At 71.4% G+C, this 112,292-nt stretch carries 104 protein-coding genes (1 of these 104 only partly in view); 44 read left to right on the top strand and 60 right to left on the bottom strand.

Annotated elements, in window-relative coordinates; translation table 11 throughout:
- The coding region (locus LO762_RS30685) for an IS607 family transposase (protein WP_230619739.1) at positions 1-535 on the bottom strand (535 nt) is incomplete at its 3' end.
- A 371-nt stretch (positions 536-906) separates the two neighbouring features.
- On the opposite strand from LO762_RS30685, the gene LO762_RS30680 reads away from it, so the two are divergent.
- Entirely contained in the window at positions 907-2,580 is a 1,674-nt protein-coding gene (locus tag LO762_RS30680; RefSeq protein ID WP_230619738.1) for a hypothetical protein, read from the top strand.
- A gap of 1,030 nt (positions 2,581-3,610) precedes the next feature.
- Here the strand turns inward: LO762_RS30680 and LO762_RS30675 are convergent.
- Together LO762_RS30675 and LO762_RS30670 are read right to left on the bottom strand one after the other, a co-directional pair.
- Positions 3,611-5,728, bottom strand: a complete 2,118-nt coding sequence (locus LO762_RS30675; protein WP_230619737.1) for a tetratricopeptide repeat protein — start codon at positions 5,726-5,728, stop codon at positions 3,611-3,613.
- Between the two features lie 196 nt (positions 5,729-5,924).
- Entirely contained in the window at positions 5,925-6,995 is a 1,071-nt protein-coding gene (locus LO762_RS30670) for an alpha/beta hydrolase family protein (RefSeq protein ID WP_230619736.1), read from the bottom strand.
- Between the two features lie 488 nt (positions 6,996-7,483).
- Here LO762_RS30670 and crcB (LO762_RS30665) point away from each other — a divergent pair, with 488 nt between their 5' ends.
- A complete protein-coding gene (gene crcB / locus LO762_RS30665; protein ID WP_230619735.1) occupies positions 7,484-7,918 on the top strand; it encodes a fluoride efflux transporter CrcB in 435 nt (144 codons plus the stop codon).
- Entirely contained in the window at positions 7,915-8,271 is a 357-nt protein-coding gene (gene crcB / locus LO762_RS30660) for a fluoride efflux transporter CrcB (RefSeq protein ID WP_230619734.1), read from the top strand. The genes crcB (LO762_RS30665) and crcB (LO762_RS30660) overlap by 4 nt, the downstream gene beginning before the upstream one ends.
- Positions 8,272-8,280: 9 nt before the next feature.
- Here the strand turns inward: crcB (LO762_RS30660) and LO762_RS30655 are convergent, their stop codons facing one another.
- The 3 genes from LO762_RS30655 to LO762_RS30645 form a co-directional block, all read right to left on the bottom strand.
- Entirely contained in the window at positions 8,281-8,487 is a 207-nt protein-coding gene (locus LO762_RS30655; RefSeq protein ID WP_230619733.1) for a DUF4287 domain-containing protein, read from the bottom strand.
- Positions 8,488-8,585: 98 nt separating this feature from the next.
- A complete protein-coding gene (locus LO762_RS30650; RefSeq protein ID WP_230619732.1) occupies positions 8,586-9,038 on the bottom strand; it encodes a hypothetical protein in 453 nt (150 codons plus the stop codon).
- Positions 9,035-9,598 (bottom strand): hypothetical protein, encoded by a 564-nt coding sequence (locus LO762_RS30645; RefSeq protein ID WP_230619731.1) that lies wholly within the window; start codon positions 9,596-9,598, stop codon positions 9,035-9,037. Before LO762_RS30645 ends, LO762_RS30650 begins: the two co-directional genes overlap by 4 nt.
- A gap of 286 nt (positions 9,599-9,884) precedes the next feature.
- Between LO762_RS30645 and LO762_RS30640 the strand changes: the two genes are divergently transcribed.
- Positions 9,885-11,369, top strand: coding sequence for an MFS transporter (locus LO762_RS30640; RefSeq protein ID WP_230619730.1), 1,485 nt, complete (start codon positions 9,885-9,887; stop codon positions 11,367-11,369).
- A 34-nt stretch (positions 11,370-11,403) separates the two neighbouring features.
- Positions 11,404-12,498, top strand: coding sequence for a serine hydrolase (locus tag LO762_RS30635; RefSeq protein ID WP_230619729.1), 1,095 nt, complete (start codon positions 11,404-11,406; stop codon positions 12,496-12,498).
- A 6-nt stretch (positions 12,499-12,504) separates the two neighbouring features.
- Here the strand turns inward: LO762_RS30635 and fxsT are convergent, their stop codons facing one another.
- Both fxsT and LO762_RS30625 read right to left on the bottom strand, forming a co-directional pair.
- Positions 12,505-18,048: an FxSxx-COOH system tetratricopeptide repeat protein gene (fxsT, locus tag LO762_RS30630; RefSeq protein ID WP_230619728.1), complete on the bottom strand. Its 5,544-nt coding sequence runs from the start codon at positions 18,046-18,048 to the stop codon at positions 12,505-12,507.
- Positions 18,049-18,147: 99 nt separating this feature from the next.
- Positions 18,148-20,007: a DUF11 domain-containing protein gene (locus tag LO762_RS30625; RefSeq protein ID WP_230619727.1), complete on the bottom strand. Its 1,860-nt coding sequence runs from the start codon at positions 20,005-20,007 to the stop codon at positions 18,148-18,150.
- A gap of 498 nt (positions 20,008-20,505) precedes the next feature.
- On the opposite strand from LO762_RS30625, the gene LO762_RS30620 reads away from it, so the two are divergent.
- Positions 20,506-20,847, top strand: coding sequence for a hypothetical protein (locus LO762_RS30620; protein WP_230619726.1), 342 nt, complete (start codon positions 20,506-20,508; stop codon positions 20,845-20,847).
- Positions 20,848-20,983: 136 nt separating this feature from the next.
- Here the strand turns inward: LO762_RS30620 and LO762_RS30615 are convergent, their stop codons facing one another.
- The 7 genes from LO762_RS30615 to LO762_RS30585 form a co-directional block, all read right to left on the bottom strand.
- Positions 20,984-21,805 carry an ABC transporter ATP-binding protein gene (locus LO762_RS30615; RefSeq protein ID WP_230619725.1) on the bottom strand — a complete coding sequence of 274 codons (822 nt, stop codon included), beginning with the start codon at positions 21,803-21,805 and terminating at the stop codon, positions 20,984-20,986.
- Positions 21,802-22,857 carry an iron ABC transporter permease gene (locus tag LO762_RS30610; protein ID WP_230619724.1) on the bottom strand — a complete coding sequence of 352 codons (1,056 nt, stop codon included), beginning with the start codon at positions 22,855-22,857 and terminating at the stop codon, positions 21,802-21,804. The genes LO762_RS30615 and LO762_RS30610 overlap by 4 nt, the downstream gene beginning before the upstream one ends.
- The gene (locus LO762_RS30605) at positions 22,854-23,804 is read right to left on the bottom strand and encodes an ABC transporter substrate-binding protein (protein ID WP_230619723.1); all 951 of its coding nucleotides are present in this window, start codon (positions 23,802-23,804) and stop codon (positions 22,854-22,856) included. The genes LO762_RS30610 and LO762_RS30605 overlap by 4 nt, the downstream gene beginning before the upstream one ends.
- A 64-nt stretch (positions 23,805-23,868) precedes the next feature.
- A complete protein-coding gene (locus LO762_RS30600; RefSeq protein ID WP_230619722.1) occupies positions 23,869-25,323 on the bottom strand; it encodes a YcaO-like family protein in 1,455 nt (484 codons plus the stop codon).
- On the bottom strand, positions 25,320-26,711 hold the full coding sequence (locus LO762_RS30595) for a YcaO-like family protein (protein WP_230619721.1): 1,392 nt from the start codon (positions 26,709-26,711) through the stop codon (positions 25,320-25,322). Before LO762_RS30595 ends, LO762_RS30600 begins: the two co-directional genes overlap by 4 nt.
- On the bottom strand, positions 26,708-28,195 hold the full coding sequence (locus LO762_RS30590; protein WP_230619720.1) for a CocE/NonD family hydrolase: 1,488 nt from the start codon (positions 28,193-28,195) through the stop codon (positions 26,708-26,710). Before LO762_RS30590 ends, LO762_RS30595 begins: the two co-directional genes overlap by 4 nt.
- Entirely contained in the window at positions 28,192-28,608 is a 417-nt protein-coding gene (locus LO762_RS30585; protein WP_230619719.1) for a hypothetical protein, read from the bottom strand. Before LO762_RS30585 ends, LO762_RS30590 begins: the two co-directional genes overlap by 4 nt.
- A gap of 348 nt (positions 28,609-28,956) precedes the next feature.
- Here LO762_RS30585 and LO762_RS30580 point away from each other — a divergent pair, with 348 nt between their 5' ends.
- Both LO762_RS30580 and LO762_RS30575 read left to right on the top strand, forming a co-directional pair.
- Positions 28,957-29,259, top strand: a complete 303-nt coding sequence (locus tag LO762_RS30580; RefSeq protein WP_230619718.1) for a hypothetical protein — start codon at positions 28,957-28,959, stop codon at positions 29,257-29,259.
- Between the two features lie 538 nt (positions 29,260-29,797).
- On the top strand, positions 29,798-31,045 hold the full coding sequence (locus tag LO762_RS30575) for an MFS transporter (protein WP_230619717.1): 1,248 nt from the start codon (positions 29,798-29,800) through the stop codon (positions 31,043-31,045).
- A gap of 279 nt (positions 31,046-31,324) precedes the next feature.
- Here the strand turns inward: LO762_RS30575 and LO762_RS30570 are convergent, their stop codons facing one another.
- The 3 genes from LO762_RS30570 to LO762_RS30560 all read right to left on the bottom strand — a co-directional run bounded on the left by LO762_RS30570 (position 31,325) and on the right by LO762_RS30560 (position 34,228).
- The gene (locus LO762_RS30570) at positions 31,325-32,614 is read right to left on the bottom strand and encodes an RNA polymerase sigma factor (protein ID WP_230619716.1); all 1,290 of its coding nucleotides are present in this window, start codon (positions 32,612-32,614) and stop codon (positions 31,325-31,327) included.
- 15 nt (positions 32,615-32,629) lie between these two features.
- Positions 32,630-33,049: a YciI family protein gene (locus LO762_RS30565; protein WP_230619715.1), complete on the bottom strand. Its 420-nt coding sequence runs from the start codon at positions 33,047-33,049 to the stop codon at positions 32,630-32,632.
- Positions 33,050-33,868: 819 nt separating this feature from the next.
- Positions 33,869-34,228: a hypothetical protein gene (locus LO762_RS30560; RefSeq protein ID WP_230619714.1), complete on the bottom strand. Its 360-nt coding sequence runs from the start codon at positions 34,226-34,228 to the stop codon at positions 33,869-33,871.
- A gap of 157 nt (positions 34,229-34,385) precedes the next feature.
- Here LO762_RS30560 and LO762_RS30555 point away from each other — a divergent pair, with 157 nt between their 5' ends.
- From LO762_RS30555 to LO762_RS30530, 6 genes are all read left to right on the top strand, one after another.
- Entirely contained in the window at positions 34,386-34,784 is a 399-nt protein-coding gene (locus tag LO762_RS30555; protein WP_230619713.1) for a BlaI/MecI/CopY family transcriptional regulator, read from the top strand.
- Between the two features lie 1,648 nt (positions 34,785-36,432).
- Positions 36,433-37,473, top strand: a complete 1,041-nt coding sequence (locus LO762_RS30550) for an iron ABC transporter substrate-binding protein (RefSeq protein ID WP_230619712.1) — start codon at positions 36,433-36,435, stop codon at positions 37,471-37,473.
- 56 nt (positions 37,474-37,529) lie between these two features.
- Complete coding sequence (locus tag LO762_RS30545) at positions 37,530-39,041, top strand: iron ABC transporter permease (protein ID WP_230619711.1); 1,512 nt, start codon at positions 37,530-37,532, stop codon at positions 39,039-39,041.
- Positions 39,038-40,075, top strand: coding sequence for an ABC transporter ATP-binding protein (locus LO762_RS30540; protein WP_230619710.1), 1,038 nt, complete (start codon positions 39,038-39,040; stop codon positions 40,073-40,075). Before LO762_RS30545 ends, LO762_RS30540 begins: the two co-directional genes overlap by 4 nt.
- Positions 40,076-40,362: 287 nt before the next feature.
- Positions 40,363-40,773, top strand: coding sequence for a GNAT family N-acetyltransferase (locus LO762_RS30535; RefSeq protein WP_230619709.1), 411 nt, complete (start codon positions 40,363-40,365; stop codon positions 40,771-40,773).
- A 48-nt stretch (positions 40,774-40,821) separates the two neighbouring features.
- Positions 40,822-41,856: a hypothetical protein gene (locus LO762_RS30530; RefSeq protein WP_230619708.1), complete on the top strand. Its 1,035-nt coding sequence runs from the start codon at positions 40,822-40,824 to the stop codon at positions 41,854-41,856.
- Between the two features lie 197 nt (positions 41,857-42,053).
- On the opposite strand, the gene LO762_RS30525 is transcribed toward LO762_RS30530, so the two are convergent.
- From LO762_RS30525 to LO762_RS30455, 15 genes are all read right to left on the bottom strand, one after another.
- The gene (locus tag LO762_RS30525; RefSeq protein ID WP_230619707.1) at positions 42,054-43,271 is read right to left on the bottom strand and encodes an aspartate aminotransferase family protein; all 1,218 of its coding nucleotides are present in this window, start codon (positions 43,269-43,271) and stop codon (positions 42,054-42,056) included.
- A complete protein-coding gene (locus LO762_RS30520) occupies positions 43,268-44,659 on the bottom strand; it encodes a GMC family oxidoreductase (protein ID WP_230619706.1) in 1,392 nt (463 codons plus the stop codon). The genes LO762_RS30525 and LO762_RS30520 overlap by 4 nt, the downstream gene beginning before the upstream one ends.
- Positions 44,652-45,662 carry a 4'-phosphopantetheinyl transferase superfamily protein gene (locus tag LO762_RS30515; protein WP_230619705.1) on the bottom strand — a complete coding sequence of 337 codons (1,011 nt, stop codon included), beginning with the start codon at positions 45,660-45,662 and terminating at the stop codon, positions 44,652-44,654. The genes LO762_RS30520 and LO762_RS30515 overlap by 8 nt, the downstream gene beginning before the upstream one ends.
- The gene (locus LO762_RS30510; protein ID WP_230619698.1) at positions 45,646-46,485 is read right to left on the bottom strand and encodes an aminoacyl--tRNA ligase-related protein; all 840 of its coding nucleotides are present in this window, start codon (positions 46,483-46,485) and stop codon (positions 45,646-45,648) included. The genes LO762_RS30515 and LO762_RS30510 overlap by 17 nt, the downstream gene beginning before the upstream one ends.
- Positions 46,466-46,717 (bottom strand): acyl carrier protein, encoded by a 252-nt coding sequence (locus tag LO762_RS30505; protein ID WP_230619696.1) that lies wholly within the window; start codon positions 46,715-46,717, stop codon positions 46,466-46,468. Before LO762_RS30505 ends, LO762_RS30510 begins: the two co-directional genes overlap by 20 nt.
- The gene (locus tag LO762_RS30500; RefSeq protein ID WP_230619694.1) at positions 46,714-47,604 is read right to left on the bottom strand and encodes a diiron oxygenase; all 891 of its coding nucleotides are present in this window, start codon (positions 47,602-47,604) and stop codon (positions 46,714-46,716) included. Before LO762_RS30500 ends, LO762_RS30505 begins: the two co-directional genes overlap by 4 nt.
- Complete coding sequence (locus LO762_RS30495) at positions 47,601-48,614, bottom strand: hypothetical protein (protein WP_230619692.1); 1,014 nt, start codon at positions 48,612-48,614, stop codon at positions 47,601-47,603. Before LO762_RS30495 ends, LO762_RS30500 begins: the two co-directional genes overlap by 4 nt.
- Positions 48,611-48,865: an acyl carrier protein gene (locus tag LO762_RS30490; RefSeq protein WP_230619690.1), complete on the bottom strand. Its 255-nt coding sequence runs from the start codon at positions 48,863-48,865 to the stop codon at positions 48,611-48,613. Before LO762_RS30490 ends, LO762_RS30495 begins: the two co-directional genes overlap by 4 nt.
- A complete protein-coding gene (locus LO762_RS30485; RefSeq protein WP_230619689.1) occupies positions 48,862-49,836 on the bottom strand; it encodes a ribonucleotide-diphosphate reductase subunit beta in 975 nt (324 codons plus the stop codon). The genes LO762_RS30490 and LO762_RS30485 overlap by 4 nt, the downstream gene beginning before the upstream one ends.
- Positions 49,833-52,322, bottom strand: coding sequence for an AMP-binding protein (locus LO762_RS30480; protein WP_230619685.1), 2,490 nt, complete (start codon positions 52,320-52,322; stop codon positions 49,833-49,835). Before LO762_RS30480 ends, LO762_RS30485 begins: the two co-directional genes overlap by 4 nt.
- A complete protein-coding gene (locus LO762_RS30475; protein ID WP_230619683.1) occupies positions 52,322-52,996 on the bottom strand; it encodes a class I SAM-dependent methyltransferase in 675 nt (224 codons plus the stop codon). Before LO762_RS30475 ends, LO762_RS30480 begins: the two co-directional genes overlap by 1 nt.
- An 11-nt stretch (positions 52,997-53,007) precedes the next feature.
- The gene (locus LO762_RS30470; protein ID WP_230619681.1) at positions 53,008-53,676 is read right to left on the bottom strand and encodes an SGNH/GDSL hydrolase family protein; all 669 of its coding nucleotides are present in this window, start codon (positions 53,674-53,676) and stop codon (positions 53,008-53,010) included.
- A 31-nt stretch (positions 53,677-53,707) separates the two neighbouring features.
- Complete coding sequence (locus tag LO762_RS30465; RefSeq protein ID WP_230619679.1) at positions 53,708-55,111, bottom strand: NAD(P)/FAD-dependent oxidoreductase; 1,404 nt, start codon at positions 55,109-55,111, stop codon at positions 53,708-53,710.
- A 29-nt stretch (positions 55,112-55,140) separates the two neighbouring features.
- A complete protein-coding gene (locus tag LO762_RS30460) occupies positions 55,141-55,935 on the bottom strand; it encodes a bifunctional 2-polyprenyl-6-hydroxyphenol methylase/3-demethylubiquinol 3-O-methyltransferase UbiG (protein WP_230619678.1) in 795 nt (264 codons plus the stop codon).
- A 229-nt stretch (positions 55,936-56,164) separates the two neighbouring features.
- Positions 56,165-57,175 carry an AraC family transcriptional regulator gene (locus tag LO762_RS30455; protein ID WP_230619677.1) on the bottom strand — a complete coding sequence of 337 codons (1,011 nt, stop codon included), beginning with the start codon at positions 57,173-57,175 and terminating at the stop codon, positions 56,165-56,167.
- Between the two features lie 217 nt (positions 57,176-57,392).
- Here LO762_RS30455 and LO762_RS30450 point away from each other — a divergent pair, with 217 nt between their 5' ends.
- The 4 genes from LO762_RS30450 (at position 57,393) to LO762_RS30435 (ending at position 61,422) form a co-directional block, all read left to right on the top strand.
- On the top strand, positions 57,393-58,589 hold the full coding sequence (locus LO762_RS30450; protein WP_230619676.1) for a helix-turn-helix domain-containing protein: 1,197 nt from the start codon (positions 57,393-57,395) through the stop codon (positions 58,587-58,589).
- A 127-nt stretch (positions 58,590-58,716) separates the two neighbouring features.
- Entirely contained in the window at positions 58,717-59,373 is a 657-nt protein-coding gene (locus tag LO762_RS30445) for an MOSC domain-containing protein (protein ID WP_230619675.1), read from the top strand.
- On the top strand, positions 59,370-59,996 hold the full coding sequence (locus LO762_RS30440; RefSeq protein WP_230619674.1) for a TetR/AcrR family transcriptional regulator: 627 nt from the start codon (positions 59,370-59,372) through the stop codon (positions 59,994-59,996). The genes LO762_RS30445 and LO762_RS30440 overlap by 4 nt, the downstream gene beginning before the upstream one ends.
- Before the next feature lie 22 nt (positions 59,997-60,018).
- Positions 60,019-61,422: an MFS transporter gene (locus tag LO762_RS30435; protein WP_230619673.1), complete on the top strand. Its 1,404-nt coding sequence runs from the start codon at positions 60,019-60,021 to the stop codon at positions 61,420-61,422.
- A 145-nt stretch (positions 61,423-61,567) separates the two neighbouring features.
- Here the strand turns inward: LO762_RS30435 and LO762_RS30430 are convergent, their stop codons facing one another.
- From LO762_RS30430 to LO762_RS30415, 4 genes are all read right to left on the bottom strand, one after another.
- A complete protein-coding gene (locus tag LO762_RS30430; RefSeq protein ID WP_308104837.1) occupies positions 61,568-62,035 on the bottom strand; it encodes an ATP-binding cassette domain-containing protein in 468 nt (155 codons plus the stop codon).
- Positions 62,036-62,078: 43 nt separating this feature from the next.
- Positions 62,079-62,720 (bottom strand): hypothetical protein, encoded by a 642-nt coding sequence (locus LO762_RS30425; protein WP_230619671.1) that lies wholly within the window; start codon positions 62,718-62,720, stop codon positions 62,079-62,081.
- Between the two features lie 96 nt (positions 62,721-62,816).
- Positions 62,817-63,086 carry a hypothetical protein gene (locus LO762_RS30420; RefSeq protein ID WP_230619670.1) on the bottom strand — a complete coding sequence of 90 codons (270 nt, stop codon included), beginning with the start codon at positions 63,084-63,086 and terminating at the stop codon, positions 62,817-62,819.
- 85 nt (positions 63,087-63,171) lie between these two features.
- Complete coding sequence (locus LO762_RS30415) at positions 63,172-63,390, bottom strand: hypothetical protein (RefSeq protein ID WP_230619668.1); 219 nt, start codon at positions 63,388-63,390, stop codon at positions 63,172-63,174.
- Positions 63,391-63,531: 141 nt separating this feature from the next.
- Between LO762_RS30415 and LO762_RS30410 the strand changes: the two genes are divergently transcribed.
- From LO762_RS30410 to LO762_RS30400, 3 genes are all read left to right on the top strand, one after another.
- Positions 63,532-63,675 (top strand): hypothetical protein, encoded by a 144-nt coding sequence (locus LO762_RS30410; RefSeq protein WP_230619666.1) that lies wholly within the window; start codon positions 63,532-63,534, stop codon positions 63,673-63,675.
- Between the two features lie 389 nt (positions 63,676-64,064).
- Entirely contained in the window at positions 64,065-64,808 is a 744-nt protein-coding gene (locus tag LO762_RS30405) for a GntR family transcriptional regulator (protein WP_230619664.1), read from the top strand.
- Complete coding sequence (locus tag LO762_RS30400; RefSeq protein WP_230619663.1) at positions 64,809-65,396, top strand: NUDIX hydrolase; 588 nt, start codon at positions 64,809-64,811, stop codon at positions 65,394-65,396.
- Between the two features lie 17 nt (positions 65,397-65,413).
- Here LO762_RS30400 and LO762_RS30395 read toward each other — a convergent pair whose 3' ends face one another.
- Together LO762_RS30395 and LO762_RS30390 are read right to left on the bottom strand one after the other, a co-directional pair.
- Positions 65,414-65,572 carry a hypothetical protein gene (locus tag LO762_RS30395; protein WP_230619661.1) on the bottom strand — a complete coding sequence of 53 codons (159 nt, stop codon included), beginning with the start codon at positions 65,570-65,572 and terminating at the stop codon, positions 65,414-65,416.
- Complete coding sequence (locus LO762_RS30390) at positions 65,572-65,892, bottom strand: ABC transporter substrate-binding protein (RefSeq protein ID WP_230619659.1); 321 nt, start codon at positions 65,890-65,892, stop codon at positions 65,572-65,574. Before LO762_RS30390 ends, LO762_RS30395 begins: the two co-directional genes overlap by 1 nt.
- A gap of 111 nt (positions 65,893-66,003) precedes the next feature.
- Here LO762_RS30390 and LO762_RS30385 point away from each other — a divergent pair, with 111 nt between their 5' ends.
- From LO762_RS30385 to LO762_RS30370, 4 genes are all read left to right on the top strand, one after another.
- Positions 66,004-66,765, top strand: a complete 762-nt coding sequence (locus tag LO762_RS30385; protein ID WP_230619651.1) for an IclR family transcriptional regulator — start codon at positions 66,004-66,006, stop codon at positions 66,763-66,765.
- Positions 66,766-66,839: 74 nt separating this feature from the next.
- Positions 66,840-68,354 (top strand): glycerol kinase GlpK, encoded by a 1,515-nt coding sequence (gene glpK, locus LO762_RS30380; protein ID WP_230619649.1) that lies wholly within the window; start codon positions 66,840-66,842, stop codon positions 68,352-68,354.
- Between the two features lie 3 nt (positions 68,355-68,357).
- The gene (locus LO762_RS30375) at positions 68,358-69,884 is read left to right on the top strand and encodes a glycerol-3-phosphate dehydrogenase/oxidase (RefSeq protein WP_230619642.1); all 1,527 of its coding nucleotides are present in this window, start codon (positions 68,358-68,360) and stop codon (positions 69,882-69,884) included.
- Positions 69,884-70,744: an alpha/beta fold hydrolase gene (locus LO762_RS30370; protein WP_230619640.1), complete on the top strand. Its 861-nt coding sequence runs from the start codon at positions 69,884-69,886 to the stop codon at positions 70,742-70,744. The genes LO762_RS30375 and LO762_RS30370 overlap by 1 nt, the downstream gene beginning before the upstream one ends.
- A gap of 36 nt (positions 70,745-70,780) precedes the next feature.
- Here the strand turns inward: LO762_RS30370 and LO762_RS30365 are convergent, their stop codons facing one another.
- Both LO762_RS30365 and LO762_RS30360 read right to left on the bottom strand, forming a co-directional pair.
- Entirely contained in the window at positions 70,781-71,566 is a 786-nt protein-coding gene (locus tag LO762_RS30365) for an alpha/beta fold hydrolase (RefSeq protein ID WP_230619631.1), read from the bottom strand.
- A gap of 132 nt (positions 71,567-71,698) precedes the next feature.
- The gene (locus LO762_RS30360) at positions 71,699-72,268 is read right to left on the bottom strand and encodes a hypothetical protein (protein ID WP_230619629.1); all 570 of its coding nucleotides are present in this window, start codon (positions 72,266-72,268) and stop codon (positions 71,699-71,701) included.
- Between the two features lie 128 nt (positions 72,269-72,396).
- Between LO762_RS30360 and LO762_RS30355 the strand changes: the two genes are divergently transcribed.
- Both LO762_RS30355 and add read left to right on the top strand, forming a co-directional pair.
- Positions 72,397-73,068, top strand: a complete 672-nt coding sequence (locus LO762_RS30355) for a DNA alkylation repair protein (RefSeq protein WP_230619623.1) — start codon at positions 72,397-72,399, stop codon at positions 73,066-73,068.
- Positions 73,069-73,242: 174 nt separating this feature from the next.
- Positions 73,243-74,211 (top strand): adenosine deaminase, encoded by a 969-nt coding sequence (gene add, locus LO762_RS30350; protein ID WP_230619620.1) that lies wholly within the window; start codon positions 73,243-73,245, stop codon positions 74,209-74,211.
- Between the two features lie 49 nt (positions 74,212-74,260).
- On the opposite strand, the gene LO762_RS30345 is transcribed toward add, so the two are convergent.
- Positions 74,261-74,821, bottom strand: coding sequence for a helix-turn-helix domain-containing protein (locus LO762_RS30345; protein ID WP_230619618.1), 561 nt, complete (start codon positions 74,819-74,821; stop codon positions 74,261-74,263).
- Positions 74,822-74,960: 139 nt separating this feature from the next.
- Between LO762_RS30345 and LO762_RS30340 the strand changes: the two genes are divergently transcribed.
- Together LO762_RS30340 and LO762_RS30335 are read left to right on the top strand one after the other, a co-directional pair.
- The gene (locus tag LO762_RS30340; RefSeq protein WP_230619616.1) at positions 74,961-76,010 is read left to right on the top strand and encodes an isopenicillin N synthase family oxygenase; all 1,050 of its coding nucleotides are present in this window, start codon (positions 74,961-74,963) and stop codon (positions 76,008-76,010) included.
- The gene (locus LO762_RS30335; RefSeq protein ID WP_230619614.1) at positions 76,007-76,738 is read left to right on the top strand and encodes an alpha/beta fold hydrolase; all 732 of its coding nucleotides are present in this window, start codon (positions 76,007-76,009) and stop codon (positions 76,736-76,738) included. Before LO762_RS30340 ends, LO762_RS30335 begins: the two co-directional genes overlap by 4 nt.
- Positions 76,739-76,888: 150 nt before the next feature.
- On the opposite strand, the gene LO762_RS30330 is transcribed toward LO762_RS30335, so the two are convergent.
- The 3 genes from LO762_RS30330 to LO762_RS30320 all read right to left on the bottom strand — a co-directional run bounded on the left by LO762_RS30330 (position 76,889) and on the right by LO762_RS30320 (position 80,821).
- Positions 76,889-78,115, bottom strand: a complete 1,227-nt coding sequence (locus LO762_RS30330) for an acyl-CoA dehydrogenase family protein (protein WP_230619612.1) — start codon at positions 78,113-78,115, stop codon at positions 76,889-76,891.
- A gap of 189 nt (positions 78,116-78,304) precedes the next feature.
- A complete protein-coding gene (locus LO762_RS30325; RefSeq protein ID WP_230619611.1) occupies positions 78,305-79,270 on the bottom strand; it encodes a glucosyl-3-phosphoglycerate synthase in 966 nt (321 codons plus the stop codon).
- Between the two features lie 138 nt (positions 79,271-79,408).
- Entirely contained in the window at positions 79,409-80,821 is a 1,413-nt protein-coding gene (locus LO762_RS30320; protein WP_374201606.1) for a helix-turn-helix domain-containing protein, read from the bottom strand.
- 177 nt (positions 80,822-80,998) lie between these two features.
- On the opposite strand from LO762_RS30320, the gene aceA reads away from it, so the two are divergent.
- The 7 genes from aceA to LO762_RS30285 all read left to right on the top strand — a co-directional run bounded on the left by aceA (position 80,999) and on the right by LO762_RS30285 (position 87,183).
- Positions 80,999-82,285: an isocitrate lyase gene (gene aceA, locus LO762_RS30315; RefSeq protein ID WP_230619608.1), complete on the top strand. Its 1,287-nt coding sequence runs from the start codon at positions 80,999-81,001 to the stop codon at positions 82,283-82,285.
- A gap of 164 nt (positions 82,286-82,449) precedes the next feature.
- Positions 82,450-83,235 (top strand): ABC-2 family transporter protein, encoded by a 786-nt coding sequence (locus tag LO762_RS30310; protein ID WP_230619606.1) that lies wholly within the window; start codon positions 82,450-82,452, stop codon positions 83,233-83,235.
- Positions 83,228-84,016, top strand: a complete 789-nt coding sequence (locus LO762_RS30305; protein WP_230619604.1) for an ABC transporter permease — start codon at positions 83,228-83,230, stop codon at positions 84,014-84,016. The genes LO762_RS30310 and LO762_RS30305 overlap by 8 nt, the downstream gene beginning before the upstream one ends.
- Positions 84,017-84,316: 300 nt before the next feature.
- The gene (locus tag LO762_RS30300; RefSeq protein ID WP_230619602.1) at positions 84,317-84,565 is read left to right on the top strand and encodes a hypothetical protein; all 249 of its coding nucleotides are present in this window, start codon (positions 84,317-84,319) and stop codon (positions 84,563-84,565) included.
- Positions 84,566-84,644: 79 nt separating this feature from the next.
- Positions 84,645-85,502 carry a DUF5753 domain-containing protein gene (locus tag LO762_RS30295; protein ID WP_230619600.1) on the top strand — a complete coding sequence of 286 codons (858 nt, stop codon included), beginning with the start codon at positions 84,645-84,647 and terminating at the stop codon, positions 85,500-85,502.
- 205 nt (positions 85,503-85,707) lie between these two features.
- A complete protein-coding gene (locus tag LO762_RS30290) occupies positions 85,708-86,013 on the top strand; it encodes a hypothetical protein (protein WP_230619598.1) in 306 nt (101 codons plus the stop codon).
- A 204-nt stretch (positions 86,014-86,217) separates the two neighbouring features.
- Positions 86,218-87,183 (top strand): ATP-binding cassette domain-containing protein, encoded by a 966-nt coding sequence (locus LO762_RS30285; protein WP_230619596.1) that lies wholly within the window; start codon positions 86,218-86,220, stop codon positions 87,181-87,183.
- On the opposite strand, the gene LO762_RS30280 is transcribed toward LO762_RS30285, so the two are convergent.
- The 3 genes from LO762_RS30280 to LO762_RS30270 form a co-directional block, all read right to left on the bottom strand.
- Entirely contained in the window at positions 87,171-87,602 is a 432-nt protein-coding gene (locus LO762_RS30280; protein ID WP_230619594.1) for a hypothetical protein, read from the bottom strand. The two genes, LO762_RS30285 and LO762_RS30280, sit on opposite strands and share 13 nt — an antisense overlap.
- A 135-nt stretch (positions 87,603-87,737) precedes the next feature.
- Positions 87,738-88,142 (bottom strand): large conductance mechanosensitive channel protein MscL, encoded by a 405-nt coding sequence (mscL, locus tag LO762_RS30275; protein ID WP_308104811.1) that lies wholly within the window; start codon positions 88,140-88,142, stop codon positions 87,738-87,740.
- Between the two features lie 378 nt (positions 88,143-88,520).
- Positions 88,521-88,664 (bottom strand): hypothetical protein, encoded by a 144-nt coding sequence (locus LO762_RS30270; protein ID WP_230619592.1) that lies wholly within the window; start codon positions 88,662-88,664, stop codon positions 88,521-88,523.
- Between the two features lie 338 nt (positions 88,665-89,002).
- On the opposite strand from LO762_RS30270, the gene LO762_RS30265 reads away from it, so the two are divergent.
- From LO762_RS30265 to LO762_RS30245, 5 genes are all read left to right on the top strand, one after another.
- The gene (locus LO762_RS30265) at positions 89,003-90,037 is read left to right on the top strand and encodes a LacI family DNA-binding transcriptional regulator (protein WP_230619591.1); all 1,035 of its coding nucleotides are present in this window, start codon (positions 89,003-89,005) and stop codon (positions 90,035-90,037) included.
- Positions 90,038-90,250: 213 nt separating this feature from the next.
- Complete coding sequence (locus LO762_RS30260; protein ID WP_230619588.1) at positions 90,251-91,360, top strand: alcohol dehydrogenase catalytic domain-containing protein; 1,110 nt, start codon at positions 90,251-90,253, stop codon at positions 91,358-91,360.
- Between the two features lie 152 nt (positions 91,361-91,512).
- Positions 91,513-92,919 carry an aldehyde dehydrogenase family protein gene (locus LO762_RS30255; RefSeq protein ID WP_230619585.1) on the top strand — a complete coding sequence of 469 codons (1,407 nt, stop codon included), beginning with the start codon at positions 91,513-91,515 and terminating at the stop codon, positions 92,917-92,919.
- A 10-nt stretch (positions 92,920-92,929) separates the two neighbouring features.
- The gene (locus LO762_RS30250; RefSeq protein WP_230619583.1) at positions 92,930-93,655 is read left to right on the top strand and encodes a hypothetical protein; all 726 of its coding nucleotides are present in this window, start codon (positions 92,930-92,932) and stop codon (positions 93,653-93,655) included.
- A 66-nt stretch (positions 93,656-93,721) separates the two neighbouring features.
- Complete coding sequence (locus LO762_RS30245; RefSeq protein WP_230619581.1) at positions 93,722-94,210, top strand: VOC family protein; 489 nt, start codon at positions 93,722-93,724, stop codon at positions 94,208-94,210.
- Here LO762_RS30245 and LO762_RS30240 read toward each other — a convergent pair.
- Together LO762_RS30240 and LO762_RS30235 are read right to left on the bottom strand one after the other, a co-directional pair.
- Positions 94,151-95,035 (bottom strand): LLM class flavin-dependent oxidoreductase, encoded by an 885-nt coding sequence (locus LO762_RS30240; protein WP_230619579.1) that lies wholly within the window; start codon positions 95,033-95,035, stop codon positions 94,151-94,153. The genes LO762_RS30245 and LO762_RS30240 overlap by 60 nt on opposite strands.
- Positions 95,036-95,325: 290 nt before the next feature.
- Positions 95,326-95,970: a TetR/AcrR family transcriptional regulator gene (locus LO762_RS30235; RefSeq protein WP_230619577.1), complete on the bottom strand. Its 645-nt coding sequence runs from the start codon at positions 95,968-95,970 to the stop codon at positions 95,326-95,328.
- 74 nt (positions 95,971-96,044) lie between these two features.
- On the opposite strand from LO762_RS30235, the gene LO762_RS30230 reads away from it, so the two are divergent.
- Positions 96,045-96,995 carry an NAD(P)-dependent alcohol dehydrogenase gene (locus tag LO762_RS30230; RefSeq protein ID WP_230619575.1) on the top strand — a complete coding sequence of 317 codons (951 nt, stop codon included), beginning with the start codon at positions 96,045-96,047 and terminating at the stop codon, positions 96,993-96,995.
- Between the two features lie 89 nt (positions 96,996-97,084).
- On the opposite strand, the gene LO762_RS30225 is transcribed toward LO762_RS30230, so the two are convergent.
- Positions 97,085-98,737: a hypothetical protein gene (locus tag LO762_RS30225; protein ID WP_230619573.1), complete on the bottom strand. Its 1,653-nt coding sequence runs from the start codon at positions 98,735-98,737 to the stop codon at positions 97,085-97,087.
- A 279-nt stretch (positions 98,738-99,016) separates the two neighbouring features.
- On the opposite strand from LO762_RS30225, the gene LO762_RS30220 reads away from it, so the two are divergent.
- On the top strand, positions 99,017-99,811 hold the full coding sequence (locus LO762_RS30220) for a class II aldolase/adducin family protein (RefSeq protein ID WP_230619571.1): 795 nt from the start codon (positions 99,017-99,019) through the stop codon (positions 99,809-99,811).
- Positions 99,812-99,870: 59 nt separating this feature from the next.
- On the opposite strand, the gene LO762_RS30215 is transcribed toward LO762_RS30220, so the two are convergent.
- The 9 genes from LO762_RS30215 to LO762_RS30175 all read right to left on the bottom strand — a co-directional run bounded on the left by LO762_RS30215 (position 99,871) and on the right by LO762_RS30175 (position 111,765).
- Complete coding sequence (locus tag LO762_RS30215) at positions 99,871-101,082, bottom strand: ROK family transcriptional regulator (RefSeq protein ID WP_230619570.1); 1,212 nt, start codon at positions 101,080-101,082, stop codon at positions 99,871-99,873.
- 34 nt (positions 101,083-101,116) lie between these two features.
- On the bottom strand, positions 101,117-102,364 hold the full coding sequence (locus tag LO762_RS30210) for a sugar ABC transporter permease (protein WP_230619568.1): 1,248 nt from the start codon (positions 102,362-102,364) through the stop codon (positions 101,117-101,119).
- Entirely contained in the window at positions 102,361-103,161 is an 801-nt protein-coding gene (locus LO762_RS30205; RefSeq protein WP_230619566.1) for an ATP-binding cassette domain-containing protein, read from the bottom strand. The genes LO762_RS30210 and LO762_RS30205 overlap by 4 nt, the downstream gene beginning before the upstream one ends.
- 71 nt (positions 103,162-103,232) lie before the next feature.
- On the bottom strand, positions 103,233-104,324 hold the full coding sequence (locus tag LO762_RS30200; RefSeq protein WP_230619559.1) for a sugar ABC transporter substrate-binding protein: 1,092 nt from the start codon (positions 104,322-104,324) through the stop codon (positions 103,233-103,235).
- Between the two features lie 318 nt (positions 104,325-104,642).
- Positions 104,643-107,171: a discoidin domain-containing protein gene (locus tag LO762_RS30195; protein WP_230619557.1), complete on the bottom strand. Its 2,529-nt coding sequence runs from the start codon at positions 107,169-107,171 to the stop codon at positions 104,643-104,645.
- 52 nt (positions 107,172-107,223) lie between these two features.
- Entirely contained in the window at positions 107,224-108,579 is a 1,356-nt protein-coding gene (locus LO762_RS30190) for a GH1 family beta-glucosidase (protein WP_230619554.1), read from the bottom strand.
- A gap of 37 nt (positions 108,580-108,616) precedes the next feature.
- The gene (locus LO762_RS30185) at positions 108,617-109,456 is read right to left on the bottom strand and encodes a carbohydrate ABC transporter permease (protein ID WP_230619552.1); all 840 of its coding nucleotides are present in this window, start codon (positions 109,454-109,456) and stop codon (positions 108,617-108,619) included.
- Positions 109,449-110,429, bottom strand: coding sequence for a carbohydrate ABC transporter permease (locus LO762_RS30180; protein ID WP_230619551.1), 981 nt, complete (start codon positions 110,427-110,429; stop codon positions 109,449-109,451). The genes LO762_RS30185 and LO762_RS30180 overlap by 8 nt, the downstream gene beginning before the upstream one ends.
- A 28-nt stretch (positions 110,430-110,457) precedes the next feature.
- Complete coding sequence (locus LO762_RS30175; RefSeq protein WP_230619549.1) at positions 110,458-111,765, bottom strand: sugar ABC transporter substrate-binding protein; 1,308 nt, start codon at positions 111,763-111,765, stop codon at positions 110,458-110,460.
- 168 nt (positions 111,766-111,933) lie between these two features.
- On the opposite strand from LO762_RS30175, the gene LO762_RS30170 reads away from it, so the two are divergent.
- Positions 111,934-112,292 carry the 5' end (the start) of an ROK family transcriptional regulator gene (locus LO762_RS30170; protein WP_230619547.1) on the top strand. 826 nt of this gene lie beyond the right edge of the window, so the window shows 359 of its 1,185 coding nt (coding positions 1-359); it begins with the start codon at positions 111,934-111,936; its stop codon lies beyond the right edge, outside the window.

The raw sequence follows: 112,292 nt of genomic DNA, 5'->3' as shown, positions 1-112,292 counted from the left end.
TCACACGGCGCGCAACCGACCGACGCCCGTACAGGCGAGCACACAACGACGTCAGTACTTCGGTGACGTCCCGGACCAGGTCGTCTTCGACCTCTGTGTCATCAACGACCACGATCGGCCTCCCGGTCGCCGACAGCGCCGCTCGCAGGTGTTCGAACCCGAACCAGGCCAGGTGATCGCCGTGTTCAACCGCGATCACCGACACGTCCGGATCGGACAGGAAGCGGGCGAGTTTCACCCACTTCCCGTTCATGCCGGAACCGATCTCGGACACGACGTCCGCGACGGTCAAACCTCGCGCCGTCGCCGCCGTGACGACCCGCCCGGCCTGCCACTCCAAGTCCGCTTTCCGGTCGGCACTGGACACCCGGCAGCACACGACCGTCCGGCACTCCGTCTTCTCCAGCCGCTCCAAGACGAGATACCGGCCCGTCGCGGTCTTCACCACGGGCACGGGCATGCTCCCGTCCCGCGCCCACTGCCAGGCGGTCTGGTAACGCACACCATTCCGACGCGCCCACTCCGACAACCTCACACATCCATGATCCCAAAGACACACCTAGGGACACTGATGATTCAGCCAACAGCTACAGTAAACACCCCACCCCCGACCCGAGAATCTCGACCCCTGGGCCCCGCCCCGCCCCACCCCTCGGCCCCCGGAGCAAGATGAGCGACGCACACGGGACATCTTCGCTTGGCCCGGAGGCTGGCGCTCGGCAACTCCCGACCTCGTCGGACGCGCCCATCTCCGGACCGCGTTCGACTGGCCCCGAGGTCGGCGCTTCCCAACCCCCGATCTCATCGGGCGCGCCCAACTCCGGGACGTATTCGACTGGCACCGAGGCTGGCGCTTCTCGACTCCCGGCCGCGTCGGGTGCGTTCGGCTCCGGGCCGTGGTCCGGGATGCCGCTCGATCCGGCGTGGGCCAGTGTCCGCACGTCCCGTACGGTGCTGGCGGTCGCGCACAACGTCACGTCGCTCACCCGGCTGCTCGACGTCGTCGCGCTGCTCGAAGACGACCCGCGCGTGCAGGTCGTCTTCACTTGGACGCGTTCCTCGGTGTTCACGGACGGCGTCGCGGAATTCCTCGCGGATGTCGGCGCCATCCGCATTCCGTGGGAGAACGCGCTCGACACACCATTCGACCTGGCCGTCGCCGCGAGTTACGGGGGTGAACTCGACAGAATAAAAGCGCCACTCATCATCCTTTCCCATGGCATGGGATACAATAAGTATTTGCGAACGCCGAACGCCGAACGCCGAACGCCGAACGCCGAACGCCGAACGCCGAACGCCGAACGCCGAACGCCGAACGCCGAACGCCGAACGCCGAACGCCGTCTTTGGTCTTTCGCGGCGGTGGCTGGTGCACGAGTCGGCCGTGGTGCCCGCGACGATCGTCCTTTCGCATCCCGAGCAGCTGACGCGCCTTGCCGCCGACTGTCCCGAGGCGGTTCCGGCCGCCGTCGTCGCCGGTGACCCCTGCCTCGACCGGATTCTCGCGAGCCGCCCCTGGCGGGCGCGCTACCGCCGGGAGCTGGGCGTACCGGACGGGGCACGGCTCGTCGTCGCCACCTCCACGTGGGGCGCGAACTCGCTGTTCGGCAGGGATCCGGAGCTGCTCACGCGGCTGACGGAGGCGCTGCCGCTCGACGAGTACCGTGTCGCGGCGGTGCTGCATCCGAACGTCTGGCACGGGCACAGCGCCTGGCAGGTGCGCGGCTGGCTGCGCCGCGCCGAGCGGTCGGGCCTGCTGGTGATCCCGCCGCGCGACGGCTGGCGGGCCACGCTCGTCGCGTCCGACGCCGTCATCGGCGACCACGGGAGCGTCGCGTTCTACGGCGCCGTCCTCGGCCGTCCCCTCCTGTACGCGGCCTTCCCCGAGGAGGACGTGGACGCGCGCTCCCCCATAGCCAGGCTCGCCGCTCTCAGCCCGCGCCTCGATCCGGCCCTCCCGCCGGCCCGTCAACTGGACGACGCCATCGCGGCCCATGACGCGCGCCGGTACGCGTCCGTCACGGCGGAGGCCACCTCCGCGCCGGGCGCCTCCGGTTCGCTGCTGCGCGCCGAGCTCTACCGCCTCATGGACCTCACGGAGCCGACGGCCCCCGCGCGCGTCGACAGGGTGCCCTCCCCCGACGTCGCCTTCACCGAGGTCTCCTCCACGCTCGTGACGGCCACGTGGCACGACGGCGCCCTCCGCCTCCGCCGCCTCCCCTGGACGCCCGCCGTGCCGCCCGGCGCGCACCTCGTCGTCGCCGACACCGAGACCGACACCCGGCTCTTCGACCTCGCCGACGTCCTCACCTGCCCCGCCCACCGCCTCACGTCCTCCCCGGAGGAGTGGACCCGCCGCGCCCTCGCCACCCGCCCCGCCGCCCTCGTCGCCGCCGCCGAGACCCCCACCGGAACCCTCGTCGCCACCCGCGACACCGCCCCCCTCCTCGTCCAGGGCGGCCCGCCCGCCCTCCACCCCTCCGCCGTCCACGCCCTCCTCCCCACCCGGGTCCCCCTCCCTTCCACCCTCACCCTCCATACCGGCCCCACCCGTCACTCCCTCACCTTCACCCCCCTCTAACCTCCCCACCCCGAGCCACTTCGCCTCTACCCTCACCCTCCACACGGGCGGGCCTACCTCTCACTCCTCACCTTCGCTTCTTCTCATCCCTCCACGACCACCGCACCGGCCGAACAACGATCCCCAGACCCGCGATCGTGGCCCTGGCTGGGCTCGAAGCGATGCGGAGGGTGAGCCTGTCGCGCGACCTACCCACCGCGATTCCGGAGCGACATCGCACCCGCCCGTCCGAACGCGATCGGCGGCAGATCGGACACACGGGCGAGACCGCTCCGCAGCCATGCCGCCCTGCTCACCCCGCAACCGCTGCCACCCATCAAACGGACACACGGGCAAGACCGCGCCAGCCACGCCGCCCTACCCACCTCATAGCCGCTGCCGCCGTCCAGCGGATGGGCGGACGAGACGGCACCGCGATCATTCCGCGCTCCTCATCCCACAACCGCCCGTCAAGCGGACGCGCAGGCGAGGCCACGCCAGCCACGCCGCCCTACCCACCCCGCAGCCGCTGCCACCCATCAAACGGACGTGCAGGCAAGGCCACGCCAGCCACGCCGCCCTACCCGCCTCGCAGCCGCTGCCGCCGTCCAGCAGAGGGGCGGACGAGACGGCGCCGCGATCATTCCGCGCTCCTCAGCCCACAGCCGCCCGTCAAGCGGACGTGCGGGCGAGACCGCGCCAGCCATGCCGCGCTGCCCACCTCGTAGCCGCCGCCGTCCAGCAGAGGGGCGGACGAGACGGCGCCGCGATCATTCCGCGGGCCTCATCTCGCAGCCGCCCGTCAAGCAGACGCGCGGGCGAGACCGCGCCAGCCATGCCGCGTTGCCCACCTCGTAGCCGCTGCCGCCGTCCAGCGGAGGGGTGGGCGAGACGGCGCCGCGGTCATTCCGCGGGCCTCATCTCGCAGCCGCCCGTCAAGCGGACGCGCGGGCGGGAGCGTGCCGGAAGTCATGTCGGGGGGTGGTCTGTTGTTACGGCCGTTGCGAGGTGTAGTGGGCGTGAGATGGAGACGTCGTCTTCGGCGCGTGAGCTATGGGGTGGTTAGGGTGGATTTGCGGGATTCTAGGGTGGGGGTGTGGGGGTGGGAGCGGGCTCGGAGGTTTTCGAGGGCCAGGTCGAGCCAGAGGGCGGCGCCTTCGGGGTCGCCGCCTCGGTGGGTGAGGACGCTGATGGTCTCCAGGGCGCGGACGACCTCGGCGGGGCTTTCGTCGGCGCGGAGGAGTTCGAGTGCCTCGCGCAGCACGGGGGCGGCGTCGGTGAGGCGGTCCGCGCGGATGAGGGCCTGGCCGTGGTCGACCATGGTCTTGCCGAGGTTGTAGCGGTCGTCGAGGGCGGCGAAGCCGTGGCGGGCCGTCTCCAGGCACGCCAGCGCGCGTGCGTGGTCGCCGGTGGCGCTGAGGGCGCGGCCGACGTGGCGTTCGGCGAGGACGGTGGCGCGGGCGTCGGCCAGCGACGCCGGAACCGACAGGTTGATCGACCGGTTCTCCTCCAGCGCCGCCAGCGCGCGGGAGGCCGCGTCGGCGTCCCGGGCGCGCAGGTCGGGGAGGAGTTCGGCGCCGCTGCGGGCGAGCAGGGCGAGGCCGAGCGACTCGACGGCCGTGGCGAGCCCGCGCACGTGCCCGGCCGCCGCGTCGGCGGCCCGCGCGGCGGTGAACGCGGCGACCGCGTCGTCGATCCGGCCCGCGCCGAGGTGCGCGAAGCCCAGCCCGCAGTGCATCCTGCCGAGGAAACGCGCGTCCGTGCCCTCCGTGGCCAGCTCCGTCGCCGACAGGACGCCGAGTTCGTAGCAGGCGCGCCAGTGGTCGTAGGGCTTGCGCTTCAGGCACAGCGCCCACTGCGCCTCCGCGAGCCGGACGACGTGCCTGTGCCAGCCGCGCGCCGAGGCGGCCCGCACGGCGGCGAGGACGGCGTCCATCTCGTCCTCAAGCCAGGCCATCGCGTCGGCCTCGGTGAGCGGGGGCGGCCCGTCCTTGTACGCCGTGTACGCCTCGCCCAGGTGCCACCGTTTGGGCATCGCCGAGTAGTCGGCCTTGACGCACTCCGCCAGGTACCAGTCCACGACCCGGCCTAGCGCGGCCTCCTTCTCGGCCTCCGCCACGAGGCCGTCCAGGTGCTTCCGGGTGACGGTGTCCACGACGTGCGCGCTTCCCTCCACCCGTACCAGCCCGGCCGCGACGACCTCCGCCAGCGGCGCGGCGGCGTCGTCCAACCCGGCGGCGGCCGCCGCCATCGGCACGGTGAACCGGCGCCGTAGCAGCCCCACCAAGGCCCGGTACACCCGAGCAGCGTCAGGAGACAGCCGACGGTAGGCGGCGTCCAGCAGGCCGGTCGGCTCGTCCGGCGCCGAGGCGGGCCCGCGCAGCTCCCCGACGAGTTCGGCGAGCGGCTGGCCGAGCGCGAGCTGCATGCCCGCGGTGAACGCGCGCAGCGGGCTGCCGTCCAGCGCGGCGGCCAGCTCGCCGGACCGCGGGTCGGCGGCCACCCCGAACCCGGCGACCCGGGCGACGAGCTCCAGCACCGCCGCGTCGGCCATCCGCCCGAGTGGGACGGGCACCGCGCCGCGCAGCGTCCCGTCAAGCCCGCGCGCGGTGACCACCATGACGCTTCCTGGCGTGTCCGGAAGCAGCGGCCTCGCCTGCGCGGTGAGGACGACGTTGTCAAGGAAGACGATCGAGGGCACCCCGTGGGTGCGAGTGCGGAACAGGCCGGTGAGCTCGGCGAGGTCGTCGGGCAGGTCCTCGGGTGGCTCGCCCATGAGGCGCAGGAACCGGCCGAGGACCTCCTTGGCGGTGACGGGCCCCGTCTCGTTCATGTCGGCGTACAGGTGCGGCCCGGGGACGTCGTGGGCGATCCTGCCGAGCCACTCGGTGACGAGCTCGCTCTTGCCGATGCCGTCCGGCCCGAGGCACACCGCGACGAGCGGCACGCCGCGCTCGATGGCGCGGGCCCGTGCCGCGTCGAGCGCCGCGAGCTGGTCCTCCCGGTCGGTGTAGTGGACGTTGCGCGGCCCGAGCATCCGGGGCACCGCGCGTTCCTTGCGCTGTTCGGGCAGGTGCAGGTGCATCCCGCCGTACAGGTCGCGGAACTGCGTGAGCGTGCCGATCATCTCGGCCGTCGCCCGGTTCGTGTACCCGTCCGCCTGCGTCACGCCCGCCTCCCCGCACTCACCGCCCCCGCGAACCATAACCTCCGGCCCCAACCCCCGCCACCCACTCCCTGCAATTCCCGCCGAAGACCGCCACCGCCCCCGTAGAGGCGCGACGTCCTGCGGTGGCGGTCGCGGCGCGAGACCGGACCCCCGCTCGCAGGGCGCGCCTGGGCGGGGGTCCGGGGGTTCGGGGTGGTCAGGAGGAGAAGGCGAGTTCCAGGCGGGGGAGGTGGTCGAGGAGGGCCTGGTTCCAGCAGAAGCGGTTGTGGCCGCCGTCGCAGCTACCGTCGCCGAAGCCGGCGCCGTTGCCGTAGTTGACGAAGTGGTAGGGGTAGCCGAGGTGGTCGAGGCTGGCCTTGGCGGCGTTGGCGGAGGGTTCCGCGGCGAGTTCCAGGCTGCCGGTGCCGGTGTAGAGCGACACGTGCACGCCCTCGGTCTTGCGCATGTTGGACGTCGGGTTGATCGCCAGGATGTTCGCCGGCGGCCCGAGGAACGGGAGGAACAACTGGCCGAGGATCGCGTTGGCGGGCACGATCGGGCCGAAGTCCGGGAAGCAGGGGCCGCCGCAGGACTGCAGGAGGACGTGGCCGATGTTGGTCGCGGAGGCCGCGACGGCGCCCCTGGCGATCACGAGTTCCATGTTGAGGAGCCCGGAGAACGTGGCGACGTCGCGGAAGAGGTGCGGATTGTCCTGGACGTAGCGGAGCGCGCCGAATCCGCCCATCGAGATGCCGCCGATCGCCCTGCCCTGCTTGGTGGGGATCGTCCGCAGGTTGGCGTCGATGAACGGGATCACCTGGTCGAGGTGGAAGTTCCGCCAGTTCTGGGCTCCGGCCGCGGTGTTCTGGTTGACCCAGTTCGAGTACCAGCCGCGCTCGCCCCCGTCGGGCATCACGGTGATCATCGAGTCGCGTCCGTTGAGCGCGGGGAGGACGTCGGGCGTCATGTTGACCGGGTCGTCGGGCGCGCCGTGCAGCAGGTAGAAGACCGGATAGTGCTTGGTCGGCGCGGTGAAGTAGTCGGTCGGCAGCACGATCCTGATGTTCTGCGGCCCGCTGACCTGCGGTGTGTTCACGGTGACGACGAAGTTGCCCGGCGTTCCGGCGGGGGTGCCGACCTGGGTCAGCCCGTAGCCGTCGGTCAGCGCCGGGATCGCCGGGTCGGCGTGCGCTGCGGTGGCGCTCAGGCCCAGCGCCGCGAACACGAGCGCCGCGACGGCGCCCGCACGCGCCCGGCGGCGGGCACGCACGAACGGGAACGATCGCATCGGTGTCTCCTCGATCGGGGGGCGGATCGGGCCAAGGCCCGCCCGCAACATACCGACATAAAGACACACATGTCTATATAAAACCTACGCGCAGGCGGGACGGTGTCCGGGTGGGCGAGCCGCGCGGCGGACGCGTGCGTCTCGGGCGGCGCGACGGGGTGGAGCGGGTGCCGCGCATCGGGTCGGGCAGGTCCGGCCGGGGAGGGCGCGGCCCGAGGTCGCTCAACCCGGGCCGCGCCGTGTTCCTCTGTGAGGATCTGCCGGGAGTCCTTCCCCCGTCGCGGCGGGGAAATGCCGCTTTGCGCTTTTCCGGCATTTCGCCGTGCTGCCCCGGGGCGGGGGGTCGGGTATTCTGGGTGGGCAGGCTCGTGGTTCTGGCGGGTGTGCGCGGCGGTGGGGCCCGCCGTCCCGGGAGTCCGGGGAAACCGTGCGAGGACGCGCCAACGGTCCCTACCGATGACCTTGTCATGCCGGTAGGGAGGTCCCTGATGTCCGAAACTTCGCCGCCTGTCGCGCGGCACCCTTCACGCGCAGCCCTCGGCGTCGTCGCTCTGGGCGGGGCCCTCGGTGCGCTCGCCCGTTACGGGATCACGCTCGCGCTTCCGCACGAACCGGGCGCGTTCCCTTGGGCGACGTTCCTGACGAACGTGCTCGGCTGTGCCCTCATCGGCGTGCTGATGGTGGTGGTCACCGAGGTGTCGCGGGCCCATCCGTTGGTCCGGCCGTTCCTCGGCGTCGGGGTGCTCGGCGGGTTCACCACCTTCTCCACCTATGTCGTGGAGTTTCAGCACTCGATGGCGGCGGGGCGTCCGGTGACGGGCCTGCTCTACCTCGTCGGCACCCTCGCGGCCGCGTTGACGGCGGTCACGCTCGCGGCCCGGCTCACCCGCCGTCTCGCCACCGTCCGGGCGGAGGCCGCGTGACGCCGCTCCTCGTCGCGCTCGGCGCCGCCGTCGGCGCCCCGCTGCGCTACCTCGTCGACCACCACGTCCGGCGCCGCCACCGCTCGGCCTTCCCCTGGGGCACCCTCACCGTCAACATCATCGGCAGCCTCGTCCTGGGCTTCCTCGCCGCCGCCACCTTCTCCCCCGCCTGGACGGCCCTGGCGGGCGTCGGCTTCTGCGGCACCCTCACCACCTATTCCACCTTCTCCTACGAGACCCTCCGCCTCGTCGAAGAAGGCTCCCTCCCCCACGCCCTCGCCAACGTCCTCGTCACCCCCGTGACGTGCTTGACCGCCGCCTACACCGGCCTGCTTATCGCCCAAGCCTTCTGACCCCTCAGGTCAGGCTCCCTCGGCGCGAACATAGGCGACAAGGGCGTTCGCGTGCCCGTGGCCGAGGCCGTGTTCGGACTTCAGCCAAGCGACGATCTCCATGTGCTTGGTGAGCGGCGAGGCCCGGACGAGGTCGAGCCACTCCCCTACGGGACGGCCGTACTTCTTCTCGATGGACGGGAAGTAGCTTGCGGGGCCTTTGACGGGCTCGGTCATGGCGTGTCCTCTCGGCTGGGCCAACAGAGTCCACCCTAGTGTCGCGGAAGATCGCCAATGGGCGTTTTCACCAGTCCCGGGCGGTTTCGTCCCGCTGCTCAGTGGTTTCGGGGGGTGGGCAGGACGGCCCGTGTCGCCACGATGGGGGCGGCGACGAGGAAGCCCAGCGCGAGGAGGGTGAGGAGGGCGGGTTCCAGGAGGATCGTCACGGACGGGCCGGGCGCGAAGACGTCCTTGCCGGAGCCGGTGTCGTAGGCGGGCATCGTGGCGCCGGGCGCGGCGGACCCGGGGAACGGGCCGATGAACTCGACGCCCGGCCGTGGCGGACCGTCCGGCGGATGGAAGGTGCCCTTCCGGCTGCACTCCCCGTTGCGGAGGGTGCACGAGTCGTACTGGTACTCGAAGACGCCCTGCACTCCCCCGCCTTGGAGCGCGGTGACGCGGTGCGGGATCTCGCGGGGGACGGCCATCACCATGAGGACGCCGGCGAACAGCAGGGCCGCCGCGGCGACGAGGCCGCCGAGCCGGGACGCCGGCGAGCGGCCGGTCACGGGGCCGGGGGGCCGGACGGTCCCGACGTCCAGCCGGGGGGCGGGGGCGCGGTGCGCGGGCGCGGGTTGAGGAGCGCGCGCTGGCCGGGGGTGAGCGCGTCCCCGGTCGGCCGTGACGAGCGGCGGGAGGGCCGCAGCGACAGGAGCCCCAGGACGCCGATGACGCCGCCGACGAGGAGGACCAGCAGGGCCGGGACGGAGACGATCGTGACGCCGACCAGGGTGCCGAGACCCGTCGTGGCGCCACCGTAGACCGTCGTGCGGGAGCCCGTGTCGCGGGCGGGGCGCTGCTCGCCGTCCGCGGGCGCGCAGTGCTCGCCGTCGCCCTCGTAGTCGACGCCGGAGCGGGGCGCGCCGGAGACGGGGGTGAAGGTGCCCGTCCAGCCGCAGGCGCCAGTCTTGGCGTTGCGGTTGACGGATTCGACCTGGAACGTCCCAGGGGTGCCGCCGCCGCGTGTCGCGTCCCACGCCGGCTTGAGTTCGAGCACGCCGTGCACCGTGGAGAACCAGGCGACGGCCAGCATGACCGCCACCGCCACGATCGCCTTCAGCGCGCGCACAGCCGTTCTCCTCACGATCGTCCTCCAGGGAATGGGATGCGCGAAACGCCGCGCGGGTTCCCACTCCCGACAACACGGACACAACACGGCATTGCCAGGGTTCGTGTACTTAATATATTGTCCGCGATGTGTTGAGCATCACAGATGATGCACGACACACACCACACGGGATCCACTCCGGGCGGACACCCCCGCCCGGACCCGCCCAACTCTGTCGCCGACGCGGCGCGCGCGCCCCACGCGCGTCCCGCCGAGGCCCCGACCCCCATGTCAGAGAGGAAAACCCGTGAACCAGCAGGCACCGGACACGGAGACCGCGGCCCCCGCGGAAGCCGTGGCCGACAAGAGAACCCTGCGCAGGGTCGCCATCGCGAGCGGCACCGGCTCCCTCATCGAGTACTACGACTTCCTCATCTACGGCACCGCCGCGGCGCTGGTGTTCCCGAAGGTCTTCTTCCCCGCGCTCGGCGCCGCCGCGGGCACCGTCGCGTCCTTCGCCACGCTCGGCGTCGCGTTCGTCGCCCGGCCGCTCGGCTCGATCATCTTCGGCCACTACGGCGACCGGCTCGGCCGCAAGCGCACCCTGGTGAGCACGCTGCTCATCATGGGCGTCGCGACCGTCCTCATCGGCCTGACGCCGGGCGCCGCACAGATCGGCGTCGCCGCGCCCATCCTCCTTGTCCTGTTCCGCTTCCTCCAGGGCCTCGCTGTCGGCGGCGAATGGACAGGCGCGACCCTTCTCTCGGCGGAGAACGCGCCGAAGGCCAAACGCGGCTTCTGGTCGATGTTCGCCTCGCTCGGCGGCGCCCTCGCGATCTGCCTCGCGAACCTGACGTTCCTCATCACCCACCTCACGATGAGCAGCGAGGCGTTCGTCAGCTGGGGCTGGCGCGTCCCGTTCCTGCTCAGCGCCGTGCTCGTGGTGTTCGGCCTGGTCGTGCGGCTGCGGATCGACGAGACCCCGGTGTTCAAGAGCGAGGCGTCCCGCGGCGTCGCCCGCGCGCCGTTCCTCGAGGCGTTCAAGCACCAGCCGCGCGAGATGCTCTTCGGCTCCGGCATCCTCGTCCTGGTGTTCGCGTTCTTCTACACGGCGGCCGGATACCTGACGTCCTACGGATCGACCGTCCTGAAGCTGCCCACCACGACCATCCTGTCTGTGGGCATCCTGGGCGGCGGGTTCTTCTCCGTCGCGCTCATCCTCTCGGCGTCCTACTCCGACCGGATCGGACGGCGGCGCGTCATCATCGGCGCGGGCCTGGCGTCGGCGGTGTGGGCGCTGCTGCTCTTCCCCATCCTGGAGATCGGGACAGCCTGGGCCTTCGCGGTCGGCGTCTGCGGCACGCTCGTGCTCAACGCGATCGCCTACGGCCCGGTCGGCGCGTTCCTGCCCGAACTGTTCAACACCCGCTACCGGTACACGGCGTCGGGGTTCTGCTACAACATCGCCGGCGTGCTGGGCGGCGCGGTGCCTCCGATCGTCGCGGCCGCGCTCATCTCGGCGTACGGGTCCTACGCGTTCGGGCTTCTGCTCGCGCTGCTCTGCCTGGTGACGGTCGGCTGCACGTTCGCGCTGCGCGAGACGCGCGGCGACGAACTGGACCGGGGGCCGTCGCGGCGCCCGCGTAACGCGTCCGCGTCCGACGGCGGCGGCCACCCTGTTCTCCCGGGGGGTGGCCGCCCTTCTTTTGGATGCGTTGTCAATTGGGCTTCCCGCCCGGATCCGGACAGGACAAGGGGACAAAACGGGCGGACCATGGGGGTGGCGCCGTGATCGCTCCACGTTCCCCGTCCCCGCGAGGAGTCCCATGCGTCCTGTTCTCTCGGTGTTCGCCGCGTTGGTCCTCGCCGGTACGCTCGGCGCCGCGCCCGCCACCGCGTCCGCGCGGGACGTGACGGGGCCCGTCCTGCCCTACGCGGTACTGCCCGGCTTCGACGCGCTCTCGGCCTCACACCGGCCCGTGCGGCTCGTCAGCGCGCCGCGACCCCTCGACGTCACGTACACGGTCGACGGGAAGCGGCACACCCTCAACGACTACCTACGCCGGACGGCCCAAGGCTTCGTCGTGCTCGACGGAAACAGGATCGTCAAGGAGTGGTACGCGCGAGGGTACTCGCAGCGGTTCCTGTTCCAGTCCTGGTCCATGGCCAAGTCGCTGACGTCCGACGCGGTGGGGATCGCCCTGCACGAGGGACGGATCAAGTCCCTCTCCGACCCGGTGGCGCGTTACGTCCCCGAGTTGGACGGGTCGGCCTACGGCGACGTGTCCTTGTTCAACCTGCTGCGGATGTCCTCCGGCGTCGCGTGGAGCGAGGTGCCCGACACGGTTCCCCAGCACGTCCTGTCCAGCCTCGGCGCGCGCAGCACCCTCCGGGCCGCCGCCTCCGCACGACGCGGATGGGAGCCAGGCAGCCGCTTCAACTACAACAGCCTCGACACCGCCGTCCTCTCCCTCGTCCTGCAACGCGCCACCGGGCAGCCGTTCCACGCCTACGTCCAGCGCAAGATCTGGGGCCCGGCCGGGATGGGCGGCACCGCCTACCTCGGCAACGACTCGCACGGCAACGGCATGGGCTACTGCTGCCTCTACGCCACCGACCGCGACTTCGCCCGCTTCGGCAAGCTGATGCTCGACGGGGGCCGCGTGGGCGGCCGCCAGGTAGTGCCCGCCTCCTGGGTGCGCGCCGCCACCACCCCTAGTGGCGTCTCCCCCTCCTACGGCCTCCAGTGGTGGATCGACCCCGGCCACGGCTTCTACGCCTCCGGCGCCTTCGACCAGAAGATCTACGTCTCCACCCGCCACCACGTCGTCATCGTCCGCTCGACCCTCTACAACCCGGCCGACGCCGAAACCCTCCCCGCCCTCCGAGCCGTCGCCGCCGAAGTGGCCCGCACCCGCTGACGCCGCTCACAGCGGCGGAACGTCGAGGTCGCACTCACGGCGCGGCGCGGCGCGCTGGAAGACACCGACCGGGGAGCCGTCCGGGAAGCTGAGGCCGACGTAGTCACGGCCGAGGTAGGCGCCTCGACGCATCCCCTGCGAAAGCAGATCGCGGGCGAGGTTGGTGACGCAGGCGAGTTCCGTCGGATGCTTCCGGCCGAATCCCGGACTCAGGATTCTCAGCACCTCGTCGGCGCCGTCCAGCGCGTCATGCCAGCGGCCCAGGGCGGCGAGATCCGAGCAGCGGTGGACGATCACGCCGAGCGTCCACACGTGCTCCTCGCCCAGGGAGGCGGCGAGGACGCCCAGCGCCTCGGTGTCCCGGACGAGCGCCTCGTCCGGGCGGCCGCTGTGCCGCAGCACCGACGCGAGCGACGCCGCGTACAGGCCGAGGTACGGATGCGCCGGACCCAGCCTTCGGACGCCGCGCGCCAGCGTCTCCGTCGCCGCCTCGACGTCGTCGTCCCCGAGGAGCCCGGCGGCGCGGCGGCCCTGCACGAGCGTGACGTCGGCCGCGAGCGTCTCGGGATGGTCGGCGCCGAACCGGGCGGCGAACCCCGCACGGGCCGTCTCAGCGCCGTCCACCGCCACCGCGTGCCGACCCGCGAGCCGATCCACGACGGCGCGGTCGAGCACCGCCCGCAGCGTCAGCGGATGGCCCCCGCCCAACTGCGCCTCCGCGTGCGCGACGACGGCGGAACTCATCCGGCTGGCCTCGTCCGTGTCCCCGGACATCCGGGCCGTGCGGGCCAATCCGGCCAGCGCCCGCGTCCTGACGTAAGCGAGCCGCCGCGTCCCGGACGCCGCCTGCTCGGACAGCACGCGGTCGAGCAGGTCGGCGGCGGACAGCACGCTGGCCTCCCCCGCGTTCGCCTCCCGGCGGTACAGGACGAACGCCCGCAAGTCGTCCCCCCTGAGGAGCGCCTCGCCCGCCGCGTCATGCAGGGTGTCCAGCGCGTCACCGGCCTGCGGGCCCGCCTCCTCCACCGCCGTCAGGATCGCGTCCGCCTCAGCGCGCGCGACCCGCGCCTCCCCCCGCACCCGCGCCCGCACCGCGAGCGCGCGCCGCGCGGCCAACACCGCCGAATGCCCCGCCTCCGCCCCACCGTCCAGCCTCGCCACCACCACCCGAGCGGCCTCCCCCGCCTTCGCGACCTCCCCCGACTCCACCAGCACCCGCACCAACAACCCCCAGGCACCCGCCAGCCCCGACCCGAACTCCGCATCCGTGGCCTGCGGGCTCCAGCGGTTGATGAGCGCTCGCAGAAGGTCGCGAGCCTGCGCGTAGTCTCCGGTCGCGCGGAGGTACCGGGCGAGGCGCAGCGCGAGCCCACGCGCCCACTCTTCGTCCCGCTCCACCACTCCGGCGGCGAGCGCGTGGCCCAGCACCGCCGAGAACCGCGGCCAGCCAGCCGGATCAAGCGGATCATCCGGTACGTATCCGTCGATCAACGACAGCATCTCCGCGCGGAGCTCACCCAGCCGTTCGGGTGCGAGCCCCTCCCGCGCCACCTCCTTGACGGATGGGTTCACGCCGATCCTCACCCCGCCCCGTTCGCGCTCCACGAACCTCAACCTGACGAGTTCCGCGACGGCCCGCTCGAGCCGCACCGGATCAGCGAGCACCCCGCCGTCCGACCTGCGCTCCGCCCCCGGCCGCCGCAACACGCCAAAGGGGACGAGCCCGTCACCCAGCACCGCCAGGTACCGCATCAGCCCCAACGCGTCCGCCCCGAGGCTGCCCAGGACGAACCGGATGAGCGCCCCGGGCCGTACCGCCGACCACTCCGCGTCCGCCGGCGCGACCCCCTCCAGCGAACTCAAGAGCCGCCCCCGCGCCTCCCCCACGGTCATCATGGTCTCCTCCCCGAGCACCCTCACCTGCTCCAGGGCAAGCGGCTGGTCCCCCAACGCCTCGGCGAGCCGGTAGGCGTCCTCCTCCGACATCCCCGATCCCCGGAGGAACTCGACGCTCTCCTGACGGGAGAAGCCCTCGACCGTGAACGCGGCAAAGCCAGCCGGCCACCTGAACCGCGACGTGACAAGAAGGTCCCCTGGCCCCGAAGCCAGCGCGTCGACGAGTTCCCGGAGCTTCCCGAGATCACGCGCCCCGTCCGCCCCGTCCAGAACCACCAACCAGTCACGCACAGGCGCCCCGTCCCGCAGGGCGGCGACAACCCCGTCCGCCGCCTCCTCGACCCCCACCTCGGCCACCCCGGCCAACCCGAGATCACCCGCCATCCCCGCCAACCCCCGCCGAACTTCCTCGACCCCCACCGCCCGAACCCAACAGACCAACCCGTACCGCCGACCGCTCCGGTGCACATGCTCAACCGCCACCTGAGTCTTCCCCGCCCCCGCTTCCCCAACCAGCACTCCCCGCAACCCACCGGCGCCGCGGCTCGGCCGCGCGACCTCCCGGCCCGGAGGCCCGGCGGCACGCCCCGCATCCCCGGCCTCGGGGCTCGGGTGCCGGGCTTCGCCGCCCATCGGCCCAGCGTCGCGTTGTGAGGGCTCGACGGGCCGGTCCGAACGTGCCGGGTCATCGCCCGGTCGTGCGGGGGCGTGGGTGGAGCGCTCGGTGAGCCGGGTCAGGAGGTGTTCGCGGCCGACGAAGCGGGGGTTGCGGTCGGGGACGCCATGCCAGATCACCCGATCCCCGGAGGGTACGAACGGTGCGGGGACGCTGCCCCGCGACACGATTGCCTCTGGGCGCACGGTGGTGCCGGCGGGGGTGATGGTCATGGGGTGTTCGGAGTCGTCCGGGGAGTCCCGGTCGGGGGGTTCGTCCCAGGGCCGGGGGGTGGCTTCGGAACTTCGGGTGCCGACGGTGTCGCGCAGTGCCTGGACGAACGGATAGGCGCTGTGGAAGGCGGGGCCGAGTTCGTACGAGCGGTTCAGGAGGGTGACGCGGGCGCCGTCGTCGCCGTCAGCGGCCAGGGCGGCCAGGAGGGGGACTTCGACGTCCGGTGGGTGTCCGGCGAAGGCGACGCGGCGGATGAGGGCGCGGATCGCGGTGGCGCGTTCGCCGTCCGCGCGGACGACCGCCCGCGCGGCCTGGAGGCGGTCCTGGACCGTCGTCTCCGGGTGCAGCAGCGCCTCCTCGAACCGCGCGTCCTCGACGGCGTCGTCGCGCACGGCGAGAGCCGTCAGGGCGGCCAGGCGGTCGCGGGGGCGGGCGGCCGGGTCGTCCGCCATGTCGCGGAACCATCGGACGGCACGGAAGCCCGTCGTCTCGGCGGCCGGGTCGAAGGTCGTCAGGGCGGCGCGCTGGAGTTCGTCGTGGGTGGCCTCGCCCAAGTCGATCAGTAGGAGCAGGACACGGTGGCGGAGCGCGGTATCGCTGGTGACGGCGAGAACACGACGGCACAGGCGGACCCCCTGGGTGCGGTCCACGCCGCACAGCGCCTCGGCGACGTCGGCGCGGATCCAGTCGGGGTGTGCCGGATCGGCGGCGAAGGCGACGAGCCGGGCCCTGACGTCGGCGTCGAAGGTGAGGTCGAGGAGCACGCCGAGCGCGTCGGCGGCGGTCTGGTCGTCCCGCCGGAGCATGTCGAACAGGGCGGCGACGGTGCGGTCGCGCGACTCGGGCGCCACCTCGATGCCGTCGGCGATGATCGCCCCGGCGACGAGCACGTCGGCGGCCCCGCGGTCCAGGGTGAGTTCGGCGAACGTGTCGCCGAGGCTCGCGCCCCGGTTCCGCTCGGCCATCCGGGCGAGGACAAAAAGGGCGAGCGCCCGGCTGTCGGGGTTGCGCGCGTCGGCGAGCCAGGTCTCCAACGCGAAGGCCCGGCCGCGCGGCCCTGCGGCGAGATACTCGGCGAAGCTGGGGTGCAGGAACCTGAGCCCGCCGGGGCCCGGCACGATAAGACTCGTGCTCACCAGGACGCGGCCGAGCGCCTCGCGCCAGGCCGGGACGCCGCGCAGGATGCCGGGCGGCGCGCTGTCCTCGACCCAGCGGACGGCGCACTCGTGCACCCCGGGCCTGGCGGACGAAAGGTGCAGATCGGCCGCGCCCTCCAGAAGCGGACGGAGGTTGTCGTGCAGCCACACCCACGCGGCCCTGCCCCGGTCGCCCGCACCTTCGAACTCGGCAGCGGGACGGGCGGCTTCCATGTGCCGGGAATCCAGCAGGTGCCTTATGTACACCTCATACAAGCCCGCCCGGCTCGTCGGTAGGGCGGACTCCCGGCTCCACTCCAGGAGGAGCGCCGTGATGCTGGCGATAAGCGGGATGCGTACCAGCGCCGACAGGGACGACGACGCCACGCTCGCCAGGAACAGTTCGACCGTGATCGGCTCAGGGTCGATGCCCGGTACGTTCTGCGCCGTCCGGAACGCGACCCACCGCTCGACGAACGTCCGCAGGCCCGCCTCGTCGAACTTCTGGAGGACGTACCTGTCGGCGGTGTCCGCGCCGAGCAGGCCGAGCTCGCCGCGCAGCAGCGGCCGGGTCGTGATGAGGAAGCGGTGGTGCGCGGCGCCGTCGGCCATCCAGCGACCGAGCCTGGCCAGCACCTCGGTGCGCTCCCGGGTGAGGAACACATGGTCGATGCCGTCGATGAGGACGAGCCAGCGCTCGCCGTCCGGCGGCGGTCCCTCAAAGAGCGCGGCGGCCACCTCGCGCCCGGTGCGGGCGGCGCATTCGGCCGCCAGCGCCTCGGCGGGGGTCTCGCGGTGGTGCAGGTCGGGCGGGAGCAGGACGGGGACGACGGACCCGTACGGCGCCGTCGCGGGGTCGGCGGAGCGTCGGGCGGTGAGCCACCAGGCGCTCTGCTCCTGGAGCACCCGGGTGACAGCGGTCGACTTCCCTACGCCCGGCTCGGCGAGCACAAGGCAGTGCCGACTGGCGGCGAGCATCTGGGCGAGCGTAAGCGGACCGCCCTGCGCGCGCGGCGCCCCGAGCCGCTCGCTCTGCTGCTCGACGTAGATCTCCATGAGCGGCGGAGTGCTGCCGACGGAGTAGCTGTACCGGTGCGCGGCCCTGGCGCCTCTGCCTTGGACGTCGAGGAGGGCACGCAGGGCGGGAGGCAGCCTACGGAGCTGCCGACGCCGCCAGAGGAACTGCGCCCAGACGATCCCGAGGCTGACGACGCTGGCGGCGGCCGTCAGCACGACGGCCCAGGGGTCGAGGCCGGAGGGGATCGCACCGAAGCCGCGCAGGACGGCCACGCTGACAGCGAGCAGACCCGAGGCGAACGCCGCCCACGGCCAGCCCCGGAAGACCCCTCGCTCGCGCGCCGCCTCAGGGCCGTCGCGGCGTGCCGTCGTCCGCGCCTCCGCGGCGATCTGCGTCACCGTGACGCCGAGCAGCAGCAGGAACCCACCGACCAGGACAAATGGGGCATAGCCCTTGAAGCGGTCGAGGCCGAGCGGGAGCGGGCCGGACGTCACCACGTTCCCGACGAGGCCGACGACCACCGAGAGCGCGACGCCCAGGGTGGAGACCGCAAGCAGCCTGCCCGAGGGCGCGTCCCGGTTCCTCGTCTCTTGAACCCCCGTGGAGCGCATCACCTCCATGGTGCAGCACCAAGGGCACGGAAATGTCACCGTGCGGCACACGAGTGACGGCGGCCGCGAGGTGTCGCGGCCGCCGTCGGGTGGTAACGGTCAGAGCAGCGGTTTCTTTTCGCGCGGACGGGGTTTGTGGTGGGTCGGCTTGGGCTTCGGCTTGTGGTGATGGTGCTTCGGCTTGTGGTGGTGGCGCGGCTTGCCGTGGTGCCACGGTCGGCCGTGGTGCCAGGGCTCGTCGACGCACGGGTTGGGGTACCAGGGCCGGTCGCGGCAGATCTCGAAGCGCGGCTTGTCGCACTTGTCCTTGCAGCCGTGGGCCGCGGGCCGCCGCACCAGGTCCACCGTCGCGGAGGACGGGCGCGACGTCACCGTCGACTCGTCGTCGACCCGGACGGCACTCGCGGTCGCCGTGTTCGTCACCCTGCCCGCCGCCACGTCGGAGGCGGTGACGGTGTACGTCCCCGTGCAGGTCAGGGCCGCGCCCGCGGCGAGCGTGTCCGCCGGGCAGCTCACGTCCGTGATCCGCGGATCCGTGACGGCCACGGAACGCAGCGCCGCCGCACCGGTGTTCGTCACCCGGAAGGTGTAGGAGAGGCTGTCGCCTTCCTCCACCGGCCCGGTCGGCCGCTGCACGCGCTTGACGAGGCCGAGGCCGCTCTGCGCGCGCGCCTGGCCCGACTCGGTCTGCGCGGGAAGCTGGATCACCTGCGCCGCCTGCACCTGCGTGTGCGTCTGCGTCTGCACCTGGACGGGGAGCAGAAGCTGGGCGGGCACCTGCAGCTGCGCCTGCACCTGTGTCGTCTGCACCTGCGTGGTCTGCACCTGCGCCGTCTGCATCTTCGAGACGACGAGGTGGCGGATCACCTGCTGGTCGGTGAACAGCTCCGCGGAGCCCGCGAAGCCCACCTGGTACATCCGCGGGAGCGGCGTCGGCAGGACGGTCGAGAGCGCCGTCTGGAAGCCGCGCCCGTCCTGGAGGTCGAACTCGACGGTGAGCACCGAGGACGGCGTCACGGTGACCCGGACGATCCGCGACATCACCGCGCTCTGCGCCCACGCCGCGTCGGCCTGCAGGTAGACGAGCGGCGCCAGCGCCTGCCCGGACGACGACGACCACGTCGCCTTCCCGCCCGACGTGCTGAGCCAGCAGTAGCCGGTCGTGCCGTCACCCGGCGCGTTCAGCTCCAGCGAGCGCGGCACGAGGAACACCGTCCCGGAGGGCGACGCCTGCGCGCAGCCGTACCCGCGCTGCTCCCAGTCGCCGAACGTGTGCAGCCCGAGCCCGTGTGTCCCGGACACGAACTGCACCTGCTGCGACGCCCCCGGAAGCGTGTACCCGCCGGACGTCTCGACGACCCGCGGCCCGTCGGTGAGGAAGAACGCGATCCCCTCCCCGTCGAGGCCGTCGCCCGTCCCGCGCTGCTCGAACGTGACCTGCACCCCTTCCTCGGCCTTGACCGTCTCCCCGACGACGACCGCCGCCTCCCCGGCCCCTGAGACGCCCGAGCCGGACGAGTCCGAGCCGGTCGTACCGGAATCGGATGCGTTGGGCCCGGCCGCATCGGAGCCCGACGGGCCGGAACCGGTCGAGTCCGACACCGAGGTGTCGGCCCCCCCGGGCGAGTCCGAGCCCGAGGGCCCGGAGCCGGTCGGGTCGGGGTCGGATGAGCCCGAGCCGACCGACCCGGAGGCCGAGGTGTTCGCCCCCGAGCCGACCGAGCCGGACGTCCCGGTGGTGATCGAACCGGAGGTCGCGGGTCTCGGCTGGATCGCCGGGCACACCCCCGGCTCCGGTTCACCGATTCCCGTCCCCGTTTGCGGGCAGCCGGCCCCCTCCCCCGAGGAGCGGGGCTCGGCGACGAGCGTTCCCCGCGCCGACGCCGCCCCGGGAAAGGCGACGACGGACCCGGCCAGCGCGGCGGCGACCGCCACACCGACAACACGACGTCTCTGCACTCTCGGACCTCCCCGTCAAGATCGTGACGGGTGTACCGGTACCCGAAACCCCACCCCCCTCACGACCTCCCAAGGTCAAGACTTCCTCACCCCACCCACCCCACCGCCTCTCCCAGCCCCACCATCCCCCACCGAACCCCCACAACCCCCTCCCCTCACCCCCAACAACCCCCAATCCCCCGCACCGGAACACAAAGCTCGACCATCCGACCAACACACCACCTAGCCACCCCCACAGCCGCCACGAACCCGGCCCAGACATCACCTGCCCCGCCCACCCGCACACCGACAGCCGTCGCGTGTCCATGGGAACACGTGCTTCGGGCACTTGCCTTGCGCGCCCATCGAGTCTGGGCCGTGTCAGCCGAACGGCGTCCACGTCCGCAACCCTCAGGCCCGCGTAGGCGCCCGGTTCTTGTTATTTCATGCATTATGTGTGATGCTTTCCGCCGTGTGCCGCTGGTCACACTCCCCCCCGAATGGGAGGAAGGCGGAGACATGTCCGTCAAGACCGTGAAAGAACTCGCCGACGGCTGGCTCGAGGCGTTGAAGGACGTCGACAAGTTCTACGAACTGTGCTCGCCCGAGTGCAAGGTGTGGCACAGCAACGACGACAAGTGGGTGACCCTCAAGGAGGCCATCGACGCGGTGCACTCGCGCGGCGGCCTCCCGCCGTTCCGGAACTCCCGGTACACGCTGACCGACAAGGGCTTCTTCGCGCAGACGTCGGCGACCCTCGAGGGCACCAACGTGCACATCATCCAGATCGCCACGGTCGCCGACGGCAAGGTCGTCACCGCCGAGGAGTACATCGGCCCCGAGATCGACCTCGCTGTCTGACTCCCCGACCCGCGACACCGCCGCACCGGTGACCCGAACCCGGCGGCACGGAGCCCGTGCGGCGGCCCGCCCCCTTCGCGGCCGCCGCACGACCCGTCACCCCACAGCCCACAGCCCAGCAGCCCTACCCAAGGCTTCACATCGGGTGCTCGACCGCCTGGCCCCGCGACGTCACGTTCCGGCCTCGGCTGGGGCGTTCCGGGAGGTGGAGGGTGACGGTGGGAGGGCCGGTGGGTGAGGGGGTGACGTCGGCGGAGACGCGGTAGACGGTGGACAGTAGGGCGGGTGTGAGGGTCTCGGCGGGTGAGCCGAGTGACGTCAGGCGGCCGTGGTGGAGCACGGCCAGGCGGTCGCAGGTGGCGGCGGCCAGGTTGAGGTCGTGGAGGGCGATGAGGACGGTGACGTCCAGGTCGGCCAGAAGGCGGAACAGCGCCACCTGGTGATGCGGGTCGAGGTGGTTGGTCGGCTCGTCGAGGACGAGCAGCCGGGGTCGCTGGGCCAGCGCGCGGGCCACCTGGACGCGTTTGCGCTCCCCTCCTGAGAGCGTCGCCATACGACGCCGGGCCAGCGACGTCACGTCACAGCGTTCCATGGCTTCCCGGACGAGCCTGAGGTCGTCCCGTCCAAGCCGGCCCAGGGTGCCGAGGTAAGGCAGCCGCCCCAGGGAGACGACCTGTTCCACCGTCGTGTCGAGGTCGCCCGGGACGTCCTGCGTGACAGCCGCCACCATCCGCGCCACCAGGCGCGCAGGAGTACGCCACACGTCAGCGCCATCAACAAGGACGGCTCCCGACGACGGCCGGACGTGCCGGTAGACGCAGCGCAGAAGGCTGGACTTCCCGCTTCCGTTGGGGCCGAGCAGCCCGAGGGTCTCCCCTGGCGCGACGTCGAAGGAGATCCCGGACAGCCCGGCCGGGGCCCACGACACCGCGTCAAGCCTGACGGCGACGGGCTTCACGCGGTCTCCGCCCGGTCGGCGCGGCGCAGCAGCGCGAGGAAGAACGGCACGCCGATGAGGGCGGTGAGGACGCCGACGGGGATCTCGTCGGGGCGGCGGAGCGTCCGCGCGGCGACGTCCACCCACACCAGCAGCACCGCGCCCGCGAGCGCGCTCACCGGCAGCACGAGCCGGTTGTCGGCGCCGAGCGCCAGCCGGACGGCGTGCGGCACCATGAGCGCGACGAACCCGATGCCGCCGCTCACCGCCACGACGGCCCCGACGACGAGTGCGCATCCGACGACCATCCGACGCCGTAGGCCGTCGATTTCAAGGCCGAGGCTCGTGGCGCCCTCGTCGCCCAGGACGAGCGCGTTGAGCCGCGCGGCGTTGGCCCAGAACCACGCGGTGCCGCACAGCACCACAAGGATCGGGACGCCGATGTCGCGCCACTGGGTGCCGCCGAGCCCGCCCAGCGTCCAGAACATCGCGGAACGCACCTCTTTGTCGGGAGAAGTGAGCACAAGGTAGTGGGTGACGGCCTCGGTGAACGCGGCGACCGCGACCCCGGCCAGGATGAGCCGGGTCGGCGCGAGCCGTCCCGCGCCTCCGGCCAGCAGCAGCACCAGGGTGAACGCGCCGATCGCCCCGGCGAACGCCGCGAGCGGCAGCGAGAACACACCGAACGGGCTGAACCCCACGATGAGCACACAGACCGCACCGAACGACGCGCCGGAGGACGCACCGAGCAGATAAGGGTCGGCCAGAGGGTTGCGCAACACGGCCTGCGTCACCGCGCCGACGACAGCGAGGCCCGCGCCTACGGCGGCGCCCAGCAGCACCCTGGGCAGCCTCAGATCGAGCACGATGACGGCCTGCGGCCCTGACGGCCCCGCCTCCACAAGCCACGGAAGCCAGTGATGGCCGACGATGCGTGCAACGTCGGTGAAGGGGATCGATACAGGGCCGAGTCCTACGGCCGTCACCAGGGAGGCCGGGAGAGCAAGGACGAGGAGGGCGGGCAACGCGGGACGGCCCAAGAGCCGTCCCGCGCCACGAACCGTCAGGTTCACGCGCCGAACCCCGTGGCGAGCGTCCGCAGGGCTCGGGTGCCCCGCACGCCCGGCTGTGTGTCGTTGACGGGGATGACGACGAACCGGTTCTCCCGGACCGCCGTGACGTCCCTGAGCGGGCCGAACGAGCGCATGAAGGCGATGGCCGCGTCGGCGGGCTCGAACGCCTGGTCCTCCACCACGATCACGTCGGGGTTCCGCTTGACGACCTCCTCCCAGCTCACCTGCGTGTAGGAGGTGACCTCAGGGAAGATGTTCGAGCCGCCCGCGCGGGTGATGAGGTCGTCGATGAGAGCGCGGGACCCCGCTGTCGCGGGCTTGTCCTTGCCGCCCGCGTAGTCGAACACCTTGGGGGCGCCCGTAGCGGGCCGTACCGCTGCGATGTCTGCCTTGAGCTTCGCGACGAGGTCCGTCGCCGCCCCTTCGACGCCGAAGACCCGGCCGAGGTGGGTGAGGTCGGCGTACACGTCGTCCAGGTTCGCCTTGTGGCCGGGGCAGTTGGCCGACAGGAGGTAGGTGTTGACCCCTTCCCGCTGCAGAGCTTCCCGGTCGCCCATGGCCTTGGGCCCGTAGTCGTCCGGGTAGCCGCTGACGACGAAGTCGGGCCCGACCGAATAGACGACCTCCTTCGACGGCGGCGGGAACGCCTGCTCGGCGATCACCTTGACGCTGTCCAGGGCGGACGCGTACTCCGGCACGATGTCCTTGGCCGCCACGGTGCCCGCCAGGCGGTCCTTCAGGCCGAGCGCCAGGACGACCTCGGTAGCGACGGTGCTGGAGGTGACGACCTTCTCCGGTGTCCGGGTGAACGTGTAGGAGGCGCCGCAGTTCTCGACGGTGACGGGTGCCGTGGAGGCCGCGTCGGCCGTCTTGTCGCCTCCACCGCCGCAGGCGGCGAGGGCGAGGCACAGGGTCAGGGCGGAGGTGAAGACCGCCGTTCTGTTCACTGGGTTTCCTTCTCTCTTGCGATGACCGGCGCCGGAGGGTTCTCCGGCGGTGGCCGGTAGGGGGTCAGACATGCGGGAGCGGCAGGGTCTCCGTGGTCGCCGGGAGGGGTTCCGCGCCGTCGCCGAGGAACGGGAAGGCGGCGGGGGCGACCGAGCGCAGGCCGGGCACGAGGACCCTGGCGACGCGCGGGCCGGGCGGCCCCGGCGGGCTCAGATCGACGGTCAGGGCGGTGCGGCCGCGGGCGCGCAGGGCGGGGTCGAGCGCGATCGGTCCGGGCCGCCAGGAGCCGCGTGGGACGCCGCTGGCCAGGCGGGTGGCGACGGCCGCCGCCACCCGGGGGTCGGCGAGGAGCTGCAGGGTGCAGACGAGGTCGGTGGCGTCGGACAGGTCGGGCCGGTAGGAGTCGGCGTAGCGCCGGTCCGCGCGGACCGGGTGCAGCACCGCGTCCCACTCGGGCACGCCCGCGCGCACCGCGGCCAGCGCGTCGAGCGAGGCGAGCGCCTCGGCTGCCGCCTTGCGTCCGGCCACGCGCACCGGGTCGGGCGCCTCCGGTGCGAGCGCGCATCCGAGCACGACAGCGTCCCCGGCGTAAGCCGCGCACGCGACGACGGGCGCGCCCAGCAGGTTCGGCACCGCGTGCCACACCAGGCGCACCCCGGCTGGGCGCGGCACCGGCTGCTCCGGCAACTCCGGAAACCTCGCCCCCGCGTACCAGGCCGTCGCCAGGGCGTGCCGCTCCACCACCTCGGCAAGTGCTCCCGCCCGCGCGGCCGCGAACGTCTCCCCTGCCGCCAAGCCCGCCCCCACCGGTAGATGCGGCGCCCTTCCCTCACCGAGGGTTTCGGGAGCCCCGGCGGGGGGTTCGGCACGGTTCGTCTGGTCGGACGACAGGCGACGGTCCGTCCCGTTCTGCCCAATGCGCAGCGGGTTGGACGACTCGCCGGGAATGTGGCCTTGAGTGTGCGGGCCGGGGGCCGACCAGACGTCGACGTGGTTCGCACGATCGGGTGATCCAGGGCTGTCTGTCCGAGAGTGCCCAGTAGGCACATGACTGGGCGGTTCGCGGTGGTCGTGGGCATGGGGGCCAGGGGCTAGCCAGATGAGGGACGCGGGGACCCAGAAGGCGGTGCCTTGGTCGTCGTGGGCGAGGGTCCAGTGGCGGGCGGCGGAGGGGTCGAGGCCGGAGAAGGGGAATCCCGGGCGGGCGCGTTGGGCGGGGCGGTAGAGGGCGAGCGTGGTGACGTCCAGGGCGGAGGCGCCCAGCGCGGCGGCGGTGGCGAAGCGGAGGCGGGCGGGGTCCACGAGGTGGCCTGCGAGGCGTTCGACGGCCTCGCCCAGCGCGCGCTGGGCGGCCCGCGCGGGGGACGTCCAGGAGGCGCCGCCGACGACGGGGTTGCCCAGGGGCAGGGCGTAGGCGTCGGTGGCGGCGAGCGTCGCCGTCGCGGTGCGCAGGACGCCGTGGGACGTGCCGTGGTCCAGGCGGGTGACGACGCCGCAGCGCGCGTCGGGGGCGGTCACGTGTGCGGGAGCGGGACGAGGTTGAGCTCGTCGTCGCGGGTCGGGGCGGACCGTAGGCCGAGCCGCACGGGGTCGGTGCGGAGCCTCTCGCCGCCGAGGAAGGGGAACGCGGCGGGTGCGTTGGAGTAGGCGCCGGGGACGACGACCCTGCTTACGCTCACCCCGGCGGCCGCCACGTCGGGCGTGGTGACGTCGACCGCGTGCGCCGTAAGGCCGACGCGCGCGAGCCGCTCCAGGTAGGCGGTGTAGGGGTCGCCCTCGACGCGCGGGAGGTCGTCCAGGGCGATGACGCGGTCGTCGCCCGTGATGGGCGTCAGGTGCGGGCGGAGCCTTGGGTCGAGCCAGATCTGGCTGTGGCAGGACAGGTCCACGACGTCGCGGAAGTCGCCACGGTAGGAGTCGGTGTAACGGCGGTCGTGGCGGTGCGGATGGAAGAACTCGATAGGGATGGTGCCCTCCCTGGCCGACACCCACAGGTCGCCGTCCGGGTCGAGTAGGCCGAGCGCGTAACGCCGCAGCGTGACGGCCTCGGCCAGCGCCTTCAAGACGGCGTCGACGGGATCGGGCCGCGCGGCCACCCCGAAGACGGACAGCTTGTACTCGGGGTCGTCAAGGAGTACCCCGATGACGGCGACGTCGAAGACCGTCGGGAGGGCGACGACCCGATAGCGGCAGGGTGCCTCCACCCCGGTGGCCGTCGCCCAGCCGGGTCCGCGTCCGTCCGGGGTCAGGTACGGGGCGAGGCGTGGGTGCGCGACGTCCACGGGCCGCGCGGGTAGCCGGTTCGCCCACCAGACGACGGTGGCGTCCCGCTCGATCACCTCCTCCAGGGCGGCGGTGCGGGCGGCGCGGGCGTCGGGCCCGGCGGCGATCCCGGCGAGCATCACGAAGTTGGTGACGGGTTCGCCGGCGCGCGGCGGCTGGTGGTAGTTCAGGTAGACGAGCGAGGCGGGCACAAGGACGGGCTCGTCCTCCGGCAGCGTGACGCCGTGCGTCCAGAGCACCGATAGGTCGCGCTCGAAGGGGACGAACGGGGAGCCGGGCTCCGCGTACTGCTCGCGCGAGTACAGGGCGAGCCCTTCCGGATCGACGGCCCTGTACCCGGCTTCTACGAGTTCCCGGTACGTCGCCCGTCGCAGCCCTTCGGGGACGAAGTTGCCGCAGTACCTCTCTATCGCCTCCCCTACGGCGGACTTCTCAGCCCGATCGGGGTCGGCGAACGCGGTCCCGGTGGAGACCCGGTCGGCGGGCCACGGCAGGTGCGCGGCGAGGTCGCCGACATGGGTGCCGCAGACCGTAAGGCCGGGCGGCCACCACGGTTCGGGGTCGGCGGCGAAGAGCCTGGCGACGATACCGGTGCGCTCGTCTACGAGCAGTTCGGTGTTCACGGAAGGTCCTCCGGCTGGGGAAGCAGCAGCGGCTGCGGGACGAGGTCGAGCGCCACCGGCCGCGCGGGGGCGGCGTGGCGCGGCGGCCGGCCGACGGTGAGCTCGACGTGGAGCGCGTGCCCTTCCGGCAGCCGGACCGCCGTCGGCGCGGCCCGCAGCTCGACCCGCCCGCCGCCGGCCGGAACCCGCGCGACGGCGTCCGTGATCCGCGTTCGGACTCCGTCGGGCCGCGCGTGCACGAACGTCGCCACGAGCCCGACCTCCTCGGGCGCCCGCACCTCGACCCCGAGCCGCGCGGCCCCGTGCCAGCCGACCGGCCCGGCGAACTCGAGCCGCACCAGCCCCGGCCCCTCCCGCGCGGGCCCCAGATCGGCCGAGTGCCCCGCGGACGGCACCCGGGCCCCGGGCCCGCCCAGCAGCCGAAACACCGCCTCAGCCGCGACGTCGCGCGGCGACGGCCGCACAGCCGCCGCTCGCCTCCCGGACGCCGACGAGGGGAGGGGCGTCGCGGTGGCGTCCAACGGCATCGTTTGCGCGACGTCCTCTGGTGCTCGCCGCGGTGCGGGAGGCTGGAGGGGAGAGCGGGCCGTCCAGGCTTCGGGGAGGACGAGGCAGAGGGGTGGGGGTGGGAAGGGGGTGGCGTGGGCTTGGGCGAGGAGCCAGGTGTGCATGAGGTCGGTGGGGTCGGGGCCCTCGGGGAGGGTGAGGGCGCAGTCGGGGAGGAGGTGGTGGGTGAGAGGGGAGGCCCAGCCGCCCACGACGACGGTGGCGGCGTGGGCGAGGCGGGCGTGTCGGAGGGTCGTCGCGGCGGAGGCGCAGTACCAGCTGCCCAGGTGGAGGGTGGGGACGGAAGCGGCCTGGACGGCTCGGGCGGCCCGCTCTCGGGGCTCCGCCCAGGTGTCGCGCGTGGGCGGCCAGGGGCCGAGGGGGACGGGCCAGCGGTCGCCGAAGCCGGGGGACGCCAGGGCGTCGGCGAGGCCGGGGGCGAGCGCGGTGACGGCGTCGTAAAGGCCGGGACGGACGGTGTCGCCCGTGCCCAGGTCGGTGCGCCACCAGAGTTCGTCGTCGAGGGCGGGCGCGTCCTCGGACGGCCAGGGCTGCCTGGACGCGACGCCCACGACGGCCGGATGCGGAGCCGCGCACCAGGCCGTGTACGCCTCGTAGGCGGTGCCGGCGAGCAGCACCCGTCCGTCGGACCACTCCTGCGCGGTGACCCAGTCGAGCGTCGCCGTCCCGTCCGGTGCCTCGTCGGCGCCGGGCCGGAACGTCCCGCCGGAGCGGTGCCGGCCACGAACGTCCTGGACGAGCACCGCGAGACCGGCCTCAGCAAGGGCGACCGCCTCCGGCCACAGCCCTGGCGTCCCGTACGGCGTGCGTGCCACGACGCACGCGGAGGCGTCCGCCTCCGGTAGGAACAGGTCGCCGATGAGGACGGTGCCGTCCGCGACGGCCAAGGGAAGCTCCGGAAGCACGCGCGCGCTCACGCCGGGACCTCCCGCATCAACCCGACCGGGACAGGTAGGACGGGATGCCTACGCACGACGCCCTCGGTGAGGTCGATACCGACCTGGACATTCCGCCCAGGAGGGACACGTCCGGCGCGCAGGGCGACGAGGTCGGCGACGACGAACGCCGCGGCGGCCACCGCGCCCGGCGCACCGACCGGATCCGGCTCGGGCCGCCCGCCGTCGTCAAGCCACCGCCAGTAGGCCGCCAACTGCTCCGGCCACGGGCTGGCCGCCAGGCGCCGCACCCGCACGTCCCCGTACCCGGCGTCACCCTCCCCCGTCCAGAACGGCCCGACGTACCACCGCCGCCCCTCGCCGTACACCCGATGCCAGGCCACCCCCGCCCGGACGACCTCCTCCTCAACCGCCGCCCACCGCCGATCCGGCAACCACTCCGCAACCGACACCACCGCCCAAACCCCCTCCCCCACCGACGCACTCTCATCCCCCCGAACCACCCGAAACCCCACCCCCTCCAACAACCCCACAAGCCACTCCACAACCGCTCCTTCCCCCACCACCCCCACCACTCCGCCCGTCTCCGCCCCAACCCCCACCAACACCCCTTCGCCCTCAAGCGCCTCCAACACCTCCTCCTCCACCCACCCCAACCCCGCCACCTCAGCACCGTCACCTGCCTTCGACGCACGCAGGCGCAGACGCTCCCCCGCACCAGCAGGCCCTTCACAAGCCATGCCGCTCGTGCCCACAACACCCTCCGACGCGCGGGAGTCCGGGTGCCCACCGACGGTCGAAGACCCACCAGAACCCACGTCAGACGCGCCTTCACCGGCTTCCGGCACGCGGAGATCCGAGCGCCCACCCGAGGCGGAGAACTCGTCAGGAGCTGCGTCGGACGCGCTTTCACCGGCCTCAGGCGCGCGCGGGTGCGGGCGCTCGCCTGTGGTGGTGGGCTCGGTGAAAGCGATGTCGGTCGCGCCTTCGGCGGCTTCGGGTGCGCCGAGGTCCGAGCGCGCACCGGTGGCAGGCTCGGCAAGAGCCGCGTCGGGCGTGCCTTCGACGGCCTCCGGTGCGCCTAGGTCCGGCTGCTGGCCTGCGCTGAAGGGCTCGCCAGAAGCTACGTCGGCCGTGCCTTCGACGGTCTCGGGCGCATGTGGGTGTTCGTCGGAGGTGGAGGGTTCGTTGGGGGTGAGGGTGAGGAACTCCTCGGTGGGGGTGTGGATGAGCCAGGACGGGGTGGCGGGGATGACTGAGGTGCCGGGGGCCCAGCGGGGGGCGGAGGGCATGGGGACTCCTTGGTGAGGGGCCGGGGGCGGCGTGGGAGCCGCGCCCGGCCCCGTTGGGGGGTGACGGGGTTAGCGCCAGGCGATGGCGGAGGAGCGCGCCGTGGCGTGGTTGGACGAGTGGACCTGGCCGCGGCTCTTCGCGACCGCCAGCTTCGTGACCTTCACCTTGTTCACCTCCTTCCGGGACGAGTAGGCGGACAGGGGACGTCAGCGCGGAGGCACGGCAAAGCCCGACAACTTCGCAGAAGCGGGCCTTTCCGGCATCTCCGGCGCGACCCTCGTATCAAAACGAAAATGAAAATGGTTGTCAATGTCGCTAGAGTGCTGAGCCATGGTGACCGCCTCGCCCGCCCCCGGGCTGCTCCCCCTGCTGTCGGCCAACCGCGACTTCCGGCTCCTGTGGCTCGGCAACCTCGTCAGCGTGTGCGGCGGCTGGTTCAGCGCCGTCGCCGTGTTCGCGATGGTCTACGCGCACAGCGGCGGCGCCCTCGCCGCGGGCGCGACGCTCGCGCTGCGCTACCTGCCCGGCCTGCTCGTCGGCCCGTGGGGCGGCGTGCTCGCCGACCGGGCCGACCGGCGCCTTGTCATGCTGGTCTGCGACGGCCTGTTGGCCGCGCTCGCGCTTACGTTCCTCCTAGCGGACAGCCGGGCCTCCCTCTGGCTCGTCTACCCGCTCACATTCGCCTCCGCGGCCGTCGGATACGTGTTCCAGGCGGCGCGCTCGGCCTGGATGCCATCACTCGTCCGTGACGACGAGTACGTCCTGTATTCGGCCGCCGTGCAGGTCAACGGGATGGTGTTCCAGGCGGTCGGGGGGCTGGCGGGCGCGGCCGTCATCGGGCTCGTGGGGTGGCGGTGGGCTTTCGTCGTCAACGCCGCCTCGTTCGTGCTCTCGCTGGTGCTGACGGCGCGCGTCACGGCGGGCAGTAGGCGGGGCGGTGGTACGACCCGCACGCCTTGGCTCGCGTCGCTCCGCGAGGGGCTGCGCGTGGCGGCGCGCACCCGGCTCATCGCCGCGCTGCTCTGCCTGGAGGCCGCGTTCTGCCTGGGCCTCGGCGGCACCATCACCGTCATGACGCACCTCGCGCTCCGCGTCCACGACCTGGGCGACGGAGGTACCGGGTGGTTCTACGCCGTGCAGGGCGTGGTCGGCGCGCTGGTGCTGTTGACGTGTTCGGGGCGGCTGCAACGCGCCTCGCCCCACGTCCGGCTTCGGGTGGTCGGCCTCTCGTGCCTGCTGGAGGGCCTGTTCACTATCCCGCTCGGGTTGCCGTCCCTACCGGCCGTGACGTTGCTGCTGTGGGGTGCGGCCGCCGCCTCCGACGTCGTGTACGGGCCGACCGCCATGGGCGCGCTGCTGTCCGCGACGCCCGACGCGCTGCGCGGGCGCGTGACGTCGCTGTGGAGCGCCGTCGCCACCGCGAGCCTCGCCGCCTCCGCCGCCGCGGCGGGCGCACTCCTGGACGTGCTCGGCCCCCGCCTGCTCCCCGCGCTCCTGGGCACCCTGATGGCCGTCTCCGGCGTCGCCTGGCTCGCCCTGTTCCCCCGCGACGACGGCACGGCGAAAGCCGGTCGATAGGGCGACCATGAGTGTTCATTCGGATGCGAGGAGCGACCTCATGCAGATTGATCTGGCCGGTGCGACGGCGCTGGCGACGGGATCAACGCAAGGGCTCGGGCGGGCGATCGCGGACGCGGACGGGCGGGTCGCCGTCGCGACGCGGGAGCACCGGGCCGGACGGCGACGCGCGGCGCGCGTTCGAACAGGTTGGCGAATTTTTCGGCGATGCGAGTTTGCGGGCGGCGCGGGCCGGGGATTTCTCGTCGCGGCGGACGATGGGCGTCCGGCGGCGGGCCCTCAGGTGAGGGCGGTGAGTTTGCGGGTGAGGATGTGGCGTTCATGACCGGTAGGACACAGCTTCAAAGCACGGGTGAGTTCGGCGCGGGCCTCCTCGGTACGGCCGAGCCGGATGAGCAGCTCGGCGCGGACGGCGGGCAGCAGATGCGAGTGCGGCAACGCCTCAGCGGCCACCAGAGCGTCCACCAGGGGCAGGGCCGCGCGGGGCCCCTCGGCCATGGAGACGGCGACCGCGCGGTTGAGGTCGATGACGGGCGAGGGCGCGAGCCTGCCCAGCGCCTCGTAGATGAGCACGATGCGCCGCCAGTCCGTCTCCCCCACCGAGGGCGCGACGGCGTGGCACTCGGCTATCGCGGCCTGCAACCCGTACGCGCCCAAACCGCGCCCCGCCCGTTCGGCACGGGCCAGCGCGGCACGGCCCCGCCGGATGGCGGCGTGGTCCCAGCGGCTGCGGTCCTGGTCCTCCAGGAGGACGGGCGCGCCGTCGGGGGCGGTGCGCGCGGGGAAGCGGGCGGCGGTCAGCTCCAGCAGCGCGAGCAGCCCGTGCACCTCGGGCTCGTCCGGCACCAGCCGGGAGAGCACGCGGGCGAGCCGCTGCGCCTCGCCCGCGAGGTCGAGACGGATCGGGGTGTCCCCCGAGCTCGCGGACGCCCCCTCGGTGAAGATCAGATAGATCACGTTGAGCACGGAGCCGAGCCGTTCGGCACGCTCCCCCGCGGCCGGAACCCGGAACGGCACACGGGCCGCGCCAAGCGTCTTCTTCGCGCGGGTGATGCGGGCCTGCACCGTCGCGGTCGGGGTGAGGAACGCCTGGGCGATCTCGTCACTGGTGAGGCCGCCGACGACGCGCAAGGTGAGCGCCACCCGAGACTCGCGCGAGAGCACCGGATGGCAGGCGGTGAACATCAGCGCGAGCACGTCGTCGTCGATCTGGTCGGGATCCCACAGGACGTCGTCGGCGGCGCCCGAAGGGTCGGCGGGCGGGCTGCCGGAGACGGCGCCGCCCTCGCCCAGGTCGCGGGCGAGAGCGGCGTACCGGTCGTCGAGGGCGGAGCGGCGGCGGAACGCGTCGATCGCGCGGCGGCGGCCGACGGTGAGCAGCCAGCCCGCCGGGTTGCGGGGCACGCCGTCACGCGGCCACGTCACCAGCGCCTCCGCGACGGCCTCCTGCGCGAGGTCCTCAGCCAGCGCGAAGTCGCCGGTGTAGCGGGCGAGCGCGCCGACGATCCGCGCCGACTCGATCCGCCACACCGCCGCGACCGCCTCCCGGCGGCCCGTCGGGTCCGCCATGCGTCCGCGCCCCGCTCAGAGCTGGCCGGTGGCCTCGCGCCACGCACGCTCGCGCTTGATCCACTCGTTGTCCTGCGGGAACTCGTCGATGGTGCTGACACGGCGGATCTCGGTCTTGAATCCCTTGCCCCGGACGGGCGACCTCTTCGCCCACTCGATCGCCTCCTCCTTGGAGGTGACGTTGAGGATGTAGAAGCCGCCGAACAGCTCCTTGGTCTCCCCGTACGGGCCGTCCGTGACGATCGGCGGGTCGGCGGAGTAGTCGACGACGACACCCTCCTCGGCGTCGTGCAGCCCCTCGGCGGCGAGCAGGACACCGGCCCTGATCAGCTCGTCGTTGTACCGCCCCATGGTCTCGATCATCTCGGTGAAGTCCACCTCGCCGAACTGCTCGTACGCCTCGTCGGTCGCCCGCATGATCAGCATGTACTTCATCTCTCGTCCTCCAGGTCTCAGGGCCCCTTCCGGACCCTCTCACCCCTAGGTCGAACGCCCACACCCCAAAATCGACACGGCCCCAGAACTTTTTCCTCCCCGCCTCCCACACCCCCCCCGATCCGACGACCCGAGCCCCACCTCTCCAGCGAAAACACCCTGCCCAGCGCGCTGTGATCACCGCCTCCGTGTCACGACATCACGGACACAGAGCCCACCACGGCACACGTCACCAGAGCCGCCTAGGTGGAGCGACGAACACCGCTCCCGTGTCACGACGCCACGGACGCGGAGCCCGCCACCACGGTGCTCAGCCCGGCGGCACACGTCGCCGGAACCGCCCAGGTGGAGCGACGAACGCCGACTCCCGTCTCACAGCATCACGAAGCCAGAACCCACCACCACGGTGTCCAGCCCGGCGGCACACGCCACCGAACCCGCGAGGTGAGAGCGATGAACACCGAACCCCGTGTCATGACGCCGCGAAGCAGGGCCCAGCGCCGTGCTCAGCCCGGCGGCACACGTCGCCGGAACCGCCCAGGTGGGAGCGGTGAACACCGACTCCCGTCTCACAGCATCACGAAGCCAGAACCCACCACCACGGTGTCCAGCCCGGCGGCACACGTCACCGAACCCGCGAGGTGGGAGCGGTGATCATCGGTTCCGCGTCATGACGTCGCGAAGCAGGGCCCAGCGCCGTGCTCAGCCCGGCAGGACACGTCGCCGGAACCGCCTGGGTGGGAGTGGTGAGCGCCGGTTCCTGTGTCGCGGTGTTACGGGCGGGGCGCAGCACCATGGTTCTCGGCTGGGAGCCGCGTGTCAGCGGACCCGTTTTGGTGGGAGGGGAGTGAAGACGTGGAGGTCGAGTGTCGCGGGGATCGGGGCGACTCCGGGGCCGCCCGCGTTGATCCAGGCGACGATGTCCTCGGTCGCGTCGGCGCGGTTCACGAGGCCGAGCCAGACGGGTCTGGCCCCGGCCGCGCGCCCCTCGCTCGACGGCCGGACCACGATGACGTTCGCGTACTCGCACACGTCGAGGCAGTCCGCGACGGTGACGGGCGTGTGCTCCCGGAGGCGGGCGAGTTGCGCGTCGTGGTCCACGCCGGCGATCTTCGGGCTGCCGCAGCAGCAGTCTCGGCACACCGCGACCCGGCACGGCACCGCACGGGCACGCTCCATCGGCACATCATGACACAACCCAAGATTCCGGACGCGGCGCGCGGGCCGCCGCTGCCAGCGGAAACACCGGGCACGGCCGCGCCCGGCCGGAGGAGTACACAGCGCGTCAGCCCGGAGAACGACTCTGGGAGTCAGGAAGGTGGATTAAGGTGAATCGGTGCCGCCGAAAGATCCTTCGGACAGCGCGTCGCCGATCCGGCGCAGGCGCTCCGGGCAGCTCGAAGCCCACATCATCACCGTCCTCGTCGACACCGACCGGGCCATGACCCCGGGCGAGGTCCTCGACGCCCTCGGTGCGACGTCGAACCTCTCCTACAGCTCGGTCGTGACGACCCTGACCCGGCTCCACCAGAAGGGCGCCGTCGTCCGAAGACGCCACGGCCGCGCCTTCCGCTACCGGGCGATCGCCGACGCGCCCAGCCTGACCGCCGAACGGATGAGCAAACTCCTCACCGACGAGGCCGACCGCACCTCAGTCCTCCGCCGCTTCATCGGCTCCCTGGACTCCCAGGACGAACAAACCCTCCGCCGCCTACTCCAAGAAGCCGAAGACTAACCAACCCAGAGGCGGCAAACCGCCCGACACCGCCCACTCCCGCAGCCCAAGAACCCCAGCGCGGAGCGCAGCCCAACCAACGACAACCACCCCACAAGCCAAGCCCCACAAAGCGGGAACCGACCGGCCCCAGTCGCCCCACGCCACAAGAACAGCGGCGCGACGACTGACCTACGGCACCGAGCGGCCAACAGCTCCACAAAGCCCAGACCGACCCACGCCCGCCCGCTCCACAAGGCGCGGACTACCGAACCAGACCTGACCCGCGCCCCAAAATCGACACGGCCCCAGAATTCTTCCCCGCCCCGGAACCCCCCGACCTGACGGCCGTGCCCCGCCTCTCCAGCGAAGACACCCCGCCCGGCGCGCTGTGATCACCGGCTCCGTGTCACGACGTCACGGACGCAGAGCCCACCACCACAACGCCCAACCCAACGGCACGGTGGCTGTTCCGCGGTGCGAGGGCTGCGGCCGAGCTGCCCATGACCAGCGCGGACGCTCAGCAAGGCCGGAACCGCCGGTAGGGACCAATCGGCGACGCCCACCGCGATGCGTCCAGACAGAGACGCGCCGCGCCCGCGTGCGCCGCTAGCGCGTCCGGCTGACAGCGGCACTCCGAACCGACGCTCGAACCGACACACCGGACCAACACCGCAGCCACCGCAACGTGCCGACACCGCCGATCACGGAGCGAGCGGCGACGGCCCCTCCGAGGGCACGGGCCTGACCGGGACGGCTGTTCCCGCGAGGCACGGAACGAGCGGCGACGGCCGCTCCGAGGGCACGGGCCTGACCGGGACGGCTGTTCCCGCGAGGCGGGGACCGCGGGTAGGAACCGGCTTGCGACGCCCCGACGGGGCCGGACACAGACGTGTCGCGCCTTCTCGCCGTCCACGCGTCCGGACAGCGGGGATGCGCTGTGGGGATGGGGACTGGCTGGGCGGCGTGCGCGTGGGTCGGCAACGGTTGACTGGCGGACGTGGGCTTGGCTGGGGCGGCGTTGGCGCAGGCTTGGCTGGGGTCGGGGCGGAGATGGCTGGGGTGGCGTTAGCTGGGGTCAGGGGTGGGGATAGCCGGGGTGGCGTTGGCTGGGGTGGCGTTAGCTGGGGTCAGGGGTGGGGATGGCCGGGGATGGGGTGGGGATGGGCCGGTGGGGTAAGGCCGGGTGGGAATGAGCCGGATGGGATTGGCCGGGGGCAGGTGGATGGGGCGGGGGCGGATGGGATGGGGCGGGGGCGGGTGGGGTCAACGATTGGGTAACGGGTGGGGGCTTGGCTGGGGGTGGCGTTTGGGTGGGGGTGGGGCTTTGAGATGGGGGGTGGATTGGAGTTTGGGGCGTTGGTGAGGGGTGCGGTCGGGGGGCTGGGCGGGGGGGCGGGGTGGGGGTGGTTTTGGGGCTTGGGGTGGGGTGAGCTGGGGTTTGGGGGGTGGGGTGGGTTCTGGTGGGAGCGGCGGTGGCATCGTTGGGTGGGGGCTGGGGGTTTGGGGGGCGGGGGTTAGAGGGGGCGGGCTGGTTGGGGTGGCTTGGGGCGGGGTGTGGTGGGGTGGGTGCGGTGGGTAGTGGGAGGTAAGGCAAGGCTATGCTAACTTCTAAATGCTGTAGAAGTAGCCGGGACCCCCGAACCCCCTTGCACCAAGGAGCACACCTTTGCGTTCCCCCCGCAGAACCCTCGCGGTCGCCGCGAGTCTCGTCATGTTGTTCGGCGTCACGCTCACCGCTTGTGGCGGCGAGGACGACACCTCGGCCGAGAAGACGATCACCGTCTACAGCGGCCGTAGCGAGGACCTCGTCAAGCCGATCCTCGACAAGTTCAGCGCCGACACCGGCATCAAGATCGACGCGCGGTACGGCAACACCGCGGCCACCGCGACCCAGCTTCTTGAGGAAGGCGACAAGTCCCCGGCCGACGTCTTCTTCTCCCAGGACGCGGGCGCGCTCGGCGCCGTCGCCAAGAAGGGCCTGTTCGCCGTGCTGCCCGGCGAGGTCACCGCCAAGGTGCCCGAGACGTACCGGGCGAAGTCCGGCGAGTGGGTCGGCGTCACCGCGCGTGCCCGCGTGCTCGTCTACAACGCGGACAAGGTCAAGGAAGGCGACCTTCCCAAGTCCGTCTTCGACCTGACGAAGCCGGAATGGAAGGGCAAGGTAGGCGTCGCCCCCACCAACGCCTCGTTCCAGGCGTTCGTCACCGCGATCACCGTCCAGCACGGCGAGGCCAAGGCCAAGGAGTTCCTGGCCGGGCTCAAGGCCAACGACCCGCAGGTCCGCGACGGCAACGGCGCGATCCTCGAGGAGGTGGACGCGGGCACGCTCCCCGTCGGCCTCATCAACCACTACTACCTCGGTGAGCTCGCCAAGGAGCGCGGCACCACCCCGGACGCGCTGAAGGCCAAGCTGCACTTCTTCGAGGGCGGCGACACCGGCGCCCTCGTCAACGTGGCGGGCGTCGGCATCCTGAAGAAGGCGGCCGACAACGCCGACGCGCGCGCCCTCGTCGACTACCTGCTCAGCCCCGAGGTCCAGGCGCTGTTCGCGACCGAGACGTCCGAGTACCCGGTCGTCACCGGCATCGCGGGCCCGACGTACGTCCCGGCGCTGGACGCCCTCGACGTCCCGGCCGTGGACCTCAACGACCTCGACCAGCTTGAGGCGACCATCGCCCTCATCAAGGACTCGGGGCTCGTCCCCTGATCACCACGGTCCGTCCCGGGGGGCGCGCACGGTTCCGCCGTCGCGTCCCCCGGCCCATGCTCCTTCTCCTGTCGGCGGCCGCGGTCGCCGTCGCGTCGATCCCGCTCGTCTACCTCGCCGTCCGCACGTCGGAGGCGGGGATGGCGCGCGTTCTGGACGAGGTCGTGTCGGCGCGGGTCGGCACGCTCGCGCTGCGCACCCTCGCGCTCGCCGCCGTGGTGACGCTCGGCTGCCTCGTGTTGGGCGTCGGCTCGGCTTTTGTCGTCGTGCGCACCGACATGCCCGCGCGGCGGCTTCTCGGCGTCCTGGCGGCGCTCCCCCTCGCGGTGCCCACCTACGTCGCAGCGTTCGCGTGGACGTCCACGTTCCGCGGCCTTGAGGGGTTCTGGCCCGCCGCGCTTGTGCTCGTCCTGTGTTCCTACCCTTACGTGTTCCTGCCTGTGGCGGCTTCCTTGGCCGGAGCCGATCCGGCGCAGGAGGAAATCTCACGGTCGCTGGGACGGGGCGCGCTAAGGACGTTCACCGGGGTCACGCTCAGGCAGATCCGTCCGGCCGTCGCCGGGGGCGGACTCCTCGTAGCGCTGTACGTGCTCTCGGATTTCGGCGCGGTCTCCATCATCCGCGCCGACACGTTCACCCGGGCCATCTTCATCGAGTTCGACCTGGGCTTCGACAGGACGGGCGCGCTCGTCCTGTCCAGCGTCCTCGTGCTGCTCACGACGGTCGTCCTCGCCGCCGAGACGGTCACCCGCAGCCGGGGCGCGCGGTTCGCGTCGCTGTCCAGCGGGCGGCGGCCGCCGAACCGGGTGGCGCTCGGGGCCGCGCGCTGGCCCGTCGTCGCGCTGCTCGTGGGCGTCGCGGGGCTGTCGCTCGGCATGACGGTATTCAGCCTCGCGCGGCGCATGGCCGTGGGTGTCTCCCGGCCGGGTGCCTGGAGCGACGTGCTTACGGCGGCGGGTAACTCGCTCTGGCTTTCGCTCGCGGGGGCGGCGCTGACGATGGCGCTCGCACTGCCGCTGGGTCTGCTTACGGCGCGGGCCCCCGGCGTGCTGACCTCGACGCTGAACCACCTCAGCTACCTGAGCCACGCGCTTCCGGGGCTCGTCATCGGGCTCTCGCTGGTGTTCTTCGGGATCAACGTCGCCTATCCGATTTATCAGACGACGTGGCTGCTCGCCCTGGGATATGCCGCGCTGTTCTTGCCGCTCGCCGTGACGTCGGTCTCGGGCGCCGCCGTCCAGGCCCCGCCGATCCTGGAGGAGACGGCGCGGTCGCTCGGCAAACGGCCCGTCACCGTGTTCCGGACCGTCACGCTGCCGCTGACGCTGCCCGGCATCGGCGCGGGCGCGGCGCTCGTGTTCCTCACCTGCATGAAGGAACTCCCCGCGACGCTCCTGCTACGGCCCACCGGCATGGACACGCTCGCCACCAAACTGTGGTCCAACACCTCCGTCGCCGCGTATGCCGCCGCCGCGCCCTACGCCGCCCTGCTCGTCCTGCTCGCTTCCCTGCCCACCTGGCTGCTGGCCGTACGGTCCGGCATCCTCGCCAAGGAGGTCGGCCCATGAGCCGGCTGGAGATCACCGCTCTCGCCAAGGGCTTCGGCCCCGTCACCGCGCTGGACGCCGTCGACCTGACCGTCCCGAACGGCACGCTGCTCGCCGTCCTCGGGCCGTCCGGATGCGGCAAGACGACGCTGCTGCGCTGCGTCGCGGGCTTCGAGCGGCCGGACTCCGGCGTCATCACGATCGACGGCGAGGTCGTCGCGTCGGGGACGTCGCACACGCCGCCGCACCGCCGCCGGATCGCGATCGTGCCGCAGGAGGGCGCGCTGTTCCCGCACCTCTCGGTGCGCGGGAACGTCGCGTACGGGCTGGGCCGGGCCGAGCGCCGCACGTCGCGGGTGGCGGAGGTGCTGGAGATGGTCGGGCTCGCCGGATACGGCGACCGGATGCCGCACCAGCTGTCCGGCGGGCAACAGCAGCGCGTCGCCCTAGCGCGCGCGCTGGCGCCGCGTCCGTCACTCGTGCTGCTGGACGAGCCGTTCAGCGCGCTGGACGCCGGGCTGCGCACCGACCTGCGCCGCGACGTCCGGGCCGCCCTGCGCGCGGCGGACGCGACCGGCGTGCTCGTCACGCACGACCAGGCCGAGGCGCTGTCCATGGCCGACGCGATCGCCGTCATGCGGGCGGGCCGCGTCCTCCAGTTCGGCCCGCCCGCCGACGTCTACCGGGCCCCCGCCGACCCGTGGATCGCGACGTTCCTGGGCGAGGCGACGCTCATCGAGGCGACCCTGCGGGACGGCCGCGCCGACACCGCCCTGGGCACCGTCGAAGTTCCCTCGGCCCCGCCGGGCACCGTCACCGCCCTCCTGATGATCCGCCCCGAGCAGATCCACCCCGGACCCGGCCCCTCCTCCCACGCTCCCGCCAAGGCCCTCGTCGAGTCCCTCGACTTCTACGGCCCCCACACCCTCCTCACCCTCCGCCTCTCCGACGGCACCCAGACCCAGGCCCAGGTCCAGGGCCCCCACCCCCTCCCCATCGGCACCACCACCCCCATCCACATCAAAGGCCCCACCCACACCTGGCTCCCCACCTGACCCACCGCCCAAGAACGACCACCCACCCGCCGCCTCGACGCGACCCGCGCGGACGCCCACAACGGACACCGTCAACCGTCGCATGCCGGGAAGAACCACGCGGTTCGGTCATCGGCGGCGGGGAGGGGTGGGGTCGGGGATTAATCGGTGGCGTTGTGGGGGGCGGGGGTGGCAGGGTGGGGTGGGAAGTGGGACGGGAAAAGGGTGTGGTGGGGATGGGGTCGGTTCGGCGGGGGTGGGTGGGGGACTTGCGGGTTCTGGGGGAGATCGAGAGGAGTTCGGACAGGTTGTTCGCTCGGTTGGGGATGGTGTTCGGGGAGGGGCCTACGGTGGTGGAGCAGGCGGGGGTGGGGGCTGAGGTTCTTGTGGTGGGGGATCCGCCGGTCGGGTTCGCGCTGGTCGGGGAGGTGGACGGGCTGCCGTTCCTCGAGCAGATCTCGGTGCGCGCTTCGCGCACCGGCCAGGGCCTGGGGGCGCGACTCCTGGAGGCGGCGCTGGACGTCGCGGGGCCCGATCTCACACTCATCACCTTCCGGGATGTTCCGTGGAACGCGCCCTGGTACGGGCGGCACGGCTTCCGTCCGCTTCCCGAAACGGAATGGGGCTCCGAACTGCGGTCCCGCTGGCAAACCGAGAGAGACGAGGGGCTGCACACCTTCGGGCCGCGTGTCGTCATGCGGCACACCCCACCCGGCTGACCCCATCAACCCAGGCGTCCCGGCGAGGCACCCTCTAGCCTGCTTGACGTGTTCCGCGAACTCGTCGCCGCGGCCGTGGCGGGCGCCACCGCGCTGTACCTCGCCGGGGCGCGCTGGGCCGACGGCAATGACCGCTGGCGCCTGGTGTCCCGCCAGCCGTCGCTGGCGCACGGGGAGGTCCTGGCGACGGGGCCGCACAACGCCTGGGCGTTCGGCTGGGAGCCCGCCTCCCTCAGGGCTCGGCTGCCGCTGGCCGACGGCCCGCACCGGCCGACGGCGTTCCACTGGGACGGCGCGGGGTGGGCGGAACACGACCTGCCGGTCGGGGACGGGCAGGTGTCCGCCGCCGCCGCGTCGTCGCCCGCCGACGTCTGGGTGACCTTCGGCGACGAGGAGGGCCGCGAGGTCTCGGTGCTGCGCTGGGACGGGCGCGGCTGGACGACGGTCCGGCGGCTGCCCGGCGACGCCGGGCGGATCGCCGCGCTCGCGGCCGACGACGTGTGGGTGTTCGGCGATCGCCGGGCCTGGCACTTCGACGGGGCGGCGTGGGCGGAGCGGAGTGTGCCGTTCCATGCCTTCCGGGTCGCTGCCCGCTCGCCCGCCGAGGTGTGGGCCGTTGACGGTGCGGCGGTCCATCGGTTCGACGGCGGGCGCTGGAGCCGGATCGACCTCTCGGACGTGCTCCCGAAGACGCCGTCCGACGGCTCCCCCTCGGACGGTCCGCGGCTCACCGGCGTCAGCGCGGACACGTCCGGGGTGTGGGTCACCGGTGAGATCGGCGTCTCGTCGTTCCTCGTCTTCGACACCGGTTCCGGCTGGCGGTTCGAGGACATCTCCGCCAAGGCGGGGCGTCTGCTCCGCGACGCGGCGCCCGTGCCGGACGGCAGGGGCGGCCACTGGTTCCTGGGCTCCACCGACGTCAACGGCGACGACTCGGCACTGGCCCACCGTGACCCGGTGGGGCGCTGGACGCGCACCCCGTCGGGCGGCCATCTGTCCTCCCTGGCCGCGCCCGCTGGCGGCCCGGTCCTCGCCACAGGCACGGTCGGGCCCGCCTCGGGCGTCTTCCGCGACCTTCCCTGAGCCCCGCCCGACCCTAGGTGGACGGAACCGGGCGGACGCTAGGTGGGCGGAACTGGGACTGACGTTGGGTGGGCGGAACCGGGACTGACGCTAGGTGGGCGGGACCGGGCTGACGCTAGGTGGGCGGAAACGGGACTGGTGTTGGGTGGGCGGGACTGGGACGGGTGTGTGGTCGTCGTGGGGTGGGGTGGGGGTGGTTAGGGGGATTGGAGGGCTGTGGTGAGGGCTGTGGTGAGGGTGGTGGTTTGGGTGGGGGTGAGGGTGGCGGGGGGGCTGAGGCGGACGACGCGGTCGGCGGAGAGGGGTGGGGCGGTGAGGACGCCGGTGGTGAGGAGGGTGGCGGAGAGGGTGTGGGCGGCGGCGGGGGTGGTGCATTCGATGGCGAGGAGGAGGCCGCGGCCTCGGATGTCCTCGACGGTTGGGGGGCGGGGGACGGAGGTGAGGGCCGCCAGGAGGGTTTCGCCCAAGGTGGTGGCCTTGGGGATGAGGGACTCCTGGATGATGGTGTCGATGGTGGCGGTGACGGCGGTGACGGCCAGGGGGTTGCCGCCGAAGGTGGAGCTGTGCAGGCGGGGGTTGCGGTCCAGGGGGCGGAAGGCGTCCGGGGTGCCGATGACGGCCGAGACGGGCACACACCCGCCGCCCAGGCTCTTCCCCGCCAGCAGGAGGTCCGGCACGACGGCCTCCCGGTCGCAGGCCCACCAGGACGAACCCGTCCGGCCCATCCCGGTCTGGATCTCGTCCACGATGAGGTAGGCGTCGTGGGCGCGGCAGGCTTCCGCGACGGCGGCCAGGTACCCGTCCGGCGGAATCCGCACGCCCGACTCGCCCTGGATCGGCTCCACGATGACGGCAGCCTTCGCGGGATCGGCCGCAAGAGCCGAACGCAAAGCCTCCACGTCACCGAACGGCACCGTGACGGCGTCCGGAAGCAGCGGCCGGAAAGGTTGACGGTAGACGGGCCGATCCGTCACGGTCAGCGCCCCGAGCGTCTTCCCGTGGAACCCCCCGCCCATCGAGATGATCCGGCGCCGCCCCGAGGCCCGCGCCAGCTTCAACGCCGTCTCGACGGCCTCCGCCCCGGACGAGGCGAAGTAGACCCGCTCCAACCCGGCCGGAGCCACCGCCGCCAGCCGGGAAGCCGCGATCGCCAGATCCGTCGAAAGGAACGTCCGGGTGGAAAGCGGCATCCGGTCCAACTGCGCGTGCAGAGCGGCGACGATCGCCGGATGCCGGTGCCCCGTCAGAAAAACCCCGTACCCCCCGCAGTCCAGATAAGCCCGACCCGAGGTGTCCCAGACCGTCGCCCCCTCCGCGCGCGCCTCCACGGGCAGCCCGACCTGCGCGGCCATCCGCGCCGCCCCGGTACTGATATGCCTTTCGTACAGTTTGAGCACGTCGTCCCGGTCGGTCATGGCCCCTCCTCAAGGATCAGGTCAACCGCTCGCTCACCGATGACGTAAGCGGCGGCCTGCGTGTGCGCGCGCGGGATGAGCGGGCAGACCGACACGTCGGCGACGCGCAGCCCCGCCGCCCCCCGCACCCGCAGCCGTTCGTCGACGACGGAGCCGATCCGGCAGGTCCCGACGGGGTGGTAGAGCGTCTGCGCCGAGGCCCGCAGCGCGGCGGGCGAGGACGAGGCGGCGACGGGCGTCAGCGGCGCGCCCGTCCAGTCCGCGAGCCGCGCGAGCAGCCTGTGCGCGGCCTCCACCCCGGCCGTCAGCGCGGCGACGTCAGCGGGCGCGGACAGGTATCCGGGGTCGATCACCGGACGCCCGTCGTCCAGCGTGATCCGCCCCCGGCTCTCCGGCCGCAGCAGCACAACGCCGAGCGTGCAGCCTGTGCCGAGCGTGCCGCGCCCGTGGTCAAGGAACGGCACCGGCATCCACAGGAACTCGATGTCGGGCGCGTCGGCTCCCGGCGTCCGAAGGAAGGCCAGTGCCTCCGCGTTGTTCGAGGACGGCCGTACCCGCTCCGCCCGCTCCCCCGCGTCGAACACGAGCGGCGCCATCAGGTGGTCCTGGAGGTTCCGTCCGACGTCGGGCAGCGGGAACGCCGCCCCCTCGGCGGGGTCGCCGAACCCCGACCGCAGCAGCAGCGCGGGGCTTCCGATCGCGCCCGCCGCGAGCACCACCTCACGCGAAGCCCGCGCCACCCGCGCCGCGCCGCCCGAGTCCCGGTAGGCGACGCCGACGGCGCGCCCGCCCTCCAGCACGACCCACTCGGCCTCGGCCCCGGTGACGACGGTCAGTCCCGGCCGCTCCAAGGCGGGCCGCAGGTACGCGTCAGCGCTCGACCAGCGCCGCCCCCGGTCCTGGGTCACCTGGACGGCCCCGTACCCCTCACCGTCCGCGAGCGGCGGAAGGCCCGAGTCGGCGCACGCCGCGAGGAAGTCGGCGGTGCTGGGGTGCGGGGTGCGCAGCGGCCCGATCCGCACCGCCCGCTCGGCCCGCTCGAACAGCGGCGCCAGCTCCTTGTGCGTCCAGCCGGGAATGTCCCAGTCGTCGTAGTCGGCGTGGTGCCCGCGCGTCCAGATCTGCGCGTTGACGGCCGACGACCCGCCGAGCGTGCGCCCGCGCGGCCAGTACAGCGCCCGCCCGTCGAGCCCCGGCTGCGGCACGGTCTCGTGCGCCCAGTCGTACTCGCTTCCGAAGAGCCGGGGGAACGCGGCGGGCACCCGCACCTCGGGCCGCCGGTCGGGCGGCCCGGCCTCCAGCAGCGTGACGCTCGCCCCGGCCGCGCTCAACCCCGCCGCCACCACACACCCCGCCGTACCCGCCCCGACCACCACAAAGTCACTCATCCAACGCCTCTCCCTCATCCCCAGCCTGTGTTCGTTTGGGCCCGAGGGCGCTTTGCGAGCCCGACTTCGTCGGGGCGCCCCCGGGCTGTGCCCGTGAGACGGGAGCGGCTGGGCGGACTGCGATGCTGCCCGCGTAGCCCGGCGGCACGGGGAGCCGCGCGGTCGGGGCGGGCGGTGGGGGCGGGCCGAACAGCCCGGTCCCCGCGGCCTTGACGCGCGCCTCGACCCGCGTCCAGGCGGCGAACCACGCGGCGACGCGTTCCTGTCCGGCCGCTCCGGCGAGCGTCTTGCGGTCCTGCTCGCTGAACAGCCGTTCGGCGATGCGGTCGGCCTTGGACACCTTCCGGAACCGCTGCACGTCCACGCCGACCCGGCCGCCCCGCACCAGCGCGACGCAGACGAGCCCCGGCGTGGAGGACAGGCTGAAGTCCCACGCGGCGTCCGGGAGGAACGGCCTGCCGCCCGCCGTCCTGGCGAACCGCAGCGTCTCGGGCGGCGCGCCGAGCCGCTCGCCGAGCAGCAGCCTGACGACGGCGTGCGCCAGCGCGGCCCGCGCCCTGGCCTCCGGGTCGGCGACCCGCGCGAGCCGCCGCACCTCCTCGCGTGGCAGCAGCTCCCACCACGCCCCGGCGCCCCCGATCCCCCCGGCCTCCGCCAGCTCCGCGACGCAGGGCGGAGCGGCGAGCTCCTCCCCCCTCCGCGTCCGTACCGCCCGCCCACCCGGGTGCACGGCCCTGCCGTGCACGAACAGGTGGTCGAGCGCGGACCCGTAGTCCAGCGCGAGCCCCCGGTTCAGCGCGGACCCGTCGTCCAGGACGGGCCCGTGGACGGCGCGGGGCGACGGCGCGCGGGCGGGCGGACCGCCCCGGTCGTCCGGGGCCGGGGCGGCCTGGGGGACGGCCGGGGCGGGGCGGTAGTGCGGCGGGGCGCCGAGCCAGACCTCGACGGACTGGTCGGCGACCGCGAGCCGCAGGACGGGGAGCCGGTCAGGGGCGGGCGACATGGGTGCGCAGGTCGGCCGGGTCGAGGTCGAACTGCGTTGTCAACGCGCTCAGCCACCGCTCGATCCCGAAGGCGACACACCCGGAGAAGGCGGGCGAACCGTCGGGGAGGCGGATGTCGCAGCGCTCACCGAAGAAGTTCCGGTGGAAGTTGACGGACGCGATCGCCAGGGACCCGTCGAAGACGAACTCCTCCTTGGTGGGGAAGAGCTGCGACATGAGGGCCCGCGCCCCGTCCGCGTCGAAGAACGGGTCGCTCGCCTTCTCCACCTCGATGGGCAGACCGATGTCGGCGAAGTAGGCGATGAGCTGCTTCTTGAACGACCCGAGGTGGTCCAGGACGGCGTCCCGCGAGCCGACGCAGACGATCTCCCGCATGGAGAACCCGAGCAGCCGCCGCAGCCCGTCGTAGTGGTCCTCGCGCCGGAAGCACGTCGCGACGGTCGTCACCTTCTCCGGCTCGTCTCCGAGCACGGTGCCCGCGCGGTCGAAGTAGATGTTGTAGCAGGCGGCGGACGGGAGCGCGTAGGCGGCGTCCTCCAGGTCGGCGGCGGCGACGGCCGGTTCCCGCCCCTGGGTCTTCAGCGCCTCCGCGCGCAGGCCGGAGCCCGCGATGGCCAGGTGCGGGAAGTTCTGGAAGTAGTCGATCCGGTGCAGGTCCGCGACCCGCATGAGCGGCGGGTACAGCCGGGCCTCGGCCCCGCAGTCGGCGGCCCAGGACGTGAACATGCCCTCCAGCGCGGTGCGCAGCGCGACGGCGTCCGGGCCGAGGGTCGCCAGCCCTCCGGTGGCCCGCGCCGCGGGGTCAGCCGACGTCCGCGCCATCAAAGAACCTCTTCGCGATCGAGCGGACGGTGCGGAAGTCCTCGGGGGTGACGTCGTCGAGGGAGATCTCGGTCCCGGTGTGCTCCTCGACGACGTAGAGGAAGTTGACGAAGCCGAGCGAGTCGAGGATCCGGTTCTCGATGAGGTCGAGGTCGAGGTCGATCGACGTCAGGTCGGGCCGCTTGGCCAGGAGGTAGTCGATGATGAAATCGACGGCGCTCTGAGTCATCACGCATCGATGCTTTCGGTGAGGAGGATGCCTTCGGCGACGAGGAACTTCACCGAGCGCTTGAGGATCGCCCGGTCGAGGTCGGCGTGCGCGGGGTCGGCGAGCACGCGGTTGCGCGCCTTGTACGGCTCGGGGATGCCCGCGTCGCGGAACGCGGCGGGGTTGACGAGCGATTCGAGCGAGCGCCGCAGGTACGCCTTGAGGTAGGCGCGGACGGCCTCCAGCTCGGACTCGTCGGACTTGGCGGCGAGGTCCTTCCACAGCAGGGAGACGATCTGCCGGCCGAACGCGACGTGTCGTGACTCGTCCTGGTGGTGGATGGCGTTGACCTTGCGGATGGTCGGGTCGAGCCGCTCGTCCTCGCCCATCCGCTTGTTGAAGAAGTCGACGATCTCCTCGAACAGGAGAAGGCGGGCGAACACCAGGAAGTGGGCGGCGGGCCCGTCGGTGGACGCCTGGTCGAACTTGAACGTCAGGTCCGGGTAGATCTTGCCGCCGTACTGGTTGCAGAACCTGGCGAAGAACCACATGTGTTCGTTCTCTTCGCCGATGATGTGGTGGAAGTACTCCGAGGTGAGCTTGAACTCTTTGGTGTGGATACGCGCGATGACCTCGGTGATGAGCTCCCGGATGCCGTGCACGTTCAGGCTGTAGAAGTTGACGCTCTCCCACTTGCTGAGCTTGTGCAGCTGTTCCTCGGTGAGTTCCGCGCCGACCTCGGTGCCGTGCACCGACATCAGTTCGGGCGACATCCAGTACTGCTCCTGCGGCAGCGTGTCGGGCCACTGGAAGAGCTGGTACGGGTTGTAGTAGTCGGCCTCGGACTTGGCGACCAGCCGGTCGAGGATGTCCTTGAGCCGTTCCGCGGAGTCGAGCACTGTCGCGGTCATGGGGTCTCCTTCCCGTGGTCCGCGGGTCCGTCGGGGCGCGCGGTGCGGACTGTGGTGCGGGTCTTGGGGGTGTGCTCGCCGCCGGCGCAGCCGTGCCGGAACAGCGGCTCGTCGGCCTCGTGCGCGGACGGCAGCAGGCGGTTGAAGCGGGAGCCGGAGCAGGCGGCCCGGAACGACGGGTGGGGCGCGTCGGCGTGCGCGGACAGCAGCCCGAACACCGGGTCGACGACCTTGGTCAGCCCGTCGTCGTCCACGACCTCCAGCCAGGCGTGCGCGAGGTCGAGCATGCCGAGGATCCAGCCGCGCCGGGTCCGCGCCCGGTATCCGGCGGCGCGGCACTTGGCGGCCAGGTCGAGGCTGACCGAGATGCACGGCGCGATCCCGTGCGGCAGCACGAGTTCGGGTCTGGCCTGGAGTTCGACGGGCAGCCGCACCCAGCGCGCGGCGTCGTACTCGGCGCAGATCTCGCGCAGCACCGGCGAGCGGAGTTCGCGCCGCTCGCCGCGCGCGGTGAGCCGGGCGGTGAAGCCCGGCGTGTCGAGGTCGGCGGTGCCCGGGTCGTCCGGCAGGAGGGTGTGGACGGTCCCGCCGAACGCCTCGGGCAGTGGCCGGGCCGCCTTCCACCACGGGTCGGCCCCGCAGCCTCCGGCGCGCGGGCAGGCGAGTTCGACGGAGATCGTCCAGCTCTTGTCGGTGAACCACGTGTCGGGTTCCCGGCCCATCCAGCGCAGCGCGAACCGGATCCCGGTCTCCGGCGCGGACCTGCCCGAGCCGGAGTACAGCGCGAGGTTGAACAGGTCGTAGCGGTCGAACCTGCCGTCCGGCGAGCAGGGCAGCCCGTGCGCGACGAGGTCGTCGAGCAGGGCGTCGCCGCAGCGCAGCAGGTCGAGCGCCTCGCCGCGGCCGACGACCTCGTCCCGGTACCCGTCGGCGACGGGCACCAGGTCGGCGAGCGCGGCGAGCCAGCCGTCGCGCAGTGCCGGGGGCGGGGTCCCGGTGAGCACGCTCATGCCCGCGCCGACACCATCCGGCCGACGAGCTCGGCCACGTCCTCGACGGTGACGAGGTCGATGGCCTGCTCCTCGTCGATCGGCTCCAGCGCGAACTCGGCCTCCAGCACGAGGGCGAGTTCCACGACGGCCATGGAGTCGTATCCGAGGTCCTCCATGATCCGGTCGGCGGGGGCGACGTCGCGGGCGCCCAGCGGGCACATCTCGCCGATGATCCGGCGGACGCCGGTGAGGATCTCCTCGCTGCTCATGCGCTCTCCTTAAGGCTGCCCGCGGCCCGGACCGGGTGCGGCGTGTTCCAGTGCTCCTCGTAGGCGTCGAGGGCGCGCTCCAGCGCGGTGTCCCAGACCTCGGCGGCGTCCGCGACGGCGTCGGGCAGCCCGATGTGGGCGAGCTGCCGGACCGCGCGGTCGCGGGCGATCTCGAACCCGCCCCGGAGCTGCGCGGCGCGGAAGACCAGCGCCGTCTTCACGGCGGGGACGGCCTGCTTGCGCAGCGGCCCGACCAGGACGCGCGCGCCCAGCTCCAGCCCGTGCAGGTAGGCGCGGCGGACGGGCTCGGCGTATCCGGCGGCGACGCCGTCGCGGGCGGCGATCATGCCGAACGCGACGTGCCTTGACTCGTCGCGGGTGACGTTCGTCAGGCCCTCGACCAGCGCGGGCAGCGGCAGCCGCTTGGCGAGCTGCCGGGTGGTGCGCAGCGCGGTCGCGGCCAGGACGCCCTCGGTGACGAGGTGGTAGTAGACGAGCGCCTCGTACCAGCTGTCGCGGTCGCCCTTGGCCCAGACGGCGCCGGTGACGCGGCGCAGTTCGGGCGCGAAGTGGTTGGTGTAGTCGGCCGAGTCGGCCAGGCCCTCGCCGCTGATCCCGGCGGCCTCGCGCAGGTACGTCTGGAAGAACCTGACGTGCCTGCCCTCGTCGGCGAGCTGGGTGGACAGGTAGATGCGGTCGTCGTCGGTCGGCGCCTTGTCCACGAGGGAGCTGAGCGTCTCCACCACGGTGACCTCGCCGACCTCGAGCTCGGTGAGCGCGTTGAGGAGTTCGGTCCGGTAGAAGGCGCGCAGCGTCCCCCAGGTCTCCTGGTCCTTGGTGAGGTCCAGGGCGGCGACGCTCCACTGCTGGCGTTCCCAGCGGTAGTAGAGGTCCTTGGACGTGGGCAGGTTCCCGGACGGTTTGGCGTCGGGCGATTCGGTGATGTCGGGGAGTTCCTCGAGCACGGTCATGCTTGTCCTCCGAAATCGAACGCTTCGGTCAGGCCGCGCAGCAGGTCGGCGGCGCCGGTGACGGTTCCGCCGTCGCCGCCGCGCAGGTAGCCGTACCAGTCGGCGAAGGTGCCGGTGTAGACGGCGTCGGCGGGTTCGTCGGGGCCGGGCGCGACGGTCGCGGTGAGCCCGTCGGCGGTGGCGGCGAGCTGCCAGGTGCCGGGCTCGGCGTCGGTGATGACGAGCCTGACCCGGACGGGCGCGGCGAGCCGGTCGGGCCGGTAGAACTGCTGGAGTCCGCCGTCGAGCTGCCAGCGCAGGAACGTCGAGGCGTCGCCGCCCGCGAAGTCGAGGTTGGCGAGGGCGTCGCGCTGCTCGGCGTGGGTGCCCGTCCAGCGCACCCGCGGCACCCGCACGCACACCACGCGGGCCTCGAACAGGAGGGTCTCGTCGGCGCCCTCGGGCGTCGCCTCCAGCCTGACGACGACGCGGCGCTTGCCCGCGTCGACGACGAACGCGCGCATCCGCATCGGACGGCCGATCGGCACCGGCGCGCGGTAGTCGATCTCGGTTCTGCGGGTCATGGTCGGCTCGCCCGCGTACTGGCAGGCGACCAACGCCGTCACCTCGTCGACGAGTGAGGCGAGGTGGCCGCCGTGCGCGATGCCGGGCCCGCCCTGGACGTGCTCGGGCGGGACGTGCACGCACACGCCCTCGGTGCCGGTCCACCTGACGTCCAGGGCGAGGCCCTGCTCGTTGGCGGCGCCGCAGCCCAGGCAGCCGGGGTAGTGGTCGAGCTTGGGCAGCACGTCGCGGGCGCCGGGCCAGGGCGGGAACGCGGTGGTCAGGTCGGTCCAGTTGGTGTGGCAGAGCTTCGCGGCCGACGCGCCGCTGAGCAGGTTCTCCCAGATGACGCGGCGGCGCGGCTTGCCGCTGGAGGTCCGCTCGACGCAGCCGCGGCGGCCGTGGAACACCGCGAGCACGACGTTCGGGCCGGTCGCGGCGCGCAGCATCGGGATGACCTTGTCGAGCCACGCGGTGCCGGTGTCCTCGACCAGCGCGACGACCGCGTCGAGGTCGCCGACGGCCCCGGCGACGACGGCGCACCGGTCGGCGCGCAGTCCGGTCGCGGCGGCGAGCTGCTGTTCGAGGTCCTCGGCGTGGACCTTGCGGCCGCGGACCTTGAGGCTGTCGCCGATCCTGCCGACGACGTACAGGTCGCCGTCGAGCAGGAAGCCCGAGTCGCCGGTGCGCAGGCCGTCGGGGCCGAACGCGGTGGCGCTGGTCGGGGAGGCGGTCCGGTAGCCCTGGGCGACCGACGCGCCGGTCACGACGATCTCGCCGAACGACCCGTCCGGGACGGGCTCGCCGTCCTCGTCCACGATCCGGACGGCCGTCCCGGCGAGCGGCGAGCCGCAGCCGGTGAGCCAGCCGGTGCCCTCCACCACGTCGGTGCCGAGCACGGCGCGTTCGGCGACCTTGACGGGTTCGCCGGTGCGCAGGCCGGTGTCGGCGAGCCGGATGATGGTGGAGCCGTCGCCGGGCCGGACCCCGGTGACGGCGAGGGTCGCCTCGGCCATGCCGTAGGCGGCGACGAGGTAGGCGGGGTCGAACCCGTGCGGCGCGGTCAGCGCCGTGAACGCAGCGACCCCGGCCGGGTCGATCCGCTCGGCCCCGAGGATCGCCATCCTCAGCGCGGAGAAGTCCATGCCCTCAAGCTGCGCGGGCTTCACCCGGCGGGCCGCGTAGGAGTAGCCGAAGCTCGGCGCCGTCGTCTTGGTGGCGCCGCGCTGGCCGAGGCAGGACACCCAGCGCAGCGGGTCGCGGACGAACTGGTCGGGCGTCATCAGGAGCAGGTCGCACTGCCTGACCAGCGGGCACAGCAGCGCCCCGACGAGGCCCATGTCGTGGTGCAGCGGCAGCCAGGACGCGAACACGTCGTCCCGGTGCAGCCCGCCCCACGCGATGATCGAGGACAGGTTGTGGTCGAGGTTGGCCGGGGAGACCCGGACGCCCTTGGGCCTGCCGCTGGACCCCGAGGTGAACTGGAGCAGCGCCGTCTCCGCGACGGGGCCGCGCGGCACGTCGCCGTCCGGCAGCGCGTCCCAGTCGAGCCGCACCGCGCGCACGCCGGGCGCGGCCTGGGCGGTGGTCTCGCCCAGGAAGTCGTCGGTGAGGACGACCGAGGGCGCCGCCACGTCCAGGACGTTCGAGACGTGCTCGACGTAGGCGTCCTTGCCCCGGAACGTCAGGGGCGCGGCGACCGGGGACGGCGTCGCCCCGGCCAGCACCGAACCGACGAACCCGGCGATGAAGGACCGGGAGTCGCCGAGCATGAGCGACACCGGCTCGCCGGGGGCCGCGCCGGACGCGCGCAGCAGCGCGGCCACCCGGCGCACGTCCCCGGCGAGCTCGGCGTACGACCGGAACGTCCAGCTACCGCCGTCGCCGGCGAAGTGGATGCCCCGGTCGGCCGCCGGGTCGTCGAGCCAGTCGAGCAGCAGCATCACTGCGCCTTGGTGTACTCGAAGTACAGGACGGCGCCCGAGGTCGAGGAGGCGACCCGGGTCAGGCCGGCGTCCTCGAACCAGCCGAACACCGTGTCCACCGGGGTGACCACGTCGAGGATGTTCAGCTTCACCCACAGGTCGATGAACCGGTCGGGCACGAACCCGGCCTTGCGGACGACGACGCTGCCGCGGACCGTCCCGCCGGGCTTGACGACGCGGGCGATCTCCGCGACGGCCTTGGCCGGGTCCGGCACGCAGTGCAGGCCGCTGTAGGAGACGACGACGTCGAACGTGGCGTCCTCGAACGGGAGGTTCCCGGCGTCGGCCTCCTGGGTGGAGACGTAGTCGAGGCCGCGGCGGGTGGCCTCGTCGCGGACCCGCTCCAGCATCACCGGGGAGATGTCGGCGGCGGTGTAGGTGATCCGGTTCTCGGGCTTGAGGCCGAGGAGCACGACCCCGCCGCCGGACGGCACGTCCAGCACCGACGTGCCGTCCGGCAGCTTTCCGACCTCCGCCATGTGCTTGTACATCTTGCGGTTGTCGGTGCCGAAGACGACGACCCCGTAGGCCATCGCGACGGGGTAGCTCTTGACGCCGCGGTCCCAGTTCTTGGCGAGGCGTCCGTTCGTGATCCAGTTCTTGCTGACCGTGGAGGGGGCGGTGGCGGCCATGGCTGGTCCTTTCAGGCGTCGGCGAGGTGGCTGCCGAGGCGCTTCAGCGTCTCGGCGGCGAGCAGCGCGTGTCCGCGCATCGAGGAGTGCAGGAGGTCGGAGCTGTACATCGACTTCTCGGCGCACGCGGGGTGCGCCCACATGTCGACGACGAGGGCGCCGTGCCGGGCGGACACGCCGCGCACCCTGGCGTTGAGCTCCTGCATCTTCGGGCTGAGCGCCGCCAGCTCCGGGAAGGCGGCGCAGATGTCCATCAGGCAGTAGGTGACGACGGTGGTGCCGGTCGCGGCGAGCGAGCCGATGATCGTGTCGAGTTCGCCTTCGACGGCGTCCAGGTCGACGACGGGCCGCAGCAGGTCGTTGCCGCCGCAGACGACGGCGGCGAGGTCGGGCCCGAACTCCAGGGCCCGCTCCAGTTGCTGCTCGCGCACCTCGGACGCGATGAGGTCGCGCAGCCCGATGTTGAGGTACTCCAGGTCGGGCTGGACCCGGGCCAGCGCCTCGCGCGTCCGGTCCGCCCACGGCAGGGTCCGGTAGCCCGGGGTCGCCTCGCCGAGCCCCTCGGCGAGGCTGTCGCCGACGACCGCGAACCGCTTCCACGGCGCGGCGGCCAGCAGCCGGTCGGCGTCCGCGTCGGGCAGGCAGTACGGGTCGGTCGGTTCGGCGTTCTCTGCGGTCATGGGATTCCTTCTTGTTCCTTGTTGTTCCTTCTCAGGCCGGGGACGGCTGGGGCTCGGTGACGCCGGTGCGCTTGCGCAGGCCGAGCCGCGGCTCGAACACCAGGTAGATGCCGCCGACGGCGTTGCGCTCGGAGGTCGGCATCGCGGCGAGCGCCTCGTTCTCCCCGGCGAACAGGTGCCCGGACTCGGCCATCCGCCGGGCCACCGCGTCCAGCGCGCTGTCCTTGCTGTCGGCGATGTCCTCGACGCCGGTGACGACGTACAGGAACGACTCGTAGAGGTTGAGCATGTGCCGTTCGCGGCGGGTGAGCTTCTGCGCCTCGAAGAACTGGGACTGGCGGCTGAAGCTCTTGTAGAAGAAGGACACGAGGATGAGCAGCCGCTCGTAAGCCTGCCGGTACGCCTGGGTGTAGAACCCGAGCGCCTCCTCCTCGGTCAGCTCCTCGCGCAGCAGGCTGGACACGCCGGCCCCGGCGAGCAGGCCGCTGAACGTCGCCAGGTGGACGCCGGTGGAGAGCAGCGGGTCGAGGAAGCACGCGGCGTCGCCCGCGAGCACGTAGCCGGGCCCGGCGAAGGAGTCGGCGGAGTAGGAGTAGTCCTGCTCGGCCTTGAAGTCGGCGACGGATTCGGCGCCGGCCAGCATGTCCTTGATCCGGGAGCTGGACTCGACGGCGTCGAAGAACACCTTGCCGAGGTCGCCGCCCGCGGCCTGCCGCTGCTCGGCGAACTTCGCGGCGTTGCGGACGAGGCCGACGCTGTGCGTGCCGTCGTGCAGCGGGATCGCCCAGAACCAGCCGTCCGGGACGGAGCAGACCGCGATGGCGCCCTCGGGGCCCTTGTCGAGCGGCTTGACGTTCCGGAAGTACGACCAGGTGGCGATGTTCTTGAACGCCTCGTTGACCTGGCGGTTCTTCAGGTACTTGGTCGCCATGACGCCGTTGCGGCCGGAGGCGTCCACGAGGAAGTCGAAGGTGATGGTGCCGGAGTCGTCCTTGTCGCGGCCGCGCGTCCAGGTGGCGGAGACGGGGCGGGCGCCGTCGAAGCCGAGTTCGGCGACGCGGATGCCGTCGTGCACGTCGACGCCGTTCTCGCGGGCGTTGTCCAGCAGGAGCTTGTCGAACTCCGAGCGGATCACCTGGTAGGAGTAGGTGTCGCTGCCTTCGAGGTGGTTGAAGTTCAGCTCCCAGTTCTCCGGGCCCCACTCGAAGTAGGCGCCGCCCTTGCGGACGAAGCCGTACTCCTCGATCTTCTCGCGGACGCCGAGCAGGTCCAGGACCGGCAGCGCGGACGGCAGGATGGACTCGCCGATGTGGTAGCGGGGGAAGGTCGCCGCCTCCAGCAGCGTGACCTCAAAGCCCTCCTTGGCCAGCAGGGTCGCCGCGGTCGATCCGGCGGGACCACCGCCGATCACCAGGATTCGGGTGTGCGTGCGCAAAATCGCTCTCCTCAGGGGTCGGGGGGCGGTCAGGCGGGGCGGCGTCCCCAGACGGACATGAGCGTCTGGGTGCACATGTCGTGCTCGGGGTCGTCGAAGCGGGCGTGCACGTCGGCGGCCTCCTGCTCGGTCATCTGACCGGCCGCGATCAGTGCGGGCAGGAGCTTGTCGAACGTCTGGCGGTACATCGGCTCCAGCGGGAACGTCGCGCCGCGCAGGGTGAGGACGAGGCCCTCGGCGTCCACGTCGACCAGTCCGGCCCGGCGCATCACGCCGGGCAGGCGGCGGCCGAAGGAGGTGTCGAAGCCGATCGAGCGGACGAACGCGGCGACCGTCGCGATGGCCTTGGCGGCCGCCTCGTTGGCCTCGGCGGGCCCGTAGGAGCCGAAGTCGAAGTCCTCGACCAGCAGGCCGCCGCCGGGCCGGAGCGCGGCGCCGAGCTTGGCGACGACCTCCTCGCGCCGCGGCAGGTGGCCGAGCAGGAGGCGGGCGTGCGCGGCGTCGTAGCCGCCGCCGGGCAGGTCCTCGGTGACGATGTCCTGCCGGAAGACGCGGACGTTGGGGTACTGGGCGGCGAGCGGCTCGACGAAGCGGGGGTCGATGTCGACGGCGACGACCTCGCCCGTCAGGCCGACGGTCTCGGCCGCCCACCGCACGAGGCTGCCGCCGCCGGCGCCGGCGATGAGCACCCGCGCGCCGTGGCCGACGCCGAGCGCGGTCAGGTGCCGCCTGCTGCCCGGGTCGTAGGCGGCCTCGATGGCCGCCAACCTGCGCCGCTCCCCCTGGTCGGCGTTGGACAGCATGTATCCGGGTGAGGTCTGCAATTCTTTCCCCCTCGGGGTGGAGAATTCAGCGGGAACGGCCCGACCCTGACACGTCGGACAATTAGCAGTCAACGCTTCTTCGGCGAATTGTGCGGGAACACGATCGGGACCGTTCTAGTGTGCTCGCGCACAACCCGGCGAGAAAGAACAGGTCAGCCGCTTGATCCACAGGGTGAATGCAGGTCCCGGCACCCGGCCAGGGCTATTCGAATTGGCGTCCAACAGGCATTCAGGAGAGGAATTCGCTGGGCGCGACGCCATGCCAGCGGCGAAATGCGTGGGTGAACGCGGCGGGTCCCGCGTACCCGAGTCGGCGCGCCACCCGGGCCGCCGGGACGCCGTCCCCGAGCAGTTCGACGGCCAGCGACCGGCGCACCTGGTCGTGCAACTCACGGAACGAGGTGCCCTCCTCGGCGAGCCTGCGGCGCAGTGTCCGCTGCCCGATGCCGAGCGACTGGGCGGCCGAGGCGGGCGTCGGCGAGTCCGCGAGCCACTGCAGGAGGTACTGCCGGACGCTCTCGGTCACGGTCAGTAGCGCCCGCCGCTTGTCGAGCAGCTCCCGGCACAGCGACTCCGAGAGCTGCCGCGCCTGGCTGTTGGCGAGCGGCAGCGGCCGGTCGAGCAGCTCCCCGTAGACGACGATCTCGGTGCCCGGCTTCCCGCACCGCACGGGCACCCCGACGGCCTCGCGCAGCCAGTCCGCGGCGGGCCCGTCCTGCGCGGCGAGCCTGACCTCCTTCAGCCAGCCCCGTTCGGGGATGATGTCCTCCAGCATGCGCAGCACGGCGCCCACGGACTTCTCCCGGAAGAACACGCTGAGCCGCTCGGGCAGCCACTCCTCGGCGACGTCGATCCGCGCGAGCCCGTCCACGTCGCGCATGGTGAGCTCGCACAGCGCGTAGGAGAGGTCCATGTAGTCGCGGGCGAAGGCGAGGGACTCGCGCGCGGTCTGGGAGCAGAGCATGGCCCATCCCCACGCGCCGTAGGCGGTGAGCCGGTACCGCTGGCCGATCCGGTAGCCGAGCCCCGGCAGCGAGCCGAGCTCGTCCACGACGTTGCGGGCGATGGTCAGCTCCTGGGCGAGCCGGATGGTGGCGGCCGGGTCGTCGAGCTGCGCGGGGGTGACGCAGGTGTCGGCGAGACATCGCTCCCGACTCACGCCCAGTTCACCCGCGAACTGGACCATGAGGTGCGCACTCGCCGTACCGAGCACCGGAAGCCTGGTCGGACCTGCGCGCATCTGGTCGCCTTTCACGCATCGGGCAGGACACCCACGAGAATCTCAGATGGCCCCGGCCGACAAATATCTGGCCCCGATCCGCAAACGAGTCCGCCGGGACCGCTTATATAGTGCGACGTATCTGGTTACCCGTGAGTTTCCACCGCTACAGCAAATTTGCGATCCTTAACGTCCGACAAATGTTCTGGCCAGGTTCCGCACCATGGGAGGCAGACAGTTGTCCGAACTCGTGCTCGGCGTCCCCGGCGTCCGGATCAGGGAGGAGGTGGCGACGCGTCTCCTGGACCGGGTGGACGCGCTCGGCGAGCAGGTCGTGGCCGGGCTGCGCGCCGCGGAGCCCGTCTACAACGACGGCGTCATCCCCCCGCAGGACCCGCCGGAGTTCGTCCGCAGATCGCTGGAGAACGGCCTCATCGCCATGCGCGGCGACGCGGCGGAGGCGCTCGCCTGGCCGGGTGCGGTCGGCAGGCACCGGGCGCACCAGGGCGTGCCCGTCGTCTCGCTCCAGCGCGCCTACCATCTGGGCGGCCAGACCATCGCGGGCGCGGTGACGCGCTGGTGCGCCGACGAGCGGCACCCGCCGGAGGTCGCCGCGGCGCTCGTGGACCGCGTCTGGGACCTCACGTTCGAGCACGCCAGCACCGCGCTCGACGCGCTGCGCGCCACCCGCGGCGACACGCGGGACCAGCGGACGGCGGGCTACCTGCTGGACGCGCTGCTGAACGGCGAGACCGACGAGTCGTTCGCCGAGGCCGTCGAGCGGGGCTACGCGCTGCCGCTGGGCGGCGGCTACGCCGTCATCTGCCACCGGCCCGCCGCCGACGGCCCGCCGCTGCGCCCCGCGGAGCTGACGCCGTGGGTGGGCGAGGCCCGGGTCATCTGGCGGATGCACGGCGAGTGCGCGCTCGGCCTCGTGGTCCTGGCGGGCACGCCGGTCGGCGCGGTGCACCGGGCGTTCCGGCCCCGGCCGGGCCGGCGCACCTCGGTGAGCATCGAGGTCGGCGGGCTCATGGAGATCGGCCGGGCGCGCCAGCTCGCCGACCTGGCCTGCCGGACCATGGCCGACGGACGCGACGTCGTCTCGCTGGAGGACAGGCTCGCGGCCGGGCTGCTCGGCCTGAACCCCGACCTCGCGGCCCGGCTGTGCGACCGGGTGCTCGGCTCGGTGCTGGCGCTGGAGCCCGCGTCCCGCGACCCGCTGCTGGAGACGCTGCGCGCGTGGCTCGCCGCGGACGGCGCGGCGGGCAAGGCCGCGACGGTGCTGTCGTGTCACCGCAACACGGTGCTGCACCGGCTGCGGCGGTTGGAGCGGCTCACCGGCCGTTCGGTCACCTCGCCGCGCGACCTCGTGGAGCTGTCGCTGGCGCTGGAGGCCATCGAGGTGACGACGGGCCGCCGCATCCCGCTGCCCTGACCTGGCAGGATGCGCCGCCCTGCCGGTGCCTGGACGCTTTTATGAACGAACGTTCGTATGATCCAGTGCCTTCAGGGCGGCGCTCGTCCGTTGACAAAACAATGCGAACGTACGTACTTTCTTTTCCGTGAACGAGATCTCGACGGTCGGCGGCGTCTACGTCGGCACCCCCGCGCCCCTCGGGCCGCGGCGCGTGCTGAGCGCGATCCGCAAGGAGCCCGTCACCCGGCCGTCGCTCGCCCTCGGCGTGTTCGGCCTCGACGGCGACCGCCAGGCCGACCTCTCCGTCCACGGCGGCCCCGACAAGGCCGTCTACCTCTACCCGGCCGCCCACTACGGCTACTGGACCGGCGAGGGCTACGACCTCGGCCCCGGCGGGGTCGGCGAGAACGTCAGCGTCACCGGGCCCGACGAGCACGAGATCCGCATCGGCGACGTCTGGGCCTGGGGCGAGGCGCGCGTGCAGGTCTCCCAGCCGCGCTCCCCCTGCTTCAAGTTCGGGCTGCGCGCGGGCCGCAAGGAGGCCGTCGCGCAGATGATCACCACCGCCCGCACCGGCTGGTACCTGCGGGTGCTGCGGCCCGGCACCGTCCCGACCTCCGGCGAGCTGCGGCTGCTGGAGCGCGACGAGCGCGCCCCCACCGTCAACGAACTGTTCAGCACGAGCTACGCGCGCGAGTTCGACCCCGCCGAACTCCTGCGTATGGTCTCCACACCGGCACTCGCCGACCAGTGGCGGGCCGGGGTGCTGATGCGACTGAACAGGACGGGGCTACGGACATGACACAGGACGGCAGGCTCGCGCGGGGCAACGAAAGCAGGCGGCGCATCCTGGAGCGGGCGATGGCGACCGCCTCCCAGGACGGCCTGGAAGCCCTCTCGATCGGGCGGCTCGCCACCGACCTCGGGGTGAGCAAAAGCGGGGTCTTCGCCCACTTCGGCTCCAAGGAGGAGCTCCAGGCCGCGGTGATCCGCGCCGCGGGCGCCGTGTTCGCCCGCGAGGTCATCGCGCCCGGCCTGAACCTGCCACCCGGCCTGCCGCGCCTGCTCGGCCTGTGCGACGGCTGGCTCGACTACTCGCAGCGCCGGGTCTTCCCCGGCGGCTGCTTCTTCTACGCGGCGGGCGCCGAGTTCGACGCCCGTCCCGGCCGCATCCGCGACCTGCTCGCCGACGCGCGCCGCGACTGGCTGCGGCTGTGCGCGCAGACCGTCACGGACGCGCGGCACCTCGGCGAGCTCACCGAGGCCGCCGACCCCGTCCAGGTGGCCTTCGAGCTCGACGCGCTCGCCTGCGCGGCGAACTCCACCGCGCTGCTGCTCGACGAGCCCCTGGCCTACGAACGCGCACGCGCCGGCATCCGCGACCGGCTGCGCGCCCTGGCCACCCGGCCTGACTCCGTACCCTGACCCCTCAGAGAGGCCGCTCCCGGTGACATCGGAGACCGTAGACAAGACAGCCGCTTCGCCACCGCGCCCCATCAAGCCGGGGCTCGTGCTCGCCCTGTGCTCCGGCGCCACGTTCATGGCGTTCCTCGACCTGTCGGTGGTGAACATCGCGTTCCCCGACATCCTCGCCGACTACCCCGGCACCCCGATGTCCACGCTCACGTGGGTCGTCAGCGCCTACGCGATCGTGTTCGCCGCGTTCCTGACCCCGGCGGGCAAGCTCGCCGACGCCGTCGGACGGCACAAGGTGTTCCTCACGGCGCTGGTCGGGTTCACGCTCGCCTCGCTGCTGTGCGCGCTCGCGCCCGACCCCGGCGTGCTCGTCGCGGGCCGGGTCCTGCAGGGCGGGTTCGCCGCCGCGATGATTCCGAGCGCGCTCGCCCTCATCATCTCCAGCACGCCGTTCGAGAAGCTGTTCCGCGCGGTCGCCGCGTGGACCGCGATCTCCGGGTTCTCCGCGGTGGTCGGCCCGGCCCTCGGCGGTGTGCTCGTCGAGCAGTTCGACTGGCGCGCCGTCTTCTTCATCAACGTGCCCGTCGGGGTGCTGCTCCTGGTGGGCGGCCTGCGCGGGCTGCCCCGGCACGCGCCGCCCGGCACTCCGTTCCCCGACGTCGTCGGCACGCTCCTGCTCACCCTCGGCATCGGCGGCGCGGTCGCCGGGCTCACCGAGGGCGACCGGTGGGGCTGGACCGACCCGCTGACCCTCGGCCTGATCGTCGGCGGGCTCGTGCTCGTCGGGCTCGCGCTGGCGCGGTCGCGGCGGCACGCGTCCCCCGCCGTCGAGATCGGCCTGTGGAAGGTGCGCAGGTTCGTCCTCTGCAACATCGCCTACTTCGTGTTCGGCGCGCCGATGTTCGCGTGGCTGCTGTCCGGCGCGCTGTTCACCACGACGATCTGGCAGTGGAGCATCCTGGAGAGCGCGGGCGCCCTGTCCATCGGCGCGTTCGCGTCCATGGTCACCTCGGTGATCGCGGGCCGGATCACCGACCAGACCAAGCACCGCTGGATCGTCGCGCTCGGCGCCGCGATGTTCGCCGCCTGCTGCGCGATGATGGCGACCGACCTGTTCAACGAGACGCCCAACCTGTGGGGCGCCTGGGTCCCGGCCAGCCTCCTGGGCGGCGGCGGCCTCGGCTTCGCCATCACCGGCCTCGGCACCACCGCCGCGACCAGCCTCCCGCCGATCCAGTTCGCCGCGGGCCTCGGCATGAACATGACGGCACGGCAGGTCGGCGGCGCGCTCGGCATCGCCTCCTTCGCCGCCCTCATGTCGGCGGACCGGCTGCCGCTGGACAACTTCCACGCCCTCTACCTGGCGTGCGCGATCGCGGCCGCGCTGGCCGCGCTCATCGCCGTCCTCATCCCCGACCCCGAGCCGCAGGGGTAACAAGCCACTGGGTGCGCCGCGGCCGTGGACGGGCAGGTCCACGGCCGCGGCTTTTCACTCGTCACGGCCGTCTCGCGGCGCCCGTGACGGCGGTTGACCGGTCCGCCGCCGCCGACCCCACGTGGGGCGGCGGACCGGTCGGCTCTCAGCCCAGGTAGGCGCTGGAGATGGCGTCGGCGCTGACGAGGTCGGCGACCGGCCCGGACGCGGTGACCTCGCCGTGCGCGAGGACCCACGCCGTCGAGCAGAGGCCCTGGACGAGCCTGACGTTCTGCTCCACCAGGAGGATCGCGGTGCCCTCCCGCGCGATCCCGGCGAGCAGGCCCCCGATCTCGTCGACCGCCACCGGGGACAGGCCGCTCGACGGCTCGTCCAGCAGGACCAGGCGCGGCTCCGACATGAGCGCGCGGGCGATCGCGACGGACTGCTGCTGGCCGCCGCTGAGCCGTCCGGCGGGCTCGGCCGCCCGGTCGCGCACCCAGGGGAACCGGTCGTAGGCGCGCGCCAGCCTTTCCTTCCTGACCCGGCGCGGCTGCCCGTAGGCGCCGAGGAGGAGGTTGTCCTCGATGCTCATGTCGGGGAACAGCCTGCGGTTCTCCGGGCAGAGCGCGATGCCCGCCCACCGGCGACAATCGGACGCACCCCACTTCCGCTCCTCACGCGCCTCGGGAACCGGTGACGATCATGCTGTCGAGACTGACGACGTCGTAGTCCTCCAAGGTCACGTGAAGCTGGGCCGCGCTCAGCAGACGGGTACGGGGGTCGTCGTGCGCGATGGTGACGGCGGCAGCGGGCACCAGACCGGCCCGGGTCGGCCCGTAGAGCATCCCCGAAATCGCGGCCGGAGCGACTCGCCGGGGACGCAGCACCACATACCCGTCACGCAGATGCGGGCACAGGCGACCCGACCGCTCCACACACCCCGGACACACCGGCGGATGAGCCGTCATCACCGGCGCGGGCCAAGGCCCCTCCGCGCTCTCGTACTCTTCCCGTGACAGCATCCACAGCGCGCTCCTGCCGCAGGGCGTGCCACACACCTGACACAGCCGCCCGCGCATCGCCCGACGATGCCGCAGGAAGTGCACGGACTTGAACTCCGGAACCCCCACCCCCGGACTGAACCCCACCCGCGTCCACAACACCCCCGCCCCATCACGGTCCACCACCGTCTCATCGGCATAAGCGAGCCTCCCGTCACGGAGCACGAACGTGACGGGCAACATCTCCTCCGACGACCACGCCGTGATGTACGGCACCACCCCCCACCGCGCCAGATTCGCCACAGACCCAGACATACGCACACACCTTCCTCAAGAGTACGACGGGAATCAAGAAACCGGACAGACGCCCCCACAACCGGCGGGCACCTCCCCGGGCAGAGAGCGAACCGGCTACAGCAACGCCAACGCGGTCAGCGCGTACCGCGCCTGCTCATCGGCGTCCAGCGCGTCGGGGTTCCTGCCGTCATGGCGGGCAAGAACCCCGATCAGCGCGGCCATGCCGTCGCGGTAGCCGTCATAGGCCGAAGCCAAGCCGGAAGGCCACTCCTCACGCGGCACCTCCCACAACGCCCCGTACTCCCACCCCGACCCGGCCAGCGCACGGCGGAGTACTTCAACGGCGCTGCGGGCGCGGGTCACCGGCCCGTCCAGCGACGTCACCGGCCCGCCCGCAGATACACCACCAGCGCCACGACGGCCAGCACCCCCAACAGGACGCCGATCACGACCGCAGCGACCAGGTCTGTCACGGCTGGACCGGCTTCGGCGGTGCGCTCGTACCCGCCGTGCTCTCGGATGCGGGGCGTCCGGTCGCGGCCAGGAGAGAGCCAAGCACGGTGTGGAGTTCGGCGGCTTGGTCCAGGGTGAACATCAGCTCGCCTGTGGCGACCTCGGGCACCAGCCAGACCGGCGTCTGAAGGGCGGCGGGCTCCCGGTTCATCGGCGCGGCCCCGGTGCGAGCCACGAACTACCCCGGCCGTGGAAACCCGCCGATCCGGCTACAGCCGGAGACGTAGGCACGAAGGCGGACGGAACGCCGCACCGGTCGATCCCAGGAGCGACGGCGTAAGGCAGCGGCGGCACGTCCGATCGACGCGGCGTTCCGGTGCGCGTCGGCTCGGACGGCGGGACGGAACGGCGCACCGGCTGGGACGTCCAGCGGTGCGGCGCGGCCGACTCGCGAAGCAACGCCTCCAAGCCGCTCAGCGTTCCGGCCTCGACCAACCGGCCGCCGACCAGCGCCCAGTAGTGCCGCGTGGCCTCCCCGAACCACATCAAAACGCCTTCGTACCGGGCGCGCAGATCCGGCAGCGCAAGCCCGTCGTCGCCCGGCCGAAGAGCCGGGTATAGCCCCGGATGGCCATTAGCATGGATCATGGATCAGACCTCCAGAGTCTGGTCAAGGCCCTGCCCGACGCAGCTTCCCGGTTCCGTCGGGCAGGGCCGTTGTGGTTGACCTACCGCGAACCTTGGTTTATTTACGGTGTGCCTACCGTAGGCCAACCGGTGGGATAGATGTCAAGAGCATCTCAGAATCGGCATTGGCGGAACCGCCTAGCGACTGCCCTATGGTTGGTCTATGGTTTGCCTCTGGCAAGGCTCACCACCCAGAAGACCGACCAAGGAGGCCATCGGACGATGCCCAGGCCGCCCGCCAAAGCACTAGCAATCACGGCCGCCATCGCCGCGCGGATCGTCGAAGGCGATCTTCCGCCCGGGTCGTGGCTACCTCCCGAGCGCGAACTTGCCGAGCAGTTCGGCGCGGACCGCTCAACCATCCGCCGTGCCATACGCCTGCTCGCCGAACAGGGATTGGTCCAGATACAGGCCGGGACCGGGACACAGGTCAGGAAGACCGAGCCCGTACGGAGAAACGCCGCCGACATCACCAAGCAAGTGGGATCGTGGCGAGGCTTTCACGTCTCCGCACAGCGCTCCGGAAGGGAGCCCTTCACTCACACCACCATCCGAGATGTCCAAGCGGACGCACAACTGGCCCGCTGGCTTGGCGTTCCCATCGGCACCGACGTCCTGGAACGGGCGCGAGTTCAAGGCGTTGTCGGGGAGCCACCTATTCAGACTGCCACCACGTGGATAATCTCCGACATCGTGAATCAGATACCGGTACTCAAGGAAGTCAATACCGGACCGGGCGGCATCTATTCTCGGCTAGACGACCTGGGGTACAAGATCGTCTTTGAGGAGACCGTGAATTGTCGGCTTCCGCGCGCGGAGGAGCAGGCGACCTTGGAAGTCAGGCCGGATCAGCCGGTCCTCACCCTCTGGCGACGAGCCTACGACCAGAATGAGCGCATCGTTGAGGTGACTCACCGTGTCGTCGTCGGAGACCGCCATGAGCTGGTCTATCGCTACGGAGCGTAGATGATCAAGGATAGTAGCGCCCAGGTGATCAAGCGGATCGACTCGAAGATCGTCTACCAGAATCCATGGATGACAGTCCGAGAAGACCGGATTGAACGGCCGGACGGCTCATCAGGCATTTACGGTGTGGTCGATAAGCCAGACTTCGCGTTGGTGATACCGGCCGAAGCCGGAGGATTCCACATGGTCGAGGAATACCGATACCCGATCCGGCGTCGTACGTGGTCCTTCCCGCAGGGGACCTTCCCCATGGGCGAGGACGGCAGTCCGACAGAACTCGCACTCTCCGAACTCGCTCAGGAAACCGGCCTACGTGCTAAGTCGCTTCAACGACTAGGATTTCTGCACTGTTCGCATGGGACCAGCGGGCAAGGATTCAACGTCTTCCTCGCATCAGATCTCAGCCAAGGAGAGACCGACCGTGAACTTGAGGAACAGGACATGGATCAAGCTTGGTTCTCTCGCGCTGAATTCCATCAGATGATCAGGGATGGCCGCATCACAGACGATTCAACCCTGGCAGCCTATTCCCTGCTGCTCATGTTCGAGGCAGAGCACGAAGACCGCCCACCGAACGCGGCTGTGTGAGGGTTTCCCCTACAGGATCAAGGGCCGTCCGCTACGCGGCCGCCTCTGACGCCCAGCACGATCTGGCTGACGCCGGGCCCGAGCTTGATGAGCTGGGTGAACCCGAGCACGATCACGCTGCCGACGACGGGCGCGAGCAGCCGTCCCGCGCCGCCGAGGCCGAGCGCGACGAACATCAGGAAGCTCTGCGCGAAGGTGAACCGGGACGGCGCGATGACCCCGTGGCCGCGTCGGACTTGTCGTCGGCGAAGACGACCTCGAAGGTGTGCTTCTCGCCGTTGACGGTGAAGCCCGTCTTGTTGAGCTCCTCGACGCCCATCGTGATCGCGTTCCGCTCGGCCGGGCCGAGCGTCGCGTAGACGCCGGACATCGAGAGGAGGGCGCCGATCTTGACGACGTCGCCACTGGCGTCGGCGTCGCCGCCTCCGGTGCCGCAGGCGGCGGCCGTCAGGGTGAGCGCGGACAGGGCGAGGAGTGCTGTTGGTCTCGAAACCATGGGGGATGCTCCAAAAGGGGTGTGAGGTGCCGCACACTCTAGGTCTGGGCAAGGCGGCAGGCAAGAGGTAGGTTCGACATTGTCGAATAACATTTGGAATTGGAGAGTTTGATGCCTGGTCCCATCCAGTCGCTCACGAGAGCCGCGGCCATCCTGCGGCTGCTGGCCGGCGGCGAACGCCAGCTCGCCCTCGGCGACGTGGCGCTGACCCTCGGCCTGGCCAAGGGCACCGTCCACGGCATCCTGCGCACGCTCCAACAGGAGGGCTTCGTCGAGCAGGACCCCGTCACCGGGCGCTACCAGCTCGGCGCGGAACTGCTGCGCCTGGGCAACAGCTACCTTGACGTCCACGAACTGCGGGCACGCTCCCTGATGTGGGCCGACGACCTGGCCAGGCTGACCGGGGAGAGCGTCCGGATCGGCGTGCTGCACCAGGGCGGCGTGCTGGTGATCCACCACGTGTTCCGGCCCGACGACAGCCGCCAGGTCCTTGAGGTCGGCTCGATGCTGCCGCTGCACGCGACCGCCTGGGGCAAGGTGCTGCTGGCGTTCGACCCGGTGGCGCACGGCGACCTGGAAGCGGAGTTGAAGCCCTACACCCGGCGCACCCTCGTCACCCACGGGGACGTGGACGCCGAGTGCGAGCGCATCCGCGGCCTGGGCTGGGCCGGGGAGCGCGAGGAGGCGGGCGACGGCCTCGCCTCGATCGCCGCGCCGATCAGGGACCGGCGCGGCTCCCCGCTCGGCGCGGTCGGCGTCGGCGGCGCGGTGGAGCGGCTCACCGAGGACGGCGAGTTCCCCGCCCGGCTCGTCGCCGCCGTCAGGGACACCGCGCGCTCGATCAGCCGGGATCTGGGAGCGACGTTGTACTGACCGCCCATTGTTCGACATTGTCGAATCAGGTACCGTGACCAAACCACCCACCATGAACGACCGGAGGAGCCCGCATGGCGCACCGCTATGTCGCGGCGATCGACCAGGGCACGACGTCGAGCCGCTGCATCATCTTCGACTCGAACAGTCGCATCCTTGCCGTTGACCAGCGTGAACACCGGCAGATCTTCCCGCGGCCCGGCTGGGTCGAGCACGACGCCGAGCAGATCTGGGCGCGCGTGCAGGAGGTCGTGACCGGCGCGCTCGACCGGGCCGGACTCCAGCCGTCCGACCTGACCGCCGTCGGCATCACCAACCAGCGTGAGACGACGGTGCTGTGGGACAGGGCCACCGGCCGTCCCGTGCACCACGCCCTCGTCTGGCAGGACACCCGCACCGAGGCGCTCTGCGCCGACCTCGCCGCCGACGGCGGCCGCGACAGGTTCGCCGAGACGACGGGACTGCCCGTCGCGTCCTACTTCTCCGGGCCGAAGATCGCCTGGCTGCTGGAGCACGTGCCCGGCGTCCGGGAGCGCGCCGAGGCCGGCGAGCTGCTGTTCGGCACCATCGACACCTGGCTCATCTGGAACCTGACCGGCGGCGCCGCGCACGTCACCGACGTCACCAACGCGTCGCGGACCCTCCTGATGGACCTGCGCACCCTCGACTGGGACGACGGCGTCCTCGCCGCCCTGGACATCCCGCGCTCACTGCTGCCGGAGATCCGCTCGTCCGCCGAGGTGTACGGCACCGCCCGCGGCGTCCTGGAGGGCGTGCCCATCGCCGCCGCGCTCGGCGACCAGCAGGCCGCGCTGTTCGGCCAGACCTGCTTCGGCGTCGGCGACGCCAAGTCCACCTACGGCACCGGAAGCTTCCTGCTGCTCAACACCGGCGACGAGCCCGTCCGGTCGCGGCACGGCCTGCTGACGACCGTCGGCTACCAACTCGGCTCCGACCGGCCCGTCTACGCGCTCGAAGGGTCCATCGCCAACACCGGGTCGCTCACCCAGTGGCTGCGCGACCGGATCGGCCTCATCAGCACCGCCGCCGAGATCGAGACGCTCGCGCTGACCGTCGAGGACAACGGCGGGCTCTACCTCGTCCCCGCGTTCTCCGGCCTGTTCGCGCCGCACTGGCGGCCGGACGCGCGCGGCGTCATCGTCGGCCTCACCGGGTTCGCGGGCAAGGGCCACCTCGCCCGCTGCGTCCTGGAGGCGACGGCGTTCCAGACCCGCGACGTCGTGGACGCGATGGTGCTGGACTCCGGCGTCGCCCTGAAGTCGCTCAAGGTGGACGGCGGAATGACCTCCAACAACCTGCTCATGCAGACCATCTCCGACATGTTGGACGTGCCGGTGATCCGGCCGTTCGTCGCGGAGACGACCTGCCTGGGCGCCGCGCACGCCGCCGGGCTCGTCACCGGGGTCTGGTCCGACCTCGACGCGCTGCGCGCCGACTGGCAGCGCGCCGCCGAATGGACCCCGCGGCTCGACCCGCGAACCCGCGAGCGCCGCCTCCGCAAGTACCACAAGGCCGTCGAACTGGCGAAGGGCTGGATCGACGAGGACGACGAGATCGAGGTCGGATAGACGATGTCCACCATCATCCAGCGAACCAACCGGGCCGCCGTGCGCGAGGAACTCGGCCGCGGCACCTTCGACCTACTGGTCATCGGCGGCGGGATCATCGGGATCTCCGCCGCCTGGACCGCCGCCCAGGCGGGCCTGCGGGTCGCCCTCGTGGACGCCGGCGACTTCGCCGGGGCCACCTCCAGCGCGTCCACCAAACTGGTGCACGGCGGGCTGCGCTACCTCCAGACCGGCAACGTCCGCCTCGTCGCCGAGAACCACCGGGAACGGCGCAGCCTCGCCGCGCACGTCGCGCCGCACCTGGTCAACCCGCGCCGGTTCCTCGTCCCCATCTACGAGGGCGGCCCGCACGGCGCGGCCAAGCTCGGCGCGGGCGTGTTCCTCTACTCGGCGCTGTCGGCGTTCGGCGACGGGCTCGGCCGCGTCATCGGGCGCAACCACGCGCTCCAGCAGGTGCCCGCGCTCAAGGCCGAAGGGCTGAAGGCGGCGGCCGTCTACACCGACCACCAGATGAACGACAGCCGCGTCGCCATCATGACGGTGCGGGCCGCCGTCGCGGCGGGCGCCGTCGTGCTGAACCACGCCTCCGTCGAGGCGCTGCGCACCGCGTCCGGCCGGGTCGTCGGCGCCGAACTGAAGGACGGCCTGGACGGCGCCGAGTTCGGCGTGTCCGCGCGGCTCGTCCTCAACGCGACAGGGCCGTGGATCGACAGGCTGCGGGTCATGGAGAACCCGGCGGCCGGGCCGAGCGTCCGGCTGTCCAAGGGCGCGCACCTCGTGCTGAAGCGGCAGGAGCCGTGGAAGGCTGCCGTCACCATCCCGATCGACAAGTACCGGGTCTCCTTCGCCGTCCCGTGGGAGGACCACCTCCTGCTCGGCACCACCGACGAGCCGTACGAGGGCGACCCCCGCGAGGTCCGCGCCACCGACGGCGACATCACGCAGATCCTCGACGAGGCTTCCGTCGCGCTCGACGGGATGCGTAGGGAGGACGTCACCTACGCGTTCGCCGGGCTGCGTGTCCTTCCGGGCGGGCCCGGTGACGTCGCCACCGCCAAGCGGGAGACCGTCATCACCGAGGGACGCGGCGGCATGCTCTCCATCGCCGGAGGCAAGTGGACGACCTACCGGCACATCGGCCGGGTCGTCCTCGACCGGCTCGGCGTCGGCTCCGAGGTCCTCAAGACCGTGCCGCTGCCCGGCCTCGCCGCGCCCGCCGCCGTCGCGCACCGGCTCGCCGCCGCGCCGATGGACCCGACGGTCGCCGCGCACCTCGCCACCCACTACGGCACGCTCGCGTTCGACCTCGCCGACCTCGTCCGCCGCGACCCGTCGCTCGGCGAGCCCATCCACCCGGACGGGCCGGACATCTGGGCGCAGGTCGCCTACGCTCGTGACCACGAGTGGGCGGCGACGTCCGACGACGTGCTGCGCCGCCGCACCACGCTGGCGCTGCGCGGCCTGGACACCCCGCGGATCCGGCAGCGCGTCGCCGACATGCTGCGCACCACCACCCCAGAGGAGCGTTGATGTTCACCTTCACCAGCGAGGACGGCCTGGAGATCCACGTCCACGAGTGGCCGGCGCCCGGCGAGGTCCGCGGCGTCGTCCAGATCGCGCACGGCATGGGCGAGCACGCCGCCCGCTACGCGCACCTCGCCGAGACCCTCAACGGCCTCGGCTACGCCGTCTACGCCGACGACCACCGCGGCCACGGCCACACCATCAAGGGCGAGCCCGGCGACCTCGGCGAGAACGGGTGGCACCTGCTCGTCGCGGACCTCGTCGCGCTCACCCGGATCCTGCGCGACCGGCACCCGGGCGTCCCGCTCGTGCTGCTCGGGCACAGCCTCGGCTCGATGGCCGCGCAGCAGTACGTCCTGGACCACGCCGACCTCCTCGACGGCGTCGTGCTGTCCGGCACCACCGCGGTCGACGGCCTGTTCGGCAACATCGCCGAGTTCGGCGGCGACCTCACCGACTTCTTCAACGTCACGTTCGAGCCGCGCCGCACCGACGCGGACTGGCTGAGCCGCGACGACGCCCAGGTGGACGCCTACGTCGCCGACCCGTGGTGCGGTTTCGCCATCGACGACGCCAGCATGGGCGACCTCGCCACCGTCTCCGTCACCCGCCTCACCACCCCCACCGGCATCCCCGCCGACCTGCCGTTCTACGTCATGGTCGGCGACCGCGACCCCCTCAACGACCACCTCAAGCTCAGCGACCTCGCCGTCCAGCGCTACCGCGACGCCGGCCTCACCAACCTCACCTACGTCACCTACCCCGACGCCCGCCACGAAATCCTCAACGAAACCAACCGCCCCCAGGTCGAATCCGACCTCACCACCTGGCTCACCACCCACATCACGCCCGCCGCGCGGGCTTGAGCCCCGCGCCGACGGTGCCCCGGCACAGGGGCACCGTCACGGGCGTCCCGTGTAGGTGAGGAAGCCGCGGACGACGTCGAGGAACGCGTCGGGCTCGTCGGACATGACGCTGTGCCCGCTGTCCTCGAAGATGCGTAGATCCGCGCCGGGGATGGCGGCGGCGATCTCGGCGGAGAACTCCGGCGGGCAGATCCAGTCGTGGCGGCCGCCGATGACGAGGGTGGGGGCCGTGATCCGGTGCAGCTCGCCCGTCACGTCGTAGGTGCGCAGGAAGCCCGCGAACCCCTCGTTGAGCGCCTCGGGGTTGAGGATGCGGGGGCGTTCGCGGCTCTTGGCGAGGTCATAGGTGCGCGAGTAGAGCGGGCCGAGAACCTCGAAGTAGGCGCGGAGCTGCTCTTCGGACTCGAAGGTGCCCGTCCACAGCGGTTCGGCGGCGGCCCGCTGCTCGGGTGTGCCCCGCTCGGCCAGGATCTCGCGGGCCCTGGGCAGAAACCGATGACTGGGCGCCGTCACCACCGCGATCAGGTGCGAAAGCCGCCGCGGATACCGCGTCGCGTACGTCAACGCGACCATGCCGCCATAGGAGACGCCGAGCAGCGCGATCCTCTCGAACCCCAGATACTCCCGCAGCGCCTCCAGGTCCTCCACGTTGTTCTCCAACGTGTACGTCTCCCGCGCCCCCCGCTCCGACCGCCCGCTCCCCCGATGGTCCACATAAACGACCTGCGCCTTGTCCGCCAACCCCGAAAGCACCGGCTTGAACGCCCCGTGCTCACCCCCGGGCCCCCCGTGCACCGCCACCACCACGACCTTCTCCCGCATCCCTCCCTTCCCCTGCACAAGCCCAGCCCCCTCCACATCAAAGAACAACCGCGTCCCACGCACCCTCGCGAACATCCCCACCCCTTCCCGTCACCCCATCCTCCCCCCTCAGCCCGCCCGTTGTCGCCGGGGTCAGAAGAGCAGGTAAGCAAGGACACAGAAGAGGACAAGAAAAACCACAAGCCGGACCGGATGAAAGGTGACCTTGACCTTGAACCGTCTGCCGCCGGTCTCGGCCTTCCACTCCTCGTAGGCGGTGACGACGTCGTGCACGAACCGTGCGACGCCCAGGGAATCGCCGTCCTTCCCGAGGAAGTCGCCGACGTCGTCAGGGGACAGCGGCGTCATACGGGCCGAACCGTGGTCGTCGGCGGACGCGAACAGGTTCCCCTTCTCGTCGGCCCAGAGGAAGGCCACCCGCGTTTCGGGATATCCGCCGTACGAATTCGGCCCGATGGGCACCTCGACCTGGCCGACGGGCCAGCGCCGCGCGCCCGGCCTGCCCTGTCCCGGCACCCCGGCCTCGCGGTACCGTCCGACGGCCCACCCGGCCGCCTCCCGCAACCGCGGATACGTCTGCCTGCTGAGTGCCAGCCGCTGGCCCTCCGGCATGGCGCCGCCCTGCCGGAACGCCGCCTCCCGCGCTTCGCGCTCCGCCCGCGCCCCCGCGAGCTCCCCGTCCCACCGCGCCCTGTCGTCCATGATCCAAAGCATGACGCACCCCGATCATCCGCACCAGAGAATTCCAAGAATCACTTATCGGACTACTCGACCGGGTCGGTTGTGATCTTCTCGTAGGCTGGGCCCGCATATGAGGAAGAGAGGTCGGGATGACCGGGACGACGGTGGCCGAGGTGATGGCCGAACTCGCCGCGCTCGACGATCCGAAGATGCGCGCGGTGAACGCGAGGCACGGCGACGACCACGGGGTGAACCTCACCAAACTGCGCGCGGTGGCGAAGCGGCTGAAAACACAGCAGGAACTCGCGCGTCAACTCTGGGAGACCGGAGACTCCGCGGCCCGTCTGCTCGCGCTCCTGATCTGCCGCCCGAGAATGTTCGAGCGCGACGAGTTGGACACCATGCTGCGCGACGCCCGCACCCCCAAGGTGCACGACTGGCTCGTCAACTACGTCGTGAAGAAAAGCCCCCATTCCGAGGACCTCCGCCGGACCTGGTTCGCCGACCCCGACCCCGTCGTCGCCAGCGCCGGCTGGGCCCTCACCACGGACCGCGTCGCCAAGTCCCCCGACACCCTGAACCTCCCGTCCCTCCTGGACACCATCGAAGCCGAAATGAAATCGGCCCCCCACCGTCTCCAATGGGCGATGAACCACTGCCTGGCCCAGATAGGCATCGAACACGCCCCCCTCCGCCCCCGAGCCCTCCACATCGGCGAACACCTCGAAGTCTTCAAGGACTACCCCACTCCCCCCAACTGCACCTCCCCCTACGCCCCCACCTGGATAACCGAAATCCTCTCCCGCCGAACCTCCCGCTGACCCCGGGCGCGGCGCGCGGCAGGGCCATCGGATTGGGGCGGGTGGACGCCGGTGGGGATGAGGTGGTCGGATCGCCGTCGCGTCCGACTTCATCGGTGGTCGTCGGCGGCCAGCCCCGGATTTTGAGGGAAAGACCTGCACATGAGGGAAACCGGTTCGCTTGATCTTGCTCGGTTGCCGAAGGCGCACCAGCATCTGCATTTTGAGGCAGCGATGCGTTCGGCGACCGCGTTGGAGTTGGCCGAGGAGGCGGGTCTGGCTCTGAGGCTGACGCGCTCCTACGACGACTTCGGCGACTTCCTGGGGGCGTTGGGCACGCTGTGGGAGTTGCTGGCGCGGCCGGGCGTCATCGAGCGTGTCATGGACGAGGTCGCCGTGGACGAGGCACGCGACGGTGTGGTGTTCGTTGAGCTCGGGGTGATGGAGGGCTTTCTCGTGCGCTCCTGCGGGTCGGTCGACGCGGCACTGGACCGGCTCACCGCGGCCGCCGCGGCCGCGACGCGGCGGCACGGGGTGGAGATCGGCATCATGCCGACCATCGACCGCACCGGACCCACGGAGACCGGCCTTGAGGTGGCCCGCGCCGCCGTCGCCTACGCCGACCGGGGCGTGACGGCGCTCGGCCTGGCCTCGGAGGAACGCGGCCACCCCGCCGAGCGGTTCGCCGAAGCGTTCCGCGTCGCCCGCGAAGGCGGCGTTCCGGCGGCGCCGCACGCCGGAGAGCTCGTCGGCCCCGAGTCCATCCGTGACTCCCTGACCTGGCTGCGGCCCCGCCGGATCCTGCACGGCATCCGCGCCCTGGAGGACGCCGCTCTGGTCGGTGAGCTGGTCGACGGCGGCGTCTGCCTGGACGTCTGCCCTACCTCCAACGTCATCCTGTCCGTCGTGCCCGACATGTCCGGCCACCCGCTGCCCGCCCTGCTGGCGGCTGGCGTCCGCTGCACCATCAACGCCGACGACCCGACCCTGTTCGGGCCCGGCGTCGCCGCCGAGTACGGCGTCGCCCGCACCGCCCTCGGGCTGTCCGACGCCGTCCTGGCCGACTGCGCGCGCACCTCGGTGGAGTTCTCCGCGGCCTCCGCCCCCGTGAAGGCCGCCGCCCACGCGGGCATCGACGCGTGGCTGAACGGCCCCGCCACCTGACACCCGAGGCCGGTGCGTCGGCGGGACGTGGTCCGGCCGGCGCGCCGGGTCAGAAGCCGGGCGGGGTGCTGGTGAACAGGAACCTCGCGGGCGCGTCCTCGTCGTTGAACCACTGGTGTGGGAGGGCGGCGGTGTAGGTGACGGTGTCGCCGGGGCCGAGAAGGTAGTCGCTGCCTCCGATGACCATGCGGACGCGGCCTTCGATCACGTAGACGAACTCCTCGCCCTCGTGGGTCGTGGGCGCCTCGGCTGCGCTGCGCGGGCCCGCGGTGACCTCGTTGCAGTCCAGTGCCCGGTTGCCCTCGATGCAGAACCGCACGGTCGCGTCCGGCCCGAGCGGGTAGGAGCGGCTCGCGCCCGCGCGCACGACCGTGGCGGGGCGCCGCGCGCCGCTCTCCAGGAGCTGGTGCGCGGTGGTGCCGAGCGCCTTGGCGACCCGGTGCAGGTTGATCACGCTGGGCATGACGTTGCCGTTCTCGGCCTGGCTCAGGAACGGCTGCGAAACCCCCGCCTCCTTGGCGAGCTCGGTCAGGGTGAGCCCGGCCCGCTTGCGGGCGGCCCGGATGGACGCCCCCAGGGATCGCGCGAGGTCCCGTTGCTCATCGTCCATGCAGCGGACGTTATCAAGCGGCACATCGCGGACGGTCCACTCGGGCCGCCACGTAACCGGCACGACACAATATTGACCAGGCTAAGAAATAATAAGCCTCAAGAATATTTGGTACGTCCTCGCCGTGACAGGAGACCCCATGCCCCAGCCCGGCCCGTTCACCGTCCCCGTCGTCGACATCAGCCCCTACGTCCTTGAGGGAAGCGCGGAGGCCAAGGCGGAGGTCAGCCGTCGGATGGACGCCGCGTGCTCGTCCGTCGGCTTTGTCCAGATCCTCGGCCACGGTGTGCCCCGCCCCGTCCTCGACGGCCTGACCGAGGCGATCGACGCCTTCTTCACCCTGCCCCTTGAGACCAAGAAGACCTACCGCGTCGTGGGCGCGAACCGCGGGTACAGCCCGCCCAAGAGCGAGGCGCTGAGCCTGAGCCTCGGGGTCGAGTCGACCGCGCGGATGAAGGACTTCTTCGAGGCGTTCAACATCGGCGCCGAGGCCCGCTCGTTCCCCGGCCTCGACCTCTCCGAAGACGACTACGGCATCAACGTCTGGCCCGACGTCGCGGCCTTCCAGCCGAAGGTCGAGGCGTACTACGCCGAAGCGGCCCGGGTCGCGCGCACGCTCACCACCGTCTTCGCCGACGCGCTCGGCAGGCCCGGCCTCTTCGACACCCTGACCGACCACTCCGTCGACGTGCTGCGCATGAACAACTACGCGCTCCCCGAAGGCGGCGTCACCCTCGACGGCGACCTCATCGGCATGGGCGAGCACACCGACTTCGGCCTCGTCACCGTGCTGTGGGCCGACCAGGTGGCGGGCCTCCAGGTCCTCGGCGGCGACGGCGTGTGGCACGACGTCGAACCCGCCGACGGCGCCCTTCTCGTCAACCTCGGCGACCTCACCGCCCGGCTCACCAACGACCGCTGGACGTCCACCCTCCACCGCGTCAAACCCCCCATCGTCGACGGCGCCATCAAACGCCGCCGCTCCGCCGCCTTCTTCCATGACGGCAACATCGACGCCGTCATCTCCACCCTGCCCAGCCACATCGACGCCGACGGCCTCGCGTACGAGCCCATCATGGTCCGCGACCACATCAAGGCCAAGCTCGCGGGCTCCCGCCAGGGCAAGGCCAACACCGCCGCCCTCCGCGAAGCCGCCCGCGTCCTCGCCGCCGAAGGACACCGGCCGTGACGACGATCGTGCTCGTGCACGGCGCGTGGGCGGGCCCCTGGGTCTGGGACACCCTGCTGCGACCGCTCGCCGACGCCGGGCACAGCCCGTTGCCGGTGCATCTTCCCGGCACCGGCACCGGCCAAACCTCGGATGTCACCCTCGACACGCTCGCCCGCGCCGTCATCGACCAGCTCGACGGGATCGACGGCCCCCTGGTCCTCGTCGGCCACTCGGGCGGCAGCGTCATCGCCACCCAGGTCGCCGAACGGATCTGCGACCGTGTCGCGGGCGTCGCCCACGTCGCCGGGATCATGCTCCCCTCCGGCCGGTCCTTCGCCGAGATCTGCGCCGAGGCCGGGCTCACCGCCCCCGTAGGCATCTCCGCCCACCTCGACACCACGCCCGACGGCCGCCACTCCATCGTCTCCCCCGAAGCCGGCGCCGCCGTCTTCTTCCACCAGGCCGAGCCCGCCGCCGCCATCGCCGCCGCCCGCCGCCTCGTCCCCCAGATGGAGACCGCCCGCCTCATCACCCCCACCTGGACCCCCACCCGCTACGGCCGCCTACCCAAGCTCTACATCGAAGCCCGCGCCGACCGCTCCATCCCCCTCCCAGCCCAACACCACATGCAAACCCTCACCCCACCCACCAAAGTCGTCTCCCTGAACAGCGACCACGCCCCCCAACTCTCCGCCCCCCTCCCCCTGACCACCGCCCTCGCCACCTTCGCCACGTCCCCGTCCTGATCGACAACGATCACAGGCGGGACCATGGAGCCGCCCCCGCCCCCGCTCTGATCAGTAATGGGGCCGGAGGCATCCTTGATGATCTTGCAGGGAAGCAGACGTCCCCTCTCCCGAAGAAGGGCGGGGGAGGGGACGTTGTGCGGGTCGGGGTTAGCGGACGGGGAGGCCGGTGACGGCTCGGCCGATGACGAGGCGCTGGATTTCGGAGGTGCCTTCGAAGATGGTGAAGATCTTGCTGTCGCGGTGCATGCGTTCGACGGGGTAGTCGCGGGTGTAGCCGTTGCCGCCGAGGATCTGGATGGCCTCCTCGGTGACGCGGACGGCGGTCTCGGAGGCGTGGAGCTTGGCCATGGAGCCTTCGGCGTTGTTGAAGGGGACGCCCTGGCGGGCCATCCAGGAGGCGCGCCAGATGAGGAGGCGGGACGCGTCGACGCGGACCTTCATGTCGGCGAGCTTGAAGGCGATGGCCTGGAAGTCGCCGATCTTCTTGCCGAACTGCTCGCGCTCACGCGAGTACTCGAGGGCGTAGTCGTAGGCGGCGCGGGCGACGCCGAGAGCCATCGCGCCGACCGTCGGACGGGTCGTCTCGAACGTCTTCATCGCGGCCTGGCCGCCGGCCCTGGTGCCCTCGCGGACACGGGCGATCCGGGCGTCGAACTTCTCCTTGCCGCCGATGAGGAGGCGGCCGGGGAGACGGACGTCGTCGAGGATGACCTCGGCGGTGTGCGAGGCGCGGATGCCGTGCTTCTTGAACTTCTGGCCCTGCGAGAAGCCCGGCGTGTTCGGCGGGATGATGAAGGACGCCTGCCCGCGCGAGCCGAGTTCGGGGTGGACGGACGCGACGACGATGTGCACCTCGGCGATGCCGCCGTTCGTCGCCCAGGTCTTGGTGCCGTTGAGCACCCACTCGTCCTTGGCCTCGTCGTAGACGGCCTTGCAGCGGATCGAGCCGACGTCGGAGCCCGCGCCGGGCTCGGAGGCGCAGAAGGCGCCGAGCTTGACGTCGTCGGGTGTGCCGAACATCTGGGGCGCCCACTCAGCGATCTGCTCGGGCGTGCCGGTGGCGGCGAGGGACGCGGCGGCGAGGCCGGTGCCGGTGATCGCGAGCGCGATGCCGGCGTCGCCCCAGTAGAGCTCCTCGAACGTGACGGGGATGCCGAGGCCGGAGTCCTCGAAGGACTGGGTGGCGAAGAAGTCCAGGGAGTACAGGCCGATCTTGGCGGCCTCCTGGATGATCGGCCAGGGGGTCTCCTCCCGCTCGTCCCACTCCTCGGCCGCGGGCCGGATGACGTCGCGGGCGAACTCGTGGCACCAGGCCTGGGCGTCCCGGACATCCTCGGTGAGCTCCAATGAGAAGCTCTTCGCTGCGTCGGACATGGTGTTCTCGTCCCCTTGGATTAGCCGTCCAATGATGTGTTACCCACGGTAGCACCCAAGGGTTACCCGCGAGTAGGCCAAGGATGCCGCCGCAACAAGGCCGTGACCAGACTCACATAAAGGAAAAAGCCGGAAAAGGCCCGCCCAAGTGACATTGGGCGGGCCTTCCCGGCAGCCGGATCAGCCGGATCAGCGTCCGACGGTCAGGGCGTACTCCTCGATCTCGATCATCGGGGGCCGCTCCCCCACCGCGGCGTCCCGGTCGGACGGCAGGTAGCCCGCCGCGCCGCGCCGGAACTGCGTGAGCGTCGAGCGCGGCGCCGACAGGGGCATCATCAGCCCGTGCCGGTCCAGGCGCGACCACGCGGTCTGGAGGATCTGCGCGGACATCGCGGCGAGCACCTCCGTCGGCTGGTGCGAGTGCTCGCGGACGCCGAGGTCCACCTGGGCGATGGCGTCGAGGCCGACCAGGTCGAAGGCGTCGAGCAGCAGCCCCAGCTCGACCCCGTACCCGGTGACGAACGGCAGCCGTTCCAGCAGCGACCGGCGTCCGGCGTACTCGCCGCCGAGCGGCTGGACGACACCCGCGAGCTGCGGCCAGTGGAGGTTGATGAGCGGCCTGGCGACGAGTTCGGTGACGCGCCCGCCGCCGGCGAACGCCTCCTCACCGCCGTTGTAGGGACGGTCGTAGCACGCTTTCACGTAGGAGACCGAGGGATCGGACAGCAGCGGTCCGAGGAGGCCCGTCACGAACGTTGACGAGAAGTTCAGCAGGTCCGCGTCCACAAAGACCACGAGGTCCCCGGTGGTGACGGCCAGTGACTTCCACAGCGCCTCACCCTTGCCGGACAGGAACGGCAGTTTGGGCAGGATGGCATCTTGGGCGAAGACCTTCGCCCCGGCCGCGGCGGCGACCGCCGCGGTGTCGTCGACGGAACGGGAGTCGATCACGACGATCTCGTCCACCAACGGGGCCCGGTCGACGAGGTCGCGGCGGATGGCCGCGACGATCGTCCCCACGGTGTCCTGCTCGTCCCGCGCGGGCAGCACGACGCTCACCGTGGTCGAGCCCTTCAAGCCAAGCAGGGTTTCGACCGGCCAGTCCGCGGCGCACCCGGACCGGCGGCGCAGCCAGTCCGAAGCTTCAGCGAGCACAGCACCCTCCTCTCCTGAAAGGAACACCGCGGACATCCCCGATCATCCCCCTCCATATACGGAGGCTGGGAGACCGACCCCTGAACTTAACCAGCGGTAACACACAGTTCACGAGGGGGGTTCGCGGCGGTGAGGGCGTCACTCCGCGGCGTGTTTGTCCAGGAACATGTAGACGTCCGCCTCGTCGACGCCGGGGAACGCGCCGGGCGGCAGCACCGACAGCACGTGCGAGTGCGCGCGGGCCGACGGCCACACCTGACCCTCCCAGCGGGCGGCGAGATCCGGCGGGGGGAGGCGGCAGCAGTCGCCGTCGGGGCAGGAGGAGCGGACGCGGTTGGACGTCTCGCGGCCGCGGAACCAGCGCGAGTCCTCGAACCGGACGCCGAGGGTGATCGCGAAGTCCCGCTCGTGCGACGGGTCGATGTGCGAGAGGCACCAGTACGTCCCGGTCGGCGTGTCCGTGTACTGGTAGAAGACCGAGAACCTGTCGTCGCTGTTGAAGACCCGGCGTCCGCCCCACTGACGGCACATGCGCTGGCCCTCGATCGCGCCGTCCTCGTCGGCGGGGAAGACGAGGCCGTCGGTCGCGTACGCCTTGTAGATCGTGCCGCTCTCGTCGTTCTTGGTGAAGTGGCAGCGAAGGTCGAGGTGCTGGGTCGCGATGTTGGTGAACCGGTGCGCCGCCATCTCGTAGGAGACGGAGAAGATGTCGGCGAGGTCCTCCACCGACAGCTCACGGTTGGCCTTGGCGTCCTGGAGGTAGGGGACGACGGCCGTCTCCGGGATCAGGGTCGCGGCAGCGAAGTAGTTGGCTTCCACGCGCTGGCGGAGGAAGTCGGCGAAGTCCCGGGGGACGGAGTGGCCGAGGGCGACGTGCCCGAGGGTCTGCAGGAGGATCGTGCGCGGGGTGTGCATGCCCAGCTGCTCGCGCTCCAGGTAGATCCGCCGGTTGCGCTGGTCGGTGATCGACCTGACGGACCGCGGAAGGTCCTGCACGTACCTCAGCCCGTACCCGAAGTGCTGGACGAGGGACATCAGCATGCCCTGGGAGAGCGCGCCGGACTTGTAGCCGACGGCGTCCAGCGTCCGGCGGGCCACCTGCTCGATCTCGCCGAAGTAGTTGCCGCGGTCGTGCATCTGGCGGCGCAGCTCGGCGTTGGCGATCCGCGCCTCCTCCGGGGAGGCCGTCGGCTTGGTACGGGAGCGCTTCAGCTCGTCGTAGAGGCCGAGGAGGTGCTCCAGGACGTCGTTGGGCAGCCGCTTGGACGCCTTAAGGTAGGGCAGCCCGAGGGACGTGTAGATGGGGTCCCGCTGGGCCTCCTCCAGGGCGATCTCCAGCTGGGCGCGCCGTGAGGGGGCTTCCCGGTGAAGAAGTTCTTCCACCGGGACGCCGAGTGCTCCGGCCAGCGCCTGGAGCAGGGAGAGCTTGGGTTCCCGCTTCCCGTTCTCCAGGAGGGACAGCTGGGAGGGGGCCCTGCCGACTCGTTCTCCCAGCTCAGACAGGGTAAGACCACGCTGACGGCGAAGGTGGCGCAGACGCTGACCGAACACGGAAAGGTCTACACCACTCGACAAGTTCAGCGCTTCTTCACTTCGCAAGGTCGCCACGGCTTGATAGTACCGCAAAAACGGCAGAACTTTCTGTTACTTACGGGTAGAAGCTTGATGTCGAGACAAGCACACTCGTAGACATAGCACCCAGGGGACGACAAACGAGGGAGCAAGACAATGACTGAGGGTCGCCTCAAGGGCGCAGCGGACGAGCTGCGGAAGGAATGGGAGACCAACCCGCGCTGGAAGGGCATCGAGCGGACCTACACGGCCGAGGATGTCGTCAAGCTGCGCGGTTCGGTCCAGGAAGAGCACACCCTGGCCAAGCTCGGCGCCGAGCGCCTGTGGAAGCTGCTGCACGAGGAGGACTACGTCCACGCCCTCGGCGCGCTCACCGGCAACCAGGCCGTCCAGCAGATCAAGGCCGGCCTCAAGGCCATCTACCTGTCCGGCTGGCAGGTCGCCGGTGACGCGAACCTCGCGGGCCAGACCTACCCGGACCAGTCGATCTACCCGGCCAACTCGGTGCCGGCCGTGGTCCGCCGCATCAACAACGCGCTCCTGCGCGCCGACCAGATCACCTGGTCCGAGGGCGCCGAGGACGCGCCGCACTGGCTCGCCCCGATCGTCGCGGACGCCGAGGCCGGCTTCGGCGGCGTGCTCAACGCCTACGAGCTGATGAAGGGCATGATCGCCTCCGGCGCGGCCGGCGTGCACTGGGAGGACCAGCTGGCCTCCGAGAAGAAGTGCGGCCACCTCGGCGGCAAGGTCCTCATCCCGACCTCGCAGCACATCAAGACCCTGAACTCGGCCCGCCTCGCGGCCGACGTCTCGGGCGCCCCCACCCTGGTGATCGCGCGGACCGACGCTGAGGCCGCGACCCTCATCACCACGGACGTGGACGAGCGCGACCGCCCCTTCATCACCGGCGAGCGCACCGCCGAGGGCTTCTACCGGGTCCGCAACGGCGTCGAGCCCTGCATCGCCCGCGCCCTGGCCTACGCGCCCTACTCCGACCTCATCTGGATGGAGACCGGCACCCCGGACCTGGAGCTGGCCCGCAAGTTCGCCGAGGCCGTCAAGGCCGAGTACCCGGACCAGATGCTGTCCTACAACTGCTCGCCTTCCTTCAACTGGAAGAAGCACCTGGACGACGCGACCATCGCCAAGTTCCAGCGCGAGCTCGGCCACATGGGCTTCAAGTTCCAGTTCATCACCCTGGCCGGCTTCCACGCGCTCAACTACTCGATGTTCGACCTGGCGCACGGCTACGCCCGCGAGGGCATGACCGCCTACGTCGACCTCCAGGAGCGCGAGTTCGCCAGCGAGGCGCGCGGCTACACCGCCACCAAGCACCAGCGTGAGGTCGGCACCGGTTACTTCGACCTGGTGTCCACCGCCATCAGCCCGAACTCCTCGACCACCGCCTACAAGGGCTCCACCGAGGACGAGCAGTTCCACTAGAAGCCATCCCCCCGGGCCCACCCCCGGGGATGGCCACCCGACACGCGCGGTGACTCCCCCTCCACCGCGCGGGTCCCCTGAGAGGGGCCCTTCCGGACCGTGCATCCGGAAGGGCCCCTCGCGCTATGTTGGAAGGTCCGTGCTCGCACGGCTACAGGGGGGCCATGACGTACGCGCTGGTGTGCTGGTTCTCGTTCCGACGCAACGCCTCCTACCGGCTCGCCGCCCTCGGTGAGGCGTTCACGAACACCGTCTTCGGGTTCATCCGGGCGGCCATCCTCATCGCGCTGTGGGAGTACCGGCCGCACCTCGGCGGCTACACCGTCACCGACGCCGTGACGTTCTGCTTCCTCACCCAGGCTCTCATCGGACCCGTCCAGATCTTCGGCGGGATGGACCTCGCCGAACGGGTGCGCACCGGTGACGTCGCCATCGACCTGCACCGGCCGGCCGACCTCCAGCTGTGGTGGCTCGCGGACGACCTTGGACGGGCCGCCTACACGTTTCTCGCGCGCGGGTTCCTACCGATGGTCGCGGGATGGGTGGCTTTCGGGATCCTGCTTCCGGAGCCGTCCAGGTGGGCCGCCTTCCTCGTCGCGGTGCTGCTCGCCGTCGCGGTCTCCTTCGGGCTGCGCTACCTCGTGGCCCTCGCCGTCTTCTGGATCCATGACTCCCGGGGCGTCGAGGGGATGGCGATGGTCTGTTCGCTGTTCTTCTCCGGGATGATCCTTCCGCTCGTCGTCTTCCCCGGCGCGTTGGGCACCGTGGCGCAGTTGCTGCCCTGGTCGGCGCTCATCCAGATCCCGGCTGACGTCTACCTGGGCAAGCGCGAAGGCTGGGACCTCGTAGCGGCGTACGGCTTCCAGGCGGCCTGGGCGGTCGTCCTTCTCCTCCTCGGTAGGGCGCTGACGGGGGCGGCGCACCGGAAGCTGGTGATCCAGGGTGGTTAGGGCATGGTTCCTGCTCGCCTGGACGTGGACGCGCGCCGCCGCCCAGTACCCGGGGACGCTTCTCGCGATGATCCTGGGCGCCGCCGTCAGCACGTCGCTCGACCTCGTCGCCATCGTCATCCTGTTCACGCACATGCCGAGCCTGGGCGGGCTCAGCGCCGCCGAGGCGGGGTTCCTGTACGGGGCGTCCCAGATCTCCTTCACGCTCAGCGACGTCGCCGTAGGCTCGACCGACAAGCTCGGCAGGCACATCAGGGCCGGATCCTTCGACGCGATGCTCATCCGTCCCGTCAGCGCGCTGGTGCAGCTCGCCGCCGAGGACTTCACGCCGCGCAAGCTCGGCAGGCTGCTTCCGTCCGCCGCGGTCCTCATCTGGAGTGTGCCGCGCCTCGATCTGTCGCCCTCCGACCTCGTGCTCACGGTGCTCATGGTGCTCAACGGGGCTGTGCTCTTCGGGGGGCTGTGGGTGCTCGCGGCGTCCGTCCAGTTCGCGCTGCTGGCCGGGCACGAGGCCACGAAGGCGTTCACCTGGGGCGGCGCCTCGATGACGCAGTACCCGATGTCGCTCTACGGGCAGGACCTCGTGCGGGCCGTGACGTTCACGGTGCCGCTGGCGTTCGTCAACTGGCAGCCGTCCCTGTACATCCTCGGGCGCCCCGATCCGCTGGGGCTGCCGGAGTTCGTCAGGTTCCTGGGGCCGGTGGCCGCCGTCGTCGTCTGTCTGGCCGCGGTGGGCGCCTGGCGGACGGGGCTGCGGCACTACCGCTCGACGGGGAGCTGATTTTTATGGATGAAAGCCGTGAACGCGAACGAGGCGGACGAATGTAACATGGATCACGTTCCTACCAGTAGAAGGCACATTACCGAGCACAGAGGGCAGACACGTGTCAAATCACAAGGTCACGCTGCATCATGTCCGGTCATGGGCGCTATGACCTGCGGAATCCCCCGCGTCACCGCAGTCCGGACGACACGCGGACCATGGCCTGGTTCGGCCAAAAGCGACGTGCGACACGGTCCCGGGTGGATGATGGAGAGACCCTGTGCCTGCCGGGCACGCTGTCGATTCCCGGATTCCTTCGTGCCCATTGTCTTCCTGTGCATCGATCCGAACACGAACGGTGGAAACTGCCCCGCGCTCTTCATCGACCGCGAGAGCGGCGATCTCCTGTTCCAGGGAGATGAGGAGACCGACGCGGCGACCCGGGCCGCGACGGCCCGGCACAGCCCGATGGGCGAGCGGGAGACGATGGTCCGCATCCCCGCGCGCATGCGGAAGTTGATCTTGGAGGCCCTGAGTGCAGCCGAAAACGGAGACCTCGTCCGCTGACCCCTGCGCGCACGGCCCTGCGGCGTGGGCGCCAAGGGTGGGCGGCGGCCCGCGCGGGCGCTGAGCCGTCCGGAACACCATGCCGCAGCGACCGTCTCCGTATCCCCCCGCGCAGGCCGCCCGGCAGGCCGTCGCCGACCGGCTGCGGGAGATCCGCCAGGACGCGGGGCTCACCGCGCTCGCGCTCGCCGCGGCCGCGGGCTGGGACCGCACCCGCGTCTCCAAGATCGAGCACGGCGTGCGCGCCGCCACCCCCGAGGTCATCAGAACCTGGTGCCGGGTCTGCGCCGCCGACGACCGGATCGAGGACCTCCTCGCCGAGCTCCGCACCGCCGAGGGCGTCTACGTCGAGTGGAAGCGCACCCAGCGGGCCGGCCTGCGCCGCCTCCAGATCGCCAAGGTGCCCCTGTACGAGCGGACAGAGCACCTGCGCGTCTACGCCTCCCAGGTGGTTCCCGGGATGCTCCAGACCCGCGGCTACGCGACGGCGCTCCTCACCTCCATCACCGAACGGTTCGGCACCCCCAACGACGTCGCGGAGGCCGTCGAGGCACGGCTCGCCCGGCAGCGCGTGATGCGCACACCGGGGCACCGCTTCACGTTCGTCCTGGAGGAGTCCGTCCTGTACTACGGGCACGGAGGGCGCGCGGCGATGCGGGAGCAGCTCACCCGCCTTCTGGAGGCCGTGACGACGCCCCGGGTGACGGTCCTCGTCATCCCGATGGGCGCGGACAGGGCGCGTCAGTGGGTGCTGGAGACGTTCATCCTCTACGACGGGGAACGGGTGGACGTCGAGCTGCTGTCGGCCGAGGTGGCGGTGACGGCGCCCACCGAGGTCGAGCGGTACTCGGACGCGTTCACCGACCTGGCGGCGATCGCGGTGCGTGACGACGCGGCGCGCGGGCTCATCGAGAAGGCGCTCAAGACCTTCAGCTGAGTGTGTCGCTTCAGGCGCCTTCTGTGCCCTTCGTGGGCCGTCTTGGCAGCTGTCGGGCGGGGCGAACGCCGTGTGGGACGGCGCAGTGGCACGGGGTGACGAAACTGAGGGGCCACACTTTGGCACACCCCTCCTGTGGCGAAACGTCCGAAAATTAACGTTCGTGGTGATGCCCCCTTGCGTACCGACGGAGAGGAGCTCCGCCGTGCCCGAAGCGGACGCCGCCTGCACCACCGCCGCCGACGACCCGTCCGCCTCCCGACGGGCGGCCCTGGAGCGTCTCGCCCGCCTCCTGCGTCGTCAGGGCCTCACCGTCCACACCGCCCACTGGCACCTCACCGCCACCCGCGACGGCTCCCCCACGGTCGAGGTCTGGTGCCACACCCGCGCGGACGACGGCGGCCGCCTCTGGTTCACCCACGCGGGCGGCACCCCCATCTCGCCCGCCACCCACCCCGCCATCACCGCCGCCGCCGTCCACCGCATCGTCAAACGGCCCCACCCGAACTGAGCCCGCTCGACCGCCGACACCCCCGTCGGCGTCTCGGGCGACGACAGGATGTTACTGAGGGTAAGTGGATGGTTGCTTTGGGGGGAGGCGGGTGTGGCTGTGGGGGAGGTGGACGGGTCGCGCGAACGGTGGGAGGGTGGCGACGGTTGAGGTTTCGGGGTCGGCCGGGGTTCGCGGACGCCGGGTTTTTCGGGGGTGGGGCGCGTGATTCTGCTGGACGGGGTCTCGAAGCGGTTCGTGGTCTACGGGAAGCGCGGCGGGTTGCGGCGGGAGCGGAAGGTGGTGACGGCGGTGGAGCGGATGTCGTTCACCGTGGCGGCCGGGGAGTTCGTGGGGTATCTCGGGCCCAACGGGGCGGGCAAGAGCACAACGATCAAGATGCTGACGGGGATCCTGAGCGCGTCGGAGGGCGTCGTCAGGGTCGCGGGGCTCGATCCGGCGCGGCGGCGGGCGGAGCTGGCCCGGCGCATCGGCGTGGTCTTCGGGCAGCGGACGACACTGTGGTGGGACCTGCCGCTCAAGGACAGCTTCGCCCTGATCCGGCACCTTTACAAAGTAGACCGGCGGAGGTTCACCGCGCGGCTCGACGAGTTGACCGAGCTGCTGGGGCTCGGCGAGTTCCTGGGAACGCCGGTGCGCCAGCTCAGCCTCGGGCAGCGGATGCGCGGCGATCTCACGGCGGCGCTGCTGCACTCCCCCGAGCTGCTGGTGCTGGACGAGCCGACGATCGGGCTCGACGTCGTCAGCAAGGCGACGGTGCGGGAGTTCCTGGCCAGGATCAACACCGAGGAGGGCACCACGGTCCTGCTCACCACCCACGACCTCGGGGACATCGAGCGGCTCTGCCGACGCGTCATGGTGATCGACCACGGGCGGCTCGCCTTCGACGGCACCCTCGACGACCTGCGCGCCACCGCACCGGCCGACCGCACCCTCGTCGTCGACCTCGCGCCGGACGCCACACCGCTCGTCCCGCCCCAGGGCATCCGGCTCGTCCGCAGGGAGGGGCCACGGCTGTGGCTGGCGATCCCACCGGAGGTCAGCGCCGCGTCCGTCGTCGCCCGGATCGCCGCGTCCCACGACGTCGTCGACATCGCCCTACACGAGCCGGACATCGAGGACATCGTCACCCGGCTGTACGGGAGGACGCCGCAGGATCAGTACTCGTAGCGCCGCCGCCAGCGGGCTGGAAACCACATCGGGACAACCAGCGCGAACCCGGCGAGGGCGAAGAACCCCGAGGTGAGCAGCGCCTGCAGCGCGGTGTCCAGCTCGCCGCTGGGCGGCACGCGGGCGACGAGGTCGGCGGCCTTCTGCGGCTCCACCAGATACCAGCCGCTCCAGTACAGATAGGCGATGCCGGGAAAGAGCGTGACGAACGGGGAGGCCCACCGCGCCATCATGATGATCCCGAAGAACAGCCCGACCGCCGCCATCGTGGCGAACGCCCCGTAGAACTGGGTGCGGTCGGTGATCGTCAGGTCGAGCGGGTGGACGGACGCGCCGGCCCGCGCGTACCCCCAGGCCATCCCGTAGGCGAGAACCGGTATGAGCAGGATCCCCAGCAGGAACCCGAGCGCGTGCCGCACCGTTGACCACCGTCCGTTCCAGGCCGCAGACGCGCCCCGGTGGACATTGATAACAGGTCGATCACCCAGGTATCCAGATTTTCCGGAGATTCCGGGCAATCTTCAGATTTCCCACCCGCCCGACCCGCCCCGCCGTCAAGCGGCGGGCTGCAGCTCCGAGGTGCAGTGCTTGCACCGCGACGCCTTGAGCGGCACCGCGCTCAGGCACTGCGGGCAGTCCCGCTCGGTCGCCTCTTCCTTCCGGTCGAGGAACTGCAGCAGCTTCGCCATCGGCACCACCAGCGCGAAGTAGACCACCGTCGCCGAGATCAGGAACGCGATCGCCACCGACAGGAACGCCCCGTACGCGAAGACCGACTCCCCCACCTTGAACGTCAGGTAGCTCAGATCCGGGTTCCCGCCCACCAGCGCCAGCAACGGATCAATGAACGACTTCACGAACTGGGTGACCAGCGAACCGAACTGCGCCCCGATCACCACAGCGACCGCAAGCTGCACCAAGTTCCCCCGCAAAAGGAACTTCTTCAGCCCATCCAACACGAATCCAACCTCTCTCGACATCCAACAAAACCCGCAGCGTACTGCACATTCCCCCCTCCCCACCCCACTTCCAGATCTCATCTCAGCCCCACCTCCCCACCCCAATCCCACCCGCCCCGTAACAGCGTCAGATGCCCACAACGCAAGACCACCCCCAGACGGGCGCGGCGAGAGAGATGAAGCACGTCTCGGCGCGGTGGCGCCGGGTGTGCCCGACGCGGCCTGGCGTGCGAGCGCACCCGGCGACGCCCCTCGATGCGACGGTCGGCGGTCCGGCGCGGCCCCCGAGCTCGACGCGTGTCCACCCATGCGAGATCGTCGCGGAGTCCGGCTCGCCGACCGCTCCGCGACAACTCGGGGGTGGGGGTCGGGGGTGGGTCAGCCGTCGGCGCCCTGGGTGTTGTGGGGGCGGTCGGGGCGGGGGCGCGGGGTGAGGAGGGCCCAGCGGGAGGGGCGGGGTGGGGGTGGCGGGGTGTCGGCGGGGACGGGCTTCGGCCTCTGGTCCGTGGTCTGGTCTGGCATGTGCGCGCCCCCTTCTGGGATTCAGCCTGCCGGACGGGGGCGGCACCGGCAACCCGTTAACCGGCGCAGGCGGACCCGGGGACAAAGGCCCCAAAAAGGAAGTGGCCGGTGGACGGCCTCCCCACCCCTGGGGGTCGTCCACCGGCCCTCACAGAGCGGGCCCCCATCCCCATGGGGTGCCGCTCCGGACGCCGCCCGAAGGCGGCGGGTCCCGTGGTCTTCCTCGATCCGCCGGCGGCCCCTCGTCTCCGTGAGCCATCTCAGATCTGGATCGATTCAGACACGTTCAGCGTAGTGCCGGTTGTGCGGGTATTCAACGCGGAAATACGATCTCGCGCATGGCACGCGTCACACTGAAGACGATCGCCGAAGAGGTCGGCGTCTCGCGGACGACCGTGTCCAACGCGTTCTCCCGCCCGGACCAGCTGAATCCCGAGCTGCGCCGCCGGATTCTGGACACGGCGAAGCGGCTCGGCTACGCGGGGCCCGATCCGGCCGCGCGCACGCTGCGCCGTGGCCGCGCCGGTGTGCTCGGCGTCGTCCTCACCGAGGAGATCTCCTACGCGTTCACCGACCCGTACGCGGTGGCGTTCCTGCGCGGCCTCGCCGAGGTGGCCGAGCCGTCGTCGACGAGCCTGCTGCTCATGACCTGGCCTGACGACACGGCCGCCGAGGCGTCGGTGCGCGAGGCCATCGTGGACGGGTTTGTGGCGTTCTGTCTGCATGAAGGGCATCCCGCCCTGGAGGCACTGCGCCTACGACGGTTGCCTTACGTCATCGCCGGAGAGCCCCGCCTGGAGGGCGTGCCCTTCGTCGGCATCGACGACCGTGAGGCCGCCTACCAGCTGTGCTCCTATCTCCTACGGCTCGGGCACCGCAGGCTGGGCGTCCTGCACGACGGACGGCCCGGGTTCGAGCCCGACCTCGACGCGGCGGGCACGTCCGGCGCCGTCGCGGCACGGCTCGCGGGGTTCCGGGACGCCGTCCGCGAGTTCGGCCTCGACTGGGCGTCCGTCGCGGTGCGTCGCACCACCCACTCCCACGACGGCGGCCACGAGGCGGCGTCCGTCCTCCTGGCGGCCGACCCGCGCCCCACCGCCCTGCTCGCCACGACCGACCTCATCGCCCTCGGCGCCCTGCGCGCCGCCCGCGACGCCGGCCTGTCCGTCCCCGCCGACCTCTCCGTCACCGGCTTCGACGACATCCCCCAGGCCGAAGCCGCCGGCCTCACCACCATCCGCCAACCCAAAACCGAAAAGGGCCGCGCCGTAGGCCGCCTCCTCCTGGACCCCCCCGAAACCCCCTCCCCCGCCCTCCTCATGGGCCACGAACTCATCGTCCGCAACAGCACCTCCCTCCCGCCGGACCCCTGACCCGCACGCACGACCGGGACGTGGCGGCACGGGCGACGACGGACGCGGTGCCGAGGGAGCGCAACGGCGTCGCACGGCTGGCCGGGGCACGGGATCGGCGGGTTTGGGCGGGGCACAGGGGGGCGCGGGGAGGGTGGGCGGGCGCATAGGAGGCGGAGGGTGGGGGTGGCGTACGGTCGGGGTGCAGAGATCTGGGTGTGGGAGGAGTTGGGTGTGAGGGTCATCACCGGGGCGGTGTTGGAGCAGGTGGGGGCGGAGCGGCCCTATGCGGGGTCCCGGCCTCTTCGGGTGGGTGAAGTGCGGCTTGCCGAGCCCGGCGCCGGAGAGGTGCTGGTGCGGATCGAGGCGGCGGGGGTGTGCCACTCGGACCTTTCGGTGGTGAACGGGCATCGGGTGCGGCCGGTGCCGATGCTGTTGGGGCACGAGTCGGCCGGGCGCGTCGAGGCGCTGGGGGAAGGCGTCGAGGACCTCAAGGTCGGGCAGCGGGTCGTCATGGCGTTCCTGCCTAGATGCGGGGAATGTCGGGCATGCAAGACGGACGGCAGGATGCCGTGTACGCCCGGGTCCGCCGCCAACGGGGTGGGGACGCTGCTCAGCGGCGAACGGCGGCTGTCGCGGGACGGGGCGGAGGTGCACCACCACCTGGGCGTGTCCGGGTTCGCGACGCACGCGGTGGTGGACCGGCGCTCGCTCGTCCCGGTGGACGACGACGTGCCGCCGGACGTCGCGGCGGTGCTCGGCTGCGCCGTCCTCACCGGGGGCGGGGCGCTGCTCAACGCGGCGCGTCCGGGCCCTGAGGACACCGTGGCGGTCGTCGGGCTCGGCGGGGTGGGGATGGCCGCGCTCCTCACCGCGAAGGCCCTGGGCGTCGCCAGGGTCGTCGGGATCGACGCGGTGCCCGCGAAGCTGGAGCGGGCGACGGAGCTCGGCGCCGACGAGGTGTACTCGCCGGACGGGGTGCTGGCCTCCGGCGTCCGGCCGGACATCGTGGTGGAGGCGGCCGGGCACCCGAAGGCGTTCGAGACGGCCGTGCGGATCACCGCGCCGGGCGGCACAACCGTCACCGTGGGCCTGCCCGCGCCGGGCGCGACGTCGGCGATCGAGCCGCTCGTCCTGACGGCCGAGGCGCGGACGATCGTCGGTTCCTACCTCGGTTCCGCCGTCCCCTCCCGCGACATTCCGATCTATGCGCGGATGTGGCGCGAGGGCAGGCTCCCCGTCGAGGAGCTCATCTCCTCCCGGATCAGGCTCAGCGAGATCAACGAGGCGATGGACACCCTGGCCGACGGCCTCGCGATCCGCCAGATCATCACCTTCGACTGACGGCGCGCACCGGATCGCCAGATCCCCGAACACCCTGCGAGAACAGGCGGCTTGGCCTTAAAAAAAGGCCGAGCCGCCCCTGAGGCTTCCCCGGAACACCTCTCGTGAGCCACGATGGGCGGGAAACAGAATCCGATTCGGTGGAGCCTCGAATGACCCAGTACGGCATGACCATCGGCGGTCGAAGCGTCAAGGGCGAGCACAGCTTCGACGTCGTCAACCCCGCGACCGGGCAGGCGCACGCGCAGGCCCCCGACTGCTCCCCCGCCCAGCTCGACGCCGCGTTCGAGTCGGCCCGCACCGCCTACCGCGGCTGGAAGGACGACCTGGACGCCCGCCGCGCCGCCCTGCACGCCGCGGGCGACCTCCTCATGGCCAAGGCCAACGACCTGGCGCCCGTCCTCACGGGCGAGCAGGGCAAACCGCTCCAGGACGCCGCGGCGGAGGTCTTCGGCGCGGGCTTCTGGCTGAAGCACCACGCCGACATGCCCATCCCGCACGAGGTCATCCGTGACGACGAGGCGGCTTACGTCGAGGTGGTACGCCGTCCCATGGGCGTGGTGGCGGCCATCACCCCGTGGAACTTCCCCCTGATGCTCGCCTGCTGGAAGGTCGGCCCGGCCCTGCTCGCGGGCAACACGATGGTCCTGAAGCCGTCGCCCTACACGCCGCTGACGACGCTCGCGGTGGGCGAACTCCTGGCTTCCGTGCTCCCGCCCGGCGTGCTCAATGTCGTAAGCGGCCGTGACCCCCTCGGCGCGCAGATGACGGCGCATCCGGTGCCGCGCAAGGTGAGCTTCACGGGCAGCGTCGCGACAGGCAAGCGGGTGGCTGCGGCGGCCTCCGACGACCTCAAGCGCGTCACCCTGGAACTCGGCGGCAACGACCCCGCCATCGTCCTCCCGGACGCCGACCCCGCCGAGATCGCGCCGAAGCTGTTCGACCGGGCGTTCGCGAACAACGGCCAGGTCTGCTCGGCCATCAAACGCGTGTACGTGCCGGACGCGCTGCACGACGACCTCGTCGAGGCGCTCGCCGACCAGGCGCGGGCCGCCAAGGTCGGTGACGGCATGGAAGAAGGCGTGACCCATGGTCCGCTCAACAACGCGCCGCAGCGCGACAGGGTGGCCGCGCTCGTCGCGGACGCGCTCGCCAGGGGCGCGACGGCCGTCACCGGCGGCGGTCCGGTCGAAGGCCCCGGCTTTTTTCACGAGCCGACGATTCTCGCCGGAGCCACCGACGGGTTCGCCATCGTCGACGAGGAGCAGTTCGGCCCGGCGCTGCCCGTCGTGCGGTACTCGACGGTCGAGGAGGCCGTCGAGCGCGCCAACGGGACGCACTTCGGCCTGTCCGGCTCCGTCTGGGGTGCCGACGCCGACCGGGCGTGGGAGGTCGCGTCCGCGCTGGAGTGCGGCACCGCCTGGGTCAACACGCACCTCGCGGTGCACCCGGGACAGCCGTTCGGCGGGGTGAAGTGGAGCGGCGTGGGCACCGAGAACGGGACGTGGGGGCTCGAGGGCTTCACCGAGGTGCAAGTGAGGCACCGCAACAGGCTGTAAGTTCATCCTCATGTGGGACGTTTTGCGCGAGGACGGCAGCGGCAATCAGGTACGGGTCGCCCGGCACCAGACCCGGGTGTCGGCGCTCGCCCAGGTGCTGACGTTCGAGAGCGGCGTCCCGCAGACGCGGATGTACTGGGTGGACGGCCCGCCGGGGCCCCAGCTGGCCACCAACCGCGACCTGTACCTGCACCTGTTGCGCATCGGCAAGGACGCGCGGGCCGCCGCGTGGTCGCTGTCGGCGCTGCTGCGCTCGCTGTGGAAGGTCGGGTCCGCGCTGCGCGACACGGCGCGGCTCGAACCCGACCAGGTGGCCGCGCTGTTCTCCGCGGCGGCCGGGTCGCCGCCGCCCGCGTTCGACCCCGCCTGGTCGGGCAAGGACCTCTCGCTGTCCGGCGATCCCGCGACGCAGGCCGACTGGGAGAAAGTGCTGCTCTCCCAGATCGCCGATCTTGAGGACTTCGTCGTGCACCCGGCGGCGCCGGTGCACGGGGTGTCGCCCGCGCCGCGGCCCTACGGCTCGGGGCCGCGCGCGGTCCCGGCGCGGTGGCGCAACTTCGACCCGGCCGCCTACCTGGAGTGCGCCGTCGCGGGCGCGTTCGGCGGTTGGGACGTCGCGGACGGCTCCCGGGTGCCGCGTGACGGCGGACCGTCCGCGTCGCCCGTGCGGCAACTGGGGCTTGTTTCATGGTTCGAACTAAGCCGTCTTCTCGCTTGTGGGCAGCTCTTCGAGTAGAACGCAAGCGGGCGCTTTCGCCGTGGCTTAGCTTGAGGGGGAAACCGATTGGGGAGGTCGGTCCCGTTGAGCAGCAACCCTTCCATCTACCCCGTGGTGCCCTACCGCGACGTCTCAGGCGCGATCACGTTCCTGTGCGACGCGTTCGGCTTCACCCCCCACCTGGTGGTCGAGGACACCTCGGGCGGCGTGCAGCACGCCGAACTCGCCCTCGGCGACGGAGGGCTCATCATGCCCATCGCGGCGGTGGATCCGGCGCCGATGTGGCTCATCGTCCACGTCGCCGACCTGGACGCCCACTACGCCCGCGCCCTGTCCGCGGGCGCCCGCGTCCTGCACGAACCCCGCGACTCCGGCTACGGCGGCCGCGACTACACGGCCCTCGACCCCGCCGGCCACCACTGGACCATCAGCACCTACAACCCCTACAACCTCTTAACAGGCGCGAGGCCAGCTGGGCGCCGCGCCGCCCAGGGCCCGGCACCGGGGCGGGGGTTAGGTGGGGCTTTGGGGGGATTGGTGTTGGGTTTGGTGCCAGGTGGCTATCTCGGCTAGGACGTCGGGGTCGGCGTCCCAGGGGGTGTCGGGGCGGGGCCAGTGGAGGGCGACGTCGGTGATGCCCGCGTCGGCGTAGGACTCGTAGAGTTCGACGAAGTCGGAAAGTGAGCGGGTCCACGGGTCGGGGGTGAAGCCGGTGAGCAGGAGGCGGCGGAGTGAACGGAAGTCGCGTCCGCTCTCCTCGCACGCCTCGCCGAGCCACGCCATGCGCGAGCGGACGAGGTCGAGCGCGGGCGCGTCGGGGCTCGCCGGGTTGGCGATCCAGCCCTGCCCGTACCTGACGGCGAGCCGCATCCCGCGCGGGCCCTCCCCCGCGACGTAGAACGGCGGCCGGGGCCGCTGGACGAGTCCGGGCGCGACGGTGACGTCACGCGCCGCCCAGTACTCGCCCTTCACCGTCACGGGCGCCTCGGTGAGGAGCGCGTCGAGCTGCCCCACCCACTCGGCGTACCGGTCGGCCCGTTTGCGCGGCGACCACTCCTCGTCCAGGACGTCGCCGTCGGAGGTGTGCGACGTGCCGCCCGCGCCGACGCCGAGGGTGATCCGGCCGCCGCTGATCCGGTCGAGCGTCTTGACGGCGTGCGCCGTCGGCAGCGGATGCCGGAAGTTCGGCGACGTCACCAGCGTGCCCAGCCGGAGCGTCGAGGTCACCGCGGCGGCGGCCGCGAGCGACGTCAGCGCGTCGTCCCACGGACTGTGCCCGCGCCACGCCAGATGGTCGTACACCCACCCGGTGTGGAACCCCATCTCCTCAACCTGCCGCCACTGCGCACCCATCTCCGGCCACTCCGCGATCGGCCAGAGCACCACCCCGACATTCATCCCCCTATCCTCCCAGACCCCCCACCCCCGACCACACGCGCCCTCCACCGCCCACCCTTAAAACAAGCCCAAGTCAAAGCCCTCAACGAGCCCCCGTCCGATCCACGAGCCACCATCAGGACGCACTCCCACAAGCCCCACTCCGGCTGAGCCGCCCCGAAGGTTCCGGACAGCTTGATGTGCCCCGCTGATTCCGGACAGCTCGGGGGTGTGGGCCGCACCGACGGTTCCGTATGGGCCGCCCCGAAGGTTCCGCACAGCTCGGGGTGGGGTGGGTGGTGGGTGGTGGGTTAGGGGGTGGGGAGGCGGTTTTCCAGTTCGGTGAGGATGAGGTCCAGGCCGTAGGTGAACTCGGCGGTGAAGGTGTAGTCGGGGGTGGTGATGAGTTCGGTGACCAGTTCGGCCAGGTAGGGGTAGTCGGCGGGGGGTGGGGCGATCTCGGTGGCGAAGTCGGCGGGGTTGGTTGTGGTGTCGAACGGGAGGTTCTGTTCGGTGAGGACAAAGCCGTAGATGTAGGCGTCGATGACCGAGAAGGCGTGGGCGGCGAGGCGGACCGGGAAGCCGTCGCGGCGCAGGCAGCCGATGACCGCGTTGTGGTGGCGCAGGAGCGCGGGGCCCGGGTTGCCGCGCGACTCGATGAGCGTGAGCGCCCACGGGTGGCGCGCGAGAACGTCGCGGGCGGACACCGCCCGTCGCCGCATGCCCTCCTGCCACGGCGCCCCGATCTCGGGGAGTTCAATGCTTGAAAAAACCCAGTCGGCGAGCGCGTCGAGCAACGCCTCTTTGTTCGCGACGTGATGGTAGAGCGACATCGCCTCCACGCCGAGTTCCTTGCCGACGTTCCGCATGCTGACGGCGGTGAGCCCGCCGCGGTCGGCGACGGCCGCCGCCGCCTCGATGATGCGGCGCTCGCTGAGCGGCGCTCGATCGGTCATCTCGCCCCCCTTGTGCTCTTACGGACGTAAGGCTACTGTTCCGAACGAGACTTACGAGTGTAAGGAGAACCCCCGTGCGAGCCGCTTACGTCGACCGTTACGGACCGCCCGACAGCGTCGTCGTCACCGAGGTGCCGACGCCGGAGCCGCGCGCCGGGGAGGTGGTCGTCCGCGTCGAGGCGGTCGCCGTCACGTCGGGCGACGCGCGCCTGCGCTCGGGCCGCTTCCCACGCGGCTTCGGCGCGCTCGCCCGGCTCGGCGTCGGCATCCGCGGGCCGCGCGCCCGGATCCTGGGCGGCGCGCTCTCCGGTCGCGTCGAGCGGGTCGCGCCCGACGTCACGGCGTTCGCCCCGGGCGACGAGATCGCCGGCATGACCGGCGCCCGGCTGCGCGGCCACGCCGAGTTCGTCGCGGCACCCGCCTCGAAGTTCACCGGTAAACCCGAACAAGTCGGGCACGCGGAGGCGGCGGGCGCGCTGTTCGGCGGCTCGACGGCGCTGCACTTCCTGCGGAAGGCGGGGGTCGCCGCCGGGCGGACGGTCCTCGTGAACGGCGCGTCGGGCGCGGTCGGCTCCAGCGCGGTGCAGCTCGCCGCGCACTTCGGCGCCACCGTGACGGCCGTGGCCAGCCGCCGGAACCACGACCTCGTGACACGGCTGGGCGCCCACCGCGCCGTCGACTACACGGCGACGCCCGTCACCACGCTCGACGACCGCTTCGACATCGTCTTCGACGCCGTCGGCAACATCTCCCGCGCCGAGGGCCTGCGCCTCCTCACCCCGGACGGCACCCTTGTCCTCGCCGTCGCCGACCTGCTCGACACCGTCCGCGCCCGCGGCCGCGTCCTCGCGGGCCCCGCTCCCGAACGCCCCGCCGACTTCGCCTTCCTCCTCGACCTCGTCGCCACCGGCGCCCTCGACCCCCTCACCGAGATCGTCGGCGACCTGGACGCCGTCCGCGAAGCCCACCGCCGCATCGACACCGGCCGAAAAACCGGCAACCTGGTCGTCCTCCCCCACGCCTGACCGCGTCCCCACCAGCAGCGCCGCAGCCCCATCACCCTTCGGCCAAGCTCTGACGTCCCTGACGGCGCCAGGAGGCTGGAGGGGTGGATTCAGAGGCGTTCGGTGGTGTTGGTCTGGAGGTTGGTGAGGTGGAGGCCGTAGGCGAAGTAGGGGGCGTTGGCGGTCAGGGCGGTTCTCGCCCAGCGGGGGACGCCTTGTTCGAAGACGTACTCGACGGGGTAGCCGAAGGGGTTGCCGAAGATGGCGGCCCAGTAGTCGTCGCTCTGGTCGATGAAGCTGGCCTGCCATTTTGGTGGCAGGTCGAGGGCCGCGTTGTAGGACTTGTACTCGCGGAAGCGGAACTCGCCGGGGGCGACCCATTCGAGGGTGTCGATGAACCTGTCGTGCCGCGGCCACGGCTGGGTGTCGCCGGGGAGCTTGGCCTCCACCATCGACAACCGGTACTCCGACCATGCCTCGAGCGTCTGCCTTATCTGGAACTCGTATCCGCGTACCTGGGGCATTTGGCCTTCGCTTCGTAGGCGGTCGATCGTGGCGGGCAGGTCGCGCAGGTCGAATCCGTCCCGCTTCAGGGTCTCCGCCCAGCGCTCGGCCCGTTGCGGCGTCAGGGCGCAGCGGTCGGCGACGAGCGTGTACAGCTCACGAAGCCGCTCGGCGTTCGCCGAGGAGAGGTTGAGCAGGTCCGGGGTGGGATGTCCGGCCCGTAGCGTGATGAGGCTTTCGCGCTCCTCCAGCTTGAGCTTCGCCATCGGCCTGTCGAGCAGGGACCGCAGGCTCGCGAGCACCTCCGCCTGCCGCTCGTCCTGCGCCGAGGTGCGCGGGGCGGGCTGGACGAGCTCGGGATCATGCGGATCGCCCAACGGCTCCGCCTCCTCCACCTCCATCCCGTCATCGGCCGACACGACGGCCGGGACCTGGACGGGCGACGGCTGGCCGGGCGGAGCCTGGACGGGCGAAGGTTGACCGGGCTGAGACTGACCGGGAGGAAGCTGGCCGGGCGGGGACTGACCGGGAGACGGCTGGCCGGGCGGAAGCTGGACGGGCAGGGTGGCCGGGACGGCCGTCGGACGGGCCAGCGGCAGGAGGTGGAGCCCGGCAGCCCAGTCCCGGTAGAGCGCGGTGTGCCAGTCCTCAAGGTCGCTCGGTTCGATCCAGGACCTGCCGAGCGGGTAGAGCCGGTCCAGCGCGCGGGCGATCGGGAAGCGGAGTTCGTCCCTCGTCCACACCCGGCCCGGCGCGGGGCCCGACGGCAGCGACAGGAGCGCGTTGACGACGTCCGCCGGATCGCGGGGCTGGACCTCGGCCAGTACCTCGTCGTTCCGGACGACCAGCGGGTTCAGCAGCGGCCGGGACGTCAGGATGGCTGCCTCGTAGCGTGCGGCGTAAGCCTGCGCGGCGTTCTTCATCTGCCGCACCAGCTCGGCCGCGGCCTGCTCCGCCTCGGTCGCGTCCTCGTCTTCCATGGCGAGCTCGTAGAGGTCCGCGTACCGGACCTCGACCGCCCTGCGCAGGAACGCCTTGATGTCCCGCGTCGCCTGGTGCCGCCGCTGCGCTGCCTGCGAGTCGTCGAGACGGAACGTCCCCAGCCACCGCCGTGCCTCGGAGTACCGCGCCAGATCTCCGGCGCAGACCAGCGCGACGTTCTTCGCCAGGTAGTTCGCCGCCCCCTTGGTCCGATCGCTCTTGACTGCCGTGTCGACCTGGACCTTTGTGCCGTCGGTCTTCAGCCACGTGAACCGCACACCCACCCACCTCCGTCGCCGCCCACCCAACCCGCCACTCCCCCACCCCCACAATCCCCCACAAGCCAGACACCCCTCACCCGACGAGGCGCGGCCCAAGAAAGTGCCAGCCCCTCCCGTGGCCCGAGCCGTGATCGGCGAACACGACAAAGCCGCGCGCCGATGGGTGACCCAGGGAAACCAGAACGGGTTTCGGGTTCCGCCTCACGGGGCCTTGTCGGGCGGTGAAGGCGGGGGGAGAATTCGGGTGCTCATGTTCCTGCGGACGAGGAGGTCGGGATGGGGCTGGAAGAGGAGTTCTTGGACAAGCTGGCGGGGGATCTGATCTTCCGGCTGCCGCCGAGTTTCACGACGGTCGAGGAGGAGCGGCGGCACCGCAAGGAGCGGCTCGCGGTCGCGCTGCGGACGTTCGGCCGGTTCGGGTTCGAGGAGGGGGTCGCCGGACACATCACGGCGCGCGACCCCGAGCGCACCGACCACTTCTGGGTGAATCCGTTCGGTATGTCGTTCAAGCACATCAGGGTGAGCGACCTGATCCTCGTCAACCACCAGGGGCAGGTGGTCGAGGGACGGTACCCGGTCAACGAGGCGGCGTTCGCGATCCACTCGCAGGTGCACCAGGCCAGGCCGGACGTGGTGGCGGCGGCGCACAGCCACTCCGTCCACGGACGGGCGCTGTCCGCGCTGGGCCGCAAGCTGGAGCCCATCACGCAGGACGCGTGCGCCTTCTACCAGGACCACGGCCTGTTCGACGACTACACCGGCGTCGTCACCGACCTGGAGGAGGGCAAGCGGATCGCCGCCGCCCTCGGGGACACGAAGGCCGTCATCCTCCGCAACCACGGCCTCCTGACCGTCGGCGACTCCGTGGACGCCGCCGCCTGGTGGTTCGTCACGATGGAGCGGTCGAGCCAGGTGCAGCTACTCGCCGAGGCGGCCGGGACGCCGGTGCCGATCGAGCACGAGAACGCGGTCCTCACCCAGGGCCAGATCGGCAACGACCTCGTCGCCTGGATCAACTACCAGCCGATCGCCGACCAGACCATCCGCGAGAACCCCGACGTCTTCGACTAAGCCGTGAACCCGCGTACAAGGCTTGGATTAAGGCTCGCCCGGGGCCGTGCCGACCGCCCCTAATCGGTGGCGCGGACCCGGGCGAGGGTTTCGAGGGGGTCGGTGAGGACGTCGCTGAAGGCGAGTTCGGCGGCTCCCATCAGCGTCGCCTCCTCGCCCAGCGCGGAGGTGCGCAGGCGGACGCCCTCGCGTGCGGCGGTCAGCCCGTCCACCGCCAGGCGGCTGCGGACCTGGGCGGCCGAGCCCATGTAGATCTCGCGCATCACCCCGCCGAAGATCACCATCGACGGGTTGAAGATGTTGATGAGGTTGGCGACGCCGTACCCGAGCCAGTCTCCGACCTGGTGCAAGGCGTCGCGCGCGGTCGCGTCGCCCCGGTCGGCGGCGTCCACGATGATCTCCACCGCGCGCCGCCCCGTCTCGCCCTGCCCGGCCCGGCCGGCGAGCGCGATGAGCGCCAGCTCCCCCGCCTCGGATTCGAGGCAGCCCCGCGACCCGCACCCGCACGGCCGCCCCCCGGGGTTGACGACCATGTGCCCTACCTCCCCGCCGTAGCCGCCCTCGCCGCCGAGCAGCCGCCCGCCGACGATGACGCCGCCGCCGATCCCGACGTCGCCGTGCAGGTAGATGATGTCGTCGAGGCCGGAGCCCGCGCCCCTGGCACGTTCCGCGAGCGCCGCCAGGTTCGCGTCGTTCCCGACCGAGACCCGCAGGCCCAAAGCCATCCGCCGGGTCAGTTCCGCGCCGAGCGGCACGTCGACCCAGCCGATGTTCGGCCCGTGCCGCACCACACCGTCCTCCTGCCGCACGATCCCGGAGAACGCGACGCCGACGCCGACGCACACCGCGTCCGCCCCGGCCTGCCGCACCAGACGGCGCCCGGTCGCGGCGAGCGCGGAGATGATCTCGTCGGCGTCGAAGGAGTCGCGGGGCCGGGCCACGTCGGCGCGGTCGAGGACCGTGCCGCCGAGCCCGACCCGCGCGACGACGAGCCGGTCCGCGCCGAGGTCGAGCGCGAGCACGAACACCCGGTCGGACTCGGGCCGGACGACGAGGGAGGGCCGTCCGGCCTTGCGGGTCGTCTTCGGCAGTTCCTCGGTCACCAGCCCGGCGGCGGTGAGGTCCGAGGTCAGCGCCATGATGGTGCTGCGGTTGAGGCCCATCCGCTCGGCCAGCGCCGCCCGCGAGGCGGGGCCGGACAGGTGGACGTGCCGGAGCAGCGTCCCCAGATTGTGCCGACGGATCTCCTCGGGTGAGGGCGCGGCTCTCATGGGGGTGGTCCTTACGGGAAGGGAAGGGGGCAGGTCACCGTGTGGTCAGTGAGCGCCGTCTGGACAGGGCGTCGACGCCCGCCGCCAGCAGCAGCACCAATCCTGTCACGATGAACTTCGTGCCCGCGCTGTACCCCATGAGGCCCATGCCGTTGTCGATGACCGCGATGACGAGGCCACCGAGGATCGCGTCCAGCATCCGGCCGCGGCCGCCGAAGAGGCTCGTGCCGCCGATGACCGCCGCGCCGACGGCCTTGAGCAGCACGTCGCTGCCGCCGGTGTTCGGGTCGACGGAGTTGGCGCGGGACGCCGCGATGATGCCGCCGATCGCGGCCATCGCCGAGCACAGCACGAACGCGGTGATCTTGATCCGGTCGACGTTGATGCCCGCGCGGCGGGCCGCCTCCTGGTTGCCGCCGACCGCGTAGATGTGCCGGCCGAAGGACGTCCGGTTGAGCACGAACGTGAACACGACGAGCAGCACGAGGATGAGCGGCACCACGATCGGCATGCCCTTGAGCGACGCGAACGCGGGGTTCCGGCTGCGCTCCATGCTGAGCACGTAGACGACGAAGCCGCAGACCGCGGCGAGCGCGGCGATCTTCACGACGAGCCCGGCGAGGCTCTGCCCGGTGAGGCCGCGCCTGCGGCGGGTGGAGAACTGCTTGAACTGGACGGCGGCGAAGCCGAGGATGCCCACCACAAAGATCACCCAGCCCAGGGTGATCGGCACGTTGTCGTTGGCGATCGCGACGATGGTCTTGTCGTTGACCGAGACGTTGGTGCCGTTGTCCATGATCTTCAGCGCCACGCCCTGGAGGGCGAGGAACGCCGCGAGCGTCACGACGAACGACGGGATCCCGATCTTGACGACGATCGTGCCGAGCAGCGTCCCGATGAGCGCGCCGGTGAGGAGCGCGGCGCCGACCGCCGCGTACCAGGGCCAGCCCTGCTGGGTGAGGGTGACGGCGAGGATCGCGGCGCAGACGCCGCTGGTGAAGCCCGCCGACAGGTCGATCTCGCCGAGCAGCAGGACAAAAACAAGGCCCATCGCGATGACGATGCCCGCCGCGCCCTGGGTGAACAGGTTCGCGAGGTTGCTCGTGCTCATGAAGACGGGCTGCGCGACCCAGAAGAACAGGCACAGCGCGACGAGCGCGGAGACGGCGGGCAGCGCGCCCATGTCGCCGCCCCTGACCCGGGCGAGGTAGCCGCCGACCATCTCGCGCACCGGTGACTCGGTGCCCTCCTCGGCAGGCCGCTTGGTGATGACGGCGCTCATGCCTTGGCTCCGTTCCCGTTCGCTTGCTGAAGGCCGAGGTCTCCGCTGCGGCCCGCGGTGATCAGCTCGACGACCTGCGCGTGGGTCACGTCGCGGGTCTTGACCTGGGCGGCCATCCGCCCGAGGTAGAGCGCGGCGATCCGGTCGGACACCGCGAAGACGTCGTTCATGTTGTGCGAGATGAGCACGACGGCCAGGCCCTTGTCGGCGAGGCGGCGGACCAGTTCCAGCACCTGCTGGGTCTGCGCGACGCCGAGCGCGGCGGTCGGCTCGTCGAGGATGACGACCTTGCTGTTCCACAGCACGGCCTTGGCGATGGCGACGGTCTGCCGCTGCCCGCCGGACAGGCTCGACACCTGCTGGCGCACCGACTTGACGGTCCGGACGGACAGGCCCGCGAGCGTCTCGGCGGCGAGCTCCTCCATCGTGTACTCGTCGAGGACGATGCCGCTCTTCTTCTCCCGGCCGAGGAACATGTTCTGGACGATGTCCAGGTTGTCGGCGAGGGCGAGGTCCTGGTAGACGATCTCGACGCCCAGATCCGCCGCGTCCCGGGGGCCGCCGACGTGCACCGGCCTGCCCTCGAACAGGTAGTCGCCGGCGTCGATCGGGTGGATGCCGCCGATGCACTTGACCAGGGTGGACTTGCCGGCGCCGTTGTCGCCGACGAGGGCGGTCACCTCGCCGACGTGGGCCTCGAAGTCCACGCCGTGCAGGACCTGGACGGGACCGAAGCTCTTGTCGATCCCTCGCAGTTCGATCACCGGGCCGGGGACCTGGTTCTCAGACGCGGTCATGGGGGTGTCTCCTCACATGGGCCCCGGCCGTCCCGCGCGGGGGACGGCCGGGGCGGGGTGGGCGGGAACGGCTACTGGATGCCCGCCTCGGTGCACTTCGCCGCGAAGTCACCGGTGCAGAGCTCGTCCTTGGTCACGAAGCCGTCCGCGACGACGTCCTTGACGTTGTCCTTGAAGATGGCCTGCGGCTCGAGCAGCACCGACGGGACGTCGGCGCCGGTCTCGGTGTCCTTGACGGTGCCGTTGGTCTGGCCCTTCTCGCCCTTGGCGAGGGAGATCGCGAGCGCGGCGGCCGCGTCGGCCTCCTTCTTGATGGCCTTGTAGACCGTCATGCACTGGTCGCCCGCGAGGATGTTCTGCAGGCCCTGGACGGTGGCGTCCTGGCCGGTCACCGGGACCTGGCCGTTCAGCTTCTGCTTCTTCAGGACGGCGATGGCGGCGTTGCCGAGGCCGTCGTTGGCGGCCAGCACGCCGGCGATCTTCGGCTCGCTGGTGAGCATCTGCTCGAAGATGGTGCCGGCCTTGGTGTTGTCCCAGTCGGGCACGGACTGGTCGGGACCCGCGACGTACTCGCCGGAGTCGAACTTCGGCTGGAGGACGCCGTTGTAGCCCTGGGCGAACAGGGTGGCGTTGTTGTCGGTCGGCGAGCCGTTGAGGCGCGCGACGATCGGCTTGTCGGCCTTCTGGTCGGTGAGGCACTTGACCAGGCCCTCGCCCTGGAGCTTGCCCACCGCGCCGTTGTCGAAGGAGACGTAGTACTCGGCGCCGCCGCCGAGGGTGAGCCTGTCGTAGTCGATGACCGCGACGCCCTGCGACTTGGCCTTCTCGATGACGGCCTTGCCGGTGCCGCTGTCGAGGTTGACGATCAGCAGCACGGTCGCGCCGTTGGTGATCATCTGGTCGGCGATCGTCTGGAACGCGGACTTGTCGCCCTGGGCGTTCTGGATGTCGGACTGGATGCCGGCGGCGTCGAACGCCTCCTTGAGGTACTTGCGGTCCGCGGTCTCCCAGCGGGCGGAGGACTTGCTGTCCGGCAGGATCACGCCGATCTTGCCCGCCTCCTTGGGCGCCGTGGTGTCGCCGCCGTCCTCGCTGCCGCAGGCGGCGACGGTGCTGCCGAACAGGGCCAGGGTGGCCGTGAGCGTGAGGATCCCCTTGCGCATGGTGCGTGGGTCCTTTCGGGGGAAGGCTCCGGTGAGGGCCGGGCCGGGGATACGGGGTGGGTTCAGCGCTGAGCCAGATCTTTCGCCCGGGTCGCGGGCGTTCGGCCTGGTTTGAATGTTGTTTGCTGCAACTTAATCGACACCGGGGCGTGGGACAACCGGCGCCGCCCATGAATTTGTTGTCTCGGATAACAATCGGGAAACTCCGGCGTTACCTGGGAGAACGCACGACGGACCACCGCCTCGGGGAGGAGGCGGTGGTCCGCTTCGGGGTGTTCCGGCCGCTCAGGGCGCTCCGGAACGGAGGTGATCAGGCCGTCACGGGAACGAGACCACCTGCGACGGAACCGTCGAGGTGCCCGACGTCGGCGCGCCGGTGTCGTTGATGACGTGGTCGTACTGACCGTTGCCGCTCAGCGACACCACGATCACGTGGTGGAACTTGATGCCGGGCTTCACGGGCGTCTGGAACCCGTGCCGCTGCCTGATGGTCGGATCGACGTTGTAGTAGCAGTAACTGCCCAGACCCCACGCCTCGTGGACGTCCACGTGGTCGGCGACCTTGTAGGCCGCGTACCCGTTGATGTCCCCGTTCTGGATGGCCGCCTGGTTCGGCGCGTCGTACGCCTTCTCGTTCTGGTAGAAGATCGTCCTTCCGCGCTCGCCGTTCCAGACCGTGTCGTACTTGTTGAAGTGCTCGACGAACAGGCCCGTCGCCAGGACGTCGTCGCCGTTGACGATCACGCCGTAGTCCGCACGGTTGGTCTCCCAGCCGACGCCCTCGCCGTGGTCGGCGCGCCACACCCAGGTGTGGTCGATGACCACGTCGTCGCTGTTCACCACGACGCTCGTCGTCGCCTTGCCCGCGTGCTCGCCGCCGATCCTGACGAACACGTCCTGGACGGTCGTCGGGTTGGCCGCGTGGTCGGCGGAGGCGTTCGCCGGGCCCAGCTCCAGCAGGGTCGTGGAGTTGGTGGTGCCCGCGTCGATGAGGAACCCGGCGAGCCGGACGCCGTCGACGTCCGCCACCTTCATGGCGGTCACCCCGTTGTCCGGGATGATCGTGGCGAGGCCGAGGCCCAGCACGACCGTGTTCGGGCGGTTGACGTTGATCGTCTGGTCCACGTGGTAGATGCCGGGGGTGAACAGCAGGTTCAGCCCGTCGGCGAGCGCGGCGTTGATGGTCTGGGCCGTCGCGCCCGGCTTCACCACGTAGAAGTCCTCCAGCGGCAGCGAGCTGCCCGGGGTGTTCGGCCACGAGACGCCGCGGGCGTTCTCGCGCTTGCTCGGCACGAACACCCGGTAGTCGTCGCCGTCCAGGTACAGGAACGGCTTCTCCCGGGAGATCGGGGTGTTCTCCAACGTGGTGTAAGGCGGCTCGGGGAAGCTGTTACCCGGAGCGCCCACCACTCCGGAGAACACCATGTTCCAGACGCCGTTCAGCCACCCGCCGATGGTGCTGTCGCGGGTGTACCACTGCTGCTGCGAGTACGGCGCGACGACGCCGTCCACCTTGCTGTCGGCGATGTAACCGCCGGACGCCCAGCCGAAGCCGGACGGGGCCAAGTTCAAGCCGCCGTTGATGTGCATCCGCCGGAAAGGCGCCGCCTGCGACACTGCCCACCGGTTCGTCCCGTTCGACGGGTTCACCCGGATGTTCTCCGCGGAGCGCCAGAAGTTCTGGGTGGCGTTGCCACCGAACCAGCCCGCGTCCACGGTGATGTCGCCGTTGATGGTGGTGTCGCCCGGGTTCAGGCCGAGCCCGGAGATCGAGGTGTAGAACCCGATCTGGGCGTTGATGTTGTTGTAGGTCCCGGGCTTGAGGAGGAACTGGTAGCGGCCCTGGCCGAACTGGGCGTCCTCCTGATCCTCGAAGACGTCGTCGAACACACCCTGCAGGTTCGGCGTCGCCGGGTCCACCACGATGACGTTCGGGCCGAGGTCGCCCCCGCCCTCGACGTCACCGCTCCCGGTGTTCACCGTGACCTCCCACAGGGAGTATCCGTATCCGGTGCCGCGCGCCGTCCCGTGCACGCGCAGGTACCGGCCCTGGCCGGACACGTCGTAGGACGCCTGGCCGCCGGTCCCCCCGGTGACGGTCTTCAGGTCGGTCCACGTGTTCCCGTCGTTCGACGCCTGGATCTTGAAGTCCTTGCCGTAGGCGGCCTCCCAGTTCAGCGAGACCCGGCAGATGTCCTTCACCTCGTCGAGGTCGACCCTGACCCACTGCGGGTCGCTCGCCTGCGACGACCAGCGGGTGCCGGTGTTCCCGTCGAAGGCGTTCTGCGGGGCGAAGCCGCCCTCCTGCGAGGACGCCGTCGCCGTCTTGCCTTCCGCGACGTTCTCGGTGCCGCAGGGCTGCTGCGGCCCGTCCGGCTCCTCACCGAACACCTGGAACTCCCACAGGGAGTAGCCCCACCCGGTGCCCCGGGCGGTGCCGTGGACGCGGACATAGCGTCCGGTGCCGTCCACGGCCCAGTCGTCGGTGCCGCCGTCGCCGTTGGTGACGGTCTTCAGGTCGGTCCAGGCGCTGGCGTCGTCCGACACCTGGATCTTGTAGTCCTTGCCGTAGGCGGCCTCCCAGTTCAGGGCGACCCTGGAGATGTCGGACTGGGCGCCCAGGTCCACCTGGAGCCACTGCGGGTCACTGGCCTGCGACGACCAGCGGGTGCCCGTGTCGCCGTCCACCGCGTAGGCGGCCGGCGTCGCGCCGTTCTCGACCGAGGACGCCGTCGCCGGCTTGCCCTGCGACAGCAGGACCTCGGCCGCCGCCGCGGGGCCGGCGGCGGGCACGGTGACGAGTGCTGCCGCCACCGCGAGGGCGACCCCGAGGGATCGGTACTTCATCGTCTTTCGCTCCCAACTTCAAAGGGGGGTGGAGTGAAGCGAAACCGGTGGTTCAGGGGCGGCTCCCTTCCCGCTTGGCGCGGTGCTCGGCGATGAGCTCGGCGTAGCGGCGGCCGCTGGACTTCACGGTCCGCCGCTGCGTCTCAAAATCGACACGGACCAGGCCGAACCGCTTGGCCAGGCCGTCGGCCCACTCGAAGTTGTCCAGGAGGGACCAGGCGAAGTAGCCGTCCACCGGGGCGCCCTCGGCGATCGCGCGGGCGACGGCCTCCAGGTGGTCCTCCAGGTAGGCGGTGCGCTCCGGGTCGTGCACGGAGCCGTCGGGCGCGACGGTGTCGTCCCAGGCCGAGCCGTTCTCCGTGACGTAGATGCTGCGCGCGCCGTACTCGCGGCTGAACCTGAGGATGACGTCGGTGAGTCCCTGGGCGTGTACCTCCCAGCCCATGGAGGTGGTCTTCGCGCCCTCGACCGGGACCTGCCGGGCGTACGGGGCGGGGCCGTCCGGGTCGTCCACGATGAACTGGCGGAAGTAGAAGTTCACGCCGTGGTAGTCGGCGGGGGCGCCGATGAGGTCCAGGTCGCCCTCGCGGACGGGCGGTTCGACGCCGTAGACCTCGACCATGTCGGCCGGGTAGCCGCGGCCGTTCGTCGGGTCCAGCCACCAGCGGTTCACGTGGCCGTCCATGCGGTGGGCGGCGGCGACGTCCTCGGGGCGGTCGGTCGCGGGGGCGATGCCGCTGGGGTTGAGGACGATGCCGAGCCGTGCCGGTTCGGGGGCGTGGGCGCGCACGGCCTGCATCCCGAGGCCGTGCGCGAGCAGGAGGTGGTGCGAGGCGTGGACGGCGCGGGTCAGGTCGCGCTCGCCGGGCGCGAACCTGCCTTCGAGGTGGCCGATCCACGCCGAGCACAGCGGTTCGTTGACGGTGATCCAGTCATGCACCCGGTCGCCGAGCCGCCGCGCGACGACCTCGGCGTAGTCGGCGAACGCGTACGCGGTGTCGCGTTCGGGCCAGCCACCCTTGTCCTGGAGCACCGAGGGGAGGTCCCAGTGGTAGAGCGTGGCGAAGGGCCTTATTTCAAGCTCTAGAAGGGCGTCCACCAGGCGGTCGTAGAAGTCCAGTCCCATGGTGTTCACCGCGCCGCGCCCTGTCGGGATCACCCTTGGCCAGGCGATGGAGAACCGATATGCCTCAAGTTCAAGGCTTTTTATAAGGGCTACGTCCTCCGGCCAGCGCCGGTAGTGGTCGCAGGTGACGTCACCGGTGTCGCCGCCCGCGACGGCGCCGGGCACCCGGCAGAAGTCGTCCCAGATGGAGGGAAGCCGGCCGTCCACGTCGACGGCGCCTTCGATCTGGTACGCGGCGGTGGCGGCGCCCCACAGGAAATCCGCGGGAAGGGGGGTGTTCAAGGCAGACCTCTCCTCAGGAAGTGGCGTTATGCCGCTGTTACTTGACGGCGCCGGCGGTCAGACCGGCCACCAGATAGCGCTGGAGCAGCAGGAATCCCGCGACGACGGGCACGGACACGACGAGTGACGCCGCCATCACCTGGTTCCAGTAGACGTCCACCTGGGTGGAGTACTCCTGGAGGCCGACGGCGAGCGTGCGGGTGTCGGAGTCGGTCATGACGGACGCGAAGAGCACCTCGCCCCAGGCCGTCATGAACGCGTAGATGGCGACGGCGACGATGCCGGGCGTCGAGGCCGGGATGACGATCCGGATGAGCGCGCCGAGCGGGCCGCAGCCGTCCACCTTGGCCGCCTCGTCGAGCTCCTTCGGGATCGAGGCGAAGTACCCGGCGAGCATCCAGATCGCGAAGGGCAGCGAGAACGTGAGATAGGTGATGATCAGGCCGAGCCGGGAGCCGTAGAGGACGATGCCGGTCGCGTTGCCGATGTTGACGAAGATCAGGAACAGCGGCAGCAGGAACAGGATGCCGGGGAACATCTGGGTCGAAAGCACGGTGATCGAGAAGAGGTTCTTGCCCCGGAACTCGAACCTGCTGACGGCGTAGGCCGCGAAGATCGCGATGGTGACGGACAGCACCGTGGCGGTGCCCGACACGATGAGGCTGTTCACGAAGTACTTGGCGAGCGGGATCGTCGACCAGATCTCGATAAAAGGCTCGAAGGTGAGGTTGGTCGGCAGCCAGTGCCAGTCGCCCTGCACGTCGCTCAGCGGCTTCAGCGACGAGGCGAGCATCGCGTACAGCGGCAGCACCGTGAACAGCACGAGGAAACCGAGGACGAGGCGGCGGGCCCAGGAGACCCAGCGGGGCTCAGACAACTGTCCTCCTCCGTGACGTCACAGCCAGGTAGACCGCGGTGACCAGCAGCAGGAACAGCAGCAACAGCACCGACATCGCCGAGCCGAGGCCGAAATTCCAGGTCTTGAACGAAGACTGATAGATGTGGATCGAGATCAACGACGCCTCCTTCGGCGCCGACTCCCCGAACAGCACGTACGGCGTGTTGAAGTCGTTGAACGTCCACAGGAACAGCACCAGGAAGAGCACCTGGTTGACCGGCCGCAGCATCGGCTGGGTGACCGAGCGGAACTGGCGCCACCAGCCCGCGCCGTCGATCGCCGCGGCTTCATACAGGTCGCGAGGGATGTTCTGCAGCCCGGCCATGATGATGAGGAACGCGAACGGCCAGTTCCGCCAGACCGACACGATCACCAGCGACCAGAAACTGTTGTCGCCGATCAGCCAGAACGGGGCGTCGCCGCCGGTGCCGACCAGGCCGAGGGTGTCGCCGAGAATGCTGTTCACCATGCCGGTGTCGCGCTGGAACATGAACGCCCAGGTGATGACCGCCGCGTACATCGGCAGCGCGTACGGCACCAAAAACAAGGTGCGCAGCCCGCCCCGGCCCCGGAACTCGCGCTGCATGAGGACGGCGCCCGCGGTGCCCAGCAGCCAGGCCAGCGCCACCGACGCGACCGTGTACTGGACCGTCACCCAGAAGGACGACATCAGCGCCCTGCCCGCGGCGGCGTTGAAGTCGAGGACGAACCTGTAGTTGTCGAGGCCCGCGACCGGGGCCTCCGCCCAGTTCCGGATGTAGAACTGGGTCAGTTTGAGGAAGCTCATCCCGATGCCGACGAGCATCGGCACGAGGTGGATGAGCAGTTCCAGCACCACCGCGGGGAGCAGCAGCAGGTACGGCAGCGACATGCCGCGCCATACCCGGGCGCGGGCGGACTTGCCGGGGCCGGGCGGCGCGGGCGCGGGAGCCGGCTTGGTCAGAGTGGTCATCGGTGTCCTTTCCGGAGCGTCAGGGGCGTCAGCTACCTGCGGCCAGCTGCTCGTCGGCCTGGACGAGCTTGGACTTGATCGAAGCCGGATCCACCGGCTTGCCCGCGGCGACGTCGGCGAACATCTCCTTCATCGCGGTGCCGACGAGGGTCTCGAACTGCGACTCCTGCGGCACCTGCGGCATCGGCTCGGCGGTGTTGCTGAGCGTGTCCTGGAAGACCTTGACGTCGGCGCCCTGGAAGGCCGGGTCGCTGTAGGCGTCGTTCACGACCGGCAGCGAGCCGTAGGTCTTGTTCAGCTCGACCTGCGCCGGGGTGCTCGTCAGGAACTTGACGAACTCCAGCGCGCCCTCGCGGTTCTTGCTGTTCTCGAAGACGGCGAGGTTGATGCCGGCGACGAAGCTCGTCACCTTGCGGTGCCCGGCGGGCGGGTTGGCCGGCAGCGGGATCGGCGCGACGCCCAGGTCGTCCATGTTCATCCCGGCGAGCTCGAAGGAGCCCGCGGCCGCCTGGTTCATGAACATCGCGGCCTTGCCGTCCGCGACGTCCTTGAGGGACTTGGCGGTGTCGGTGTACTCCGCGTTGCTCGGGTTGACGATCTTGTGCTTCTGCATCAGGTCGACGTACTGCTGGAGCGCGGCGACGGCCTGGTCGGAGGCGAGTTGCGGCTTGCCGTCGGCGGCGAAGAACTCCGCGCCGTGCTGCGCGCCGAGGATGGACGCGTAGTGCGCGTTCTCGGTGACCTGGCCGGCCTGGAGGGTCAGCCCCCACTGCCCGTCCTTGGTCAGCTTCTTGCCGGTCTCGATGAGCTCCTCCCAGGTCGCGGGGGGTCTCTCGATCCCCGCCTCCTTGAACAGCTTCTTGTTGTAATAGAGCCCGTACGCCTGGCCGTAGAGCGGGACGGCGGCGGGCGGCTGGCCCTCCGCGCCGGTCGCGGCGAGCGACGGGCCGAGGAAGCGGCCCTTGCCGCCGATCCGCTCCAGGGTGGCGTCGTCGAACGGCAGGAGCGCGCCGGTCGCCTGGAGCGACGCCGACCAGGTGTTGCCGATGTTGAGCACGTCGGGGCCCGCGCCGGAGGTGGTCGCGGCGAGGATCCGGTTGAGCAGGTCAGGCCACCCGATGACCTCCAGCTGGACCTCGATCCCGGTCTGCTTCTCGAACGCGTCGAGCTGCGGCTGCAGCACCTCCTTGTCGTGGTCGAGGCTGGTGCCCTGGTTGGACGCCCAATAGACCAGCTTCTTGGGGGCGTTGGCGTCGTCGTCGCCCCCGCCGCACGCGGCGGCGGTGACGGCGACCAGCGTCAGCGCGAGGGCGGACGCGAGTTTTCCGAAGCGCATGGGGGTTCCTTCGGGGGGGTGGAGGGAAGCGCTGTGACGTGAGCCACTGCTTATTTCAGGGCTTGATTTAACTCGCGATAGACTGCATCGTCAACACCTCGAGGTGACTTTCTTCACGGCGTGGAGGAAGATGGAGCCGTGAGACCCACCCCTCCGGAAAGGCAGACGATGGCAGAGCGCAAACGGGGCACAGTGCGCGACCTGCGCCGGGACAACCGGTCGGTCCTGCTGCGGGCGCTGTACTTCGGCGAGCCGCGCAGCCGACAGGAACTCAGCGCGGAGACCGGGCTCAGTCCGGCCTCGGTCAGCAACGTGGTGCGCGACCTCATGAACGAGGGCATCGTCGTGGAGGTCGGGTCGGTGGACTCCGACGGCGGCCGCCCCCGGGTGCTGCTGCGCGTCAACCCCGAGTACGGGCAGGTCATCGGCGTCGACGTCGGTGAGACGAGGGTCCAGGTCGAGCTGTTCGACCTGGCGATGACCGAACGGGCCAAGGCCGACTACCCGCTGGAGCACGGGCACGACCC

Origin of the sequence: Actinocorallia sp. API 0066 (assembly GCF_020991275.1) — a bacterium.
Lineage (GTDB): Bacteria > Actinomycetota > Actinomycetes > Streptosporangiales > Streptosporangiaceae > Actinocorallia.
Note: the sequence above shows the minus strand (reverse complement) of the source record. Positions and strands in the feature narration are given on the sequence as shown.

What these genes read in the sequence shown, in the direction of transcription:
- LO762_RS30680 (WP_230619738.1), top strand. Translation starts at nt 907, where the DNA reads ATGCCGCTCGATCCGGCGTGGGCCAGTGTCCGCACGTCCCGTACGGTG.
- LO762_RS30670 (WP_230619736.1), bottom strand. Translation starts at nt 6,995, where the DNA reads ATGCGATCGTTCCCGTTCGTGCGTGCCCGCCGCCGGGCGCGTGCGGGC.
- crcB (WP_230619735.1), top strand. Translation starts at nt 7,484, where the DNA reads ATGTCCGAAACTTCGCCGCCTGTCGCGCGGCACCCTTCACGCGCAGCC.
- LO762_RS30655 (WP_230619733.1), bottom strand. Translation starts at nt 8,487, where the DNA reads ATGACCGAGCCCGTCAAAGGCCCCGCAAGCTACTTCCCGTCCATCGAG.
- LO762_RS30635 (WP_230619729.1), top strand. Translation starts at nt 11,404, where the DNA reads ATGCGTCCTGTTCTCTCGGTGTTCGCCGCGTTGGTCCTCGCCGGTACG.
- fxsT (WP_230619728.1), bottom strand. Translation starts at nt 18,048, where the DNA reads ATGCGCTCCACGGGGGTTCAAGAGACGAGGAACCGGGACGCGCCCTCG.
- LO762_RS30620 (WP_230619726.1), top strand. Translation starts at nt 20,506, where the DNA reads ATGTCCGTCAAGACCGTGAAAGAACTCGCCGACGGCTGGCTCGAGGCG.
- LO762_RS30575 (WP_230619717.1), top strand. Translation starts at nt 29,798, where the DNA reads ATGGTGACCGCCTCGCCCGCCCCCGGGCTGCTCCCCCTGCTGTCGGCC.
- LO762_RS30570 (WP_230619716.1), bottom strand. Translation starts at nt 32,614, where the DNA reads ATGGCGGACCCGACGGGCCGCCGGGAGGCGGTCGCGGCGGTGTGGCGG.
- LO762_RS30565 (WP_230619715.1), bottom strand. Translation starts at nt 33,049, where the DNA reads ATGAAGTACATGCTGATCATGCGGGCGACCGACGAGGCGTACGAGCAG.
- LO762_RS30560 (WP_230619714.1), bottom strand. Translation starts at nt 34,228, where the DNA reads ATGGAGCGTGCCCGTGCGGTGCCGTGCCGGGTCGCGGTGTGCCGAGAC.
- LO762_RS30545 (WP_230619711.1), top strand. Translation starts at nt 37,530, where the DNA reads ATGCTCCTTCTCCTGTCGGCGGCCGCGGTCGCCGTCGCGTCGATCCCG.
- LO762_RS30540 (WP_230619710.1), top strand. Translation starts at nt 39,038, where the DNA reads ATGAGCCGGCTGGAGATCACCGCTCTCGCCAAGGGCTTCGGCCCCGTC.
- LO762_RS30525 (WP_230619707.1), bottom strand. Translation starts at nt 43,271, where the DNA reads ATGACCGACCGGGACGACGTGCTCAAACTGTACGAAAGGCATATCAGT.
- LO762_RS30520 (WP_230619706.1), bottom strand. Translation starts at nt 44,659, where the DNA reads ATGAGTGACTTTGTGGTGGTCGGGGCGGGTACGGCGGGGTGTGTGGTG.
- LO762_RS30515 (WP_230619705.1), bottom strand. Translation starts at nt 45,662, where the DNA reads ATGTCGCCCGCCCCTGACCGGCTCCCCGTCCTGCGGCTCGCGGTCGCC.
- LO762_RS30510 (WP_230619698.1), bottom strand. Translation starts at nt 46,485, where the DNA reads ATGGCGCGGACGTCGGCTGACCCCGCGGCGCGGGCCACCGGAGGGCTG.
- LO762_RS30500 (WP_230619694.1), bottom strand. Translation starts at nt 47,604, where the DNA reads ATGACCGCGACAGTGCTCGACTCCGCGGAACGGCTCAAGGACATCCTC.
- LO762_RS30495 (WP_230619692.1), bottom strand. Translation starts at nt 48,614, where the DNA reads ATGAGCGTGCTCACCGGGACCCCGCCCCCGGCACTGCGCGACGGCTGG.
- LO762_RS30490 (WP_230619690.1), bottom strand. Translation starts at nt 48,865, where the DNA reads ATGAGCAGCGAGGAGATCCTCACCGGCGTCCGCCGGATCATCGGCGAG.
- LO762_RS30485 (WP_230619689.1), bottom strand. Translation starts at nt 49,836, where the DNA reads ATGACCGTGCTCGAGGAACTCCCCGACATCACCGAATCGCCCGACGCC.
- LO762_RS30480 (WP_230619685.1), bottom strand. Translation starts at nt 52,322, where the DNA reads ATGCTGCTGCTCGACTGGCTCGACGACCCGGCGGCCGACCGGGGCATC.
- LO762_RS30475 (WP_230619683.1), bottom strand. Translation starts at nt 52,996, where the DNA reads ATGGCCGCCACCGCCCCCTCCACGGTCAGCAAGAACTGGATCACGAAC.
- LO762_RS30470 (WP_230619681.1), bottom strand. Translation starts at nt 53,676, where the DNA reads ATGACCGCAGAGAACGCCGAACCGACCGACCCGTACTGCCTGCCCGAC.
- LO762_RS30455 (WP_230619677.1), bottom strand. Translation starts at nt 57,175, where the DNA reads ATGCGCGCAGGTCCGACCAGGCTTCCGGTGCTCGGTACGGCGAGTGCG.
- LO762_RS30440 (WP_230619674.1), top strand. Translation starts at nt 59,370, where the DNA reads ATGACACAGGACGGCAGGCTCGCGCGGGGCAACGAAAGCAGGCGGCGC.
- LO762_RS30425 (WP_230619671.1), bottom strand. Translation starts at nt 62,720, where the DNA reads ATGTCTGGGTCTGTGGCGAATCTGGCGCGGTGGGGGGTGGTGCCGTAC.
- LO762_RS30405 (WP_230619664.1), top strand. Translation starts at nt 64,065, where the DNA reads ATGCCCAGGCCGCCCGCCAAAGCACTAGCAATCACGGCCGCCATCGCC.
- LO762_RS30400 (WP_230619663.1), top strand. Translation starts at nt 64,809, where the DNA reads ATGATCAAGGATAGTAGCGCCCAGGTGATCAAGCGGATCGACTCGAAG.
- LO762_RS30395 (WP_230619661.1), bottom strand. Translation starts at nt 65,572, where the DNA reads ATGTTCGTCGCGCTCGGCCTCGGCGGCGCGGGACGGCTGCTCGCGCCC.
- LO762_RS30390 (WP_230619659.1), bottom strand. Translation starts at nt 65,892, where the DNA reads ATGGTTTCGAGACCAACAGCACTCCTCGCCCTGTCCGCGCTCACCCTG.
- LO762_RS30385 (WP_230619651.1), top strand. Translation starts at nt 66,004, where the DNA reads ATGCCTGGTCCCATCCAGTCGCTCACGAGAGCCGCGGCCATCCTGCGG.
- glpK (WP_230619649.1), top strand. Translation starts at nt 66,840, where the DNA reads ATGGCGCACCGCTATGTCGCGGCGATCGACCAGGGCACGACGTCGAGC.
- LO762_RS30375 (WP_230619642.1), top strand. Translation starts at nt 68,358, where the DNA reads ATGTCCACCATCATCCAGCGAACCAACCGGGCCGCCGTGCGCGAGGAA.
- LO762_RS30370 (WP_230619640.1), top strand. Translation starts at nt 69,884, where the DNA reads ATGTTCACCTTCACCAGCGAGGACGGCCTGGAGATCCACGTCCACGAG.
- LO762_RS30365 (WP_230619631.1), bottom strand. Translation starts at nt 71,566, where the DNA reads ATGCGGGAGAAGGTCGTGGTGGTGGCGGTGCACGGGGGGCCCGGGGGT.
- LO762_RS30360 (WP_230619629.1), bottom strand. Translation starts at nt 72,268, where the DNA reads ATGGACGACAGGGCGCGGTGGGACGGGGAGCTCGCGGGGGCGCGGGCG.
- LO762_RS30355 (WP_230619623.1), top strand. Translation starts at nt 72,397, where the DNA reads ATGACCGGGACGACGGTGGCCGAGGTGATGGCCGAACTCGCCGCGCTC.
- LO762_RS30345 (WP_230619618.1), bottom strand. Translation starts at nt 74,821, where the DNA reads ATGGACGATGAGCAACGGGACCTCGCGCGATCCCTGGGGGCGTCCATC.
- LO762_RS30340 (WP_230619616.1), top strand. Translation starts at nt 74,961, where the DNA reads ATGCCCCAGCCCGGCCCGTTCACCGTCCCCGTCGTCGACATCAGCCCC.
- LO762_RS30330 (WP_230619612.1), bottom strand. Translation starts at nt 78,115, where the DNA reads ATGTCCGACGCAGCGAAGAGCTTCTCATTGGAGCTCACCGAGGATGTC.
- aceA (WP_230619608.1), top strand. Translation starts at nt 80,999, where the DNA reads ATGACTGAGGGTCGCCTCAAGGGCGCAGCGGACGAGCTGCGGAAGGAA.
- LO762_RS30310 (WP_230619606.1), top strand. Translation starts at nt 82,450, where the DNA reads ATGACGTACGCGCTGGTGTGCTGGTTCTCGTTCCGACGCAACGCCTCC.
- LO762_RS30295 (WP_230619600.1), top strand. Translation starts at nt 84,645, where the DNA reads ATGCCGCAGCGACCGTCTCCGTATCCCCCCGCGCAGGCCGCCCGGCAG.
- LO762_RS30270 (WP_230619592.1), bottom strand. Translation starts at nt 88,664, where the DNA reads ATGCCAGACCAGACCACGGACCAGAGGCCGAAGCCCGTCCCCGCCGAC.
- LO762_RS30265 (WP_230619591.1), top strand. Translation starts at nt 89,003, where the DNA reads ATGGCACGCGTCACACTGAAGACGATCGCCGAAGAGGTCGGCGTCTCG.
- LO762_RS30255 (WP_230619585.1), top strand. Translation starts at nt 91,513, where the DNA reads ATGACCCAGTACGGCATGACCATCGGCGGTCGAAGCGTCAAGGGCGAG.
- LO762_RS30250 (WP_230619583.1), top strand. Translation starts at nt 92,930, where the DNA reads ATGTGGGACGTTTTGCGCGAGGACGGCAGCGGCAATCAGGTACGGGTC.
- LO762_RS30240 (WP_230619579.1), bottom strand. Translation starts at nt 95,035, where the DNA reads ATGAATGTCGGGGTGGTGCTCTGGCCGATCGCGGAGTGGCCGGAGATG.
- LO762_RS30235 (WP_230619577.1), bottom strand. Translation starts at nt 95,970, where the DNA reads ATGACCGATCGAGCGCCGCTCAGCGAGCGCCGCATCATCGAGGCGGCG.
- LO762_RS30220 (WP_230619571.1), top strand. Translation starts at nt 99,017, where the DNA reads ATGGGGCTGGAAGAGGAGTTCTTGGACAAGCTGGCGGGGGATCTGATC.
- LO762_RS30215 (WP_230619570.1), bottom strand. Translation starts at nt 101,082, where the DNA reads ATGAGAGCCGCGCCCTCACCCGAGGAGATCCGTCGGCACAATCTGGGG.
- LO762_RS30210 (WP_230619568.1), bottom strand. Translation starts at nt 102,364, where the DNA reads ATGAGCGCCGTCATCACCAAGCGGCCTGCCGAGGAGGGCACCGAGTCA.
- LO762_RS30205 (WP_230619566.1), bottom strand. Translation starts at nt 103,161, where the DNA reads ATGACCGCGTCTGAGAACCAGGTCCCCGGCCCGGTGATCGAACTGCGA.
- LO762_RS30200 (WP_230619559.1), bottom strand. Translation starts at nt 104,324, where the DNA reads ATGCGCAAGGGGATCCTCACGCTCACGGCCACCCTGGCCCTGTTCGGC.
- LO762_RS30195 (WP_230619557.1), bottom strand. Translation starts at nt 107,171, where the DNA reads ATGAAGTACCGATCCCTCGGGGTCGCCCTCGCGGTGGCGGCAGCACTC.
- LO762_RS30180 (WP_230619551.1), bottom strand. Translation starts at nt 110,429, where the DNA reads ATGACCACTCTGACCAAGCCGGCTCCCGCGCCCGCGCCGCCCGGCCCC.
- LO762_RS30175 (WP_230619549.1), bottom strand. Translation starts at nt 111,765, where the DNA reads ATGCGCTTCGGAAAACTCGCGTCCGCCCTCGCGCTGACGCTGGTCGCC.